At 60.5% G+C, this 111,541-nt stretch carries 108 protein-coding genes, 1 tRNA gene and 1 riboswitch (2 of these 110 cut by a window edge); of the genes, 57 read left to right on the top strand and 52 right to left on the bottom strand.

From position 1 onward, the window contains the following. A protein-coding gene (locus AC3WJW_RS02735; protein ID WP_493725031.1) for a short chain dehydrogenase crosses the window boundary here: on the bottom strand, window positions 1–256 show its start. It extends 344 nt beyond the left edge of the window; the window shows 256 of its 600 coding nt (coding positions 1–256); its start codon is at window positions 254–256; its stop codon lies off the left edge, out of view. Window positions 257–362: 106 nt separating this feature from the next. Here AC3WJW_RS02735 and AC3WJW_RS02730 point away from each other — a divergent pair, with 106 nt between their 5' ends. Continuing rightward, window positions 363–1,271, top strand: coding sequence for a LysR family transcriptional regulator (locus AC3WJW_RS02730; protein WP_493725030.1), 909 nt, complete (start codon window positions 363–365; stop codon window positions 1,269–1,271). Between the two features lie 163 nt (window positions 1,272–1,434). Here the strand turns inward: AC3WJW_RS02730 and AC3WJW_RS02725 are convergent, their stop codons facing one another. The 5 genes from AC3WJW_RS02725 to AC3WJW_RS02705 all read right to left on the bottom strand — a co-directional run bounded on the left by AC3WJW_RS02725 (window position 1,435) and on the right by AC3WJW_RS02705 (window position 6,438). Beyond that, window positions 1,435–2,136, bottom strand: a complete 702-nt coding sequence (locus tag AC3WJW_RS02725) for an ABC transporter ATP-binding protein (RefSeq protein ID WP_015093834.1) — start codon at window positions 2,134–2,136, stop codon at window positions 1,435–1,437. Continuing rightward, entirely contained in the window at window positions 2,137–2,904 is a 768-nt protein-coding gene (gene livG, locus AC3WJW_RS02720) for a high-affinity branched-chain amino acid ABC transporter ATP-binding protein LivG (protein ID WP_007976644.1), read from the bottom strand. Continuing rightward, window positions 2,901–4,157 carry a high-affinity branched-chain amino acid ABC transporter permease LivM gene (locus AC3WJW_RS02715; protein WP_102701016.1) on the bottom strand — a complete coding sequence of 419 codons (1,257 nt, stop codon included), beginning with the start codon at window positions 4,155–4,157 and terminating at the stop codon, window positions 2,901–2,903. The genes livG and AC3WJW_RS02715 overlap by 4 nt, the downstream gene beginning before the upstream one ends. Further along, the gene (gene livH, locus AC3WJW_RS02710; protein WP_007976647.1) at window positions 4,154–5,077 is read right to left on the bottom strand and encodes a high-affinity branched-chain amino acid ABC transporter permease LivH; all 924 of its coding nucleotides are present in this window, start codon (window positions 5,075–5,077) and stop codon (window positions 4,154–4,156) included. Before livH ends, AC3WJW_RS02715 begins: the two co-directional genes overlap by 4 nt. Window positions 5,078–5,310: 233 nt before the next feature. Next, window positions 5,311–6,438: a branched-chain amino acid ABC transporter substrate-binding protein gene (locus tag AC3WJW_RS02705; protein WP_493725029.1), complete on the bottom strand. Its 1,128-nt coding sequence runs from the start codon at window positions 6,436–6,438 to the stop codon at window positions 5,311–5,313. 350 nt (window positions 6,439–6,788) lie between these two features. Here AC3WJW_RS02705 and AC3WJW_RS02700 point away from each other — a divergent pair, with 350 nt between their 5' ends. After that, window positions 6,789–7,094, top strand: a complete 306-nt coding sequence (locus AC3WJW_RS02700; protein WP_102674187.1) for a DUF2288 domain-containing protein — start codon at window positions 6,789–6,791, stop codon at window positions 7,092–7,094. A gap of 284 nt (window positions 7,095–7,378) precedes the next feature. On the opposite strand, the gene AC3WJW_RS02695 is transcribed toward AC3WJW_RS02700, so the two are convergent. Further along, the gene (locus AC3WJW_RS02695; protein ID WP_493725028.1) at window positions 7,379–9,577 is read right to left on the bottom strand and encodes a hypothetical protein; all 2,199 of its coding nucleotides are present in this window, start codon (window positions 9,575–9,577) and stop codon (window positions 7,379–7,381) included. A 196-nt stretch (window positions 9,578–9,773) separates the two neighbouring features. On the opposite strand from AC3WJW_RS02695, the gene AC3WJW_RS02690 reads away from it, so the two are divergent. After that, window positions 9,774–10,670, top strand: a complete 897-nt coding sequence (locus AC3WJW_RS02690) for an NAD(P)-dependent oxidoreductase (RefSeq protein ID WP_493725027.1) — start codon at window positions 9,774–9,776, stop codon at window positions 10,668–10,670. Here AC3WJW_RS02690 and AC3WJW_RS02685 read toward each other — a convergent pair. Together AC3WJW_RS02685 and AC3WJW_RS02680 are read right to left on the bottom strand one after the other, a co-directional pair. Continuing rightward, entirely contained in the window at window positions 10,627–12,843 is a 2,217-nt protein-coding gene (locus tag AC3WJW_RS02685; RefSeq protein WP_493725026.1) for a putative bifunctional diguanylate cyclase/phosphodiesterase, read from the bottom strand. The two genes, AC3WJW_RS02690 and AC3WJW_RS02685, sit on opposite strands and share 44 nt — an antisense overlap. Before the next feature lie 146 nt (window positions 12,844–12,989). After that, a complete protein-coding gene (locus AC3WJW_RS02680) occupies window positions 12,990–13,355 on the bottom strand; it encodes a YkgJ family cysteine cluster protein (RefSeq protein WP_102701020.1) in 366 nt (121 codons plus the stop codon). 267 nt (window positions 13,356–13,622) lie between these two features. Between AC3WJW_RS02680 and AC3WJW_RS02675 the strand changes: the two genes are divergently transcribed. After that, on the top strand, window positions 13,623–14,969 hold the full coding sequence (locus AC3WJW_RS02675; RefSeq protein ID WP_493725025.1) for a spinster family MFS transporter: 1,347 nt from the start codon (window positions 13,623–13,625) through the stop codon (window positions 14,967–14,969). A gap of 149 nt (window positions 14,970–15,118) precedes the next feature. Here the strand turns inward: AC3WJW_RS02675 and rapA are convergent, their stop codons facing one another. Further along, complete coding sequence (gene rapA, locus AC3WJW_RS02670; protein ID WP_493725024.1) at window positions 15,119–17,965, bottom strand: RNA polymerase-associated protein RapA; 2,847 nt, start codon at window positions 17,963–17,965, stop codon at window positions 15,119–15,121. Between the two features lie 218 nt (window positions 17,966–18,183). Here rapA and AC3WJW_RS02665 point away from each other — a divergent pair, with 218 nt between their 5' ends. The 3 genes from AC3WJW_RS02665 to ccoM all read left to right on the top strand — a co-directional run bounded on the left by AC3WJW_RS02665 (window position 18,184) and on the right by ccoM (window position 19,043). Beyond that, entirely contained in the window at window positions 18,184–18,525 is a 342-nt protein-coding gene (locus tag AC3WJW_RS02665) for a hypothetical protein (protein WP_008054180.1), read from the top strand. A 100-nt stretch (window positions 18,526–18,625) separates the two neighbouring features. Continuing rightward, a complete protein-coding gene (locus AC3WJW_RS02660) occupies window positions 18,626–18,787 on the top strand; it encodes a hypothetical protein (RefSeq protein ID WP_086776977.1) in 162 nt (53 codons plus the stop codon). 145 nt (window positions 18,788–18,932) lie between these two features. After that, window positions 18,933–19,043, top strand: coding sequence for a cytochrome c oxidase subunit CcoM (ccoM, locus tag AC3WJW_RS02655; protein WP_007976669.1), 111 nt, complete (start codon window positions 18,933–18,935; stop codon window positions 19,041–19,043). 236 nt (window positions 19,044–19,279) lie between these two features. Here the strand turns inward: ccoM and AC3WJW_RS02650 are convergent, their stop codons facing one another. Next, complete coding sequence (locus tag AC3WJW_RS02650; RefSeq protein WP_493725023.1) at window positions 19,280–20,755, bottom strand: inorganic phosphate transporter; 1,476 nt, start codon at window positions 20,753–20,755, stop codon at window positions 19,280–19,282. A gap of 375 nt (window positions 20,756–21,130) precedes the next feature. Then, on the bottom strand, window positions 21,131–21,331 hold the full coding sequence (locus AC3WJW_RS02645) for a hypothetical protein (protein ID WP_007976673.1): 201 nt from the start codon (window positions 21,329–21,331) through the stop codon (window positions 21,131–21,133). A gap of 656 nt (window positions 21,332–21,987) precedes the next feature. Here AC3WJW_RS02645 and pcaR point away from each other — a divergent pair. The 11 genes from pcaR to pcaC all read left to right on the top strand — a co-directional run bounded on the left by pcaR (window position 21,988) and on the right by pcaC (window position 32,776). Beyond that, entirely contained in the window at window positions 21,988–22,830 is an 843-nt protein-coding gene (gene pcaR, locus AC3WJW_RS02640) for a pca regulon transcriptional regulator PcaR (protein WP_007986334.1), read from the top strand. Between the two features lie 125 nt (window positions 22,831–22,955). Further along, window positions 22,956–24,302: a 4-hydroxybenzoate transporter PcaK gene (pcaK, locus tag AC3WJW_RS02635; RefSeq protein WP_493725022.1), complete on the top strand. Its 1,347-nt coding sequence runs from the start codon at window positions 22,956–22,958 to the stop codon at window positions 24,300–24,302. 272 nt (window positions 24,303–24,574) lie between these two features. Beyond that, a complete protein-coding gene (locus AC3WJW_RS02630; protein ID WP_493725021.1) occupies window positions 24,575–25,432 on the top strand; it encodes a CoA transferase subunit A in 858 nt (285 codons plus the stop codon). Further along, window positions 25,432–26,211 carry a CoA-transferase subunit beta gene (locus tag AC3WJW_RS02625; RefSeq protein ID WP_015093847.1) on the top strand — a complete coding sequence of 260 codons (780 nt, stop codon included), beginning with the start codon at window positions 25,432–25,434 and terminating at the stop codon, window positions 26,209–26,211. Before AC3WJW_RS02630 ends, AC3WJW_RS02625 begins: the two co-directional genes overlap by 1 nt. Then, complete coding sequence (gene pcaF / locus AC3WJW_RS02620; protein ID WP_493725020.1) at window positions 26,208–27,413, top strand: 3-oxoadipyl-CoA thiolase; 1,206 nt, start codon at window positions 26,208–26,210, stop codon at window positions 27,411–27,413. The genes AC3WJW_RS02625 and pcaF overlap by 4 nt, the downstream gene beginning before the upstream one ends. A 37-nt stretch (window positions 27,414–27,450) precedes the next feature. Continuing rightward, entirely contained in the window at window positions 27,451–28,155 is a 705-nt protein-coding gene (pcaH, locus tag AC3WJW_RS02615) for a protocatechuate 3,4-dioxygenase subunit beta (protein WP_007976686.1), read from the top strand. A gap of 1 nt (window position 28,156) precedes the next feature. Continuing rightward, window positions 28,157–28,723: a protocatechuate 3,4-dioxygenase subunit alpha gene (gene pcaG / locus AC3WJW_RS02610; RefSeq protein ID WP_493725019.1), complete on the top strand. Its 567-nt coding sequence runs from the start codon at window positions 28,157–28,159 to the stop codon at window positions 28,721–28,723. 131 nt (window positions 28,724–28,854) lie between these two features. After that, window positions 28,855–30,159: an MFS family transporter gene (locus AC3WJW_RS02605; protein ID WP_493725018.1), complete on the top strand. Its 1,305-nt coding sequence runs from the start codon at window positions 28,855–28,857 to the stop codon at window positions 30,157–30,159. A 45-nt stretch (window positions 30,160–30,204) separates the two neighbouring features. Further along, the gene (locus AC3WJW_RS02600; protein WP_493725017.1) at window positions 30,205–31,569 is read left to right on the top strand and encodes a 3-carboxy-cis,cis-muconate cycloisomerase; all 1,365 of its coding nucleotides are present in this window, start codon (window positions 30,205–30,207) and stop codon (window positions 31,567–31,569) included. A 12-nt stretch (window positions 31,570–31,581) separates the two neighbouring features. After that, window positions 31,582–32,373: a 3-oxoadipate enol-lactonase gene (gene pcaD / locus AC3WJW_RS02595; RefSeq protein ID WP_493725016.1), complete on the top strand. Its 792-nt coding sequence runs from the start codon at window positions 31,582–31,584 to the stop codon at window positions 32,371–32,373. Between the two features lie 10 nt (window positions 32,374–32,383). Next, window positions 32,384–32,776 (top strand): 4-carboxymuconolactone decarboxylase, encoded by a 393-nt coding sequence (gene pcaC, locus AC3WJW_RS02590; RefSeq protein ID WP_104450601.1) that lies wholly within the window; start codon window positions 32,384–32,386, stop codon window positions 32,774–32,776. Window positions 32,777–32,899: 123 nt separating this feature from the next. Here pcaC and AC3WJW_RS02585 read toward each other — a convergent pair whose 3' ends face one another. The 4 genes from AC3WJW_RS02585 to AC3WJW_RS02570 form a co-directional block, all read right to left on the bottom strand. Continuing rightward, entirely contained in the window at window positions 32,900–34,159 is a 1,260-nt protein-coding gene (locus AC3WJW_RS02585) for an OprD family porin (RefSeq protein ID WP_493725015.1), read from the bottom strand. Window positions 34,160–34,586: 427 nt separating this feature from the next. Beyond that, on the bottom strand, window positions 34,587–36,047 hold the full coding sequence (gene emhC / locus AC3WJW_RS02580; protein ID WP_493725014.1) for an efflux RND transporter outer membrane subunit EmhC: 1,461 nt from the start codon (window positions 36,045–36,047) through the stop codon (window positions 34,587–34,589). Further along, window positions 36,047–39,208 carry an efflux RND transporter permease subunit EmhB gene (gene emhB, locus AC3WJW_RS02575; protein WP_102701034.1) on the bottom strand — a complete coding sequence of 1,054 codons (3,162 nt, stop codon included), beginning with the start codon at window positions 39,206–39,208 and terminating at the stop codon, window positions 36,047–36,049. The genes emhC and emhB overlap by 1 nt, the downstream gene beginning before the upstream one ends. Before the next feature lie 3 nt (window positions 39,209–39,211). Continuing rightward, complete coding sequence (locus AC3WJW_RS02570; RefSeq protein WP_493725013.1) at window positions 39,212–40,369, bottom strand: efflux RND transporter periplasmic adaptor subunit; 1,158 nt, start codon at window positions 40,367–40,369, stop codon at window positions 39,212–39,214. A 265-nt stretch (window positions 40,370–40,634) separates the two neighbouring features. Here AC3WJW_RS02570 and emhR point away from each other — a divergent pair, with 265 nt between their 5' ends. Beyond that, window positions 40,635–41,267, top strand: coding sequence for an efflux system transcriptional repressor EmhR (gene emhR / locus AC3WJW_RS02565; RefSeq protein WP_493725012.1), 633 nt, complete (start codon window positions 40,635–40,637; stop codon window positions 41,265–41,267). Window positions 41,268–41,496: 229 nt separating this feature from the next. On the opposite strand, the gene AC3WJW_RS02560 is transcribed toward emhR, so the two are convergent. From AC3WJW_RS02560 to AC3WJW_RS02545, 4 genes are all read right to left on the bottom strand, one after another. After that, complete coding sequence (locus AC3WJW_RS02560) at window positions 41,497–42,207, bottom strand: hypothetical protein (RefSeq protein ID WP_493725011.1); 711 nt, start codon at window positions 42,205–42,207, stop codon at window positions 41,497–41,499. Between the two features lie 202 nt (window positions 42,208–42,409). Beyond that, window positions 42,410–43,459, bottom strand: a complete 1,050-nt coding sequence (locus tag AC3WJW_RS02555) for an alkene reductase (protein WP_102701037.1) — start codon at window positions 43,457–43,459, stop codon at window positions 42,410–42,412. Window positions 43,460–43,489: 30 nt separating this feature from the next. Continuing rightward, a complete protein-coding gene (locus tag AC3WJW_RS02550) occupies window positions 43,490–44,656 on the bottom strand; it encodes an MFS transporter (RefSeq protein ID WP_493725010.1) in 1,167 nt (388 codons plus the stop codon). Window positions 44,657–44,690: 34 nt separating this feature from the next. After that, the gene (locus AC3WJW_RS02545; protein WP_007983055.1) at window positions 44,691–44,993 is read right to left on the bottom strand and encodes an ArsR/SmtB family transcription factor; all 303 of its coding nucleotides are present in this window, start codon (window positions 44,991–44,993) and stop codon (window positions 44,691–44,693) included. 170 nt (window positions 44,994–45,163) lie between these two features. Here AC3WJW_RS02545 and AC3WJW_RS02540 point away from each other — a divergent pair, with 170 nt between their 5' ends. Further along, the gene (locus tag AC3WJW_RS02540; RefSeq protein WP_493725009.1) at window positions 45,164–45,742 is read left to right on the top strand and encodes an acyl carrier protein phosphodiesterase; all 579 of its coding nucleotides are present in this window, start codon (window positions 45,164–45,166) and stop codon (window positions 45,740–45,742) included. 108 nt (window positions 45,743–45,850) lie between these two features. Here the strand turns inward: AC3WJW_RS02540 and AC3WJW_RS02535 are convergent, their stop codons facing one another. Further along, window positions 45,851–46,642 (bottom strand): lysophospholipid acyltransferase family protein, encoded by a 792-nt coding sequence (locus AC3WJW_RS02535; RefSeq protein ID WP_007976719.1) that lies wholly within the window; start codon window positions 46,640–46,642, stop codon window positions 45,851–45,853. Beyond that, window positions 46,642–47,397, bottom strand: a complete 756-nt coding sequence (gene olsB, locus AC3WJW_RS02530; RefSeq protein ID WP_007976720.1) for an L-ornithine N(alpha)-acyltransferase — start codon at window positions 47,395–47,397, stop codon at window positions 46,642–46,644. Before olsB ends, AC3WJW_RS02535 begins: the two co-directional genes overlap by 1 nt. Before the next feature lie 155 nt (window positions 47,398–47,552). Here olsB and AC3WJW_RS02525 point away from each other — a divergent pair, with 155 nt between their 5' ends. The 9 genes from AC3WJW_RS02525 (at window position 47,553) to AC3WJW_RS02485 (ending at window position 56,861) form a co-directional block, all read left to right on the top strand. Further along, window positions 47,553–48,431, top strand: a complete 879-nt coding sequence (locus tag AC3WJW_RS02525) for an acyl-CoA dehydrogenase family protein (RefSeq protein ID WP_493725008.1) — start codon at window positions 47,553–47,555, stop codon at window positions 48,429–48,431. A 155-nt stretch (window positions 48,432–48,586) separates the two neighbouring features. Beyond that, window positions 48,587–49,681 (top strand): serine hydrolase domain-containing protein, encoded by a 1,095-nt coding sequence (locus tag AC3WJW_RS02520; protein WP_493725007.1) that lies wholly within the window; start codon window positions 48,587–48,589, stop codon window positions 49,679–49,681. Beyond that, on the top strand, window positions 49,678–50,001 hold the full coding sequence (locus AC3WJW_RS02515; protein WP_493725006.1) for an amidase: 324 nt from the start codon (window positions 49,678–49,680) through the stop codon (window positions 49,999–50,001). The genes AC3WJW_RS02520 and AC3WJW_RS02515 overlap by 4 nt, the downstream gene beginning before the upstream one ends. Before the next feature lie 153 nt (window positions 50,002–50,154). Next, window positions 50,155–51,330 carry a M20 aminoacylase family protein gene (locus tag AC3WJW_RS02510; protein ID WP_493725005.1) on the top strand — a complete coding sequence of 392 codons (1,176 nt, stop codon included), beginning with the start codon at window positions 50,155–50,157 and terminating at the stop codon, window positions 51,328–51,330. Between the two features lie 82 nt (window positions 51,331–51,412). Then, entirely contained in the window at window positions 51,413–52,723 is a 1,311-nt protein-coding gene (locus AC3WJW_RS02505; RefSeq protein WP_218501590.1) for a citrate-proton symporter, read from the top strand. Beyond that, on the top strand, window positions 52,720–54,168 hold the full coding sequence (locus tag AC3WJW_RS02500; RefSeq protein WP_493725004.1) for an amidase: 1,449 nt from the start codon (window positions 52,720–52,722) through the stop codon (window positions 54,166–54,168). The genes AC3WJW_RS02505 and AC3WJW_RS02500 overlap by 4 nt, the downstream gene beginning before the upstream one ends. A gap of 69 nt (window positions 54,169–54,237) precedes the next feature. Then, window positions 54,238–55,008, top strand: coding sequence for an IclR family transcriptional regulator (locus AC3WJW_RS02495; RefSeq protein ID WP_493725003.1), 771 nt, complete (start codon window positions 54,238–54,240; stop codon window positions 55,006–55,008). A 103-nt stretch (window positions 55,009–55,111) separates the two neighbouring features. Then, the gene (locus tag AC3WJW_RS02490) at window positions 55,112–55,702 is read left to right on the top strand and encodes a YceI family protein (protein ID WP_493725002.1); all 591 of its coding nucleotides are present in this window, start codon (window positions 55,112–55,114) and stop codon (window positions 55,700–55,702) included. A gap of 1 nt (window position 55,703) precedes the next feature. Further along, the gene (locus AC3WJW_RS02485; protein ID WP_116580190.1) at window positions 55,704–56,861 is read left to right on the top strand and encodes a phospholipase D-like domain-containing protein; all 1,158 of its coding nucleotides are present in this window, start codon (window positions 55,704–55,706) and stop codon (window positions 56,859–56,861) included. A 140-nt stretch (window positions 56,862–57,001) separates the two neighbouring features. Here the strand turns inward: AC3WJW_RS02485 and bglX are convergent, their stop codons facing one another. Beyond that, window positions 57,002–59,293 carry a beta-glucosidase BglX gene (bglX, locus tag AC3WJW_RS02480; RefSeq protein WP_493725001.1) on the bottom strand — a complete coding sequence of 764 codons (2,292 nt, stop codon included), beginning with the start codon at window positions 59,291–59,293 and terminating at the stop codon, window positions 57,002–57,004. Window positions 59,294–59,555: 262 nt separating this feature from the next. Between bglX and AC3WJW_RS02475 the strand changes: the two genes are divergently transcribed. The 5 genes from AC3WJW_RS02475 (at window position 59,556) to AC3WJW_RS02455 (ending at window position 62,472) form a co-directional block, all read left to right on the top strand. Continuing rightward, on the top strand, window positions 59,556–60,161 hold the full coding sequence (locus tag AC3WJW_RS02475) for a LemA family protein (protein ID WP_493725000.1): 606 nt from the start codon (window positions 59,556–59,558) through the stop codon (window positions 60,159–60,161). A 134-nt stretch (window positions 60,162–60,295) separates the two neighbouring features. Next, window positions 60,296–61,051 (top strand): TPM domain-containing protein, encoded by a 756-nt coding sequence (locus AC3WJW_RS02470; RefSeq protein WP_493724999.1) that lies wholly within the window; start codon window positions 60,296–60,298, stop codon window positions 61,049–61,051. A 28-nt stretch (window positions 61,052–61,079) separates the two neighbouring features. Continuing rightward, on the top strand, window positions 61,080–61,697 hold the full coding sequence (locus AC3WJW_RS02465; RefSeq protein ID WP_493724998.1) for a TPM domain-containing protein: 618 nt from the start codon (window positions 61,080–61,082) through the stop codon (window positions 61,695–61,697). 129 nt (window positions 61,698–61,826) lie between these two features. After that, window positions 61,827–62,129, top strand: a complete 303-nt coding sequence (locus tag AC3WJW_RS02460; RefSeq protein ID WP_493724997.1) for a helix-turn-helix domain-containing protein — start codon at window positions 61,827–61,829, stop codon at window positions 62,127–62,129. After that, entirely contained in the window at window positions 62,116–62,472 is a 357-nt protein-coding gene (locus tag AC3WJW_RS02455; protein WP_493724996.1) for a putative holin, read from the top strand. Before AC3WJW_RS02460 ends, AC3WJW_RS02455 begins: the two co-directional genes overlap by 14 nt. Window positions 62,473–62,549: 77 nt before the next feature. Here the strand turns inward: AC3WJW_RS02455 and AC3WJW_RS02450 are convergent, their stop codons facing one another. Beyond that, window positions 62,550–62,975, bottom strand: coding sequence for a helix-turn-helix domain-containing protein (locus AC3WJW_RS02450; RefSeq protein ID WP_493724995.1), 426 nt, complete (start codon window positions 62,973–62,975; stop codon window positions 62,550–62,552). A gap of 300 nt (window positions 62,976–63,275) precedes the next feature. Here AC3WJW_RS02450 and AC3WJW_RS02445 point away from each other — a divergent pair, with 300 nt between their 5' ends. From AC3WJW_RS02445 to AC3WJW_RS02435, 3 genes are all read left to right on the top strand, one after another. Beyond that, window positions 63,276–63,554, top strand: a complete 279-nt coding sequence (locus tag AC3WJW_RS02445; protein ID WP_104450581.1) for an Ogr/Delta-like zinc finger protein — start codon at window positions 63,276–63,278, stop codon at window positions 63,552–63,554. Between the two features lie 2 nt (window positions 63,555–63,556). Continuing rightward, the gene (locus AC3WJW_RS02440) at window positions 63,557–63,919 is read left to right on the top strand and encodes a hypothetical protein (protein ID WP_493724994.1); all 363 of its coding nucleotides are present in this window, start codon (window positions 63,557–63,559) and stop codon (window positions 63,917–63,919) included. 131 nt (window positions 63,920–64,050) lie between these two features. Beyond that, a complete protein-coding gene (locus AC3WJW_RS02435; protein ID WP_493724993.1) occupies window positions 64,051–65,265 on the top strand; it encodes a class I SAM-dependent methyltransferase in 1,215 nt (404 codons plus the stop codon). On the opposite strand, the gene AC3WJW_RS02430 is transcribed toward AC3WJW_RS02435, so the two are convergent. After that, a complete protein-coding gene (locus AC3WJW_RS02430; protein WP_493724992.1) occupies window positions 65,256–66,233 on the bottom strand; it encodes a DMT family transporter in 978 nt (325 codons plus the stop codon). The genes AC3WJW_RS02435 and AC3WJW_RS02430 overlap by 10 nt on opposite strands. Before the next feature lie 344 nt (window positions 66,234–66,577). Between AC3WJW_RS02430 and AC3WJW_RS02425 the strand changes: the two genes are divergently transcribed. The 3 genes from AC3WJW_RS02425 (at window position 66,578) to AC3WJW_RS02415 (ending at window position 67,989) form a co-directional block, all read left to right on the top strand. After that, window positions 66,578–67,159, top strand: coding sequence for a DJ-1/PfpI family protein (locus tag AC3WJW_RS02425; protein ID WP_095966235.1), 582 nt, complete (start codon window positions 66,578–66,580; stop codon window positions 67,157–67,159). A 14-nt stretch (window positions 67,160–67,173) separates the two neighbouring features. Beyond that, the gene (locus tag AC3WJW_RS02420) at window positions 67,174–67,479 is read left to right on the top strand and encodes a ribbon-helix-helix domain-containing protein (RefSeq protein ID WP_493725142.1); all 306 of its coding nucleotides are present in this window, start codon (window positions 67,174–67,176) and stop codon (window positions 67,477–67,479) included. A 165-nt stretch (window positions 67,480–67,644) separates the two neighbouring features. After that, the gene (locus tag AC3WJW_RS02415; RefSeq protein ID WP_095966237.1) at window positions 67,645–67,989 is read left to right on the top strand and encodes a YegP family protein; all 345 of its coding nucleotides are present in this window, start codon (window positions 67,645–67,647) and stop codon (window positions 67,987–67,989) included. 138 nt (window positions 67,990–68,127) lie between these two features. On the opposite strand, the gene AC3WJW_RS02410 is transcribed toward AC3WJW_RS02415, so the two are convergent. Beyond that, complete coding sequence (locus AC3WJW_RS02410; RefSeq protein ID WP_493724991.1) at window positions 68,128–69,015, bottom strand: dihydrodipicolinate synthase family protein; 888 nt, start codon at window positions 69,013–69,015, stop codon at window positions 68,128–68,130. A gap of 29 nt (window positions 69,016–69,044) precedes the next feature. Continuing rightward, window positions 69,045–69,827, bottom strand: coding sequence for an aldolase (locus AC3WJW_RS02405; protein WP_007976758.1), 783 nt, complete (start codon window positions 69,825–69,827; stop codon window positions 69,045–69,047). Between the two features lie 159 nt (window positions 69,828–69,986). Between AC3WJW_RS02405 and AC3WJW_RS02400 the strand changes: the two genes are divergently transcribed. Further along, entirely contained in the window at window positions 69,987–70,529 is a 543-nt protein-coding gene (locus AC3WJW_RS02400) for a helix-turn-helix domain-containing protein (protein WP_007976760.1), read from the top strand. 99 nt (window positions 70,530–70,628) lie between these two features. Here AC3WJW_RS02400 and AC3WJW_RS02395 read toward each other — a convergent pair whose 3' ends face one another. Continuing rightward, window positions 70,629–71,648 carry a DUF4917 family protein gene (locus AC3WJW_RS02395; RefSeq protein WP_493724990.1) on the bottom strand — a complete coding sequence of 340 codons (1,020 nt, stop codon included), beginning with the start codon at window positions 71,646–71,648 and terminating at the stop codon, window positions 70,629–70,631. A gap of 131 nt (window positions 71,649–71,779) precedes the next feature. Here AC3WJW_RS02395 and AC3WJW_RS02390 point away from each other — a divergent pair, with 131 nt between their 5' ends. The 4 genes from AC3WJW_RS02390 (at window position 71,780) to AC3WJW_RS02375 (ending at window position 76,557) form a co-directional block, all read left to right on the top strand. After that, the gene (locus tag AC3WJW_RS02390) at window positions 71,780–72,682 is read left to right on the top strand and encodes a LysR family transcriptional regulator (RefSeq protein WP_493724989.1); all 903 of its coding nucleotides are present in this window, start codon (window positions 71,780–71,782) and stop codon (window positions 72,680–72,682) included. Window positions 72,683–72,924: 242 nt separating this feature from the next. After that, the gene (locus AC3WJW_RS02385; protein ID WP_493724988.1) at window positions 72,925–74,118 is read left to right on the top strand and encodes a CaiB/BaiF CoA transferase family protein; all 1,194 of its coding nucleotides are present in this window, start codon (window positions 72,925–72,927) and stop codon (window positions 74,116–74,118) included. Continuing rightward, window positions 74,115–75,041 carry a hydroxymethylglutaryl-CoA lyase gene (locus AC3WJW_RS02380; protein WP_493724987.1) on the top strand — a complete coding sequence of 309 codons (927 nt, stop codon included), beginning with the start codon at window positions 74,115–74,117 and terminating at the stop codon, window positions 75,039–75,041. Before AC3WJW_RS02385 ends, AC3WJW_RS02380 begins: the two co-directional genes overlap by 4 nt. A 184-nt stretch (window positions 75,042–75,225) precedes the next feature. Next, window positions 75,226–76,557, top strand: a complete 1,332-nt coding sequence (locus AC3WJW_RS02375; protein ID WP_493724986.1) for an MFS transporter — start codon at window positions 75,226–75,228, stop codon at window positions 76,555–76,557. A 78-nt stretch (window positions 76,558–76,635) separates the two neighbouring features. Here the strand turns inward: AC3WJW_RS02375 and AC3WJW_RS02370 are convergent, their stop codons facing one another. Next, entirely contained in the window at window positions 76,636–77,124 is a 489-nt protein-coding gene (locus tag AC3WJW_RS02370; RefSeq protein WP_493724985.1) for a DMT family transporter, read from the bottom strand. Between the two features lie 76 nt (window positions 77,125–77,200). Here AC3WJW_RS02370 and AC3WJW_RS02365 point away from each other — a divergent pair, with 76 nt between their 5' ends. The 6 genes from AC3WJW_RS02365 (at window position 77,201) to AC3WJW_RS02340 (ending at window position 81,699) form a co-directional block, all read left to right on the top strand. Continuing rightward, window positions 77,201–78,124, top strand: a complete 924-nt coding sequence (locus AC3WJW_RS02365; RefSeq protein WP_493724984.1) for a LysR family transcriptional regulator — start codon at window positions 77,201–77,203, stop codon at window positions 78,122–78,124. Window positions 78,125–78,299: 175 nt separating this feature from the next. Then, entirely contained in the window at window positions 78,300–78,716 is a 417-nt protein-coding gene (gene fos, locus AC3WJW_RS02360; protein ID WP_493724983.1) for a fosfomycin resistance glutathione transferase, read from the top strand. Window positions 78,717–78,780: 64 nt separating this feature from the next. Further along, complete coding sequence (locus AC3WJW_RS02355; RefSeq protein WP_493724982.1) at window positions 78,781–79,419, top strand: LysE family translocator; 639 nt, start codon at window positions 78,781–78,783, stop codon at window positions 79,417–79,419. Between the two features lie 79 nt (window positions 79,420–79,498). Next, entirely contained in the window at window positions 79,499–80,845 is a 1,347-nt protein-coding gene (locus AC3WJW_RS02350) for a sensor domain-containing protein (protein ID WP_493724981.1), read from the top strand. 118 nt (window positions 80,846–80,963) lie between these two features. Next, window positions 80,964–81,122 (top strand): KGG domain-containing protein, encoded by a 159-nt coding sequence (locus AC3WJW_RS02345; RefSeq protein WP_007976786.1) that lies wholly within the window; start codon window positions 80,964–80,966, stop codon window positions 81,120–81,122. A gap of 73 nt (window positions 81,123–81,195) precedes the next feature. Continuing rightward, window positions 81,196–81,699, top strand: a complete 504-nt coding sequence (locus tag AC3WJW_RS02340; RefSeq protein ID WP_493724980.1) for a DUF4142 domain-containing protein — start codon at window positions 81,196–81,198, stop codon at window positions 81,697–81,699. Window positions 81,700–81,702: 3 nt separating this feature from the next. Here AC3WJW_RS02340 and AC3WJW_RS02335 read toward each other — a convergent pair whose 3' ends face one another. Continuing rightward, window positions 81,703–82,113 (bottom strand): low affinity iron permease family protein, encoded by a 411-nt coding sequence (locus AC3WJW_RS02335; protein WP_007976791.1) that lies wholly within the window; start codon window positions 82,111–82,113, stop codon window positions 81,703–81,705. Window positions 82,114–82,326: 213 nt separating this feature from the next. Between AC3WJW_RS02335 and AC3WJW_RS02330 the strand changes: the two genes are divergently transcribed. Next, a complete protein-coding gene (locus AC3WJW_RS02330; protein WP_454238045.1) occupies window positions 82,327–83,412 on the top strand; it encodes a type I restriction endonuclease in 1,086 nt (361 codons plus the stop codon). Between the two features lie 165 nt (window positions 83,413–83,577). After that, window positions 83,578–84,348, top strand: coding sequence for a trans-aconitate 2-methyltransferase (gene tam, locus AC3WJW_RS02325; RefSeq protein ID WP_493724979.1), 771 nt, complete (start codon window positions 83,578–83,580; stop codon window positions 84,346–84,348). A 292-nt stretch (window positions 84,349–84,640) separates the two neighbouring features. On the opposite strand, the gene AC3WJW_RS02320 is transcribed toward tam, so the two are convergent. The 17 genes from AC3WJW_RS02320 to AC3WJW_RS02240 form a co-directional block, all read right to left on the bottom strand. Then, window positions 84,641–85,369 (bottom strand): class I SAM-dependent methyltransferase, encoded by a 729-nt coding sequence (locus tag AC3WJW_RS02320; protein WP_493724978.1) that lies wholly within the window; start codon window positions 85,367–85,369, stop codon window positions 84,641–84,643. A gap of 176 nt (window positions 85,370–85,545) precedes the next feature. Beyond that, window positions 85,546–85,815, bottom strand: a complete 270-nt coding sequence (locus AC3WJW_RS02315) for a short-chain dehydrogenase (RefSeq protein ID WP_095966257.1) — start codon at window positions 85,813–85,815, stop codon at window positions 85,546–85,548. 449 nt (window positions 85,816–86,264) lie between these two features. After that, on the bottom strand, window positions 86,265–86,672 hold the full coding sequence (locus AC3WJW_RS02310; RefSeq protein WP_493724977.1) for a type II toxin-antitoxin system HicB family antitoxin: 408 nt from the start codon (window positions 86,670–86,672) through the stop codon (window positions 86,265–86,267). Window positions 86,673–86,709: 37 nt separating this feature from the next. Further along, window positions 86,710–86,889: a type II toxin-antitoxin system HicA family toxin gene (locus AC3WJW_RS02305; RefSeq protein ID WP_077184214.1), complete on the bottom strand. Its 180-nt coding sequence runs from the start codon at window positions 86,887–86,889 to the stop codon at window positions 86,710–86,712. A gap of 264 nt (window positions 86,890–87,153) precedes the next feature. Further along, window positions 87,154–88,674 (bottom strand): Fic family protein, encoded by a 1,521-nt coding sequence (locus AC3WJW_RS02300; protein ID WP_493724976.1) that lies wholly within the window; start codon window positions 88,672–88,674, stop codon window positions 87,154–87,156. A 364-nt stretch (window positions 88,675–89,038) separates the two neighbouring features. Continuing rightward, window positions 89,039–89,112 (bottom strand) — tRNA-Gly (locus AC3WJW_RS02295). Between the two features lie 180 nt (window positions 89,113–89,292). After that, the gene (locus AC3WJW_RS02290) at window positions 89,293–90,177 is read right to left on the bottom strand and encodes an alpha/beta fold hydrolase (protein ID WP_007979844.1); all 885 of its coding nucleotides are present in this window, start codon (window positions 90,175–90,177) and stop codon (window positions 89,293–89,295) included. Window positions 90,178–90,489: 312 nt separating this feature from the next. Continuing rightward, window positions 90,490–91,182: a pseudouridine synthase gene (locus AC3WJW_RS02285; protein WP_493724975.1), complete on the bottom strand. Its 693-nt coding sequence runs from the start codon at window positions 91,180–91,182 to the stop codon at window positions 90,490–90,492. Window positions 91,183–91,216: 34 nt separating this feature from the next. Next, entirely contained in the window at window positions 91,217–91,435 is a 219-nt protein-coding gene (locus tag AC3WJW_RS02280; RefSeq protein ID WP_007979840.1) for a cysteine-rich CWC family protein, read from the bottom strand. After that, window positions 91,422–92,915: a sensor domain-containing diguanylate cyclase gene (locus AC3WJW_RS02275; RefSeq protein WP_493724974.1), complete on the bottom strand. Its 1,494-nt coding sequence runs from the start codon at window positions 92,913–92,915 to the stop codon at window positions 91,422–91,424. Before AC3WJW_RS02275 ends, AC3WJW_RS02280 begins: the two co-directional genes overlap by 14 nt. A gap of 211 nt (window positions 92,916–93,126) precedes the next feature. Further along, window positions 93,127–94,905: an allophanate hydrolase gene (gene atzF, locus AC3WJW_RS02270; RefSeq protein ID WP_493724973.1), complete on the bottom strand. Its 1,779-nt coding sequence runs from the start codon at window positions 94,903–94,905 to the stop codon at window positions 93,127–93,129. A 25-nt stretch (window positions 94,906–94,930) separates the two neighbouring features. Continuing rightward, window positions 94,931–98,572, bottom strand: a complete 3,642-nt coding sequence (gene uca, locus AC3WJW_RS02265; protein ID WP_493724972.1) for an urea carboxylase — start codon at window positions 98,570–98,572, stop codon at window positions 94,931–94,933. Between the two features lie 304 nt (window positions 98,573–98,876). Continuing rightward, complete coding sequence (locus AC3WJW_RS02260) at window positions 98,877–99,530, bottom strand: urea amidolyase associated protein UAAP2 (RefSeq protein ID WP_493724971.1); 654 nt, start codon at window positions 99,528–99,530, stop codon at window positions 98,877–98,879. Between the two features lie 11 nt (window positions 99,531–99,541). Next, a complete protein-coding gene (locus AC3WJW_RS02255; protein WP_493724970.1) occupies window positions 99,542–100,267 on the bottom strand; it encodes an urea amidolyase associated protein UAAP1 in 726 nt (241 codons plus the stop codon). A gap of 13 nt (window positions 100,268–100,280) precedes the next feature. Further along, window positions 100,281–101,069, bottom strand: coding sequence for an ABC transporter ATP-binding protein (locus tag AC3WJW_RS02250; protein WP_493724969.1), 789 nt, complete (start codon window positions 101,067–101,069; stop codon window positions 100,281–100,283). Beyond that, the gene (locus tag AC3WJW_RS02245; RefSeq protein WP_493724968.1) at window positions 101,066–101,881 is read right to left on the bottom strand and encodes an ABC transporter permease; all 816 of its coding nucleotides are present in this window, start codon (window positions 101,879–101,881) and stop codon (window positions 101,066–101,068) included. Before AC3WJW_RS02245 ends, AC3WJW_RS02250 begins: the two co-directional genes overlap by 4 nt. Window positions 101,882–101,896: 15 nt before the next feature. Further along, a complete protein-coding gene (locus AC3WJW_RS02240; RefSeq protein ID WP_493724967.1) occupies window positions 101,897–102,964 on the bottom strand; it encodes a putative urea ABC transporter substrate-binding protein in 1,068 nt (355 codons plus the stop codon). A 60-nt stretch (window positions 102,965–103,024) separates the two neighbouring features. Continuing rightward, window positions 103,025–103,125, bottom strand: a riboswitch (guanidine-I (ykkC/yxkD leader). Between the two features lie 283 nt (window positions 103,126–103,408). On the opposite strand from AC3WJW_RS02240, the gene AC3WJW_RS02235 reads away from it, so the two are divergent. Together AC3WJW_RS02235 and AC3WJW_RS02230 are read left to right on the top strand one after the other, a co-directional pair. Next, the gene (locus AC3WJW_RS02235) at window positions 103,409–103,660 is read left to right on the top strand and encodes a hypothetical protein (RefSeq protein WP_102699000.1); all 252 of its coding nucleotides are present in this window, start codon (window positions 103,409–103,411) and stop codon (window positions 103,658–103,660) included. 167 nt (window positions 103,661–103,827) lie between these two features. Next, window positions 103,828–104,295 (top strand): hypothetical protein, encoded by a 468-nt coding sequence (locus tag AC3WJW_RS02230; protein WP_218501680.1) that lies wholly within the window; start codon window positions 103,828–103,830, stop codon window positions 104,293–104,295. 99 nt (window positions 104,296–104,394) lie between these two features. Here the strand turns inward: AC3WJW_RS02230 and dspII are convergent, their stop codons facing one another. Continuing rightward, complete coding sequence (gene dspII, locus AC3WJW_RS02225; RefSeq protein WP_493724966.1) at window positions 104,395–105,507, bottom strand: enoyl-CoA hydratase/isomerase DspII; 1,113 nt, start codon at window positions 105,505–105,507, stop codon at window positions 104,395–104,397. A gap of 132 nt (window positions 105,508–105,639) precedes the next feature. Between dspII and ung the strand changes: the two genes are divergently transcribed. Beyond that, window positions 105,640–106,332: a uracil-DNA glycosylase gene (ung, locus tag AC3WJW_RS02220; protein WP_008050720.1), complete on the top strand. Its 693-nt coding sequence runs from the start codon at window positions 105,640–105,642 to the stop codon at window positions 106,330–106,332. A gap of 100 nt (window positions 106,333–106,432) precedes the next feature. Here the strand turns inward: ung and AC3WJW_RS02215 are convergent, their stop codons facing one another. The 4 genes from AC3WJW_RS02215 to AC3WJW_RS02200 are packed head-to-tail and all read right to left on the bottom strand — an operon-like array spanning window position 106,433 to window position 110,470. Continuing rightward, window positions 106,433–107,467, bottom strand: a complete 1,035-nt coding sequence (locus AC3WJW_RS02215) for an AbrB family transcriptional regulator (protein ID WP_493724965.1) — start codon at window positions 107,465–107,467, stop codon at window positions 106,433–106,435. Further along, on the bottom strand, window positions 107,460–108,974 hold the full coding sequence (locus tag AC3WJW_RS02210; protein WP_493724964.1) for a tripartite tricarboxylate transporter permease: 1,515 nt from the start codon (window positions 108,972–108,974) through the stop codon (window positions 107,460–107,462). The genes AC3WJW_RS02215 and AC3WJW_RS02210 overlap by 8 nt, the downstream gene beginning before the upstream one ends. Before the next feature lies 1 nt (window position 108,975). Continuing rightward, window positions 108,976–109,434, bottom strand: coding sequence for a tripartite tricarboxylate transporter TctB family protein (locus tag AC3WJW_RS02205; RefSeq protein WP_116580234.1), 459 nt, complete (start codon window positions 109,432–109,434; stop codon window positions 108,976–108,978). Between the two features lie 58 nt (window positions 109,435–109,492). After that, window positions 109,493–110,470 (bottom strand): Bug family tripartite tricarboxylate transporter substrate binding protein, encoded by a 978-nt coding sequence (locus tag AC3WJW_RS02200; RefSeq protein WP_007979806.1) that lies wholly within the window; start codon window positions 110,468–110,470, stop codon window positions 109,493–109,495. Window positions 110,471–110,912: 442 nt separating this feature from the next. On the opposite strand from AC3WJW_RS02200, the gene AC3WJW_RS02195 reads away from it, so the two are divergent. Continuing rightward, window positions 110,913–111,541, top strand: partial view of a response regulator gene (locus AC3WJW_RS02195; RefSeq protein ID WP_007979804.1) — the 5' portion only. Its footprint extends 43 nt past the window's final position; only the first 629 of its 672 coding nucleotides appear in the window; the start codon lies at window positions 110,913–110,915; its stop codon lies off the right edge, out of view.

The following is a 111,541-nucleotide window of genomic DNA, read 5'->3' as shown; positions in this document are numbered from 1 at the left end:
TGTCTTTCAGGCCCAGGGCAAAGCTTTCTTCGGTCATCTCGTTGAGCGGTGCGAAGGTCACGTTGCCGGCGGCACACACCAGGGCATCGAATTTGCCGGTCTGCTCGAACAATTTGCGAATCGAGGCGCTATCACTGATATCCACCTGAAAATCGCCGCTGCTGCGGCCAATCCGGATGATTTCGTGGCGTTGCGACAGTTCCTTGTCGACAGCCGAACCGATGGTGCCGTTTGCGCCGATCAAAAGAATTTTCATGGGGGCTGATCCTCGTATGGGTTGAACGAGGTATCAGTTTAGGGTGGTTTTTTCCGTAGATAAGCGCACTAATAGGCAACCTTTGGTTTTCAAATGGAAACAATCCATGAGCGAGATGGATGACCTTGCTGCGTTCGCCGTCTTGATCGAAGCGGGAAGTTTCACCCTGGCGGCGCAGCAGCTCGGTTGCAGCAAAGGCCAGCTGTCCAAGCGCATCAGCCAGCTGGAAGCGCAGTTTTCCGTGGTGCTGTTGCAACGTACCACTCGCCGCTTGAGCCTGACCGCCGCCGGCGCTGCGTTGTTGCCCCAGGCCCAGGCGCTGGTGGTGCAAGTCGAGCGGGCGCGTCAGGCCCTGGCGCGTTTGAAGGACGACATGGCCGGGCCGGTGCGGATGACGGTGCCGGTGTCGCTCGGGGAAACCTTCTTCGATGGCCTGTTGCTGGAGTTCTCGACCCAGTATCCCCAGGTGCAGATCGAGCTGGAGCTCAATAACAGCTACCGCGACCTGTCCCGCGACGGCTTCGACCTGGCGATTCGCTCTGACGTGGCCACTGACCAGCGACTGGTGGCGCGCCCGTTGCTGGCGTGGCAGGAACTGACCTGTGCCAGCCCGGCTTATCTGGAGCAATACGGTGAACCGCAAACACCCCAGGCGCTGGCCGAACATCGTTGCTTGCTCAACAGCCATTACAGCGGCCGCGAAGAATGGCTGTATCACCAGCAGCATGAGTTGTTACGGGTGCGGGTGTCGGGGCCGTTCGCCAGCAACCACTACAACCTGTTGAAGAAAGCCGCATTGGTCGGCGCCGGTATTGCGCGCCTGCCGTCCTACTGTTTGCCAGTGGAGCTGGCGGACGGGCGTTTGCGCTGGCTGCTGCGCGACTATCAGACCCGCAGCATGCCGATGTACCTGGTGCATCCCTATCAGGGTGGTTTGCCCAAGCGTACGCAGGTGCTGGCGGATTATTTGATCGGCTGGTTCAAGCGCAGTGGAGAGGCGCTGGACCGACTTTGAACCCACACACGGACCCTTGTAGGAGCTGCCGCAGGCTGCGATCTTTTGATCTTAAAAGATCAAAGTCAAAAGATCGCAGCCTGCGGCAGCTCCTACAAGGATCGTATTCGCAGGCATAAAAAAAACGGCCCGCAAAGGCCGTTTTTTTGTTTACCGCAAAGGCTTAACCACCGAGGTACGCTTCGCGCACTTTCGGGTCGGTCAGCAGCGCTTCACCAGTGCCTTGCATCACTACCCGGCCGTTCTCCAGAACGTAGGCGCGGTCAGCGATTTTCAGTGCCTGGTTGGCGTTTTGCTCGACCAGGAACACCGTCACACCATCCTTGCGCAGCTGTTCGATGATGTCGAAGATCTGCTGGATGATGATCGGTGCCAGACCCAGCGACGGCTCGTCGAGCAGCAACAACTTGGGCTTGCTCATCAGTGCACGGCCGATGGCGAGCATTTGCTGTTCGCCGCCGGACATGGTGCCGCCACGCTGGTTGAAGCGCTCCTTCAGGCGTGGGAAAAGTCCGAGGACCTTGTCCATCTGTTCCTGATAGTCGCCCTTGGCGGTGAAAAAGCCGCCCATCGACAGGTTTTCTTCCACGGTCAGCCGGGAAAACACCCGACGACCTTCCGGCACCACGGCAATGCTCTTGCGCATGATCTGCGAAGAGTCCTGGCCGACCAGTTCCTCACCCATGTAGCGGATGCTGCCGCTGTGGGCGCGAGGCGAACCGCAAAGCGTCATCAGCAGCGTGGACTTGCCGGCACCGTTGGCGCCGATCAGCGTCACGATCTCGCCCTGGCGGACTTCGACGTTGACGCTGTGCAGGGCCTGGATCTTGCCGTAGAAGGTGGAAACGTTTTCGAACTGCAGCATTTACGCTTCCCCCAGGTAGGCTTTGATCACTTCAGGATTGTCGCGGATCTGTTCCGGCGTGCCGTTGGCCAGGGGCGTACCCTGGTTGATCACGACGATGTGGTCGGAAATGCTCATGACCAGTTTCATGTCGTGTTCGATCAGCAGGACGGTCACGTTGTGCTCTTCACGCAGCACACTGATCAGCGCCTTGAGGTCTTCGGTTTCCTTCGGGTTCAGGCCGGCGGCCGGTTCGTCGAGCATGAGGATCCGCGGACGGGTCATCATGCAGCGGGCGATTTCCAGGCGACGTTGCTGACCGTAGGCCAGGGTGCCGGCCGGACGGTTGGCGAACTCACGCAGATTGACCTTGTCCAGCCAGTATTCGGCGTATTCCATGGCCTCGCGCTCGCTCTTGCGGAACGACGGGGTCTTGAACAGGCCGGACAGGAAGTTGGTGTTCAGGTGACGGTGCTGGGCGATCAAGAGGTTCTCGACCGCGGTCATGTCCTTGAACAACCGTACGTTCTGGAAGGTGCGCACCACGCCTTTGAGGGCGATCTTGTGACCCGGCAGGCCTTCGATCGGCTCGCCGTCCAGCAGGATGCTGCCGCCGCTCGGCTTGTAGAAGCCGGTCAGGCAGTTGAACACGGTGGTCTTGCCGGCACCGTTAGGGCCGATCAATGCCACCACTTGTTTCTCTTTCACGCTCAAGGCCACGCCATTGACCGCCAGCAAGCCGCCGAAGCGCATGCTCAGGTTTTCTACTTTAAGGATCTCGCGGCTCATTTGCGCAGCTCCATGTGAGGACGTTGCATGGGCAGCAGACCCTGAGGGCGCCAGATCATCATCAGTACCATCAAGGCACCGAACATCAACATGCGGTACTCACTGAACTCACGCATCATTTCCGGCAGCAGGATCATCACCACGGCAGCGAGGATCACGCCCAGCTGCGAGCCCATGCCACCGAGCACCACGATGGCGAGGATGATCGCCGACTCGATGAAGGTGAAGGACTCCGGCGTCACCAGGCCCTGGCGAGCGGCGAAGAAGCTGCCGGCGAAACCGGCGAAGCTCGCACCCAGGGTGAAGGCCGACAACTTGATGATGGTCGGGTTCAGGCCCAGCGCACGGCAGGCGATCTCGTCTTCACGCAACGCTTCCCAGGCACGGCCCAACGGCATGCGCAGCAAACGGTTGATGACGAACAGCGCAGCCAGCGCCAGGAACAGGGCAACGAGGTAAAGGAAAATCACCTTGTTGATCGAGTTGTATTCCAGGCCGAAGTACTCGTGGAAGGTTTGCAGGCCTTCCGCGGCTTTTCGTTCGAAGGTCAAGCCGAAGAACGTTGGTTTCTCGATATTGCTGATGCCGTTCGGACCGCCAGTGATGTCGGTCAGGTTGCGCAGGAACAGACGGATGATTTCACCGAAGCCCAGTGTCACGATCGCCAGGTAGTCACCGCGCAAGCGCAACACCGGGAAGCCCAGCAGGAAGCCGAAAGTGGCCGCCATCAGGCCGGCAATCGGCAGGCAGATCCAGAAGCTCAGGCCATAGTAGTGCGACAGCAGCGCGTAGCTGTAGGCGCCGACGGCATAGAAACCGACGTAACCGAGGTCGAGCAGGCCGGCCAGGCCGACCACGATGTTCAGGCCGAGGCCGAGCATCACGTAGATCAGCACCAGCGTGGCGATATCCACCGCACCGCGGGAGCCGAAGAACGGCCAGACCAGGGCACCGGCGATCAGCGCGATGATGACCCAGCGTTGCGTGGTCGGCAGGGTCAGGAAGTTGCTGGCCTTGGCCGGAATCAGCGGCATGCTTGGCGACGAACGCCAGGCCGAGCTGATCTGCTGGTCGAACAGCACACGCAGGAACATCAGCACCGAACACACCGCGATGGTGATCAGGGTGGCGTCGCTGGTGCCATGAACTTCGAGGTTGATGCCGACGATGGTCAGCTTCAGACCGAGTACCGGGTAGGCCACGGCCCACACCAGCAAGGCGCTGAACAGCGCCTGTTTAAGATTCCTAGTCATACCTTCTCAACCTCCGGACGGCCCAGCAGGCCGGTTGGCCGGAACAACAGCACCAGAACCAGCAGGCCGAACGCCACGACGTCCTTGTACTGGTCGCCGAAGATATCGGCACCAAAGGCTTCCGCCACACCCAATACGAGCCCGCCGAGCATGGCGCCCGGAATGCTGCCGATACCGCCCAGTACCGCTGCGGTGAAGGCCTTGAGGCCGACCAGGAAACCGGCGTTCGGGTTGATCACGCCGTATTGCATGCTCAGCAGCACGGCCGCGATGGCCGCCAGCGCGGCACCGATGACGAAGGTCAGGGCGATGATGTTGTTGGTGTTGATACCCAGCAGGTTGGCCATCTTGATGTCTTCGGCGCAGGCGCGGCAGGCGCGGCCCAGGCGAGAGCGGGAGATGAACAGCGTCAGGCCGAGCATGGCGACCAGGGTCACCACGAACACCACGATTTGCATGTAGGAAATCAGCACTTCATGTGCGCCACCTGGCCCAAAGGCAATATTGCCCGGAATCAGGTTGGGGATGGATTTGTCCTTGGAGTCTTGCGCCAGCAGAACGGTGTTCTGCAGGAAGATCGACATGCCGATGGCGGAGATCAGCGGGATCAGACGGTTGCTGCCGCGCAAGGGGCGGTAGGCGATCCGTTCGATGCTGTAGCCATAGGCACTGGTGACAACGATGGTTGCAAGGAAAGCAGCGGTCATCAACAGCGGAACGCTGTCGAGTCCCAGCATGGCCAGCCCGGCGATGGCGATGAACGCCACGTAGGAGCCGATCATGTACACCTCGCCGTGGGCGAAGTTGATCATTCCAATGATGCCGTAAACCATCGTATAGCCGATGGCGATCAGGGCATACGTGCTGCCAATGGTCATGCCATTAACCAGCTGTTGGAAAAAGTGATAGATGTCAGGCATTACAGCGCTCCTAAAAACCTGATACGCATTTCACTGGTGGAGTCATTTTCCCGCCCGAGCCCCGTGGATCTGCATCCACTTCGAATTCGGGGTTTGCCAGCGAACCGCTGATGACGGTTTTGAGATTTTCAGGTGGGGAGACTGGCGGATCACGCCAGCGCGGCCCAAGTACGTTCGTAAAACAAAGCCCACGGCACGCCGTGGGCTTTATTGGCAGTCAGTCAGGCAACGCCTTACTGAGGCTTGGCTTCAGTTTTTGGTTTGCCGAAGTGCCACTCGTAAACCACAAATTTGAAGTCCTTCAGGTCGCCTTTCTCGTCGAAGCTCAGGTCGCCGGTAGGGGTCTTGAAGGTGCCTTTGTGGATGGCTTCAGCCACTTTGGCGGAGTCTTCGGACTTGGCTGCCTTGATGCCTTCGGCGATCACTTCCACAGCCGAGTAGGCCGGGAACACGAACGGACCGCTCGGGTCTTCTTTCTTGGCCTTGAACGCGTCAGCCAGGGCAATGTTGGCCGGATCCTGGTCGAAGGATTTCGGCAGGGTCACCAGCAGGCCTTCGGAAGCGTCCTTGGCGATCTGCGAAATGGAGTCGTTACCCACGCCTTCCGGACCCATGAACTTGGCTTTCAGGCCTTTTTCCTGGGATTGACGCAGGATCAGACCCAGCTCAGGGTGGTAGCCGCCGTAGTAGACGAAGTCGACGTTGGCTTGCTTGAGCTTGGCGATCATCGAGGAGAAGTCTTTGTCGCCGGCGTTGACGCCTTCGAACACTGCAACCTTGACGCCTTTGCCTTCCAGGGTTTTCTTCACGGCGCTGGCGATGCCTTCACCGTACTGCTGTTTGTCGTGCAGGACAGCAACGATTTTCGGTTTGACGAAGTCGGCGATGTAGTTACCGGCGGCAGGGCCCTGGGCGCTGTCCAGACCGATGGTACGGAAGACCATTTTGTAACCACGGGCGGTGATGTCCGGGCTGGTGGCAGCCGGGGTGATCATGATCACGCCTTCGTCTTCGTAGATGTCCGAAGCCGGTTGAGTGGAGCTGGAGCACAGGTGGCCGACCACGAACTTGACGCCGTCGTTGACGACTTTGTTCGCGACCGCTACCGCTTGTTTTGGATCACAGGCGTCATCGTATTCAACGGCTTCGAGTTTCTTGCCGTCTACGCCGCCTTTGGCGTTGATCTGTTCAATGGCCATTTTGGCGCCGCTGAACTGCATGTCGCCGTATTGGGCTACAGGACCGGTTTTAGGGCCGGCGATGCCGATCTTGATGGTGTCAGCTGCGAACGAATGGCTGGCAACCCCGGCCAGAACCATAGCGGCAAACAGTTTGGAAATCTGCTTAGTAGCCTTAGTCATAGTGCTCCACTCTTACTGTTGTAGTTTTTATAGTCCTGGCGCCGAAAGCAGCAGAACCGGGTCAGATATCTACGACATTCCCCGGAAAAGCCCCTCGGCAACTGTACCGGTACAGTGTAGAGCGCCGATTGTCAGCCTGGGAAGGCGGCGCCGAGGGGCAAAACCTGCAAGTGTCGCTTTATTGAAAGAAAAAGACAGAATTGCGGCGGGGCGATGAGGGGCTTATAGCCGGATTCAGTGCATTCCCTGGCTTTCCTGCGCTTTTCATTTCGGTCACTCAATTGCATCCGGGTTTTTCTGCCAGTCCACCGACGTTATCATCTGCGTCGATTTCTTTTCCGGACAGTCCCATGAATCAAGAACCTAGCACCCTCTATGCCAAGCTGCTTGGTGAAACCGCATCTATTACCTGGAAAGAGTTGGAGCCGTTCTTTGCCAAGGGTGCCCTATTGTGGGTCGATCCGGGCCTGGATCTGATCGCCGCCGCCGAGGCCGTGGCCCAGGATGAAGGGGAGAAAGTGGCTGCCTGGCTGGCTGCTGACAAGCTCGCCAAGCTGTCTGAAACGCGGGCGCTGGATCTTTTTGAACGTGATCCGCAGTTGTGGGCGGTGGTTGTTTCGCCGTGGATTCTGATCCAGGAAAGGGCGCAGGTTTAAACGGATGCACCGGCTTGGTGCGCTCCCTTCAGGCAGGAAAGTGTGTAGCCGAGTAGCGTGATGGCATGTTGCCGTAGAGAAAGGCCACAGCCTCACGGTGACGTAAACGTAACGGGAACAGTTGGGAGGGCAACTGAACGGCTGCTCAATTGTTTCTGGATGTTGATTTGCGTTGAATTCAAGGCCGCCTTCGCGAGCAAGCCCGCTCCCACATTTAACCGTGTTCTTCCAGATGGAATGCAGTCGAATGTGGGAGCGGGCTTGCTCGCGAATGGGGGCGACGCTTAGTAAGCCGTCTTACCCGTATGGTTATTCAGCGAAATAACCTTGGTCTTGCCGATGCGGTGACGATAGATCTCGCGCAGGTACTTGATCGCTTTCTTCACGCAATCGCGCGACAGACGGATGTCGTTGATCGAGACGAATTTTTCCTTGTCGTTGATCAGCTCGCGATACTTCTTCTCATACATCGGCTTGATCGCGTACCAGTTGGTATCGAGGATCTTCGCCGGGTTCTCGAATTCATTGAGCAAGTCGTCGATACGGCCTTCGTCGAATTCTTCCTGGACGATGAAGTCCAGGATCGAGTTGTCCAGGGTTTCGTCGAAACGGTAGGCAGATTTCGCAAAGCAACGTTTGATAAAGGCCACGATCAGCGTCAGGAAATCGTCCGACAGGCACGGGCTCTTGGCAATCAGGGTGGTCAGGGACAGGTTGGCCGAGGCACCGATCACCAGCGCGTAGCGCTTGAGCGTGGTGTTGGGGAACAGGCTGTTGAGGTGGGTCTTCAACCGGTTCAGGTCCATGTAGGACAGCTTGTAGTCCTTCGGCAAGGAAACGATCGACACCACCGACGAGCAATTCTTGAAGAAGTGCAGGTCGTGCAGGGCCGCCGCGTCGTAACCCGAGTTCTTGTACTGCTCCAGCGACGCGCGATAGCGCTTGGACTCGATCGGCAACAGGCTGATGCCTTCGATGGCCTGGGTGACCTTGTTGAAGTGCGGCAGGTCGATCGAACGGAAAAACAGGTCGTCGATGTTCAGGCGCTGCGGCTCTTTCTCGAACACCTTGAACTTGTCGCTGCTTGGCGGCGGGGTTTCCGGCACCACGGACTCGGCATAGGCAATCGCCACCGGGCCGGCCAGGCTCATGAACAGGTCGTTGGCGTCCAGGCGAATGGTTTCGCCGATGTCGATGCCGGCCCGACGGAAATAGTTCTGGTCGTAGTCGGTTGTGACCGCCTGAGCCGTCAGAATGTTGAATATCTGCTGTGAGATGTATTGGTTGGCGTGCTTTTCCATGGCATTGACATCAATGTTCTGGATATTGCCGTCATCGTTCTCTTCGGCGTAACGCATGATGTCGTTGGAAATCAGCATCATCGCGTTCCATGGGCGGATGCGGCCCATGACGCTGGCTTCGCTGCTGTCTTCGTTGGCGAAGTTGTAGGAGAAGTCCCACTCTTCCGACAGGTATTTGCACAGCAGGCGGCCGGCGTTGATGTGCAGCGCCTCGGACATTTCACTGCGGTGGTCGGAAATGTTCGGCAGTACACAGATGCCGCTGGTGAAGATCGGTTCGAAGACGAAGGAGTGGCCGCTCTTGCTGTCATGCTCGTCCATCGGCTTGGTGTCGAACGTCTTGTTCATGTACGAGTGCTGCTGGGCCAGGCCGAATTCCGAGGCCATGCCGGAGCCGGTACCGCCACCGGCACTGAAGATCGAGAAATACAGGCGCGACTGGTTGGCCTTGATGCCGCAGCTGTCGATCAGGTAGGAGTGAATCATTTTCCAGTCAGGGCTGGAGAAGCGCTGGGTGTCCTTGTTCAGGATGATCTTGGCCAGGTACTGGCCGAGGATCGGCGCGTTACCGGCGCCACCGGCATGGACTTCCGACAGGTCCATGATTTTCATTTTGCTGTAGTCGCGCAGGAAGCCGCTTTTTTCGCCCTTGCGCGAGAAGCGGATGCGTCCGGCGATGTCTTTGTCCAGGTCGCCGAGCATCACCAGCGGCTCGACCAGAAACACCGGTTTGGTGTTCTTGTTCTGGCCCAGGCGCAGGTTGTTGCGGATCCACTGGGCCGGGCTGTAGCCCTTTTCGGCAAAACGCTTGTCCGGTGACAGGCGATCTTCGTTGTTGAATTCGTTGAGATAGAACTTGCGGGCGTTGTACACCAGCTCTGCCACGTCCAGCGCAATGTTCGAGCCGCAGCGGCCCAGGCCGATCAGGCACACCGAGGGGAATTCCTGGTCGCTGTGCTGTTCGCTGTCGCCTTCCAGATGCGGTGGACGCGGGAACACCATGTCGCGCAGGCCGTCGAGGTTATCGAGGATGCGGTCGGTGTTGGTTTCGGTGAAGTAGAGATATTGCTGGGTCGCCAACGGGCGGGATTGAATCAATGGCTTCGGTGATGACGGGCTGTTGGCCGCGGGGCTCAACGTCAGATCGGTTACCGCAGTGGCCGGGTTGTTTTTAGAAGTCATTGTTCGCCATCTACCTGGGCTGATTGGTTGGCCGACTCACTGTCGTCGAACCGTCACGGAATAGAATCGCGTCTTTTTTCAGCGCGTACCTGGACCATGCCTTGGTCTTTGGCCTGAGCATTGCTCGGGGGGAATCCTTTCCCAAGTCATGATGAATCGGCCAGTATTTGGCGATCTTTAATCAAAAGGAGGCTAAATGATGTCAATGCTACCTTCGCTGGGGTTTGCCGGGATCGGCCTGATGGGGTTGCCGATGTGCCGGCGACTGCTGGCCGCGGGTTTTCCGCTGGCGGTATGGAATCGCAATCCGGACAAGTGCAAACCACTGGTCGAGGCGGGCGCACGCCTGGTCGCCAGCCCGGCCGAGCTGTGTCAGCACGCTGACGTGGTGATGTTGTGCCTGGCGGATACGGCGGTCGTACGTGAGGTGGTGTTTGGTCCGGCAGGCATTGTCGAGGGGGCAAGAAAAGGCCAGTTGCTGGTGGACTTTTCCAGCCTGGAGCCTAACGCCACGCGAGAGATGGCCGCAGACCTCGTCGGTAGAACCGGCATGGGCTGGCTCGATACGCCAGTGTCCGGTGGCGTGGTCGGTGCAGAAGCCGGGAGCCTGGCGATCATGGTCGGCGGTGACGCACAGGATCTGGAACGGGTCCGGCCTGTCCTGTTGAACCTGGGGCAACGTGTGACACACATGGGCGGTGTCGGGGCAGGGCAGGTGACCAAGGCGTGCAATCAGATGATCGTCGCCTGCAATGCATTGGTGATCGCCGAAGTGGTCGCGCTGGCGGAACGTTCCGGGGTTGACGCAAGCCTGATCGCCGAAGCGCTGGCCGGCGGCTTTGCCGATTCGAAACCCTTGCAGTTCCTGGTCCCGCAGATGGCTGAAAACCGTTTCGAACCGGTCAAGTGGCACGTGCGCACCTTGCTCAAGGATCTGGATGCCGCAGTTAAGTTTTCCCGTGAGCAGGGCTCGGCGACACCGATCAGCGGTCTGGCCGCGCAGTTGATGCGTCTGCACGGGAGTCAGGGTTTCCTTGAAAAAGATCCGTCTACATTAGTGCAGATGTACCGTGAGCCAGACTCAGCGCTGTGACTGTGTAGGCGTGCTTGCGCTGGTTGATTTCGTTCAGCACCGGGAGTAACTCGGTCAGCGGCACCGGCCGACTGAGCAAATAGCCCTGAACGAAGTCACAGCCATGGTTTTCCAGGAACTGGTATTGCTCGAAGGTTTCGACCCCTTCGGTGACCACTTGCAGTTGCAGGGTATGGGCCATGACAATAATGGCCTGGACAATTTCCATGTCCTGGGTCGCCTTGGGAATGTCCTGGATGAACGAGCGGTCGATTTTCAGCGTATTGAGCGGCAAGCGCTTGAGGTAGGCCAGGGATGAATAGCCGGTGCCGAAGTCATCGATCGACAGCGATACGCCGAGGGCGCGTATCTGCCGCAGCAACACCAGTGTATTGGCGATATTGCCCATCAAGGCGTTTTCCGTGACTTCCAGCTCCAGCCGATGGGGCTCCACACCGGCGGCCCGCAACGCGTACTCGATCTCATCGGCCAGTTCTTCGCGCGCCAGGTTCAGGGGCGAACAATTCACGGCGATCTTGAGGTCTTCACAGCCTTGGCGCGACAGCTCGCCCAAATCCTCGCAGGCCTTGCGCAGCACCCAGTTGTCCAGCTCGGCGATCAGGCCATTGGCCTCGGCGATGGCGATAAAGCGATCCGGCACGAGGAATCCGTGGACCGGATGTTGCCAGCGGATCAAGGCTTCGAGCTTGCTGACCTGACCGGTCTTGAGGTCATAGATTGGCTGGTAATAGAGCATCAGGCCGGTGTCTTCACGCAGGGCGTGGCGCAATTCTTCTTCCAGTTGCAGCTCAAGCGTGGCGCGGGTTTTCAGGTTGGCGCTGAAAAAATTCAACCCGTTGCGGCCGCTGCCCTTGGACTGATACAGCGCGAGGTCGGCGTTCTTCAACAGTTCCTCACAGGTCTTGCCGTCTTCCGGAAACAGGCTGATACCGATGCTGGTGGTCATCACCATGCGCCTGCCGGCCAGTTCGATGGGCTCCTTCATTTTCAGCATGATGCGTTGGGCCAACTGTCGCGCTTCGTCACGATCATGCAGGTCGATGAGCAGGCAGAACTCGTCGCCGCCGAAGCGTGCGACCACATCCTCGTGACTGCGAACCGAGCTCTTGATGTGCGCGGCAAGCACTTTGAGCAGTTCGTCTCCAGCATCGTGGCCAAGGCTGTCGTTGATCCGCTTGAAATGGTCGATATCCAGGAACAGGACAGCCAGCATCCCGCCTTCGTTGGTTTTCTCGATGAGTTTTTCGGCGAAGATCTGGTTGAACCCGCGACGGTTGATCAGGTTGGTCAGCGCGTCGTAGTGCGCCACCTGCTGCAGCGACATGCGCGCCTGGTCCAGTTGGCTGAGCAGGGAGTTGACCCGCTGCAGGTCGTGGTCCTTGTGTTGCAGTTTCTTGTCCGCCAGTGCCGCGCTGATGCTGCTCCCGATGATCAGCAGGGTCATGACCGTCACGGTCAGCGCCAGTTGCAGATGGCTGTGTTCGCCGGTTTGCACTGGCAGGCTGTCGCTGGGCAACACCAGATTGAAGGCGGCCATGGCCGTGAGGTGCATGCTCAGGATGCCAGCCCCTAGCAACAGGCTGGCGCAGTATTTGAAGAGCTGGTGCAGCATCCCGGCGCCGTTGCGCAGATACCATGCCAGCAACAGGGCTGCCAGCGCGGCACCGATCGCGATCGCGATGGAAAGGGCAAACAGGCCCGGATGGTAATAGACCGAAGCGTTGGAGTGCATGGCCGCCATGCCCACGTAATGCATGGTCGCGATACCCAGGCCGATCCCGATCGATGACTTGAGGCACTGTCGAAAACTCAGCTCGGGAAGGCTGAGGGTATGCATGGCCAGCCACGCGGCGAGCAGCGCGATGGTTAGCGAGAACACCGTGACAGGCAGTTGGTAGTGAAGGTCGACAGGCGCCTGGAATGCCAGCATCGCGACGAAGTGCATGGCCCAGATACTGCCCGCCAGGCAACCGCTGCCCACCCAGCGCCAGCGCGTTTTGGACGCGGTTTTTTCAGCGTGGGCTACCCGTTCGGCCATGTCCAGTGTCGCGAAACAGCCGACACAGGCGACCAGATAAGCCAGCAGCACCAGAAAAGGGTCATGTGTGCAATTGAGTATGACCTGCCCACTCTCTGGTAGCTCGGTAATGAAATGCAGACCAAGCCACTCCATAGCATGCCCCATCGTTATCCCTCGGGCCGGAGCAAGGGCGCCAGCGAATGTCATGGAGTATAGAGGGCATGGATGGAGCGCAAGCGGTAGTGGCACATTGGTGCCAAATATTTTGACATTAACCTAATAGCGATTGGTGCTATTACTCAGGCGATTTGCTTCTGAGGCGTCTCGAACACCGGTTGCAGGGCCGGCAAGCCGAATGCGGCACGGGCCGCGTCGCAGTCGGGATTGGCCTGGCCATCGACCCATGAAGCGTCGAATTCCCGGCAGGTGCTGGAGCGTTTTTCGTAAATCGAGCACTGCACCGTACTGCCCACGTCTCCGACCAGGCTGGTGCAGCGCACGGGTTTGCAGCCGGTGCCGATCATCGCGACCCGGCTGGGGCTGATCTGCTCGACAAGTTCATCGGGTACCGTCCCCCCGGACGAGGCGCACTCACCCCAGAAAAATGACACGCGAAAATGAGAACAGCAGGCACCGCAATTCAGACACGGACTGGCTTCGGACATGGGCGATTATCGTAAGGAGGAGTGGAGGCACAGGGGGGAATCAGGCCGCTATTCTAGGCTTCGGCAACGGCTTGGGAAGGGGGGGCGAGCGGTATTTTTCATCGGTCGGACGAGCTGCGAAATACCCGCCCTGCGAAAGCTCCCACAGGTTGTGCACCATGGGCAGGTATCAGTCTGGCGAATAATGAAAGACAGGTGCGGCCGGCCTGTCTAGATTGCAAAGTCCGGGGGCAGTGACGCCCCAAAAACAATAAAAGAGACGGACCCATGCAGAACTCGACCCAAGCGGCCAATGCCTGGCGCATCCTGTTCCTGTTGTTCCTGGCCAACCTGTTCAATTTTTTCGACCGCACCATCCCGGCCATCATCATCGAACCCATTCGCATGGAATGGCACCTCAGTGATTTCCAGTTGGGGATCATTGGAACGGCATTCACCATCGTCTACGCCATTGCCGGCTTGCCGCTGGGGCGCATGGCCGATACCGGTTCGCGCAGCAAGCTGATGGGCTGGGGACTCGCTGTGTGGAGCGGGTTGACGGCCGTCAACGGCATGGTGGGCAGTTTCTGGAGCTTCCTGATTGTGCGCATGGGCGTGGGCATCGGCGAAGCCAGTTACGCGCCAGCCGCCAACTCGCTGATCGGTGATCTGTTTCCGGCGCACCGCCGGGCACGGGCCATGGGCATCTTCATGCTGGGGTTGCCGTTGGGGCTGTTGCTGGCGTTCTTCACCATCGGCGCGATGGTCAAGGCCTTCGATAGCTGGCGCGCGCCGTTCTTTATCGCGGCGGTGCCCGGGTTGATCCTGGCGATCTTCATGTTTTTCATCAGGGAACCGAAACGCGGCGCCGCCGAGAGCGTTCAGGTTTCGCAGGAAAAGATCGATCGACCGATCCGTCGGGTACTGGCCGTACCAACCTTCCTGTGGCTGGTGATGGCGGGCCTGTGTTTCAACTTCGCCACCTATGCCTGCAATTCGTTTCTGGTGCCGATGCTGCAACGCTACTTCCTCATGCCGTTGCAGGAAGCTGCAGTGGCGACCGGGGTTATTGTCGGTGTGACCGGTTTGGTCGGCCTGACCCTCGGTGGCTGGATCGCGGACAAGATTCACCAGCGGGTCGCCAACGGGCGGCTATTGTTTGCCGCTTTCAGCCTGGTGATTTCGACGGTCTGCACCGCGTGGGCGCTGCATTCCGGGCGAATCGAGATTGGTGTGTTCGTCGCCGTATTCAGTGTCGGCTGGCTGTTCGCCTACAACTTCTACACCTGTGTCTACACGGCGATTCAGGACGTGGTCGAGCCGCGTTTGCGGGCAACGGCCATGGCGCTGTTCTTTGCCGGGCTGTACCTGTTGGGCGGTGGCCTGGGGCCGGTGGTGGTCGGGGCCTTGTCCGATCACTTTGCCCACACGGCGATGCTCGCCGCCGGCGCCGAGCAGATGACCGAAGCGTTCAAGGCGGTTGGCCTGCATGACGCGATGTACCTGATTCCGGTGGCGCTGTTATTTACCGTGGTGTTTCTGTTCCTGGCTTCGCGGTGTTTTGTGCGCGATGCCAAGCGGATGAAGGAAGGGTTGGTGGCGGTTGATCCGCAGATAGAGGCGGTGACGGCATAAGGTGTAAAGATCAAAAGATCGCAGCCTTCGGCAGCTCCTACAGAGGATTAACGTAGGAGCTGCCGAAGGCTGCGATCTTTTGACTTTGATCCAAAATAAAAGGCCCGCATCACTGCGGGCCTTCTTTTTATAGCGGTGGAGGAGGGTTGTTAACCCGCCACCAACACCCGAATCGCTTCCAGTCGCAACGCAGCCTTGTCGAGCATGGCCAGGCCTTGTTCGCGTTGTTTGCGCAGGGCCACCAGTTCGCTGTCGCGCACGGTCGGGTTGACCGCTTGCAAGGCGGTCAGGCGCGCCAGTTCTTCGTCGGTATCGGCGGCCAGGCGACGTTGCGCCTCGGCGACACGTTCAGTGTGGCGCGGCAGGATCTTCGCCTCACCGGCGTTGATCCGTGGCGTCAACTGGTCACGCTGGGCCTGGATGAACTTGTTGGCGCTGGCACGCGGTACGCTTTCGAGCTGGTCGTTCAGGGTTTCGAACGAGACGCGGGCCGACAGGTCGTTGCCGTTGGTGTCGAGCAGGCAGCGCAGCGCGGCCGGCGGCAGGTAGCGGCCCAGCTGCAGCGAGCGCGGGGCAACCACTTCGCTGACGTACAGCAGTTCCAGCAACACGGTGCCCGGCTTCAGCGCCTTGTTCTTGATCAGCGCCACGGCGGTGTTGCCCATGGAACCGGACAGCACCAGATCCATGCCGCCCTGCACCATCGGGTGCTCCCAGGTAATGAATTGCATGTCTTCGCGAGACAGCGCCTGGTTGCGGTCGTAAGTGATGGTTACGCCTTCGTCGTCACCCAGCGGGAAGCTGGCATCGAGCATTTTTTCGCTCGGCTTGAGGATCAGGGCGTTTTCCGAATGGTCTTCGCTGTCGATGCCGAAGGCGTCAAACAGGGTTTCCATGTAGATCGGCAGCGCGAACTGGTCGTCCTGCTCAAGGATATCTTCCACCAGTGCATCGCCTTCGCCCGCGCCACCGGAGTTCAGCTCCAGCAAGCGGTCACGGCCGGTGTGCAGCTCGGCTTCCAGGCGCTCACGCTCGGTGCGGGCTTCGTCGATCAGCGCTTGCCACTCGCTATCGTCGGCTTCTTCGAGCAGCGGCAGCAGGCGCGGGCCGAACTGGTGCTGCAAGGCGTTGCCGGTCGGGCAGGTGTTGAGGAATGCGTTCAGCGCTTCGTGGTACCACTGGAACAGGCGCTCTTGCGGGCTGGTTTCCAGGTACGGTACGTGCAGTTCGATGATGTGCTTCTGGCCGATCCGGTCCAGTCGACCGATACGTTGCTCCAGCAGGTCGGGGTGGGACGGCAGGTCGAACAGCACCAGGTGATGGGAGAACTGGAAGTTGCGGCCTTCACTGCCGATTTCCGAGCAGATCAGCACTTGCGCACCAAACTCTTCGTCGGCGAAGTAGGCAGCGGCGCGGTCACGCTCGAGGATGTTCATGCCTTCGTGGAACACCGTGGCCGGGATACCGGAACGCACGCGCAGGGCGTCTTCCAGGTCCATGGCGGTTTCGGCGTGGGCGCAGATTACCAGCACTTTGGTGCGCTTGAGCATCTTCAACTGGTCGATCAGCCACTCGACGCGCGGGTCGAATTTCCACCAGCGCTCTTCTTCGCTAGCGTCCGGCTGGGCCTGGAAGCTGACTTCCGGGTACAGCTCGGCGTGATCGCCCAGCGGCAGTTCGAGGTATTCGTCCGGGCACGGCAGCGGGTACGGATGCAGCTTGCGTTCCGGGAAGCCTTGTACGGCGGCGCGGGTGTTGCGGAACAGCACGCGGCCGGTGCCGTGACGGTCGAGCAGTTCGCGCACCAGGCGCGCGCTGGCTTCGGTGTCGCCATCGTTGACGGCGGCCAGCAGGGCTTCGCCTTCGTTGCCGAGGAACCCGTGGATGGTCTTGTGGGCCTGCGGCGACAGGCGTCCCTGATCCAGCAACTCCTGAACGGCTTCGGCCACCGGGCGATAGTTTTCGCTCTCGGCGCGGAAGGCTTGCAGGTCGTGGAAACGGTTCGGGTCGAGCAGGCGCAGACGGGCGAAGTGGCTGTCCTGGCCCAGTTGTTCCGGGGTGGCGGTCAACAACAGTACACCGGGAATGGTTTCGGCGAGTTGCTCGACCAGCGAGTATTCAGGGCTGACTTGATCTTCGTGCCACACCAGGTGGTGCGCCTCGTCGACCACCAGCAAGTCCCAGCCTGCCGCGAACAGCGCGTCTTGGGCTTTCTCGTCGTCCACCAGCCACTCAAGCGCGACCAGCGCGAGTTGGGTGTCTTCGAACGGGTTGCTGGCATCGCTTTCGATGAAGCGCTCTTCGTCGAACAGCGCGACCTGCAGGTTGAAACGGCGACGCATCTCGACCAGCCACTGGTGCTGCAGGTTCTCCGGAACCAGGATCAGCACACGGCTGGCGCGGCCCGAGAGCAACTGACGATGGATCACCAGGCCGGCTTCGATGGTTTTGCCCAGGCCCACTTCGTCGGCCAGCAGAACCCGCGGCGCGATACGGTCGGCGACTTCGCGGGCAATGTGCAACTGGTGCGCGATCGGTTGCGCACGCACGCCACCCAGGCCCCAAAGAGAGGACTGCAACTGACGGCTGGTGTGTTCCAGGGTGTGATAACGCAGGGAGAACCAGGCCAGCGGGTCGATCTGGCCGGCGAACAGACGGTCGCTGGCCAGGCGGAACTGGATGAAGTTCGACAGTTGGGTTTCCGGCAGGGTGACCACTTCGTTCTGCCCGTTGAGGCCGTGGTAAACCAGCAGGCCATCAATATCATCGACTTCGCGGACGGTCAGCTTCCAGCCTTCGAAGTGAGTGATGGAGTCACCCGGCGAAAACCGCACGCGGGTCAGAGGCGCATTCCGTAGCGCGTACTGGCGGGTGTCGCCAGTGGCCGGGTAGAGCACGGTCAACAAGCGGCCGTCCTGTGCCAGAACGGTGCCTAAACCCAGCTCGGCTTCGCTGTCACTGATCCAGCGTTGCCCCGGTTGATACTGCTGCGCCATGCTGCCTGACTCCCACCTTGAAAAAGCCGGCTATCTTAACGGAATGAGGGCTTCAGGGCCAAAGGACTCTCAGAAAAACTCACAGTCAAACGTTAGCCCACCTGTGCATGACGCGCCGCTCAGTGCACTAATGAGTGCCAATTGGGTCATAGTTTGCGACCGATGGCTCAAGTCGCCATCCGCGCAGCCGACAGCCTGCTGACAGGAGACCGAAAACCATGCTGCCACCGATGCTTCCCTTGAGTGCCGTGCCGATCACTTCACAGACTGATCCGATCCGCCAGCGCCCGGATATTCCACCGGTGGTGCCGGTGCAGGAAAGCTCCAGTGAAAGCACCATCGACCTGCAAAAGCGCAATCCTGAAGAGGACGGGCTGGTGCTGCGCGAGGAACAGCGCCGCAGGCAGGAGCAGGAACGGCGTCGCCACGAGGCTGATAATGATCCCGAGGCGCACCTGGCGATTCCCGGCGATGAACTCAATGCCGACAACACTGTGCCGGTGGCGCCGCTGATGGAAGATCAGCCGCGGCAGGGGCTGTGGGTCGACATCGAGATTTGAGCGCGCGGCTGGTCAGCGCGGCCGTCAGGCCGCATTATTGCCGCAGGGTTGCCGAACGCTGCGGCGGCTGAAACTCATTTCAAGCGATGCACAGACTGCCATGAGCCAAGACGACAAACTGATTGACCTCAACGCGGAACGCGCCAAGCGTGTTCATGACCTCAATGACAAACGGCTCAATGAAGTTCGCCAGGCGTTCGAACAAGCCATGCCGTTGGGCAAGGTGAAGAAAAAGCCGAAAAACAAACCGAAAAAACGCTGACCCTCCCCCCGCATTCATTGATGCGGGTCAAACTTTCCCCTTCCTCCTGCCCAGTCTTGGGCGACATTGATCCCGGTCAATATTCTCTCCTGCCCGTTTGGTTAACTTAACCCTATCGCAACAGGGCAAGTGCAGGAGACGCGTCATGTTTTTCGACAACGTGGTGATCGCCGGAGTGCTGACTGTCAGCCTCATGTTTGTGTTTTTTGCAGGGTTCGGACTTTTTATCTGGAAGGATTCGCACAAGCGGAAATAACCGTAGTTCTTTCTGGATGTAATGAGCACGCAAGGCATTTTGGGCAACTTCGGTTGCCCTTTTTTTTGCCTGCAGATTTGTACGTCCCTGTAGGAGCTGCCGCAGGCTGCGATCTTTTGATCTTGCTTCTAAAAAACACAATCAAAAGATCGCAGCCTGCGGCAGCTCCTACAGGGGTGGCGGTAATAAAAAAGGCGCGTTCCTTGCGGAGCGCGCCTTTTTCGTTTGGCTGCCTGTCAGCTGCCAAGCGCCTTCGAAGCGAGCCAGAACAACCCGGCCGACAGGGCCACGGTGGCTGGCAGGGTCAATACCCAGGCCAGCAGGATGGTTCTGACGGTGCCGCCTTGCAGGCCGCTTTTATTGGCGACCATGGTGCCCGCCACGCCCGAGGACAGCACGTGGGTGGTGGAAACCGGCAGGCTGAAGATGTTCGCCATGCCGATCAGGCTGGCGGTGGTGATTTGCGCCGACATACCTTGAGAGTAAGTCATGCCTTGCTTGCCGATCTTCTCGCCAATGGTCAGTACCACGCGTTTCCAGCCAACCATGGTACCCAGGCCCAGGGCCAGCGCCACTGCCAGAATCACCCAGAACGGGGCATATTCAGTGGTAGTGGTCAGGTCTTTGCGCAGCTTGTCCAAGTCAGCCTTTTCACGGGCGCCGAGGGTTGGCAACTTGCTGACCTTCTTCGCCGTGTCGTCCAGGCAGAGCAGGTAACGACGTACTTCGATGCGGCTTTCCGACGGCAGCGAGTGGTAGTCGGCTACACCCTTGAGGGTACCGAGCAGGGCGCTGATGGTCGGTTCGGTCTGTTGCGGGTTGCAACGGAATTTCTCCGGCAGATCGCCTTCCACGCTCTTGCCCAGGGCCAGGAACTCGCCCAGGGTTTCCGAGTTGCGCTGGTAGAACTGGCTCAGGTGCAGCGTGGCGTCGCGGGTACGCTCGATCTGATAGGTCGTGCTGTTCAGGTCAAGGACGAACTGCGCCGGCACGATACCGATCAGGACCAGCATGATCAGGCCGATACCCTTCTGGCCATCGTTGGAACCGTGCACGAAACTCACGGCCATGGCCGAGATCACCAGTACCAGGCGATTCCAGAACGGCGGATGCTTCTTGTCGTCGATCTTGCGGCGCTGTTCCGGTGTCTTGTGCATCTTCGACAGCGGACGCCACCATTTAAGGCCGATCAGGATCAGCGCGGCGATCAGGAAACCTGCCATTGGCGAGAACACCAGTGACATGGCGATATCGATCGCCTTTTGCCAGTTCACGCCGTCGGCCAACGGAATATCGTTGATCAGGGCGTTGGCCAGGCCGACACCGAGGATCGAACCGATCAGCGTGTGGGAACTGGAGGCGGGAATACCGAAGTACCAGGTGCCCAGGTTCCAGGTAATGGCGGCGGCGAGCAACGAGAACACCATGGCCAGTCCGTGACCGGTGTTCACATTGATCAGCAATTCTACCGGCAGCAGGTGGACGATGGCATACGCCACGCCGACCCCGCCCAGCAGCACGCCGAGGAAGTTGAACACCCCTGAGAAAAACACCGCCAGGTGAGGCGGCATGGCTTTGGTGTAGATAACGGTGGCCACCGCGTTAGCGGTGTCATGAAAGCCGTTGATGAACTCGAAGGCGAGGACAAAGGCCAGGGCGAGCAAGAGGCTCACAAGCACCCAAGCATCCAGTCCGCTGAATAAATCGATCATGAAGGTTTTCTGACCCGGTCATAAGGGGGCGCGATTATGCCAGAAAAGACTGCTAATCAATGCACTAGCTGCTCATCGGTAACATTCTTCAACGAATTTTTTTGCCGCGGCACCCAAAGCCCAAGGGTTTTGCTGTGTTTTTTAACTTATTGATTTTGCTTGAAAAAATCGCCGCAGCAAGGGATTCGCACCGCTGAAGGATGGGGTCGAATGCCTGTAAGAAATATCTGAGAAATACGTCAGATATCAAAATCTGCCTTCATCCGGGGGGGCAGTGGCCGCTGCCCGCTCGTAGCGGGCGCGCAAGGCGACCTCCCTACATCCCGCTTTTAACAGGTGCAGAGGCAGGTCCTTGTAAGGATCAGGCCGAAGCAGTCATGGCTCTTCGGCTTTGAGTTCCTTTTCCATTTTTTCAAGTTCTTGCTGGAAAACCTGATCCTGAACGGTGGCGCGTTTACGCCAGGGTTTGCGTTCCGGTTCGGGTTGAGCGGCGTAAGTGGTGACTTCTCCGCCGTAAACTTCCTTGTAGCGTTGTTCCTGGCGCTCTAGTTCCGCGCGCAGTTCGTCTTTCGTCACAGTGCTACCTGATTGAGTTGGGATAAATTCTGGTGAAAACGCGCTGCATCAAATCGATTGATCACGTCCGTCGAATGGGCAATGCCCGTCAAGGCATCGTTTTGGCAACAACCGGGATCAATACTTCCATGTCACAGGCGGCCACGGCACCAGAGATAAACAGCTGACGTAGCTTCAGTTTCCTGTTTCAGCAAGCGCGCTGGCAAGGCACTGCAATGCAGATCTGGCGCTTGCAATGGGCAACGGAGATGGAACATCGCATTGCCGGGTAGCAGGTCCGGCAAGTAAAAAAACCGGAGTGCTACTGAATTGTATTATAGCGGCCTATTTGAAGAACACTATCTCCAAAGAGTTAAAAAACGGGTCTCGCAGGGGCGGTTTTGTTGTGCGGAACTTTGCTGCGATGCCTTTCTGACGCCATTAAGTCGAACAAGTTACGGTATTTAGAATGCCTCATTAAGTGCTGGATCGATCGGCTGTAAACGAGTTCGTGATTCAGAGACAATCCGGGCATCAGCGGACCGGTTGATTGATGTGGCGGATTGCGATTATCGGTCGAGCGTTCGATAATCGCCCGGAGTTGACGGGCCGGGCTTGAGCGTCAGGCGGTAGCCCTTTGTAATAGTCGCTGATCCGAGTGGGTAAAAGGACCTTGTATGAACGATCAAATGCGCAATTCCTTCGCTTCAGTGGCTCCGCCCATCGTTGCCTCGCCGGCCAAACGGATCCAGGCACTGACCGGCGACCCGGATTTCATGACGTCCCTGGCCCGTGGCCTGGCTGTGGTGCAGGCGTTCCAGGAGCGCAAACGGCACCTGACCATCGCCCAGATCAGCCACCGCACGGAAATTCCCCGCGCCGCCGTGCGCCGCTGCCTGCACACCCTGATCAAACTCGGCTACGCCACCACCGACGGCCGCACCTACTCGTTGCTGCCCAAAGTGCTGACCCTCGGCCATGCCTATGTGTCATCAACGCCGCTGGCGGTTTCCGCCCAGCCTTATCTGGACCGCATGAGCGAACAGCTGCACGAGGCCTGCAATATGGCCACGCTGGAAGGTGATGACATTCTGTACATTGCCCGCTCCGCGACCACCCAGCGCCTGATTTCGGTGGACCTGTCGGTGGGTGGGCGCCTGCCGGCCTATTGCACGTCGATGGGACGGATTCTGCTGGCCGCTCTGGATGACACGTCGCTGGGCGAATACCTGGACCACGCCGAACTGCAGGCCAAGACGAGTCGCACGATTCACACCCCCGAGGCATTGCTCGAATGCCTGCAAGAGGTGCGACAGCAAGGCTGGTGCATCGTCGACCAGGAGCTTGAGCAGGGGCTGCGCTCGATTGCCGTCCCGGTGTACGACGCCTCCGGCCAGGTGGTCGCGGCCCTCAATGTCAGCACCCACGCCGGGCGAGTCAGTCGTAACGAGCTGGAACAACGCTTCCTGCCTGGCCTGCTGAGTGCCAGCCGCGACCTCAGTACCCAACTGTTCACCTAAGCTGTTCGATAAACGCACAGAGTTGCGTTTGGCGAATTGACGCTGTTTCTTGTGGATCATTACTGTCGCGTCTGCGTCAGCCCCGGCTGGCCCCCTTTTCGACTGTGATCCATGGAATAAAAATAATGAACCAGCCCCAGTCTGCTGTAGGAAACTGCCTTGACGTGCAGTCCTTCATCAATGCTCAACCCATTTCGCGCTACCAGTGGCGGGTAGTCATCCTGTGTTTCCTGATTGTCTTTCTCGACGGCCTCGATACCGCGGCCATGGGGTTCATTGCGCCGGCTCTTTCGCAGGATTGGGGAATCGATCGCGCCAGCCTCGGTCCGGTGATGAGCGCGGCTCTGATCGGCATGGTCTTTGGTGCACTGGGCTCCGGGCCATTGGCTGACCGCTTTGGGCGAAAAGTCGTACTGGTCGGGGCAGTGTTGTTGTTCGGTGCCTTCAGCCTGGCTTCGGCCTACAGCACCAATGTCGAGCAATTGCTGGTGTTGCGCTTTTTAACCGGGTTGGGCCTGGGCGCCGGCATGCCGAACGCCACGACCCTGCTGTCGGAGTACACCCCGGAGCGCAAGAAGTCCCTGCTGGTGACCAGCATGTTCTGCGGTTTCAACCTCGGCATGGCCGGCGGCGGCTTTATCTCGGCCAAGCTCATTCCGGCCTTTGGCTGGCACAGCCTGCTGCTGATCGGCGGAGTCCTGCCGCTGATCCTCGCCGTCGTTTTGCTGTTCTGGCTGCCGGAGTCGGCGCGTTACCTGGTAGTGCGTAACCGCGGTACGGACAAAGTGCGCAAGGCACTGGCGCCGATTGACCCGACGGTGGTGGCCCAGGCGTCCAGTTTCAGCGTGCCGGAACAGAAGACCGTGAGGGCGCGCAATGTGTTTGCGGTGATCTTCTCCGGTACCTACAGCGTCGGCACCTTGCTGCTATGGCTGACCTACTTCATGGGCCTGGTGATCGTCTACCTGCTGACCAGCTGGCTGCCGACGCTGATGCGTGACAGTGGCGCGAGCATGGAACAGGCCGCCTTCATCGGCGCGCTGTTCCAGTTCGGTGGTGTGCTGAGTGCGGTGGGCGTGGGCTGGGCGATGGACCGGTTCAATCCGCACAAGGTCATCGGCACTTTCTACCTGCTGGCCGGGGTGTTTGCCTACGCGGTGGGGCAGAGCCTGGGCAACATCACAATACTGGCGACGCTGGTGCTGGTGGCGGGGATGTGTGTCAACGGTGCGCAATCGGCGATGCCGTCACTGGCGGCACGGTTCTACCCGACTCAGGGGCGGGCCACTGGCGTGTCGTGGATGCTCGGGATCGGCCGCTTCGGCGCCATCCTCGGGGCGTGGATGGGCGCGACACTGCTGGGGCTGGGCTGGAACTTCGAGCAAGTGCTGACGGCGCTGGTGATTCCGGCGGCGCTGGCGACTGCGGCCGTGGTGATCAAGGGGTTGGTCAGTCATGCGGATGCGACCTGATCCGGCGTTGAAATAGGGGGGTAGCCAGAAAAGATCGCAGCCTGCGGCAGCTCCTACAGGGGAATTCATGCACCTGTAGGAGCTGCCGAAGGCTGCGATCTTTATGGGGCTGAACAAAAGGATAGCCAGACAACAATTCGTTCGATTATCGAACAGTTAGTCGATTATCGGATTGTTTGGCGTTTTGCACAGGCTTAACCTTCAGTCATTCCGGCGCTGCGCATCGGCGCCTTCTTCCACTGTCGGTTAACAACAAACGGGAGCCTGCCCCAATGGCTGAAATTCTTTCGCTGCACGACGCGGTGAAGCAATTCGTGAACGACGGCGATACGGTCGCGCTCGAAGGCTTTACCCACCTGATCCCGACGGCTGCGGGTCACGAAATCATTCGCCAGGGCAAGAAAGACCTGACCCTGGTGCGGATGACCCCTGACCTGATCTACGACCAGTTGATCGGTGCCGGTTGTGCCCGCAAGCTGATTTTCTCCTGGGGCGGCAACCCGGGTGTCGGCTCCCTGCATCGCCTGCGTGACGCCGTCGAGAAACAGTGGCCGCACCCGCTGGAAATCGAAGAGCACAGCCACGCCGACCTGGCCAATGCCTACGTCGCCGGCGCTTCCGGCCTGCCGTTCGCGGTGCTGCGAGCCTATGCCGGTTCCGACTTGCCGAAGGTCAACCCGCTGATCAAGTCCGTTACTTGCCCGTTCACCGGCGAAGTGCTGGCCGCCGTGCCTTCGGTGCGCCCGGACATCACCGTGATCCATGCGCAGAAAGCCGACCGCAAAGGCAACGTGCTGCTCTGGGGCATTCTCGGTGTGCAGAAAGAAGCCGCATTGGCCGCCAAGCGTTGCATCGTCACCGTTGAAGAGATCGTCGATGACCTCAATGCACCGATGAACGCTTGCGTGCTGCCGACCTGGGCCTTGAGCGCGGTCTGCCACGTCCCTGGCGGTGCACATCCGTCCTATGCCCACGGTTACAACGAGCGCGACAACCGCTTCTACCAGGCCTGGGACCCGATTGCCCGCGACCGTGAAACCTTCACCGCGTGGATCAACGAATACATCCACGGCAGCGCTGACTTCAGCGAGTTCCAGGCCAAACTGGCCGCCGCTTCGGAGGCGAAGTAATGACTTACACCACCAATGAAATGATGACCGTCGCCGCCGCTCGCCGCCTGAAGAACGGTTCTGTGTGCTTCGTTGGCATTGGCCTGCCGTCGAAAGCGGCCAACCTGGCGCGCCTGACGTCTTCGCCTGATGTGGTGTTGATCTACGAATCGGGTCCGATCGGTGCCAAGCCAAGCGTATTGCCACTGTCGATCGGTGACGGTGAATTGGCGGAAACCGCCGACACCGTGGTCCCGACCGGTGAGATTTTCCGCTACTGGCTGCAGGGCGGGCGCATCGACGTCGGTTTCCTCGGCGCGGCGCAGGTCGACCGTTTCGGCAACATCAACACCACCGTGGTCGGCGATTACCACGCGCCGAAAGTGCGTCTGCCAGGCGCCGGTGGCGCGCCGGAGATTGCCGGTTCCGCCAAGAGCGTGTTGATTATCCTCAAGCAGTCGGCGCGCTCCTTTGTCGACAAACTCGACTTCATTACCTCGGTCGGCCACGGCGAGGGCGGCGATTCGCGCAAGCGTCTCGGCCTGCCAGGCGCCGGTCCGGTCGGCATCATTACTGACCTGTGCATCATGGAGCCGGAAGCCGGCACCCATGAGTTCGTGGTCACTGCACTGCACCCGGGCGTGACCCGCGAGCAAGTGGTCGCCGCCACCGGTTGGGCAATCCGTTTTGCCGACAACGTTGAGCAAACTGCCGAGCCGACCGACGTCGAGCTGACCGCGCTGCGCGATCTCGAAGCCCGTACCGCAGCGGCCCACGGCCAAGCCCCCGGAGAAGCGTGATGCGTGACGTTTATATCTGCGACGCGATTCGTACCCCCATCGGCCGTTTCGGCGGTGGTCTGTCGACGGTGCGTGCCGACGACCTGGCCGCCGTGCCGATCAAGGCCTTGATGGAGCGCAACCCGTCGGTGGACTGGAGCGCCGTGGACGAGGTGTTCCTTGGCTGCGCCAACCAGGCCGGCGAAGACAACCGTAACGTCGCGCGCATGGCGCTGCTGTTGGCGGGGCTGCCGGAAACCATTCCCGGCGTGACCCTCAACCGCCTCTGCGCTTCGGGCATGGATGCCATCGGCACCGCGTTCCGCGCCATCGCCAGCGGCGAGATGGAGCTGGCGATTGCCGGCGGCGTCGAGTCGATGTCCCGCGCACCGTTCGTGATGGGCAAGGCCGACGCGGCGTTCTCGCGCAACATGAAGCTCGAAGACACCACCATCGGCTGGCGCTTCATCAACCCGTTGATGAAAGCCCAATACGGTGTGGATGCGATGCCGCAGACCGGTGATAACGTGGCCGACGATTACAAAGTCTCCCGCGAAGATCAGGACGCCTTTGCCCTACGCAGCCAGCAGCGCACCGCCGTCGCGCAAGCTGCCGGGTTCTTCGCCGAAGAAATCGTCGAAGTGCGCATTGCCCACAAGAAAGGTGAAACCGTGGTCAGCCAGGACGAGCACCCTCGCGCCGACACCACCCTGGAAGCCCTGGCCAGACTGAAACCGGTCAACGGTCCGGACAAAACCGTCACCGCCGGCAATGCCTCGGGTGTGAACGACGGTGCCGCCGCGTTGATCCTGGCCTCGGCCGAAGCCGTGAAGAAACACGGTCTGACCGCCCGCGCCAAAGTGCTGGGCATGGCCAGCGCCGGTGTTGCACCGCGGGTGATGGGCATCGGCCCGGTACCGGCGGTGCGCAAACTGACCGAGCGCCTCGGCGTGGCCGTCAGCGATTTCGATGTGATCGAACTCAACGAAGCCTTCGCCAGTCAGGGCCTGGCGGTGCTGCGTGAACTGGGGATCGCCGACGATGCCGCCCAGGTCAACCCGAACGGTGGCGCGATTGCCCTGGGCCATCCGTTGGGCATGAGCGGTGCGCGTCTGGTGCTGACGGCGTTGCATCAGCTGGAAAAAACTGGTGGCAAGAAAGGTCTGGCGACCATGTGCGTCGGTGTCGGCCAGGGCCTGGCTTTGGCAATCGAACGGGTCTGACACACCCTGTCGGCTAACAAGAACTGAGGAAAGAGTAATGACTGACAAGCCTGGTTACCGTCGTCCGCAGGAGGGTACTCAGCCGGAGTACCTGCACCCGACCTATCAATCCACCAACCTGCGCTCGCCGTCCAAGCCGTTGGTGTTTCTGCCCCATTCGTTGTCGGAAATCACCGGGCCAACCGTCGGCGCCGAGCGCGTCAACGAGAAGGACAATGACCTCACCGCTCAGCACGAAGGTCAGCCACAGGGTGAGCGCATCATCATCCACGGCCGCGTGCTGGACGAAAACGGTCTGCCGGTGCCGGGGATTCTGGTGGAAATCTGGCAGGCCAACGCCGCCGGTCGCTACGCCCATGCCCGTGACCTGCACGATGCGCCGCTGGACCCGAACTTCACCGGCACCGGCCGTACCGTGACCGACGCCGATGGCTGGTACCAGTTCCAGACCATCAAGCCCGGTGCGTATCCGTGGGGCAACCACCACAACGCCTGGCGCCCGGCGCACATCCATTTCTCGCTGTTCGGGCCGAGCATCCTGACGCGCCTGGTGACGCAAATGTATTTCCCGGGCGACCCGTTGCTGGCGTACGACCCGATCTACAACTGCGTGCCCGATACCCGCGCCAAAGAGCGCTTGATCGCCTCGTTCGACCTGGAAAAAACCATCCCGTCCTATGCCCTCGGTTATCGCTGGGACATCGTTTTGCGCGGCCGCGACGCCACGCCGATGGAGAAATAAGATGACGCTGACTGCGACCACGTCCCACACCGTCGGGCCGTACTACCACATCGGCCTGACCTGGCTGAACCGCGAAGACCTGACCGTCGAACAAACCCTGGGCGAGCGCGTGGCGATCACCGGGCAAGTGCTCGACGGCAATGGCGACATCGTCAACGATGCGATGCTGGAAGTCTGGCAGGCCAACGCCGCCGGCAAGTATGACCATCCCGAGGACGACCAGGAAAAACCCCTGGACCCGAATTTCGAAGGCTTTGGCCGGGTGCCGGTGGATGCCGACGGACGCTTCCGGTTCACCACCATCAAGCCGGGAACGGTCGAGGGGCTCAAAGGCACGACTCAGGCACCGCACCTGGTGGTACTGGTGTTTGCCCGGGGACTGGTGAAGCACCTGCTGACACGGATCTACTTTGAGGGTGATGCGGCCAACGTGAACGATCCGTTGCTGGAATGCGTGCCGGCCGAGCGTCGCGGTACCTTGCTGGCCAGGAAGGATGCGTCGGGTGTTTATCAGTGGAATGTGATTCTGCAGGGCACTGATGCGGAGACGGTGTTCTTCGATTATTAAGATCCAGATCAAAAGATCGCAGCCTGCATGCCATGCCTTTGTAGGAGGTGCCGCAGGCTGCGATCTTTGTGTGGAACGGGACTGTTACAAAGTATGTCTAGACTCTCACAGTCCCCATTGAGTGAAAAACAATGACAACGACCACCGCTACACAACCGCTATACACCGGTGAGGAGCGCAGCAAGCGGATCTTCGCCATCGTCGGTGCCTCGTCCGGCAATCTGGTCGAATGGTTCGACTTCTACGTCTACGCCTTCTGCGCGATCTATTTCGCCCCGGCGTTTTTCCCGTCCGACAACCCCACCGTGCAGTTGGTCAACACCGCAGGCGTGTTCGCCGCCGGCTTCCTGATGCGGCCGATTGGCGGCTGGATTTTCGGTCGGTTGGCGGACAAGCACGGGCGCAAGAATTCGATGTTGATCTCGATTCTGATGATGTGCTTCGGCTCCTTGCTTATCGCCTGCCTGCCGACCTACAACAGCATCGGGGTCTGGGCGCCTATCCTGTTGCTGTTCGCCCGTTTGCTGCAAGGCTTGTCGGTGGGCGGTGAGTACGGCACCACCGCGACCTACATGAGCGAAGTGGCGCTCAAGGGCCAGCGCGGCTTCTTCGCTTCATTCCAGTACGTGACCCTGATCGGCGGCCAGTTGCTCGCGGTGTCGCTGGTGGTGATCCTGCAACAGTTCCTCACCGAAGATGACCTGCGTGCTTACGGCTGGCGGATTCCCTTCGTGGTGGGTGCCATGGCGGCCCTGGTTTCGCTGTATCTGCGTCGTTCGCTGAAAGAGACCACCAGCAAGGAAATGCGCGAAAACAAGGACGCCGGCAGCATCAGCGCACTGTTTCGCGACCATAAAGCCGCGTTCATCACCGTACTCGGTTACACCGCCGGTGGTTCGCTGATTTTCTACACCTTCACCACGTACATGCAGAAGTACCTGGTGAACACCGCCGGCATGCCGGCCAAGACCGCCAGCTACATCATGACCGGCGCGCTGTTCCTCTACATGTGCATGCAACCGGTTTTCGGCATGCTTGCCGACAAGATCGGCCGGCGTAACTCGATGCTCTGGTTCGGCGCCCTCGGCACGCTGTTCACTGTGCCGATCCTGTTGAGCCTGAAAAGTGTCAGCAGTCCGTTCCTTGCCTTCGTGCTGATTACCCTGGCGCTGGCAATCGTCAGTTTCTACACCTCGATCAGCGGCCTGGTGAAAGCCGAGATGTTCCCGCCGCAAGTGCGTGCATTGGGTGTCGGCCTGGCGTATGCGGTGGCGAATGCGATCTTCGGCGGTTCGGCGGAGTACGTAGCCTTGAGCCTCAAGGCCGTGGGCATGGAAAACTCCTTCTACTGGTACGTGACGGTGATGATGGCGATAGCCTTCCTGTTCAGCCTGCGTCTGCCGAAACAGGCGAAGTATCTGCATCACGATCTTTGATCTTCACGCGCGGGCCGCAAAAGCCCGCGCCTTCAGGAACTGATTATGAACCAGCGACCGGGCAATCAATTGTTCGATGCCTATTTCACTGCCCGCGATATGCGTGAAGTGTTCTGCGATCAGGGGCGGGTCCAGGCCATGCTCGATTTCGAAGCGGCACTGGCCCGGGCCGAAGCGCGGGTCGGGTTGATTCCGACGAGTGCTGTCGCGCCGATTCAGGCGGCTTGCAGCGCCGGGCTTTACGACTTTGCGGTGTTGGGTGAGGCGATTGCCACGGCGGGTAATTCAGCCATTCCGCTGGTCAAGGCGTTGGGCAAGCAGATCGCTGCGCAGAATGCCGAGGCCGAGCGTTACGTGCATCTGGGCGCGACCAGCCAGGATGTGATGGACAGCGGCCTGGTACTGCAATTGCGTCGAGCGCTGGCGCTGATCGAAAACGATCTGGCGCAATTGGGGCAAACTCTTGCGACGCAGGCCGAACGATATGTGGCTACGCCATTGGCCGGGCGCACCTGGTTGCAACATGCAACACCGGTCACCCTCGGCATGAAAATCGCCGGTTGGCTGGGCGCGGTGACGCGCAGTCGACAGCGTCTGGCCGAACTCAAACCGCGTTTGCTGGTGCTGCAATTCGGCGGTGCGTCCGGCACCCTCGCGGCACTTGGCGAGCAGGCCATGCCGATTGCCCAGGCGCTGGCCGAAGAGCTGCAACTGACCTTGCCCGAGCAACCGTGGCACACCCAGCGCGATCGTGTGGTGGAGTTCGGTGCAGTGCTCGGGTTGATCGCCGGCAGTCTCGGCAAACTTGGTCGCGACGTCAGCCTGCTGATGCAAACCGAAGCCGCCGAAGTGTTCGAACCTTCGGCGCCGGGCAAGGGCGGTTCTTCGACCATGCCGCACAAACGCAATCCGGTGGGTGCGGCGGTGCTGATCGGTGCGGCGACGCGTGTACCCGGTTTGCTCTCGACACTGTTCAGCGCCATGCCCCAGGAACACGAGCGGAGTCTCGGCCTGTGGCATGCCGAGTGGGAAACCCTGCCGGAGATTTGCTGCCTGGTGTCGGGCAGCCTGCAGCAAGCGTTGCTGATCGCCCAGGGACTGGAAGTGGATGCCGGGCGCATGGCGCACAACCTCGATCTCACCCAGGGCCTGGTGCTCGCCGAAGCGGTGAGCATCGTCCTCGCCCAACGGGTCGGCCGTGATACCGTGCACCATCTGCTCGAACACTGCTGCAAACGTGCGGTGGCCGAACAACGTCACCTGCGTGCGGTGCTCGGCGACGAACCGCAAGTGACCGCCGAACTGTCGGCGGCTGAACTCGATCATCTGCTGGACCCTGCCCATTACCTCGGCCAGGCCCAAACCTGGGTCGAGCGGGCGGTGGCCGAACATTCTGCATTGACTGCCTGAAGGAGAATTGCTGTGGCTTTTGTACAACTCGCCGAGGGCGAACTGCATTATCAACTGGATGGACCGGTCGATGCGCCGGTGCTGGTGCTGTCCAACTCTTTGGGCACCGACCTGCACATGTGGGACGCGCAAATCCCGGCGTTCTCCAAGCATTTTCGCGTGTTGCGTTTTGATACTCGCGGCCATGGCCAGTCATTGGTGACACCGGGGCCTTACAGCATCGAGCAACTGGGCCACGACGTGCTCGCCTTGCTGGATGCCTTGCACATCGAGCGCGCACATTTCTGTGGTTTGTCCATGGGCGGGCTGATTGGCCAGTGGCTGGGGATCAATGCCGGCGAGCGCCTGAACAAGCTGATCGTGTGCAATACCGCGGCGAAAATCGGCGATCCGTCAGTGTGGAACCCGCGTATCGAAATGGTCCTGCGTGATGGTCAGGCGGCCATGGTTGCCTTGCGCGATGCCTCGATTGCCCGCTGGTTCACCCCGGACTTCTCCGCCGCCAACCCGGCGGCGGCCAAGCAGATTACCGACATGCTCGCGGCCACTTCGCCCGAAGGCTATGCGGCCAATTGCGCGGCGGTGCGTGATGCCGATTTCCGCGATCGGTTGTCCTCGATCAAGGCACCGTTGCTGGTGATTGCCGGGACCGAAGACGCGGTGACGCCACCATCCGGTGGGCATTTCATTCAGGAGCATGTGCGCGGGGCCGAGTACGCCGAGTTCTACGCCGCGCACTTGTCCAATGTCCAGGCAGGCGATGCGTTCAGCGAGCGCGTGCTGGCGTTTCTGTCGGCTGATTGAGGGGATTTTCGTGGACGAAAAACAACGTTATGACGAGGGCCTGAAGGTCCGTCGCGCGGTCCTTGGAGACGCGCATGTCGACCGCAGCCTGACGACCCTGACCGAGTTCAACTCGGAGTTTCAGGAGATGATCACCCGCCACGCCTGGGGCGACATCTGGACCCGCCCGGGCCTGCCGCGCCATACCCGCAGCCTGATCACCATCGCCATGCTGATCGGCATGAACCGCGAGGGCGAACTCAAACTGCACCTGCGCGCCGCCGCCAATAACGGCGTGAGCCGTGGCGAGATCAAGGAAGTGATCATGCAGAGCGCCATCTACTGCGGCATTCCGGCGGCCAATGCGACCTTCCACCTGGCCGAATCGGTGTGGGATGAGTTGGGGGTCGAGTCGCGGGAGTAAGCGGTAAAACGGTGAACAACCTGTGGGAGCGAGCTTGCTCGCGATGGCGTCGGCACATTCACTATTGATGTCGCCTGATACACCGCCATCGCGAGCAAGCTCGCTCCCACATTTGTTTTGTGTTTACAGCAAGCTGATCGGATAGCTGATGATCAACCGGTTCTCATCGAACTCGTTATTGCTGTAATCCCGGCGCATGGTCGAGTTGCGCCATTTCAGATTCAAGTCTTTCAGTACGCCGCTTTGCACGGTGTAGGCCAGTTCCGACTCACGTCCCCATTCCTTGCCGTCGGTGATGCTGCCGGTGTGCACATTGTCGCCGCTGATGTAGCGGTTCATCAGGGTCAGGCCCGGTACGCCAAGGGCGACGAAGTTGTAGTCGTGGCGCACCTGCCAGGATTTCTCCCGGGCATTGTCGTAGCTGGAGTTGTAGCTGTCGTTGGCCAGGGTGCCGCCGCTGGTGCCGTTGACCCGCATCCAGGCGCTGTCGCCGGTGAGTTTCTGCAGGCCGACGTAGAAGGTGTTGCCGCCGTATTTGGCCGAGAACATACCGTAAAGGGTTTTGTTGTCCAGCTCACCGGCCCGGGCGCTGCCGTCATCCTTGCCGTAGAAAAAACCCAGGTTGGCGCCCAGGGTCCAGTTGCCAAGCGGTTGGCTGTGGATCAGGTTGACGAACTGCTGGCTGTAGATGTCCTTGAGCTCGGCGTTCCACAGGCCAATCTGGGTGCGCTTGTCATTGAACACGTACTCACCGCCCTCGAAGTTGAAACGATCGGAGGTGAACGCGGCTTTGCCGGTCATCGACATGTCGCTCATGCTGCTGTCGTCGCGCGGGCTGTTCTGGCGGAACTGGCCGCCGTAGAGCGTCAAACCATCGATTTCCTTCGACGTGATCTGGCCGCCACGGAAGGTTTGCGGCAGCGAACGACCGTCGTCGGAGCGCAGGATCGGCAGTACCGGCATCCATTCCCCAACCTTGACTTCGGTCTGCGACAGCTTCGCCTTGAACGCCACGTTGGTGCGGCCGAAGTTGTCTGCAGGGCGGCCGTCATGGTCCAGCGGCAGCAGTTGCGTACCGCCGGTGCCTTTGCCTCCGTCGAGCTTCACCGAATACAAACCCAGCACATCCATGCCGAAGCCGACAGTGCCCTGGGTGAACCTGGACTTGGCGTCGAGGATGAAACTCTGCGTCCACTCCTCAGCCTTGCCCTGGGCCTTGGTCGGGTTGGTGAAGTTGCGATTGATGTAGAAGTTACGCAGGTTCAGGTTGACCTTGGCGCCCTCGACAAAGCCCGACTCCTCGGCGCTGGCGGGCAGGGCCGCGCAGGCCAGGGCAATGGCGATCAGGCTGGGAACGAAGTACGGCGCGGGAGAAGGCGTCATGGGCTCGGGTCTCTCTAATTCTTGGGAATGAAACGGGGTAATGCCGCAACCCGGGGGTTGCAGACGAACAGTCGAAATCATGAAAAGCGAAGCGGATCAGCCGGGGAGGGCAGGGCGCGGGGGCATGGTGTCGAACCTGTTGTTATTGGTTTTGTGGTTCGGATGGTGCGTGGAATGTACTGGATGGTTCAATTGCTGAAAGCGGGTTTTGGGCGATTATCGAACATAACCTTGGCCCAGGTTTATGTGGGTTATGGACCTGCCCATTCGCGAGCAAGCCCGCTCCCGCAGTCGACTGCCCGGTTCATGTGGGAGCGGGCTTGCTCCGGGCGGCGTTCCGACGAAGAGGCCATGCCTGACTACACACCTTTTCCCGCAGCCAACAAAAAGCCCACCAATCGGTGGGCTTCGTGTTCTCACAGCGCTATCAGAAATACTTCATCTTCGGCGCTTCTTCCTTCAACGGCTCGTTCTTCGCCGTCTGTTCGTTCCAGCCACCGCCCAGTGCCTTGTACAGGTTGACCTGACTGATCAACTGCGCCAGGCGATCGGTAATCAGATTCTGTTCGGAGTTGAACAGCTGACGCTGGGCATCGAGGAATGTCAGGTTGCTGTCGACACCGATGCGATAACGACGCTCGGCCAGGCGGTAGTAGTCCTGGTTGGCACTGACCAGATTACGCTGTGCCTGTACCTGATCGGTGTAGGTCCCGCGTGCGGCCAAACCGTCGGCGACTTCCTGGAAGGCCGTTTGAATGGACTTCTCGTAGTTCGCCACGCCAATGTCTTTCTGGATCTTCGAGTAATCCAGGCTGGCGCTCAGGGCGCCGGCGTTGAAAATCGGTAGGTTGATCTGCGGCTGGAACAGCCAGGTACCCGAACCGCCCTTGAACAGGCCGGACAGGTCCGGGCTCAGGGTCCCGGCGTTGGCGGTCAGGCTGATGCTCGGGAAGAACGCCGCCCGTGCCGCGCCGATGTTGGCGTTGGCCGCCTTGAGGTTGTACTCGGCCTGGAGGATGTCCGGACGACGTTGCAGCAGGTCCGACGGCAGGCCGGCCGGTACTTCGGCCAACAGATCGTCGTTCAGCGGTTTGGCCGCTGGCAGGTTAGCCGGGACGCCGGTACCCAACAGCAGTACAAGGCTGTTTTCATCCTGGGCGACCTGGCGGGTGTAACGGGCCAGTTGCGCACGGGCATTTTCCACCGAGGTCCGCGATTGCGCCAGGTCCAGGGCCGAGGCGACCCCCACTTCGTTGCTGCGCGCGGTGAGCTTGTAGCTCTCCTCGAACGCGGCGAGGGTGTCCTGGGTAACTTTCAGCAGTTCCTTGTCGGCCTGCCAGGTCAGGTAGGCGTTGGCGACGCTGGCCACCAGGCTGAGTTGCGTGCTGCGCCGGCCTTCTTCGGTGGCGAAGTACTTCTGCAACGCTTCCTCGTTCAGGCTGCGAACCCGACCGAACAGGTCGAGTTCGTAGGCGTTGACGCCTACCGTTGCCGAGTAGGAACTGGTGATGCCGGCTTCGCCGGTCTGCGACGCGTTAGCCGGAAGGCGCTGGCGGTTGCCGGTGCCGTTGGCCGAAACGGCCGGGAACAGGTCGGCGCGGGAGATGCGGTACTGAGCCGCAAAGGCGTCGATGTTCAGGGCCGCGACACGCAGGTCACGGTTGTTTTCCAGGGCGACCTTGATCAGCTGTTGCAGCGCCGGGTCGTGGAAAAACTGCTTCCAGCCCTGCTCGGCAGCGGCTTGCGCCGGTGCCTGGGCCGGCGAATACGCCGGGCCCTGCGGGTATTGCCCTGCCACCGGTGCTTCGGGCTGCTGATAATCAGGTATCAGCGAGCAGCCACCGAGCACGAAGGCGGCGACTGCCAGGGAGAGTAGCGACTTGCTCATTAGCCAGCCTCTTTAGGAGTTTCAGTAGCGTCATCCGGATTGGCAATCTTACGCTGGCCAATGGACGACACGGTGACGAAGAACAGCGGGACCCAGAAGATCGCCAGCACAGTGGCCGTGATCATACCGCCGATCACGCCGGTACCGATTGCATGCTGGCTACCCGAACCTGCGCCCGTGGATATCGCCAGTGGTACCACACCCAGAACGAAGGCGAGGGAGGTCATGATGATCGGTCGCAGACGCATGCGGCAGGCTTCGATTGCCGCGTCGCGCAGGCTACGCCCCTGTTCGTGCAGCTCCTTGGCAAATTCGACAATCAGAATGGCGTTTTTCGCCGCCAGGCCGATAGTCGTCAACAGGCCTACCTGGAAGTACACGTCGTTGGACAACCCGCGCAGGCTGGTGGCCATCAGCGCACCGATGATCCCCAGCGGTACCACCAACATCACCGCGATCGGAATCGACCAGCTTTCATACAACGCCGCCAGGCACAGGAACACCATCAGCAGCGACAGGGCGTACAGCGCCGGCGCTTGCGAACCGGACAGACGTTCCTCGTACGACAGGCCGGTCCAGGAAATACCGACACCGGCCGGCAATTTCTTGGCAATGGCTTCGACTTCGAGCATCGCTTCACCGGTGGAGTAACCCGGTGCCGGGGCGCCGAGGATTTCCATCGCTTCCACGCCGTTGTAGCGGGCCAGTTTCGGCGAACCGTAGATCCACTCGCCCTTGGCGAATGCCGAGAACGGCACCATGGTGCCCTGGGCGTTGCGCACGTACCACTTCTGCAAGTCTTCAGGGCCCATTCGGGAGCCTGGCTGGCCTTGCACGTAAACCTTCTTCACCCGACCGCGGTCGATGAAGTCGTTGACGTAGCTACTGCCCAGGGCAATCGACAGGGTGTTGTTGATGTCGGCGATGGTAATACCCAGGGCACTGGCCTTCTCGTCATCGATTTCCAGTTGGTATTGCGGTTCGTCGTTCAGGCCGTTCGGACGCACCTGAGACAGGATCTTGCTTTGTGCGGCCATGCCAAGGAACTGGTTGCGCGCTTCCATCAGTTTTTCGTGGCCGATACCGGCGCGGTCCTGCAGGAACACGTCGAAACCGGTGGCGTTACCCAACTCCAGTACCGCCGGTGGTGCAAAGGCGAACACCATGGCATCGCGGAAGGTGAAGAAGTGCTGCTGGGCACGGGCCGCCACCTTGAACACGTTGTTGTCGGCGTTACGTTCGTCCCACGGACGCAGCATGATGAACGCCATACCCGAACTCTGGCCACGGCCGGCGAAGTTGAAACCGGTCACGGTAAACACCGAGTTCACCGCATCGCCTTCGCCGCCATCCTTGCCCGGGCGCAGCAGGAATTCACGCATTTCATCCACGACCACCTGGGTACGCTGGGCTGTGGAGCCGGCCGGGGTTTGCACCTGGGCGAACAGTACACCCTGGTCTTCTTCCGGCAGGAACGCCGTTGGAATGCGGGTGAACAGCCAGATCATGCCCACTACGATCAGCAGGTACGCCAGCAGGTACGGGATCTTGCGCTGCAGGATATTGCCCACACCGCGTTCGTAGCCACGAACGCCGCGGTCGAAATTGCGGTTGAACCAGCCAAAGAAACCACGCTTGGGTACGCCGTGCTCGCCTTTCGGAATCGGCTTGAGCATGGTGGCGCAGAGCGCCGGGGTGAAGATCAGCGCGACCAGTACGGACAGGGCCATGGCCGAGACGATGGTGATCGAGAACTGCTTGTAGATCACACCGGTGGAACCGCTGAAGAACGCCATTGGCAGCAGAACCGCCGACAACACCAGGGCGATACCGACCAGTGCGCCCTGGATCTGGCCCATGGACTTCTTGGTGGCTTCCTTCGGTGACAGGCCTTCTTCGCTCATCACCCGTTCGACGTTTTCCACCACGACGATGGCGTCGTCCACCAGCAAGCCGATGGCCAGCACCATACCGAACATGGTCAGGGTGTTGATGCTGAAACCGGCAGCCGCAAGGATCCCGAATGTACCGAGCAATACCACCGGCACGGTCATCGTGGTGATCACGGTGGCGCGGAAGTTTTGCAGGAACAGGAACATCACCAGGAACACCAGTGCGATCGCTTCGACCAGGGTGTGAACCACACCTTTGATCGACTCGGTCACCACCGGCGTGGTGTCGTACGGGAACACCACTTCCATCCCTTGCGGGAAGAACGGCTTGAGGCTGTCGATGGTCGTGCGCAGGGCCTTGGCGGTATCGAGCGCGTTGGCACCGGTGGCCAGTTTCACCGCCAGGCCGGAAGCCGGGGCGCCGTTGAACTGGGCGTTGATGCTGTAGTTCTCGCCACCCAGGCCGACTTCGGCAACATCCTTGAGGCGAACCTGAGAGCCGTCCTTGTTGACCTTGAGCAGGATCTTGTCGAATTGCTCCGCGGTCTGCAGGCGGGTCTTGCCGATGATCGTCGCGTTCAACTGGGTGCCGGGCAGGGCAGGCAGGCCGCCGAGCTGACCGGACGACACCTGGACGTTTTGCGCCGCGATGGCGGTCTTGACGTCGATCGGGGTCAGGTTGTAGTTGTTCAACTTGGCCGGGTCGAGCCAGATACGCATGGCGTACTGCGAACCGAACACCTGGAAGTCACCGACACCGGCGGTCCGCGAGATCGGGTCTTGCATGTTCGACACAATGTAGTTGGACAAGTCGTCCTTGGTCATGCTGCCGTCACGCGACACCACGCCGATCACCAGCAGGAAGTTCTTCACCGCTTTGGTGACGCGGATACCTTGCTGTTGCACTTCCTGCGGCAGCAGCGGGGTGGCCAGGTTCAGTTTGTTCTGCACCTGAACCTGCGCGGTGTCGGAGTTGGTGCCTTGCTCGAAGGTCGCGGTAATGGTCATGGTGCCGTCGGAGTTACTTTCCGACGAGACATAACGCAGGTTGTCGATACCGTTGAGCTGTTGCTCGATCACCTGAACGACGGTGTCCTGTACCGTTTGTGCCGAAGCACCCGGGTAGGTCACGGAAATGGCGATCGCCGGAGGCGCAATGCTCGGGTACTGGTTGATCGGCAACCGCAGGATCGATAGTGCCCCGACCAACATGATCACCAGGGCAATCACCCAGGCGAAAATCGGACGGTCGATAAAAAATCTCGACATGGTTTACTCCCCTTTTCCGCCAGAGGCTTTATCAGCTGTCTGAGCGGGGGCCGGGCTCTTTACGGCTACGTTGGTCGCTTCACTGGCCTTGACTTCGATGCCGGGTTTGACGAATTGCAGACCTTCGGTGATCAGGCGATCGCCGGCCTTCAGGCCGTCTTCGATCAGCCACTGGTTGCCGACGGTGCGGTTGGCCTTGAGTTGACGCAGTTCGACCTTGTTGTCCGGGCCGACAACCAGAGCGGTCGGGGTGCCCTTGAGGTCGCGGGTCACGCCTTGCTGCGGGGCCAGGATCGCCGCGCTGTTCACACCGGCCAGCAACTTGGCGTGCACGAACATGCCAGGCAGAAGGGTGTGGTCAGGGTTCGGGAAAATGGCGCGCAGGGTGACGGAACCGGTGGTCTGGTCAACCGAGATTTCGGAGAATTCCAGCTTGCCGTCCAGCTTGTAATCGCTGCCGTCTTCCAGGGTCAGCTTGACCGAGGCCGCGTTGTCGCCGGCTTTTTGTAGGCGACCGCTTTCCAGTTCGCGGCGCAGTTGCAGCAGCTCGACCGAGGACTGCGTCACGTCGACGTAGATCGGGTCGATTTGCTGAATCACCGCCATCGCATCGACCTGGGCATTGCTGACCAGCGCGCCTTCGGTCACCGAGGAGCGGCCGATGCGGCCGGTCAGCGGGGCATAGACCTTGGTGTAGCGCACGTTGATCTGAGCAGTTTGCAGTGCGGCTTCCGATTGCAGGCGGTTGGCCACGGCGGTGTCGTATTCCTGACGGCTTACAGCCTGCTCGTCGACCAGTTGCTTGTAGCGGTCGGAAATCGACTTGGTCGAGCGCAGGTTGGCTTCGGCGCTTTTCAATGTCGCTTCATAGACCGATGGATCGATCTGATAGAGCTGCTGGCCGGCCTTGACGTCGCTGCCTTCCTTGAACAGGCGCTTGAGAATGATGCCGTTGACCTGAGGACGGACTTCGGCAATGCGGAACGCACTGGTACGGCCGGGCAGATCGGATGTCAGGGTGAACGCTTGCGGTTGCAGAGTCACGACGCCGACCTGAGGCGGTGGGGCGGCCGGTGCTGCCTCTTCCTTTTTGCATCCGCTGAGCAGCGATGCCAGGGCGACGGCGGCGACCAGAGCGGTAACAGCTGGCTTGAATTGCATGAAAATCCTCGGGTCAGGCGCGCAACGTGCGCACTAGAAAGGTGGAAGGTTGAAATATGTTTGCCGAGTGGATAAGTAGCATGCTAAGTAATATACTTACGTACATGGCTGTTTGTAAATACCCAGGCTGCGTATCAGCGTCGTTACAAAAGCCGTTGAAAGGTTGGAATTGTAGGCCGGGGACGAACCCCCAGAACGTTCGCCCCACTTTTATTCAGCTGATATTCAGACATCGCTGAAGCACCTTGATTGAGGTTGTACTGCCATGGTCCGTCGTACCAAAGAGGAAGCTCAGGAAACCCGCGCGCAAATTCTCGTGGCGGCCGAAAAGGCCTTTTACGAGCGAGGCGTGGCGCGTACGACCCTGGCGGATATCGCCACCCTGGCCGGCGTCACTCGTGGGGCCATTTACTGGCATTTCAGCAACAAGGCGGATCTGGTGCAGGCCATGCTCGACACCTTGCATGAGCCGCTGGAAGAAATGGCCAAGGCCAGCGAGAGTGAAGACGAACTCGATCCCCTGGGCTGCATGCGCAAGCTGCTGATTCATTTGTTTCATCAAATTGCGCTGGACCCGAAAACCCGACGCATCAATGAGATTCTTTTTCATAAGTGCGAATTCACCGATGAAATGTGCGACCTGCGCCAACAGCGTGTGTCAGCCAGCCTCGAATGCAATGTGCGGATCGGCCTGGCGCTGAGTAATGCGGTGAATCGTGGCCAGTTGCCGGAAAACCTCGACACCGCCCGCGCTGCGATCAGTTTGCATGCTTATATTGATGGCATCCTGTACCAGTGGTTGCTGGCCCCCGACAGCTTTCAATTGCACAGCGAGGCTGAGCGATGGGTCGATACAGGTTTGGAGATGCTGCGATTGAGTCCCAGCCTGCGCAAATGAAACAAACTTCATGCTCGGCTGTGGATCCGGTGTATGCCGCACCAAGCCTGTGGATGAACAAGGGGGCATTTATATACGGTCACTTTCCGTGTTGACAGTCGGATAGCCGCCTATTTTGTAGGAAAATTGTTGCCCGCAGGTGAAAAGGCGCGAAGCTCCCCTGAAAAGATGCTGTAGCTGAATTTGAAAAGCGCCCGTTGCAGGCGCTTTCTTGAACCATGCGGTCATTTCATCCAAGGGTAATGGCAACAGCATAGCTGTAGGGACTTTGCGCAAGCGTTCGTGAGATGTGCGAGCTGCATTTCAGCGGTTTGTTGCCGATAGAACGGACTGTATGTTTTCTATAAGGAATGGTCGGTTGCGAGAAGGAAAAGGCATCATATTTTTTCTGGAGCTTGATCAGTGTTGAAAACTCGAACGCGTGCGAGGCGCTTCCCAAGGAAAAGTTGTAATTGATGCTGGTTGGACGCTTGTTTTTTCTCGAGGAATAAACTGCTGGTATCTCATGGCTCAGTGTGAAGCACATGTGTTCCAGAGGTTGAATGTCGAAGTCCGATGTTTCGTATCCACTGTAATCCCAGTCTGCATAACGCAACGAAAACGCTTCGTTCGAGCTATTGAATATAGTGATCAGAACACTCGTGTATGACTTGATGCGCGAGATGGAGCTCCATTCGTTTTGCTCATCCTCTTTGGCTTGCTGGATGTAGTTCAAATAACTTTCGTCAATCCTGGACTGCTCTGCAAGCTTTATGATTTCCTCTGCGGATAACCCGGCTAGCGTAGCTTGCAGGGTGGCGGCAAGGATCGGGTTCATTTGCATCAGGATTGACAGCAGTGTCGAATTCAGAGAAACCAGATCGACCTCCTGAATGATGTCGTAGGCCTCAAAGTCTTCGTAGCCCGCAGTGTTTGTTTCAGTATTTGTGTTCTCTTCCATGAGACGACTCCTTGGGTGTGTTTGATTAACATTAACGCTCGGTCGAGAAAGGTTAACTTTAAAGACCGACCGATTGTGTTTGGTTTTATTGCGTATTATGTGGTGATGTAGTTGTGGGGACGGAATAGTCAAATTGTCGAGTTGTTTGAAATAAAAAAGCCCCGGCTCTTTCGAGTCGGGGCTTTTGCGTTTCCAGTTACGGTTACAGCGTCGGGTAGTCGATGTAGCCGACCGGGCCCTTGGCATAGAACAGCTCCGGGCGCGCTTCGTTGAGCGGTGCGTCGGCCTTCAAGCGTGCCGGCAGGTCCGGGTTGGCGATGAAGGGGACGCCGAAGGCGACCGCATCGGCCTTGCCGCTGGTGAGCAACGCGTTGGCGCTGTCCTTGGTGAAACGCTCGTTGGCAATGTAGGGGCCGCCGAAGGCTTCCTTGAGTTGTGGGCCGAGGCTGTCGGCGCCTTCTTTCTCGCGCGAGCAGATGAAGGCGATGCCACGCTTGCCCAGTTCGCGGGCGACGTAGGTGAAGGTTTCGGCCAGGTTGTCGTCGCCCATATCATGCAGGTCGGCGCGTGGCGACAGGTGCACACCTACACGGCCGGCGCCCCAGACTTCGATGGCGGCGTCAGTCACTTCCAACAGCAGGCGGGCACGGTTTTCCAGGGAACCGCCATAGTTGTCGGTGCGCTGGTTGGTGCTGCTTTGCAGGAACTGGTCGAGCAGGTAGCCGTTGGCGGCGTGGATTTCCACACCGTCAAAGCCGGCGGCCTTGGCGTTCTCGGCGCCGACGCGGTAAGCGTCGACGATGTCGGCGATTTCAGCGGTTTCCAGGGCGCGCGGAACAGGGAAGTCGGCCAGCGGACGCACCAGGCTGACGTGGCCCTTGGGCTGGATGGCACTCGGGGCGACCGGGGCTTCATCGTTCAGGTACAAACCGTGGGAAATGCGACCCACGTGCCACAACTGCAGGAAGATCTTGCCGCCCGCGCCATGGATGGCCTTGGTCACGTTGGACCAGCCACGTACCTGATCGTTGGACCAGATGCCCGGGGTATCGGGGTAGCCGACGCCCATCGGTGTCACCGAAGTCGCCTCGCTGAGGATCAGCCCGGCGGACGCACGCTGCACGTAGTACTCGGCCATCAGCGCGTTGGGTACACGGCCTTCGTCGGCGCGGCAGCGGGTCAGCGGTGCCATGATGATGCGGTTGGCCAACTCGAGGTCGCCCAGTTTGATTGGATCGAAAATAGTCGTCATGAAGTACAACCCTCGTGAGGTTTCAGGTGATTAGTTGGTAGCTGGTGCCAGATCGGGATTGCCGCTCTGACGGAAAGTAATCAGGGTGACCAGCAGGGCGAGTACCGCCAGTACGGCTGCGGCGAGTGGCACGCTGGTCAGGCCGAAGCCATGGGCGATCACACTGCCGCCGACCCAGGCACCGAGGGCGTTGCCGATGTTGAAAGCGCCGATGTTCAGGGTCGACACCAGGTTCGGTGCGGCTTTGCCGAACGTCACCACGTTCACTTGCAGCGCCGGTACGGCGGCGAAGCACGCGGTGGCCCAGAGGAACAGGGTGATTTCGGTCGGGATCAGCGCGACGCTGGTCCAGGTCAGCACGGTGGACACCACGGCCATGGTCACGAACACACCGATCAGGGTTGCGGCCATGCCTTTATCGGCCAGCTTGCCGCCGATGATGTTGCCTACCGTCAGGCCCAGGCCGATGAGCATCAGGGTCCAGGTCACGCCACGGGGCGAGACGCCAGTGACTTCGCCCAGCAGCGGCGCAACGTAGGTGAACAGGGTGAACACCGAGGCGGCGAACAGCGCGGTCATGCTCAGGGACAGCCAGATGCCAGCGCCCTTGAGTGCGGCCAGTTCGGCGCGCATGTCGAGTTTTTCTTCATCGCGCTTGGCCGGCAGGAAGCGGATCAGACCGATCAGCGCAATCACACCGATCACGGTCACGGCCCAGAAGGTCGAACGCCAGCCGGCTTCCTGACCGAGGGCGGTGCCCAGCGGTACGCCAAGGACGTTGGCCAGGGTCAGGCCGGTGAACATCAGGGCCACGGCCGAGGCACGTTTGTTCGCCGGCACCAGGCCGGCAGCTACCACCGAACCGATGCCGAAGAAGGCACCGTGGCACAGGGCGGTGACCACACGGGCAAACATCAGCACGTTGTAGTCGCCAGCCACTGCACAGAGCAGGTTGCCGATAATGAAGATGCCCATCAACGCCACCAGGGCGGCCTTGCGCGGCAGTTTGGCGGTGGCCAGCGCCATGAACGGCGCGCCGATGGCCACGCCCAGGGCGTAACCGGTCACCAGCCAGCCGGCACCGGGAATCGACACGCCGAGGTCGGCCGCCACGTTGGGCAGCAGGCCCATGATGACGAACTCGGTGGTGCCGATGGCGAAGGCACTCAAGGCCAGGATGAGTAGCGAGAGGGGCATGTCTAATTCCTTTTCGGCTGACTGACGTTAAGGGTCAGAGCTCTTTACTGAAGGTTTTGAGGAACTCCTGAATGGTTTCCTCATTGCGTTTGAAAAAATGCCACTGGCCGACTTTTCGGCTGCTGATCAGGCCGGCGCGTTGCAGGGTCGCCAGGTGTGCCGACACCGTGGACTGCGACAGGCCGCAACGTTGATCGATCTGCCCGGCGCAAACGCCGTGCTCGTTGCTGTGGGACTGGTCGGGAAATTCGACGGTCGGGTCCTTGAGCCAGTGCAGGATTTCTCGCCGTACTGGGTGTGCCAGGGCTTTTATTATTTCGTCGAGATTGATGGTCATGATGTGGGCTCGTGATGTTTAAAACGCTATATCGCGATGAGGCGAACTTTAAATCGGTATTTCGCGATATACAAATATGATTTGGCTCTGACCAGCTCACATTTCGGTATATCGAGTTATAACGATACGTTGAGTGTAACAAGGCAAGGGGGCAGTGCTAAGCTGCGCCCATGAACTATCTCGCACATCTTCACCTCGGTGGCCAGCGTCCCGGCCAATTGCTCGGCAGCCTGTATGGCGATTTCGTCAAGGGACGCCTGCAAGGGCAGTTCGCTCCGGACATCGAAGGGGCTATCCAGTTGCACCGCAGCATCGACGTGTTCACCGATCGTCATCCTCTTGTGGATGTCGCGTTGTCGCGTTTCTCCCTGACCCGTCGTCGCTATGCGGGGATCGTGCTCGACGTGTTTTTCGACCATTGCCTGGCGCGGGACTGGAAGCTGTATGCCGACCGGCCGCTGGAGCTGTTCACCTCGGACGTGTACCGCGTGCTGTCCAGTGAGCGGCAACTGCCGGAGCGGCTGGCGAAGATTGCGCCGCACATGGTGGCCAATGACTGGTTGGGCTCGTATCAGGAATTCGAAGTGCTGGAGCAGGTGTTGCGCGGGATCTCGCGGCGCCTGACCCGGCCGGAGGAACTGGCGGCGGCGATGCAGGAATTGCGGCAGTTGTATGAACCGTTGAGCGAGGACTTTCGGTTGTTCTATCCGCAGTTACAGGATTTTGCCCGGAACTATCCAACAACATAAAACCAGTGTGGGAACGAGCTTGCTCGCGATTGCGGTGGGTCAGTCAACATCATCGTTGAATGATTATCCGCTATCGCGAGCAAGCTCGCTCCCACAAGGGGTATGTGTTTACGCCGCAATGGCAGGGCGCATCGGTGCTCGCTGAGGTTCAACGACAGTCCCGAACAACGCCTTCTGCACCGCCTGCTGGGCCTCGAACGCCAGTGCCGCGCGCTCCCGACCTTCACAAGCGATTGGCTTGAGCAGATGAATCTCCACGCCGCCACGGTCATTGGCGAACAGACGCATCAGGTGCGACAGCAGATCATCGTCGCCAATGAACGGCGCCAGCGCGCAAGGCTCGCCGTCACGTACATAACGGATAGCCACCGGCTGCAGCGCCACTTCGGAGTCGATGGCGGCGGACAGCAGGCGACCATGGAAGGTGCGCAGCGAACGGCCATCGGTGGTGGTGCCTTCCGGGAACATCAGCAGTGGGTAGGCCTGTTCCAGATGGCGGGTCATCTGCTTGCGGATCAATTGGCTGTCACCCGAGCCACGGCGGATAAACAGGCTGCCGGCCTTGGCCGCCAACCAGCCGGCCACCGGCCAGGTGCGCACTTCGGCCTTGGACAGGAACGACAGCGGCGTGAGCATGCCCAGCAGCGGAATGTCGGTCCAGGACACATGGTTGCTGACCCAGAGCATGGGTGTCTTCGGCAGCTCGCCGTGGACGGTCACGTCAAAGGGCAGGGCGTTGCCCAGGCGGGCCATGAAAAAACGCGACCAGCGCTGACGACGCGCCATCGAATGGGCCAGACCCAGGCGTTCGAACACGCCGAACACACTGGCCATGCCCAGGCCCAGCGTCACCACCATCAGCACTCGCGCGATTCGCGCGTACACCCGCAACCGGCTCATTACACAGCCGCCTTGAAGTGTTTGGCGTAGCGCGGGCAGAGTTCGTCGCGCTTGAGCAGGATGAACACATCGGCGACCTGGAAGTCTTCGTCCCAGCACGGCTCGCCGCAGATCTTCGCGCCCAGGCGCATGTAGGCCTTGAGCAATGGTGGCATCTCGGCAATCACGTTGGACGGGATGTCCAGGCTTGGCAGCGGGTTTTTCGGCTCGGCGCGCAGGTGTTCGGTGCACAGGTAGCGTTCGCGCAGACGCTGCATGATCGCGTGGGCCTGCACGCCGCCATCCTGCATCGGAATGCTCGCGCAACCCATCAGGTAGCTGTAGCCGCCCTGGTTCAGGACTTCGGCCAGTTCGCCCCAGAGCACGGCGATGGTGCCGCCGTTGCGGTAGGCCGGGTCGACGCAGGTACGACCGATTTCCAGGATCGGGCCTTGCAGGTGCACCAGGCCGTGGAGGCTGAATTCTTCTTCGCTGTAGAACTTGCCCAGGCTGCTGGCAGCCGTGTGGTCGAGTAAGCGGGTGGTCGCCACCAGGCGCCCGGTGTTCAAGTCACGCACGCCGATGTGGGCGCAGTGGACGTCGTAGTCATCCATGTCCAGACCCAGTTCAGCGCCCTTGAGCTTGGCGTTGAATTCGCCGCTGAACACGTTGAAACGCAAGGCCTGGGCTTCCTGCAGCGCCTCGGCCCCCACCAGGCGTTCGGCTTGCAGGCGGCGTTCGTTGGCGGTGTCGCTGATGCGGGCGATCTGAGTCATGGCGAATCTCCGTGCAGGCTGCTCACCCGTCTTTGGGCTACAGCGAATCGACTTTCTTTGTCTAGCCGTGTTGTGCAAAGTCAGGCTATGTAGCCCCGGTGTCATCGCCATTAAGCTTTGGTGATGCTTATATGACAGCCCACGAGGAGCCTCTTATGCCCTGGCAAACCCTGTTGAACCGCCGTGATCGCTTGCCCGCCAACCCGGACCTGGCCGAAGGTTTCGCGACCTTGTTGCAGCAGTTGGGCACGGGCACGCCGTTTGAATTGGCCGTGCTGGGCGGGCGGCTGATGGCAACGCCGGGGCTGGCGTTTCTGGTGGGGTATCAAGCGGCATTGCGCATGCTCTGGCCGAGCGCGCCACTGAGCCTCGGCGCGCTGTGCGCCACCGAACAGCGCAGCCTGCGCCCGGCCGACATGCAGACCCGCCTGAGCGGTTTGCGACTGAGCGGACGCAAGGATTTCGTCACCGCCGGCAATGCCGCCGACTGGCTGCTGGTGGCGGCACGCAGCGAGGAGCCCGGCGCCGACCCGCGCTTGAGCCTGGCGGTGATCTATCGCGATGAGCCGGGCGTGCGGGTGGAAAAACTGGCGCCGATCCCGTTGATGCCGGACATCAGCCACGGCCGGTTGTTTCTGGATAATGCCTTGTGCGAATTGCTCGCCGGGGACGGCTGGGATGCGTATGTCAAACCGTTCCGCACACTGGAAGACATCTATGTACTGAGTGCCATGACGGCGTGGCTGTATGGGGTCGGTCAGGACTGTGCCTGGCCGCAATCCTTGCAATTGCGTCTGCTGGGGCTGTTGGCAGGGTGCGCGGAAACCAGCCGCCAGCCACCGACCAGTCTGGCCGGGCATGTGGTGCTTGGCGGGTTGTTCGCGCAGTTTGACGTGCTCAAGACCGAGGTGAATGAGGCGCTGGCCGGTGGACCGCCGGAGTGGGCGGCGATGTGGCAGCGCGATCAGGCGGTGATGGATCTGGCCGCGGGGGCGAGGGGCAAGCGGTTGGCCAAGGCACTGACAGACCTTTGACGATCCCTGTAGGAGCTGCCGAAGGCTGCGATCTTTTGACTTTGTTTTTAAAAGCAAGATCAAAAGATCGCAGCCTTCGGCAGCTCCTACAAGGGTCGCGTGAGTGTCATTTAATTGGGCTAGGCTGACCCGGTTATTCCCTGTGAGCCCCCGCCATGCCCAAAGGCTTGTCCCTGATTGTCCTGCTGTTGCTCAGCTTCACGGCCCGGGCCGAGTACTGGCCCGCCGAGCAATGGCCGACTGCCCCGACGCCGACCGGCCCGGCGCTTCAAGCGTTGGAGGCCTACGCCTTCCCGCCCCGCGATGACAGCACTCACCAGGGCATTCGCACCGATGCCTTGCTGGTGATCCGCGACGGCCAGTTGCTCTACGAACGCTATGCCGGCCCGACGACGGCCGAGACGCCGCACCTGACCTGGTCGATCAGTAAGAGCCTGATGGCCGCCGTCCTCGGCGTGGCCTATGGCGAAGGCTTGTTCAAGCTCGGTGACCCGGTGGCGAAGTTTTATCAGCCCCTGCAAAAACATCCCGACATGACCATGGCTGACTTGCTGCACTGGGCCTCAGGCCTGGACTGGCAAGAAGACTACGAATACGCCCCACTGAAATCTTCGGTGGTGGCCATGCTCTACACCCGCGGGCACCACGACATGGCCGCGTTCACTGCGGCGCATGCTGCGTACGCTGCGCCGGGCCAGGCCTTTCGCTACTCCAGCGGTGACAGCAACCTGTTGTCCGCCGCGCTGAAAACCATCGTCGGCCCCGACCGCTATCCCGACTATCCATGGACTGCAGTGTTCGAACCGCTGGGCATTCGCCACGCCGTTTGGGAAACCGATGCCACCGGCACGTTCGTCGCGTCGTCCTATGCCTACCTGACGGCACGGGATCTGGCCCGGGTCGGTCTGTTGATGGCCCGCGAGGGGCGCTGGGGAGACAGGCAGCTGCTGCCCAAGGACTGGGTGGCGTTCAACCGCGAGCCGTTCGCTCACTATCATGCCCACGAAGACGATGCCGTCCCCGGCGGCCAGTGGTGGCTCAATCGAGCGGTTGAGGGCGCGGCACAACCCTGGCCCGATGCCCCCGTCGATACCTTCGCTGCACTGGGGCATTGGGGGCAGGCGATGTATGTGGTTCCCAGCGAACAGCTGGTGATCGTCCGCTACGGCGATGACCGCGACGGCAGTTACCGGCACAACGAATTGCTCAGGCTCGCGCTCAAGGCCTTTGCCGGGAAGGTGCAGCCATGACCGGGTTCATCCGTCGTCGACCGGTCAGTTCGCTATTGCTGATTGTGCTGATCGCCTTGCTCGGCTGGATCTGGCGCGAGCGTGAGGCGCTGTGGGCGTTCCCCGACATCATCAGCGCCTACACCGCCAAGGAATACTGTTCGTGCCGCTACGTGATGAACAATGACACCGAGTACTGCCGCGGTTATGTGAAACAGTGGCTGCCCGCCAGCGGCTTTACCGATGACCCGGCCGGCAAGCGTGTCACGGTCAGCGGCATGGGCCGCAGCAACGGCGCGGTATGGGTCAGCGAGCGCCAGGGCTGCCGCTTGCAGCCCTGATATCCCTTCAGGTTCCACTCTGTGGAACCACATTCGATTGTCCTGGCGCGCGACTCGCGGTTATCTGGCAGTGAGCGCGACCTGCCTTTGACGTGTCGCGAAATCACTGCGAACAACAAGAACGGGACTACACCCGGCCCGAGGACAATTGTCATGACCCGATATCAGCACATCCTTGCCTGGCTCAACGACGTGGCCAGCGATCTGCACGCCACCCGCCAGGACATCCACGCCCACCCGGAACTCGGCTTCGAGGAAAACCGCACCTCGGCGCTGGTGGCCAAATCCCTGGCGGATTGGGGCTACGAGGTGCACACCGGCATCGGCAAGACCGGTGTAGTCGGCGTGCTGCGTAATGGCAGTAGCCCGCGAAGACTCGGTTTGCGGGCGGACATGGATGCGCTGCCGATCATCGAGAACACCGGTGCAATCTACAGCAGCCAGCATCAGGGTTGCATGCACGCCTGTGGGCATGACGGCCACACCACGATGCTGCTGGGCGCGGCGCGCTACCTGGCGGCAACACGCCAGTTCGACGGCACCCTGACGTTGATTTTCCAGCCTGCCGAAGAGGGCCAGGGCGGTGCCGAAGCGATGCTTGCCGATGGCCTGCTCGAACGTTTCCCCTGCGATGCGCTGTTCGGCATGCACAACATGCCGGGGCTACCCGCCGGCCATTTGGGTTTTCGTGAGGGGCCGATGATGGCCTCGCAGGATTTGCTTAACGTGACCATCGAAGGTGTCGGCGGCCACGGTTCGATGCCGCATCTGGCGGTCGATCCGCTGGTGGCGGCGGCCAGCGTGGTCATGGCCCTGCAGACCGTGGTCGCGCGCAACATCGATGCGCAACAGGCGGCGGTGGTCACGGTGGGCGCGTTGCAGGCGGGGGAGGCGGCCAACGTCATTCCACAACAGGCGATCCTGCGCCTGAGCTTGCGGGCACTGAATGCCCAAGTGCGCGAGCAGACCCTCGAACGCGTGCGCGCAATCATCGAATCCCAGGCCCGGAGTTTCGGTTGCAGTTCGCGCATCGAACATCGTCCGGCCTACCCGGTGCTGGTCAACCATGCAGCCGAAACCGAATTTGCCAGGCAAGTCGGCGTTGATCTGGTCGGTGCCGATGCGGTCGATGGCAATACCCCCAAACTCATGGGCAGCGAAGACTTCGCCTGGATGCTGCAACGTTGCCCCGGCGCCTACCTGTTCATCGGCAATGGCGTGTCGCGGCCGATGGTCCACAACCCCGCGTATGACTTCAACGACGACATCCTGCTGACCGGTGCCGCGTACTGGGGCGCACTGACCGAGAGCTGGCTCAAGCCGGCCTGATTTCCTCACTTTCTACTGCCGCCGGACCGGGTGCGCGCTGCCGTGCCCGCCGTTACCCAACAGGTTTTTGGAGAGTTCCCCCATGCAGACTTCGAGCACCGGCGTTTCGCGCACCCGGCAGGTGGTCGCCGCGGTTATCGGCAACGCGCTGGAATGGTATGACTTCATCGTTTACGGCTTTCTGGCCAGCATCATCGCCCGGCAGTTTTTCCCCTCTGACGACGAATACGCCTCCTTGCTGATGGCCCTGGCGACATTCGGCGTCGGCTTCTTCATGCGTCCGGTGGGCGGCATCCTGCTGGGGATGTATTCGGACCGCAAAGGGCGCAAGGCGGCGATGCAGATGATCATTCGCCTGATGACTGTATCCATCGCACTGATTGCGTTTGCACCGAACTACGCCGCTATCGGCATGGGTGCGCCACTGTTGATCGTGGTCGCGCGGATGCTGCAAGGCTTCGCCACGGGCGGCGAATACGCCAGCGCCACGGCGTTCCTGGTGGAAAGCGCACCGGCGCACCGCAAGGGCTTGTACGGCTCGTGGCAATTGGTCGGGCAATGCCTGGCGGTGTTCTCCGGGGCGGCGATGGTCGCATTGTTCACCCACCTGCTGTCCCCTGAGGCACTGGAGAGCTGGGGCTGGCGGATTCCTTTTGTGCTGGGTTTGCTGATCGGCCCGGTCGGGCTGTGGATTCGCAAGCACATGGAGGAACCGGAGGAGTTTCTCGAAGCACGCAAACAGGCCAAAGGCGCGAGCCCAAGCCTGATGCAAGTGCTCCGCGAACACAGGCGCAGCATTCTGGTGTCCATGGGCCTGGCCTGTGGCGCGACCGTGTCGTTCTACGTGGTGCTGGTGAACATGCCAACCTTTGCCCACAAGAATCTCGGCCTGCCGCTGGATCAGGTGTTGCTGGTGCAAATGCTCGCGGTGGCGCTGATGACCGTGATCATTCCGTTGTCTGGCGCACTGTCGGACCGACTCGGCCGGCGCCCGGTGTTGATGGCCTTCACCCTGGCGTTTTTCCTGATGGTTTACCCCTTGTACGTGTGGGTGGCGGCGGCGCCGTCGGTGGAGCGTTTGCTGGTGATGCAACTGTTGCTGTGCAGTGCGATCGGCGGTTTCTTTGGCCCGGCTCCGACCGCGCTGGCCGAGCAGTTCCCCATCGAAGTGCGTTCCACCGGTGTGTCGGTGGCTTACAACGTCGCGGTCATGGTCTTCGGCGGGTTCGCGCCGCTGATCGTCACTTGGCTGAGCAAGGTCCTGGCGACTCCGGTGGCGCCATCGTTCTACGTGTTGTTCGCCTGCTTGCTGACGTTGCTCGGCACCTACTGCATGCAAGAAGCACCGCGGGCAAAAAGATCCGTTGAACTCAATTTAGGGGTGAAACCTTGAGCAGCAATCCGATTGTTGAAATGGACGCCGATGCGCTGTCCCGGGCCATTCATGGGCGGCAGGTGTCCTGTCGCGAGGTGATGCAGGCGTATCTGGCGCAGATCGAACGCTTCAATCCACAGGTCAATGCGCTGGTGTCCCTGCGCCCGGCCGAGGCATTACTGGCAGAGGCCGACGAGTGTGATCGCCAACTCGACCGGGGGCAGTCCCGAGGCTGGATGCACGGCATGCCGCAGGCGGTCAAAGACCTGGCGGCCACCGCCGGTTTGCGCACCACGATGGGCTCACCGCTGTTCGCCGAGCAGGTTGCGCAACACGACGCCATCAGCGTGGCGCGGGTGCGTGACTGCGGGGCGATCATCATCGGCAAGAGCAACGTCCCGGAATTCGGCCTCGGCTCGCAAACCTACAACAGCGTGTTCGGCACCACCACCAACGCCTACGATCCGACCTTGATTGCCGGTGGCAGCAGCGGCGGGGCGGCGGTGGCGCTGGCGTTGCGCATGCTGCCAGTGGCCGACGGCAGCGACATGATGGGTTCGCTGCGCAATCCGGCGGCGTTCAACAACGTCTATGGATTGCGTCCGTCCCAGGGGCGTGTGCCGTTCGGGCCCGGACCTGAGATGTTCGTCCAGCAACTGGCCACCGAAGGACCGATGGGCCGTACGGTCACCGATGTTGCCCGTTTGCTCGGCACCCAGGCCGGGTACGATCCGCGCGTGCCGTTGTCGCTGACTGAAGATCCGGGGATATTTCACCAGTCGTTGCAGCAGGATTTCAGGGATGTGCGGCTCGGCTGGCTGGGGGACTACAACGGCTACCTGCCGATGGAGCCCGGCGTCATGAGCCTGTGTGAATCGGCGTTGCAGGACTTCGCCACACTGGGTTGCAAGGTCGAGGCCTGCCAGCCGGATTTCTCCATGGAACGCCTGTGGCAAACCTGGCTGGTGCATCGCCACTGGCTGGTGCAAGGCAGCCTCGGCGGGTTGTATGCCGATGCGCAAAAACGCGAACACCTCAAACCCGAAGCCCGATGGGAAGTCGAGGGCGGGTTGCGTCTGACGGCGGCGGATGTCTATCAGGCCTCGGTCAGTCGCAGCGAGTGGTATCGAGCGCTGAACGAATTGTTCGATCGTTACGACTTTCTGTTGTTGCCCACCGCCCAAGTGTTTCCTTTTGATGCACAAACCCCTTGGCCGCGCTTTGTTGGCGGGCACGCCATGGACACCTACCACCGCTGGATGGAAGTGGTGATCGGGCCGACCCTGGCCGGGTTGCCGAGCATGAGTGTGCCGGTGGGATTCAACCCCGCCGGACTGCCGATGGGCCTGCAAATCATGGGTCGGGCCCAGGCTGACCTTGCGGTTTTACAATTGGCTTATGCCCATGAGCAGTTGACTCAGTGGGTCAAGCGCTGCCCGCCCGGTTGCCTGCAAAATGCATGAGCCCAGCGGACAGGCCCGCATCTTGCTGCGCAAAGTGATCATCCATCTGCGCTTAGGGAAATCGAACCTATGGAGAGCAAGGCAGAAACCGGTAGCGTGCGTTCCGTCGAGCGCGCCCTGGCGATTGTCGAGTTGCTGGGTGAGCATCAGGCTTTGGGGCTGGAGGAGTTGCACTACCTGACGAGCCTGCCCAAGGCCACGGTGTCGCGCATGTTGCTGACCTTGCAGGAGCAGGGCTGGATCTATCGCGGCCTGAGCGACCGGCGTTATCGCTTGTGCGCCAAGCGCCTGTTTGGTGACAGCCAGCTGCGCTTCAAGCGGCGCCTGGTGGAAAACGCCGCGCCGCTGTTGCTGGAGTTGAGTGAGCGCACCGGGTTGGTGGCAGACCTGTCGTGCTTTGACGGCGAGCGGATCGAAGTCATGGAAAGCGCGATCCCCACGGTGCTGCGCAAGCGATACCCGAACAACTGCCAGATCGTCGGCCAGCACGCCAGCCTGTTCCATTCGGCCATGGGGCGGGCCTGCCTTGGCGAGCTGGACAGCCATGAAGTGGAGCGACTGGCCAGCCGTGAGCGAATGACGGACGAGTCCCTGTTCAACGCCACTGAGCAGGCATTGCATCAAGGCTTCGGCCAGCGCACCGAGGGTTACTGGGAGTATCCGGTACGCCTGCCGTTCCTGATTCGCGCGGTGGCCCTGCCGATCCGCACCGATGGCCGCCTGGTCGGCAGCATGGCGCTGCACTGGCCGATGGATCAGGCGCCGGTGGAGCGAGTACTCAACCTGCACCTCAACAGCCTGGCCACGACCATTGGCAATGTGCAGCAGGCGATGGCCTGATTTGGAACTTGTGGTGGTTTAGAGACTCAAGGCAACACATTTCTTGCAACCTGTGGCAGGCCGGTTAAGGTTCAGCACAGGTTTCTCTGCCTTACGAGTCTCTATGTTCAAGCGCTCCGCCCTCCGATCCCTCGTTTTTCTGCTGCTGACGGGTGCTGCATTGTCGGCCCGCGCCGACTGGTACCTCGATGGCGAATCTTCACGCCTGTCGTTTGTCAGCACCAAAAACACCAATGTTTCCGAAGTGCAGCGCTTTCTGGTGCTGCACGGCAAAGTCGATCCCCAAGGGCTGGCGCAGGTGGAAGTCGAACTGGAGTCGATCAACAGCGGCGTCCCGTTGCGCGATGAACGCATGCGCAAAGAGCTGTTCCAGGTCGACCGGTTCCCCGACGCCTTGATCACCACGAAAATCGATCTGCGCCCGATCAACGACCTCGCTCCCGGTGCGCAGCTGGAATTGCGTCTGCCGCTGATGGTCGACCTGCACGGCAAGCAACACGAGTACCAGGCCGAACTGCTGGCCACCCGTCTCGATGACCGGCGCTTCCAGGTGGTGACCCTCGAACCGCTGGTGATCAACGCCGAAGATTTCGATCTGGCACCGGGTCTGGAAACGTTGCGCAAAATGGCCGGCCTCTCGGCCATCAGTCTTTCGGTGCCGGTGGGTGCGGTGCTGATTTTCACGGCGCGTTGACATGGCCGGAGCGATTTTTCCCTGGCGCGAAGGCAACCACTTCGAACTGCTGATCGATGGCCCGCAGTTTTTCCCGCGCATGCTGGTGGCGATTGCCCGGGCTGAAGAACAGGTGGAGCTGGAGCTGTATCTGGTGGAGGCAGGCGCCTGCGCCGAAGCCATGGTCCAGGCATTGGTGCAGGCCGCCGAGCGCGGTGTGCGGGTGCGCTGCCTGTTCGATGATTACGGCAGCCTCGCCTTCACCCTGGCCTTGCGCCAGCGACTGATGGCCGCCGGGGTGGAGCTGCGTTTCTACAATCGCCTGAGCTGGCGGCGCTGGGTCGGCAACTTCTACCGCGATCACCGTAAATTGTTGCTGGTGGACCAGAGCCTGGCCGTGGTCGGCGGCACAGGGGTCACCGATGAGTTCTGGACGCCGGGCGAAGACGTCAGCGAATGGCACGAAGTGATGGTGGAAATCACCGGCCCGCTGGTGCTCGATTGGCAGCTGCTGTTCGATCGTCAGTGGATCGCCAACCGCCATCGTCGCGCCTGGCGACCGGCCTCGCATTTCGGCTTGCCGCGGTTACCTCGTGTACCGTCCAGTGGCGAGGGCATGGGCCGGGTGGCCTATGCCGACGCCCGTCAACACCGGGACATTCTGCAATCGCTGGTGCGCGCCCTGAACAGTGGTCAACGACGGATCTGGCTGGCCACGCCGTACTTTCTGCCGACCTGGAAAGTCCGCCGTTCCCTGCGCCGGGCGGCTGCCCGCGGCGTGGATGTGCGCTTGCTGCTCACCGGCCCGCGTACCGATCACCCCTCCGTGCGCTACGCCGGGCATCGCTACTACCCGCGACTGCTCAAGGCCGGGGTGAAGATCTACGAATACCAGCCGTGTTTCCTGCACCTGAAAATGGTCCTGATCGACGACTGGGTGAGCATCGGTTCGTGCAACTTCGATCACTGGAACCTGCGCTTCAACCTGGAGGCCAACCTGGAAGCACTGGACCCCGGATTGACCCGAGCGGTAGCGGCGAGTTTCGAACGGGATTTCGGGTTGAGCGAGCAAGTCAGCCTGGAGGAATGGAAGCGCCGACCACTGTGGAAACGGGTCAAGCAGCGGGTGTGGGGATGGGTGGATCGGGTGGTGGTGAATCTGCTGGATCGAAGGGGCTGATCTCGGGTTTCTGAACACCGCAAACCACTGTGGGAGCGAGCCTGCTCGCGAATTCGGTCTGCCAGTCGACATCATCGTTGACTGACACACCGTCTTCGCGAGCAGGCTCGCTCCCACAGGGTTAATGCGGTGCAACGAGGTTAGAGCAACTCAAAACTCTGCTGCGTCACGTCCTCGGAATCCAGGCCGATCTGCACGTTGAACTTGCCCGGTTCCGCCGCGTATTTGAGCTGGGTGTTGTAGAACTTCAGGTCGTCCTCGGTGATGGTGAAGTGCACGACCTTCTGCTCGCCGGCCTTGATCATCACTTTCTGGAAGTTCTTCAGTTCCTTGATCGGGCGGATCATCGAGCCTGCCACGTCCTGGATGTACAACTGCACCACGGTTTCGCCGTCGCGCTTGCCGGTGTTTTTCACCGTGACACTGGCGTCGAGCTTGCCGGTCTTGTTCAGCGTGGTCGACGACAGCGCCATGTCGCTCAGGCTGAACTCGGTGTAGCTCAGGCCATAGCCGAACGGGTACAGCGGGCCTGTGGTGTCATCGAAGTACTGCGAGGTGTAGTTGCCCGGTTTGCCCGGGGTGAATGGCCGGCCAATGGTCAGGTGGTTGTAGTAGGTCGGAATCTGGCCGACCGAACGCGGGATACTGATCGGCAGTTTGCCCGACGGGTTGTAGTCGCCGAACAGCACGTCGGCGATGGCGTTGCCGCCTTCGGTGCCGGTGAACCAGGTTTCCAGGATCGCGTCAGCCTGTTCTTTCTCTTCGAGGATCGTCAGTGGACGGCCGTTCATCAACACCAGCACCAGCGGTTTGCCGGTGGCTTTCAGGGCACGGATCAGCTCGCGCTGGTTTTCCGGGATGTTCAGGTCGGTGCGGCTCGACGATTCGTGGGACATGCCACGGGATTCGCCCACGGCGGCAACGACGACATCCGCATCCTTGGCCGCTTTCACCGCTTCGTCGATCAGCACATTCGCCGGGCGCGGATCATCCACCACTTCCGGGGCGTCGAAGTTGAGGAAGTTCAGGTAACCGAGGATCTTCGGGTCGCTGGTGATGTTGGCGCCACGGGCGTAGATCAGCGTCGATTTATCGCCCAGGGCGTTGGTCATGCCGTCGAACAGGGTAACGGACTGCGCAGGCCTGCCCGCGGCGGCCCAACTGCCCATCATGTCGATGGGCGCCTTGGCCAGCGGACCGACCAGCGCGATTTTCGCGGTCTTCTTCAGCGGCAGGGTCTCGTTCTGGTTCTTCAATAGCACCTGGCTGCGGCGTGCCACATCACGGGCTTCAGCGCGGTGCAGGCGGCTGTCGGCGTAGGTGTCGACCGGATCGTCCTCGGCCTTGCCGATACGCAAGTACGGGTCCTTGAACAGGCCCATGTCGTACTTGGCGTCCAGTACCGCACGCACGGCGTTGTCGATGTCGCTCTGCTGGATCTCGCCGGACTTCAGCAGCCCTGGCAGCTCTTTGCCGTACAGGGTGTCGTTCATGCTCATGTGGATGCCGGCCTTGATCGCCAGCTTCGCCGCTTCGCGACCGTCGGCGGCAACGCCGTGCTTGATCAGCTCGAAAATCGCCCCGTGGTCGCTGACGGCCAGGCCCTTGAAGCCCCACTCCTTGCGCAGCAGGTCGTTCATCAGCCAGGTGTTGGCGGTGGCCGGTACGCCGTTGACTGAGTTCAGCGCGACCATGACCCCGCCAGCGCCGGCATCGATGGCGGCGCGGTACGGTGGCAGGTAGTCCTGGTACATCTTGACCGGGCTCATGTCGACTATGTTGTAGTCGCGGCCACCCTCGACCGCGCCGTACAGGGCGAAGTGCTTGACGCTGGCCATGATGCTGTCGGCCGCGTTCGCGCCAGTACCCTGGAACGCCTTGACCATCACGCCGGCAATGCGCGACACCAGGTAGGTGTCTTCGCCGAAGCCTTCGGAGGTACGGCCCCAGCGCGGGTCGCGGGAGATGTCGACCATCGGCGCGAAGGTGATGTCGAGGCTGTCAGCCGCGGCTTCCTTGGCGGCGATGCGCCCGGACAGGCCGATGGCATCCATGTCCCAACTCGAGGCCAGAGCCAGCGGGATCGGGAAAATGGTGCGGTGGCCGTGGATCACGTCGTAGGCGAAGAACATCGGGATCTTCAGGCGGCTGCGCATGGCGGCGTCCTGCATCGGCCGGTTTTCCGGACGGGTGATCGAGTTGAACGTACCGCCGATGTTGCCCGCCGCGATTTCCTTGCGGATCATTTCGCGAGGCATTTCCGGGCCGATGCTGATCAGGCGCAACTGGCCGATTTTTTCATCGAGGGTCATTTGCTTCATCAGGTTGCTGACGAAGGCTTCCTTGTTCTCCAGGGGTGCGGGCGTCGTGGCGGCCAATACGTTATGACTGGCCAGGCTGACGAACAGGCCCAGCAAACACAGCTTCTTCATGAATAGTTTTCTCAAGGGCCCAAACGGCGATATTCACGCCGGCCAGCCAAAATTTAGGGAGCGTCTATTGTTGTTCGGGTGCCGGCTCAAAAAACCAGAGCCAGAAAACGACAGCCAGGTGGCGGATGCGTTTTCACGCAGGGCCTCTTTTTAGCCCATCGGCCCGTTGCAATCCAGAGGCGCGGGCGATTATGCCCCAAGAGCCGGCCCAGAAGGTTTCACGGTCGGTTTTTTCATGAATGTACAAGGGAGCGACATCCTGATGAGTGCAAGTCCAACCTACCGCTCGCGTATGCAGGTCGTCACGCTGCTGATGCTGGCCACGTTGCTGACCGCCTGCGGCATCAACAACATCCCGACCCTCGACGAACAGGCCAAGGCCGCCTGGGGCCAGGTGCAGAACCAGTATCAGCGGCGCGCCGACCTGATTCCCAACCTGGTGGAAACGGTCAAGGGCTACGCAAAACATGAAGAAGAGACCCTGACCGCGGTCATTGAGGCCCGAGCCAAGGCCACGTCGATCCAGGTGGATGCCTCGACCCTCGACAACCCGGAAAAACTCAAGCAGTACCAACAGGCCCAGGATCAGCTCAGCGGCGCCTTGAGCCGTTTGATGGTGGTCTCCGAGCGTTATCCGGACCTCAAGGCCAACCAGAACTTCCTCGCCCTGCAATCGCAGCTCGAAGGCACCGAGAACCGCATCAGCGTGGCCCGGCGCGATTTCATCCTCGCGGTGCAGAAATACAACACCGAGATCCGCACCTTCCCCGGTCGCCTGTGGCACACGGTGATGTACAGCGACCTGCCGGTGCGTGAGACCTTCGAAGCCACGCCGGGTTCGGAAAAGGCCCCGGAAGTCAAATTCTGAAGCAACCTGTAGGAGCTGCCGAAGGCTGCGATCTGTTGACGTTGATTTTTTTGCGAGCGCTAAAGGTCAGGATCAACAGATCGCAGCCTTCGGCAGCTCCTACAGGGCCAGGTTCGGGATGGAAGAGGTAGCCAATGCGCGTGTTGAAAGCGGGCCTGATGCTGTTGTTGTGGGTGGTGGCGATCACGGCCCGGGCCGAACTGAATTTTCCGGCGCTGACCGGGCGCGTGGTCGACAACGCGCAGATGATCGAACCTGCAGTGCGCGAGCAGCTCAACCAACAGCTTCAGGCCCATGAACAGGCCACCGGCGAGCAGCTTGTGGTCGTGACGTTGCCGGACTTGCAGGGCACCGACATCGCCGACTTCGGTTACCAGCTGGGTCGCCACTGGGGGATCGGGCAGAAGGACAAGAACAACGGCGCCCTGCTGATCATCGCCCGGAACGAGCGCCGGTTGCGTATCGAAGTCGGGTATGGCCTGGAGGATCGCCTGACCGACGCCCAGAGTTCAGTGATCATCAACCAGGTCATCACCCCGGCATTCAAGACCGGCAACTTCAGTAAAGGCATCAGTGACGGCGTGGCGGCGATGCTGGTGGTGCTGGGCGGCAACCCCTTGGACGAACCCTCCACGGCGTATGAATCCAGAGGCGATCCGGGGGACGATTTCGTCTCGCGGCATCCCGGGTTGCTGGTGTTTTTGGTGATGCTGTTCATCCTGACTGTTTTTGTGTGTCAGATGCTCGGTATCCTTCCCGCCGGCCGGGGTGGCTCCGGAGGATCCGGGGGCGGCTTTGGCGGTGGTGGATTTGGCGGCGGCGGTGGAGGTGGAGGCTTCAGCGGCGGCGGAGGCAGTTTCGGCGGGGGCGGTTCGTCCGGCGGCTGGTGATAATAAAAATGAGCAGGCAATTCACGACATGGCATTACTGACTGAACACGAACAACGCAAAGTCGCCGAGGCAATCGCCCGGGTCGAGCGCGACACCGATGCAGAACTGGTGACCGTGCTCGCGGCCCGCGCCGACGACTATGCGTACATCCCGTTGCTGTGGGCCAGCGTGCTGGCGCTGCTGGGGCCGGGCATCGTGCATTACCTCACCGGCTGGCTGACCCTGCACAGCCTGCTGCTGGTGCAATGGGCCATCTTCATCGTCCTGTGCCTGGTGTTCCGTCTGCCGAAAGTCACTACCCATCTGGTCCCGCGCTCGGTGCGCCACTGGCGCGCCTCGAACCTGGCGCGCCGACAGTTCCTGGAGCAGAACCTGCACCACACCGAAGGCAGCACCGGTGTACTGATTTTCGTCTCCGAAGCCGAGCGTTATGTGGAGATTCTGGTGGATGAAGGCATTTCCAGTCGTCTGGACAACAAGAACTGGGATGCCATCGTCGCCACCTTCACCCAGCAGGTGAAGCAGGGGCAGACGTTGCAAGGGTTTGTCAGCTGCGTCGAAGCCTGCGGCGAGTTGCTCAAGGTGCACGTGCCCGTGACCCATGTGCGCAATGAACTGCCGAACCGCCTGGTGGTGCTCGGCTAAGTTCTCCGTGGCATTGTGTAGCGCTCGCCGCTACAACTCCCGTCAATTGTCCGGGTTCGGCCCTGTCGTCAGTATTTCTCTCCAACAGTGATCGCCCAGCGACGGGCGTTCCCGCGAAGAGGGATTCTTATGGCAACCCGACAATCGATTGACTCTTTGGCAAAGGCAGCCAATGGCGCTGAGGGAAGCAAGCCCAAGGCGAAACTGACGGCCAAAGAAACGCAAATCCTGATGTGGTGTTTCAAGGGCAAAACTTCCTGGGAAATTGCCAGGATCGAGAATTGCACGGAATCTACCGTCAATTTTCACTTCGCCAATATTCGCCGAAAGTTCGACGTCAGCTCTCGCACCTGCGCATTGCTCAGGGCAATCGAGTCGGGAGCGATCGAGGTGGATTCGGTCGTTGCGCGAGGTGCGCATGAGCCTGACTGATTCGACCTACAACGGTATCGGTGCGCTCATGTTGGGAATGGGCATTGCGACGTTGCCGGTTGTCGATGGCGAAGTGCTGTTCGGTGCAATGCTCGGCGCGTGGCTGGTCACGACCACTCGCACCAGCTTCAAGGCCTGGCAGCGCATCGGTTCCTGGTTGCTGTCTGCAGGTGTCGGCTACCTCTTTACGCCTGTCGCACATCCGCTGGCGCCTTTTCTGACCGGTGGGGTAACAGCCTTTCTTTGCGCGATGATCGTTATTCCCATCAGCATCAAGCTCATGCAATGGGTCGATGGTGTCGGTATCGGCGAAATTATTCGGCACCTGAGAGGACGAAGATGATGGTTCGTGAATGGGGTTGCCTTGATATCCGGGACGGGCGTTTCTTGAAGCCATGCAACTTCGGATGACACCGTTCATCAGGTTTCATTCGAAGGTTTGAGCGTTGCCAGGATAGCGGCCATTTCGGAAAGCCTGAGTTCCATATCACGCAGTCGTTGCTTTTCCTCGAGTGCGTTTTGTATGGCGCCGCGGTCTTTTTCATCGAGCAACCGCCAGAGCGCGAGGATGGTGTTTTCCCGTGTTGTGCTTTCCTGAGCGGTCTCCGAAGAATCAGCAACTGCTTTTCTCAGAATCGGCCCTTCGCCCAGCAACAGCCAGTCAAGGGATATTCCCCGGGTTTGCGCGATTTCTACGCATAATGAGTAAGGTGTGCTGTCGCGGCCTCGCCAGCTACTAAGGGTTTGCGGGCTGATCTGTAGCGCGGAAGATAAAGAAGCATCGGTTTTTGTGCCGGTAACTTGCTTTAGACGAGCCAGAACAGCTTGTGATTTTTTGCTACGCAATTTGAGCCGCTTCCTTTTGACATATGCTTTTTGAGTGCCTAATTTATGCGTAATGAGTACTTTTTTTCTTGTAAGTAATCAATCATCAAAGATGAGTCAGAAGAATACGATGTCGAAACTTCCTAATGGTATCAGGGTGATTTCCTACGAGCATGGCTCGACCCCATTACACGTCTGCCCGATGCAGTTCCTTATGCCTGGCAGACACTGTTCGCAAGCCCGGAGTGCCGCGATGAACGCGTCAAGCAGTATTGCGTTTGATCAGGTTGATTGCCACCCAATGACCCTCGGGATTCAAGCATGAGTACTTATAAAATGGTGTGTCCGCACTGCTTGAGCCGGATGCGCATCCGCACCAGCGAAGGCCGTCATATTTTCCTGCGGGTGGCGTATCTGCAATGTACGTCGGAAGCTTGCGGTTGGTCCGTACGTGCCGAATTTGAAATGACCCATGAGCTTTCGCCCAGTGGCATGCCCAATCCGGCCGTACGCCTGCCTTGCGCCGGACCCGATTTGCGCCGTGCCTCCCGGCCTGTTGCCGTCAGTCCTGACACGACAGAAGTGTCGCAGGAGACGTGAGCATGAAGGTCATTGATGAAAATGCAGGTCTGAATGAGGAGCTATTGGCTATTGCCCAGGCGTTTCTGGGACGTCATGAAAGTGAAGGGGGGATCGATGATCAAGTCCTGTTTTGTCGCGCGGTGAAGCATCTGCAGAGTATGGATGTACCGATGTTCCTGGCCGAAAGGCTGGTGAGCCGTGCCTATGGCGTACTCAAGTCGTGCAACGACCGTCGGCGCCTGGACATCGATGCAAGTTCCGAAACGGTCGCCGTGGTGACTGACCCTGCCAATGGCCTGACCTGGGCGGTGCCAGTGGGGCTGATCGTCAAACACATCATCAATTCACCAAACAATCGCAAGCTTCGCCTGGTGGAACCCTGAGGCTTCAACGGTTTATCGAGGTCCTGGACTGCGTGACTGGGACCTGCCACAAAATAACCCCGTGCCCAAAGTCCTCGTCCCCCTTAAAATACCGGCATTCTCCGCTTTGCATCGCCTGAGGCCGTTTTTCCATGTCCGTCACCGCCACTCCCGCCAGCCTCGCGCCGGATCATCACGCCCAGTTCATCGAGCTGCTGCAAGCCAGCCTCGAGCACAATGCGTTCATCAAACTGGTGCTGGCCAAGTACGCGGGCGATGAAACGGATCTGCAGCGGATCATCGTCAAGTCGGTGACGGTCAAGGCGCAGCCTTGCCTGTCTTTCGTCTATCGCTACAAGACCCGCGATATCACCAAGAACCTGCCGCTGGCCGAAGGCGTGGCGAGCATTGCCGGGTTGCTGCCGGCGTCGTTCAAAAATGCGCATTTGTTGTCGTTGACCGACGAAGCCCAGCTCGAATACAGCAAAAAGGGCAAGTCATCGCTGTTCAAGAGCAAACCTCAACAATTGCGCGAAGTACCATCGGCCGAGCACAACCGTGAAAAAAACCGTTTTCTTGACCTGAGCCGGCCGTTTCTCGCCGACCTGGGGGTGACCAACAAGCAGCATGAACTGATCCCGGCGATGTCGCGCAAGTGGAAGCAGATCAACAAGTTCATCGAAGTGTTCAGCCATGCACTGACCTCGTCACCCCTGGCGCTGGACAAACCGGTGCGTGTGGCGGACTTCGGATCGGGCAAGGGCTACCTGACCTTCGCCATCCACGATTACCTGCGCAACACCTTGAAGGCCGAAGGCGAGGTGACCGGCGTCGAGCTGCGTGAAGACATGGTCACCCTGTGCAACACCGCGGCCGCCAGGCTTGAGCACCCCGGCCTGGTGTTCAAGTGTGGTGACGTGCGCAGCGTGGCGCCGAGCGAGCTGGACGTGATGATCGCCCTGCATGCCTGCGATATCGCCACCGACTATGCGATCCACACCGGTATCCGTTCCGGCGCGTCGATCATCATGTGCTCGCCTTGCTGCCACAAACAGATCCGCCTGCAAATCCAGAGCCCGGCGCTGCTCAAGCCGATGCTGCAATACGGTTTGCATCTGGGCCAGCAGGCGGAGATGGTCACCGACAGTTTGCGCGCGTTGTTCCTTGAGGCCTGCGGCTACGAGACCAAGGTGTTCGAGTTCATCTCGCTGGACCACACCAACAAGAACAAGATGATCCTGGCGGTCAAGCGCGCCGAGCCGGTGGAACCGGCCCAGCTATTGGCGAAGATTCAGGAGCTGAAGGATTTCTACCACATCAGTGAGCATTGCCTGGAAACGTTGCTGCGCGCTGATGGTTACCTTTGATCCTGTGGGAGCGAGCTTGCTCGCGATGGCGGATTTACAGTCGACAAATGTGTTGAATGTGATGTCCCCATCGCGAGCAAGCTCGCTCCCACATTATTGGGTCTGACCGCGGTCTTGCGCCCCAGCATCACCGTCACAATGACCCCACCGGCAAACAGCCAGGTGATCGGCTCCACCTGTTCGCCGAAGAACAGTGCGGAGAAGGCGATGGTGAAGAAGATCTGCAACAACTGAATCTGGCTGACCCGGGCAATGCCGCCCATGGCCAGCCCGGCGTACCAGGCGAAGAAGCCGATGAACTGTGAAAACAGCGAGACATAACCGAAGGCCCACCAGGTTTTGGCGGAAACCTCACCCTGGTGTTGCAGCGCCAGATACACCACCGGGCCGATCAACAGCGGCGTCGACAGCACCAGCGCCCAGCAGATCACCTGCCAGCCGCCCATCTCCCTGGCCAGTCGACCTCCCTCGGCGTAGCCCAATCCGCCCACGGCAATGGCGCCAAGCATCAGCAGGTCACCGGCCTGAATGCTGCCGGCACCGCTGATCAGCGCATAACCGAGCACCAGCGCACTGCCCAATGCGGCGCAGGCCCAGAACGCTTTCGAAGGCCGTTCATGGGACAGCCACGCGGCGTACAGCGCCACGCACAGTGGCTGCAAACCATTGACCAGCGCGCCGTGGGACGCCGGCAAGGTTTGCATGGCCCAGGCCGACAACACCGGGAAACCGAGGATCACCCCGGCCATCACCAGCGTCAGGCCTTTGACCTGTTTCCAGGTCGGCCATTTTTCCCGGCGCCAGAGCAACAGCAACGCTGCCGGCACCGCCGCAAACAGTGCCCGGCCCAGGCCGTTGAGCAGCGGGTGGAGTTCCTGCACGACGATCCGCGTGAAGGGCAGGGTGAGGCTGAAGATCACAACGCCGAGCAGGCCCAGGGCCATGCCGGTGTTTTCGCGCGAGGACATGATGGCAACCAGAATCGTGGGTGATGGGAGGTGCCTTCATCTAGCCATAAATGCCGGGTTTCGCGCTGTTACAGCTAGGTGCAGAGTTATCCGTACAGTTGCGAGTAATGCGAGCACCGCGTAGGAGCTGCCGAAGGCTGCGATCTTTTGATCTTGCTTTTAAATTCGCGGCTAAACGGATCACTGAAGATCAAGATCAAGATCAAGATCAAGATCAAAAGATCGCAGCCTTCGGCAGCTCCTACGGGGTCGTGTGTGTTCGTAGTAGCCGGTTGTTACCCGGCCCACCGGATAAGGACTACCTTGAATACTCCTGCACGCCCACTTCCAGAGGAGTTCTCCCCATGGCTGCGAAAAAAATTCTGATGCTGGTTGGTGATTACGTCGAAGACTATGAGGTGATGGTGCCGTTCCAGGCGCTGCTGATGGTCGGCCACACGGTGCACGCCGTTTGCCCGGACAAAACCGCCGGCCAGACCGTGCGCACGGCGATCCATGACTTTGAAGGCGACCAGACCTACAGCGAAAAGCCCGGTCACCTGTTTGCCCTCAACTTCGACTTCGCCAAGGTCAACGCCGCCGATTATGACGCCGTGCTGATTCCGGGCGGCCGTGCGCCGGAGTACCTGCGACTGAACGAAAAGGTCCTGGAACTGGTGCGCGCATTCGACAAGGCCGGCAAGCCGATCGCCGCCGTGTGCCATGGCGCGCAGTTGCTGGCGGCAGCGGGTATTCTCGAAGGCCGCGAATGCAGCGCTTATCCGGCCTGCGCTCCGGAAGTGCGCCTGGCGGGCGGTACGTATATCGACATCCCGGTGACGGACGGCCATGTTCAGGGCAATCTGGCCACGGCGCCGGCCTGGCCTGCGCACCCGAACTGGCTGGCCGGTTTCCTGGGGTTGCTGGGTACCAAAATCACGCTGTAACGAGGGGCATGTCCATGTGCGAGCTGTACGTCAAAGCCGACCCGATTCTTTACGAATCGCGCTCCCGCTCGCTGCGCATCTGCGGGGTGGTCACCACCCTGCGGCTGGAGAATCAGTTCTGGGACATCCTCAGCGAAATCGCCGAGGTCGACGGCATGACCACCAATCAGTTGATCGCCAAGCTGTATGAAGAGGTGATGGACTATCGCGGCGAGGTGGTCAATTTCGCTTCGTTCCTGCGGGTGAGTTGTACGCGGTATCTGAGCCAGCGGCGGACGCAGTCTCCGGAGTTGTCGGTGGTGCGGGCCGCGGCGAAGTAAGGAAGTTCGTGTCGACTTCATCGCGAGCAGGCTCGCTCCCACAGAAAGGCACGCACCTCCTGTGGGAGCGAGCCTGCTCGCGAAGGGGCCGGTACAGGCGACAGAAATCCCGGCTTGGTCTTTACTGTGAAGCGCGCAACCTCTCAATCGCCAAGGAGAAAGAGCATGTCCGGATGGTATGAAGTGAGCAAAAGCAGCAATGGCCAGTTCAGGTTTGTCCTCAAGGCGGCCAACGCCGAGACCATTCTGACCAGCGAGCTGTACACCACCCACGCCGCCGCCGACAAAGGCATCGCCTCGGTCCAGGCCAACAGCCCGTTGGATGAGCGCTACGAGAAGAAAACCACCAAGGATGGCCATCCGTATTTCAACCTCAAGGCTGGTAACCACGAGATCATCGGCAGCAGCGAGACCTATTCCTCCGATGCCGCCATGGAGAAAGGCATCGCCAGCGTGAAGGCCAACGGCCCGAGCAAGGTGGTCAAGGACAAGACCCTGCCGGTGCTTTGATCACTACTTTCAAATCCAGTACATATCCCTGTGGGAGCGAGCTTGCTCGCGATGGCGGTCTGACAGTCAATATCTGTGTTGAATGTAATGGCCTCATCGCGAGCAAGCTCGCTCCCACAGGGGGTGTTTAACCTGAATTCAGCGTAAGGCTTCGAGTAGGCCTTGAAGTTGACTAACCCCCGCCTCACCCAACGGGAACACCGGCAACCGCGGATCCCCCACCTCCAGACCTGTCGCCCGCAGGCCCGCCTTGATCGTCGCCGGCAAGCCTCCCTTGAGGATGAAATCCAGCAGCGGCAACTGGCGGTAGAACAGCTCCCGGGCCTTGGCCAAATCATTGGCCAGCACCGCTTCATACAAATCCAGGTTGAGCCGCGGGATCAGGTTCGGCGCAGCGGTGCACCAGCCTTTCGCGCCGGCGGCAAAGGCCTCCAGGGCCAACGGATTGCAGCCGTTGTAGAACGGCACCTGGCCGTCACCCTGACGTTGCAGTTGATGCATGCGCTGGATGTCGCCGGTGCTCTCCTTGACCATGGTCACGTTTTCCACGGCCTTGACGATGTGCAGGATCAGGTCCACCGACATGTCGGTGCCGCTGGTGGCCGGGTTGTTGTAGAGCATGATCGGCACGCCGATGCTGTCGCCGATGGCGCGGTAATGGGCGAGGATTTCCGCTTCACTGAGTTTCCAGTAGGACGCAGGCAGCACCATCACCACATCGGCGCCATGGGCTTCGGCGAAGCGCGCGCGACGTACCGCTTTGGCGGTGGTCAGGTCGGACACGCTGACGACGGTCGGCACGCGTTTGGCCACGTGCTTGATACTGAATTCGCTGACCTGATCCCACTCCGTGTCGCTCAGGTAGGCACCTTCACCGGTGCTGCCCAGTGGTGCGATGGCGTGCACGCCGCTCTCGATCAGGTGGTCGATGGAGCGCCCGAGGGCGTCCAGGTCAACGCCTTCGCCATGGGCGGTGAAAGGGGTGATGGTGTAGCCGATGATGCCGTGAATGCTTGCGGTGGACATGGTGTCTCTCCGTTCAAAAAGGTCTGGGGTCAGTTCAGGCAATCGGCGTGTTGGCGCAGGCTCTGCCGGGCGTAGTAGTTGAAAGCGGCGGCGTGACGTTTCGGCCGGGCAATCCAGTCATGGGCTTCGCGGCCCAGCGCGGGGATGATCGGCTTGATGGTCCCGGCGCTCATCGCCAACAGTTGCAGCTTCGCGGCACGTTCGATCAGCTGCGCGATGACACAGGCTTCCTCGATGGTATTGCCGGTGGACAATTGGCCGTGGTGCGAAAGCAGGATCGCCCGTTTGTCGCCCAGTGCCCCGGCAATCAACTCACCTTCCTCGTTGCCCACCGGCACACCTGGCCAGCCTTCGAGAAACGCACAGTCGTCATAGAGCGGGCAGAGGTCCATGTGGGAAATCTGCAACGGTACTTCCAGCATTGACAAGGCTGCAACGTGGGTAGGATGGGTGTGGATGATGCAGTTCACATCCGGGCGGGCGCGGTAGACCCAACTGTGAAAACGATTGGCCGGGTTGGGCATGCCGTGGCCTTCAAGCACCTCCAGGTCTTCGTTGACCAGCAGCAGGTTGCCCGCGGTGATTTCGTCGAAACCCAGGCCCAGTTGTTGAGTGTAGTAAGTGCCGGGCTGCGGACCACGGGCGGTGATTTGCCCGGCAAGGCCGGAATCGTGACCGTGCTCGAACAGGATGCGGCAGGTCAGGGCCAGCTTTTGCCGGGCGGTCCACGTATTATCCGCCAGGGTATTTTGCATTTGGCTCAGCGCGTGCTTGACCAGTTGCTCTTTGGGCAGTGCTAATGTCTTGGCCATATCGGTGTCCTTTGGGTGATTCAATGGACGTCGGGTTTGTCGCTCACCGGTTCCTCGCAAAGTCGTCGGTGAACGCAAATGACACTAAAGAGCCTATATGACACTTTGTGTCATTGGCAAGGACAAATCGTTGCCTCCTTGATGGATTAATCGCTCCACATGTCTATCCGTTTGAAATTACTAAGAAAAAAACTTGGCGTGACGTTGGAAGCGCTGGCCGAACAATCCGGCATGACCAAGAGTTACCTGTCGAAAGTCGAGCGCGGGTTGAACACGCCGTCGATTGCGGCAGCGTTGAAACTGGCCAAGGCGCTGAACGTGAAGGTCGAGGAGTTGTTCTCTGAAGACAACGCCGGCCTCGACAGCTACAGCCTGGTGCGCAGCCACGAGCGGCAACCTTTGGGGGCCAGCGGCAACAATCCGGGTTACGCGGTGCTGGCCCATCAGGTCAGTGAACGCAGTCTGCTGCCGTTCATCATTTACCCGCCAGCGGAGTTCACCGACAAAACCTTCAAGGAGCACCTGGGCGAGGAGTTTCTGTTCGTCCACGAGGGGCGGGTGGAAGTGGACTTCATGAACGAGCGCGTGCTGCTCGATCGTGGCGATGCGTTGCACTTCAATGCGCAAAAACCGCACCGGATTCGTTCGGTGGGTGAGGTACAGGCGCAGTTGCTGGTGGTGGTGCATAGCACCGAGGAATGAGTTGACTGCAAAAGCTTCGCGAGCAGGCTCGCTCCCACAGGGGTCATGTACTCTAATGTGGGAGCGAGCCTGCTCGCGAATGCGTCAGATCAGTCGCCGCTAAACCTCGACCGGAACCGTCAGTTTCGGGCCACCCAACGCATGGCTCTTGGAATCAAAAAACCGCAACTCAACCCCCGTCCCCTCAAACACCTTCGCGTAATGCCGCTTCTGGTGCTGGATGAAGGCCTTGCTGCGCGGGTAAATCGAAATCGCCAGCACTTGCGGTTTCGCCAGGCGCAAGGCATGGATGATGTGGCTGTCCTGCTGCCCCAGCGCATGGCCGAAGATGCACAGCGCCTGACCGTGATCGAGCAATTGCTCGTAGCAGAACGACAGATAGTCCGAACTGCGGATGGTCTTGAGCTTGTCCGCACTCGGCCCTTCGTTGACGAACAACGGCACGTCGTCGAGGGTCTTGATCGTGTTGTTGATCGCGAAATTGCCCAGCAACGTGCCCTCGGTCGACATCAGCTTGCGCGCCGTGCCGTCCTGGTTGCGCACCAGGTGCAGACCGCCGTGCAGGTACAGTAAACGGGTTTTGTCGGTGGCCGTGTCGCTCAGGTCGAAAGCGGGTTCGGCACCCTGGAACAGATCGGTGATCGCCTCAGGCTGGTATTGCACCGCCCAGTAGTTGATCAGGTCGTAATTGGTGGTGAACACCGTGCGGTAGCTGGCCAGTTCCTGATTGATCGTCGCCAGCGTCGAAGGCACTACCAGCCGCCACGGGATATGCACCGCATGCACGGTGTTGATCAGCGCTTCCTTGATCGCGTAATAGCGATTACGCGGGGCGGCGGAGCTGACTGCCAGCGCCTTGTTGACCCGGCTGGTGGTTTTCAACGCGCTCAGTACCTGCTCGAAACTGCGGGTCTGCATGGCATCGAACACGCTCAGCTCGGACGGGCTCAGGGGTTTTTCTTCAACGGTGCGGGCATTTTCGAACAGCGACTCGTAGCCGAAATCGTCCCATACCGCGCGACTGGCACCGTTGCCCACCAGCAAACCACTGAACGAAGCGGTGCTGCGCAAGGCGTTCCAGTCTTCAAGTTGGGCGTCGACATCCTGGAAATCGGTCATTGCGGTCTTCGTCTCACGGCAAAAGGTCTTTGGGCGGCGACTTTATCACGACCGGCTGCCGGACCACGGCACGACGCGGGCGAAGAACGTTATGCTGCGACTTCGCCCGAGCCGACTTCGCCGAGTACCCGATGCTGCAAAAAAGCCTGATTCGCCGTCTCGACCTGATCACCCTGCAACTGTTCGTCGCCGTCCATGAAGAGGGCACGCTGACCCGTGCTGCGTCGCGTGAGGCGATTGCCGTCTCGGCGGCAAGCAAACGCTTGATGGAGCTGGAGGAGGCGCTGGGCATCAGCCTGTTCGTGCGCCAGGCCAAGGGCATGTCCCTGACGCCGGCCGGCGAAACCCTGCTGCACCATGCCCGGCAGATGCTGTTCAACGTCGAGAAAATGGGCCTCGAACTGGGCGAGCACAGTCACGGTGTGCGTGGCTATGTGCGGATGCTCGCCAACCTGTCGGCGATCATTCAGTTTCTGCCCGAGGACCTGCGGGATTTTTCCGAGCGTCACCCACAGGTCAAGACCGACCTCGAAGAACGCCCCAGCGCCGGGGTGATTCAGGGCGTGCTCGACGGGGTGGCCGACCTCGGCATCTGTTCCATCGACAGTGACATCAAGGGCCTGCACAGCGTGCTGTATCGCCAGGACAAACTGGTGGTGCTGATGCCGCCGCACCATCCCTTGGCGAACCGCTCGAGCGTGGCGTTCGCCGATACGCTGGGCAGCGATTACGTTGGGCTGCATGCCGCCAGTTCGATCAACATGCGTACCCATGCAGCGGCCCGTGAAGCCGGCAAGGTGTTGCGGGTGCGCATACATGTGCCGGGATTCGATGCCATGTGCCGCATGGTCCAGGCCAACATGGGGATCGGCATCCTTCCGCAGCGGGCCTATGAATTGTTTGGCCGGGCCCTGGGTTTGCACGCGGTGCCATTGACGGACGAATGGTCCGATCGGGCGCTGATTCTGGTGGTGCGCGATGAGGCGTTGCTGTCGCCGGTGAGCCGGATGTTGTTTGAGCATTTGCGGGGTTGAGCCTGAAAGTTCTTCGCTGACTGTGCCGGCCTCATCGCGAGCAAGCTCGCTCCCACAGGGGATGTGTGAGTGCCGAAGATCCAGTGTGGGAGCGAGCTTGCTCGCGATGGCGGACTACAGCTCACGATAATTTCCCCGGGCGTTCGCATTTCGCGAACGCCCGTTGCCAACTGAAGGTTGGATTCATCAGGCATCAGTCCTCTAGCCTTGGCTCATATTCCAAGAACAAGAGGTACCCCGCGATGACTGCCCCCCTGAGTGCAATCAAAGTGATCGAGATCGGCACACTGATCGCTGCGCCGTTTGCCGCGCGCATGCTGGCCGAATTCGGCGCCGAGGTGATCAAGATCGAAGCCATGGGCCAGGGCGATCCCCTGCGCAAATGGCGCAAGCTGCATGAAGGCACCTCGCTGTGGTGGTACCTGCAATCGCGCAACAAGAAGTCCCTGGCGCTGAACCTCAAATCCCCCGAAGGCATCGAACTGGTCAAGCAATTGGCAACCAGCGCCGATGTGCTGATCGAAAACCTGCGCCCCGGCGCCCTGGAGAAGCTCGGCCTTGGCTGGGACGTGTTGCACGCCCTCAACCCCAACCTGACCCTGGTGCGGATTTCCGGTTACGGCCAGACCGGCCCGTACCGCGACCGTCCGGGTTTCGGTGCCATAGGCGAGGCCATGGGCGGAATTCGCTACACCACCGGCACCCCCGGTTCGCCGCCGGCGCGGGTCGGCGTGAGCCTCGGCGATTCCCTGGCTTCGCTGCATGCGGTGATCGGTGCGCTGATGTCATTGCTGCGAGTCAAGACCGGGCAGGGCGGCGGGCAGATCGTCGATGTGTCCCTGGCCGAAAGCGTGTTCAACGTCATGGAAAGCCTGGTGCCGGAATACGACATGCTCGGTCATGTGCGTGAACGCAGCGGCGGCGCCTTGCCGGGGATCGCGCCATCCAACACCTATTTGACCGCCGATGGCGCCTACGTGGTGATTGCCGGCAACAGCGATCCGATCTACAAGCGCCTGATGCACACCATCGGCCGCCCGGATCTGGCCGAGGCGCCGGAATTCGCCCACAACGACGGGCGTGCCGCCAAAAGCAACCAGCTCGACGCCGCCATCACCCACTGGACCAGCAGCCTGCCCATCGACGAGGTGCTGGCCGCGCTGGAAGCCGCCGAAGTCCCGGCCGGACGCATCTACTCGGTGGCCGACATCGTCGCCGATCCGCACTATCAGGCGCGGGACATGCTGCTCAATGCCGAGCTGCCCGGTGGCGCCACGGTGAAAATGCCGGGCATCGTGCCGAAACTCTCCGAGACACCCGGCGGCGTGAACTGGTCCGGCCCCGGGCTGGGCCAGCACACCGACGGCATCCTCGCGCAATTGGGCCTTACCGCGATGGACATCGAACGCCTGAAAGTCGAAGGAGTGGTGCAATGATCAGCGATTATTCCGACAGCCTGATCGTGCAGGAAGTGTCCCCGCGCGACGGTTTGCAAATCGAGCCGACCTGGGTTGAAACCCACGACAAGATTGCCCTGATCGATCAATTGTCGCAGGCCGGATTCAGCCGCATCGAAGCCGGTTCGTTCGTGTCGCCCAAGGCCATTCCTGCGCTGCGCGATGGCGAGCTGGTGTTCAAGGGCATTATCCGGCAGCCGGGGGTGATCTATGTCGCCTTGATCCCCAACCTCAAGGGGGCGCAACGGGCGTTGGCGTGCAGTGCCGATGAGCTGAACCTGGTGATGTCCGCCAGCCAGACCCACAACCTGGCAAACATGCGCATGCGTTGTGAAGATTCATTGGCAGCGTTCGGCGAGATCGTGCGGTTCGTTGGCGAAAGCCCGGTGCGTCTCAATGGCAGCATCGCCACCACCTTCGGCTGCCCGTTCGAGGGCAAGATCGATGAGGACCGCGTCGTGCAAATCGTCGAGGCCTATCAGGAGCTCGGCATCCGGGGCATCACCCTGGCCGACACCACGGGCATGGCCAATCCGCGCCAGGTCGACCGACTGGTGCGCCGGGTGCTGCAGCGGGTGTCCCCGGCGGATTTGACCCTGCATTTCCACAACACCCGTGGCCTCGGCCTGTGCAACGTGCTGGCCGCCTACGAGGCCGGTGCCCGACGTTTCGACGCCGCATTGGGCGGCCTCGGCGGCTGCCCGTTTGCACCGGGAGCGTCGGGCAACATCTGTACAGAAGACCTGGTGAACCTGTGCGATGAAGTCGGCATTCACACCGGCATCGATTTGCCGCTGCTGCTGAAACTGTCCCGAGGCCTGCCGGCGCTGCTCGGCCACGAAGTACCGGGGCAACTGGCCAAGGCCGGGCGCAATTGTGACCTGCACCCGATCCCCACCTGACACTACACGCCCCTGTGGGAGCGAGCTTGCTCGCGATGACTGAGTCACAGTCAACATCAATGTTGGCTGACCCGACGCAATCGCGAGCAAGCTCGCTCCCACAGTAAAAGCACTTTCGCTGAGCTACTCAACCAGACAACAAAAACAATCGGACACCCACGGGAAGTCCGCCTGGAGAACCGCAATGAGCCTGAATGCACTGGAGGCGAGCGCGAGCCCGTCCGTTAGCCACGACACCGAAAAAGCCCTGGTCAGCAAAGTCGCCTGGCGCCTGATGCCGCTGATCATGGTCTGCTACCTGTTCGCCTTTTTCGACCGCATCAACATCAGCTTCGCCAAGTTTCAGCTGCAGACCGACCTGAGCCTGAGCGACACCGCATACGGCCTCGGCGCCGGGTTGTTCGTGGTCGGATACGTGATTTTCGAAGTGCCGAGCAACATGATGCTGTACAAGGTCGGCGCCCGGCGCTGGATCGCCCGGATCATGATGTCCTGGGGCCTGGCCACGGCGGCCATGGTATTCGTCAATAGCGAATGGCAGTTCTACGTGCTGCGCTTCGTGATCGGCGCGATGGAGGCGGGTTTTGCCCCAGGCGTGCTGTATTACCTGACCCTGTGGTTCCCGCAGCACTATCGCGGACGCATCACCTCGATGCTGTTCCTGTCGTCGGCGTTCGCTGGTCTTGTTGGCGCGCCGTTCTCGGGCCTGGTGCTGCAACACCTCGACGGTGTGCTGCAAATGCGCGGCTGGCACTGGCTGTTCCTGCTCGGCGGCGTGCCGTGCATCGGCCTCGGATTGCTGGTGCTGACCCTGCTCAAGGACCGCATCGAAGACGCCCATTGGCTGACGCCTTCGGAGAAGACCTTGCTGGCCAGCCGCATCGCCCAGCATGAACCGCACAAGAGCGGTGGCTCGCTGCTCGCCGCGCTGCGGATTCCGGGTTTCCTGACATTGGGGCTGATCTACTTTCTGATCCAGGTGGCGTCCTACGGCCTGAATTTCTGGGCACCGCAACTGATCCGCAGTGCCGGCACCGAAAGTCCGGTGATGATCGGCCTGCTGACTGCCATCCCGTACATCTGCGGCGCCATCAGCATGGTGGTGATCGGACGCCTGTCCGATGCTTCCGGTGAGCGACGCAAGTTTGTCGCCGGGCTGGTGGCCGTCGGTGCGGTCGGGTTCTTCTGTGCGGGGATCTTCGCCAGCCACACGACCTTCCTGATTGTCGCGCTGGGCCTGCTCGGTGCCGGGATCATCGCCTCTATCCCGAGCTTCTGGACCCTGCCGCCGAAACTGCTGGCCGGTGCCGGCGCGGGCGCGGCGGGCGGGATTGCGGTGATCAACACCCTGGGCCAGTTCGGCGGCATCGTCAGCCCGGTGATGGTCGGCCGGATCAAGGACCTGACCGGCAGCACCACGCCGGCGCTGTATGTCATTGGTGTCTGTGCACTGATCGCGGTGGCGCTGTTGCTGTGGGGGTTGCCGCAGAAGTTGCGCACACTCGACAAGTTTTAAAAGATCGCAGCCTTCGGCAGCACCTGCCCGGACCACGCATCCCCGTAGGAGCTGCCGGAGGCTGCGATCTTTTGATCTTCAAGAAGCCGCTGTCATCGCTTTTTCCGCCGCATCACTGAATTGAATCAACACCACCCCGCCCATCAACAGCACCACCCCAAGCACCTTGGGCAAGGTGACCTGCCGCTCCACGAGGCCAAACCAGCCGAAGTGATCCAGCAACAACGACGCCACCACTTGCCCCGCCAGCGCCAATGCCATGAACCCCGCGGCACCGAGCCTGGGCAGCAGCACCAATGCCAGGGAAATGAAACACACCCCAAAAGCGCCACCCGCCCACATCCACAGCGGCGCCTTGCCGATAAAGGCCAGTGATGGCAACGGCAAGCGCATCGCAACGATGATCGGCAACAGCACGATAACGCTCACCAGCAACGAGGCGAGCGTCGCCCACAACGGATGGCCCAACCCGCGCCCGAGGTTGACGTTGATCGCGCTCTGAAACGGCACCACCGCCCCGGCAATCATCGCCAGCACCACCAGACCGGCCCAATGCAACGTACTCATGATCGTTCTCCACAGGTTTTGCTGGACTCTAGGGTATTCGTCGCGCAGATTTAAATTCCGTTTTGTTATCCAGAACATGCAGCAGATGAATGATCTTCGACGTATCGACCTCAACCTGCTGGTGATCCTCGACGCCTTGCTCACGGAGCAACACGTGACCCGGACGGCCGAGCGTTTGCACTTGAGCCAGCCTGCGGTCAGTCATGCGCTGGCGCGATTGCGCGACCTGCTCGGCGATCCGCTGCTGGTGCGCGCCGGAGCCGGCCTTGTTCCGACCCCGCGAGCGCTGGAACTGGTGGCACCGCTGGCCGAAGCCCTGGCGCAGGTGCAAGCGCTGCTGGCGCCGAACGCGTTTGATCCGGCTACAGCCAGGCGCACCTTCCGCCTGGCGATGTCCGACTATGGCGCCGCCAATGTCCTGCCGGGCCTGATTCGGACCTTGCGCCGCGATGCGCCGGGCATCGACCTGCAAATCAGCCATGGCAGCCGCGAAAGCATGCTCGACGGCGTGCTCAACGGTGATATTGACGTCGCCATGGGTGTGTTCCCGGAAATGCCCAACGAATTGCGCAGCACGCCGCTGTTCGAAGAGCACTACGCCTGCCTGGTGGATCGCAGAAGCTTGCCCGCCGACGGTGTGCTCGACCTGCCCACCTACCTGGCTAGACCCCATGTGCTGCTGGAAATGCGCGGCAGCGGCACCCCGGAAATCGAGCGTGCGTTGACGGCAATGCGTGAACGTCGTCGTGTGGCTGTCAGCCTGCCGCACTGGAGCGTGGCCCCGGAATGCATCAGCGGTACTGATCTTATTCTGACGGTGGCCTCGCGTGGTCTACGCGATATTGATGAACAGTCACTGATTGTCGTCCCGCCGCCCTTTCACATCCCGTCGTTTACCTTTGTACTGGTCTGGCACAAGCGGCGGGGCGGGGATCAGGCGTTGAACTGGCTGAATGAGCAGATTGGTACAGGGGGCGATGAGTTTTATCTTCGGCGGTGATGCTCGCTGAAATCACGAAAGGACGGGAGGTAGCCTCGTTCGTTTGTCGTAACAAAATGGTATGCGGTAGTGTTGAGTCCTTTCATTTGCGGTGGGCAGATTCAGACGTTTTTCGTTGCCAGCCCCCTAGGTGAAACCTGCGTCGCACCTGAAAACCTCAAAGGTCTTTAACCCCATGCTCACAGGCCTCAACCACCTGACCTTCGCCGTCACCGACCTGAACCGCAGCGTGGCGTTCTACCGGAACCTCCTGCAACTGCACCTCGACGCCACCTGGGATACCGGCGCCTACCTGTCGCTGCCGGGGTTGTGGTTGTGCCTCTCCCTCGACCCGCTACGCCATCCCGAGCCCGCCGCCGACTACACCCATTACGCTTTCAGCCTCGATGCAGCGGATTTTCCGCGTTTCGTCGAGCGCCTGCGATCCAACGGGGTGCGGGAGTGGCGCGACAATCGCAGCGAGGGCGCATCGTTCTACTTCCTCGACCCGGATGGCCACAAGCTGGAAGCCCACGTGGGTGATCTGGCATCGCGCCTGATGGCTTGCCGGCAGCGACCGTATGCGGGGATGAAGTTCTTCGACGATCTGTAAGTCGATGTTGCGGGACCTGATATAGACTGGCCACCATTCACCCAGCAGTACACAAGGACTTCCCATGACCCCATCGCTACTAATGGCCCTGCTTGCCTCGGGATTCATCTATGGCATCACCCCGGGACCGGGCGTGCTGGCGGTGTTCGGCATTGGCGCGGCCCATGGGCGACGGGCCGGGGCAGGGTTTCTGTGCGGGCATTTGCTCGGCGATGTGGTGTGGTGCAGCACCGCGTTGATCGCGATTGTCGGTGCGCGGGAGATCGGCAGTACCGCGTTCGACGTGCTGGGAGTGCTCAGCGGCCTGTACCTGTTCTGGCTCGGTTGGCGTGCGGTGCGCGCCCGGCGCAGCAATGGCGATACGCCACAGGGGCCGGCGCGGCAGCCGTTCTGGCATGGCATTCTGTTCGGGCTGACCAATCCCAAGGCTTATCCGGTGGCGGTGGCGACATTCACGGCGCTGCTGTCGAGCCGCGCAGAACTGCTCCACTGGTCAATGCTGCCGGCACTGATCGGCCTGAGCTTTGTCGGTGGATTGCTTGCCTACGCTATCCTCATCGGCATCGTTGGGGCACAGCGGGTGCGCACCTTGTATCAACGTCATGAACTGGCGATCACCCGGTTGTGCGGGGTAATGTTCATCGGCTTTGCCATCAACGCGCTGGTCCATGCGTTGCCGGGGCTGATGCCGAACAAGGCTTGAAGGTGATGACAAGGAAGCAAGGCCGACCGGGCAGGGATGATTGATGAGCGCTGCATTATCGGGACACCCACGCTGAACCATGGAAAACCGAAACTCCGCGCCATTGGCGAGCTATATCGATCTGTTGCTGGACGCCGTTTGTGCGGTGGACAAGCAGGGCCGCTTCGTCTTTGTCAGTGCGGCGTGCGAACGCATTTTCGGCTACAGCGCCGATGAAATGATCGGTCAATTGATGATCGACATGGTGCACCCCGCAGATCGCTTGCGCACACTCGAAGCCGCCCGGGAAATCATGGGCGGCGAGCCCAAGCTCAACTTCGAAAACCGCTACCTGCGCAAGGATGGCCAGGTGGTGCACATCCTCTGGTCGGCACGTTGGTCCGAGGTCGACCAGTTGCGCATTGCCGTGGCGCGCGACATCACCGAACGCAAGCAGGCCGAATCCCGTCAGGCCGCGTTGTATGCGATATCCGAAGCGGCCCACGCGGCGGAGGATCTGCTGGCGTTGTTCAGGCGCATCCACATGATCATCGGCGAGTGGCTGCCGGCGCTGAATTTTTCCGTGGCGCTGTACGACGAGCACTGTGCGCAGTTGAATTTCCCTTATCATGTCGATGACCAGGAGCCACAACCCGAACTGCCCGGAACCATGACCGGGCGGGTGTGCACCGAAGTGATCCACACGGGGCAGCCGATCCTGTTGACCCCGGAACTGTGCACGCCGCCTGTCGGCTTCGAAGCGCTGATGGCCGGGCAGAACGCACCGTGCTGGCTGGGTGTGCCGCTGAACTCGCAGAACGGCACCATCGGCGCGTTGATCGTCAAAAGCGTTCCGGGTGGCGAGCGCTACACCGAGCAACACAAGGAGTTGCTGCAGTACGTCTGCGCCCAGGTCGCGACGGCCATCGAGCGCAAGCAGTTGCACGCCCGCCTGCAACACATGGCCCAGTACGACCAACTGACCCAGTTACCCAACCGTGAGCTGTTGCGCGACCGCCTCAAGGCGTCACTGCAATTGGCCCGTATGGACGGCGGGCGCATGGCCCTGCTGTACGTCGACCTCGACCGTTTCAAGCAAGTCAATGACACCCATGGCCATGCGGTCGGCGACATGCTGCTGCAATCGGTGGCCAACCGGCTCAAGGGCTGCGTGCGGGAAACCGACACCGTGGCCCGCATTGGCGGCGATGAATTCGTGGTGTTGCTGCACAGCATTCATGCCGCAGGCGATACCGACATCGTGGTCGGAAAAATCCGTCAGGTCCTGGCTCGGCCCCTGCGTCTGGATGGGCACAACCTGAGCATCCATCCCAGCATCGGCGTCGCCCGATACCCCGATCACGGCACCGAAGAGAAGCAGTTATTCCGGCATGCCGACGAGGCGATGTACTGCGCCAAACGTGAGCATCACCTGCGAATGGTCTGATAGTCCGTACACCGTTCGTCGTGCTGTCCATGCATTTTTCTAAACCTTTTGGCACGCGCAAATTCAGATTCTATGCGGGCGCCAGCTCGCCGCGACTACCACCAAGAGGAAGAGAATCATGCCTAATTCAAGAAACTCGAACTCGGGAAACTTCGCCAACGATCGAACGAAGGCTTCTGAAGCCGGTCGCAAGGGTGGGAAAACCACCACCACGACTGTCGATAAAGAACCTGCGAAACCCGATATGGGCCGCAAACCCGGACAGAAATCCAAGTAATGGATGCAGGTGGTTTTGATTGAGAAGCGGGGGCGCAAGCTCCCGTTTGAATTTGAAAAAGGAGGGCGCGACCATGAAACGGATGGCCACCCGATTATGTAATGCCAGTTTTGCCACGTTACTGGGCCTGTTTGCCAGCAACGTCTTCGCCCAGTCCCCTGCCGAATTCATCGACGATGCGTCGGCCCAAGGCATGGCCGATATCGAGGCCAGTCGCCTGGCACACCAGAAGTCCGAGTCCAAAGAGGTCAAGGACTACACGATCGTCGTCATCAACGACCGCACCACGGCAAACCAGCACCTGGCGAAAATCGCCAGACAACTGGATTTGCCGGTAGCGCCGCGCGAAGAAATTGTCGAAAAGGCCAAAGCCCTGATGCCACAAGTCATGGATGGGGCGACCTTCGATGAGGCCTATACGGCCAGTCAGGTGAAGACCACACAGCAAGCCATCGAACGGTTGCAGCAGGAAGCGCAGACCACCGACGTGCCGCAAATCAAGGCGTTCGCCGAAGAAACCCTGCCCAAACTACAAAATCATCTGCAAATGGCCAAGGCCCTGCAAGCCAGAAGCTGATCATCAGCAATTCTTCAGGTTTTGCTGACCTTTTTCCTGGACGACGGTGCCGTCCAGGTCAATGGTCAGGCCTTCGCCAAGGCTGCGGTAGTGCTTTCTCAGCTTCTCCAGCTCCTTGAGGTCCAGCGCTTCAAGCCCGAGCATCGCGTTCTGCGCCTCTTTCGTCACCCGAAGCAACTCATCGACCTTCAAATGCAAAATGTCCGTGTCACGGTTCTGTGTGTTCTGGATCAGGAACACCATCAGGAACGTGATGATGGTGGTCGAGGTATTGATGATCAGCTGCCACGTATCGTTGAAATGAAAAATCGGCCCGCTCAGCCCCCACAGAAAAATCAGAGTGATCGCCCCCAGGAACGTCTTGGGGCTACCGGCCCAGAGTGCGAGTTTCTGCGCGATTTTTGCGAACTTCATGACCGTGTTCCTTATAGGGAGGACGCCTGAATTTGTGACAGCGGCGGTGGGATGAAAATTCGGCTGGAGTTGCAACCCATTGAAGCAGGGGAGTGGGCAAGATCTGATTTCTCGGTGGGGAATCTTCCTTTGTGTCGGTTTGTGTCTAGTATCAATGGCAGTCAATTTGCCAGCATGTGTTCATACGGATCGAAACCGAAAAAGAGGCTACTCATGGAATTCTTCGAAAAGTTAGCAAGTCTCGCTGCCAAAGTTCGTTTGCAGAGCTCTGCCATTCAAACGGAGGAAGCGACCAAGAATGCTTTTGTCATGCCCTTTATCAGCACGGTACTGGGCTACGACGTCTTCGATCCGACGGAAGTGACACCTGAATTCGTTTGCGATATTGGAACGAAAAAAGGCGAGAAAATTGACTACGCAATCATGAAGGCTGGCGAGGTTCAGATCCTCATTGAGTGCAAAAAAATTGGTGAGCCGCTGCACATCAATCACGCCTCCCAGCTGTTCCGCTACTTCCATGTCACCAGCGCTCGAATCTCCATTCTCACCAATGGTCAGGTCTATAAATTTTTCACTGACCTGGACGCCCCCAACAAAATGGACGAGAAGCCGTTTCTCGAGCTCGACCTGCTGGATATCGACGAGTACTCCGTCCCAGAACTGGTGAAACTCACCAAATCTGCATTCGATGTGGAGTCAATCATCAGCGCAGCAGGTGAGTTGAAGTACGTCAGCCAAATCAAAAAGGTGATTGCATCCCAGGTCAGCAAGCCTGACGACGATTTTGTGAAAGTGTTTGCTTCGCGGGTTTATGACGGGGTGATTACTCAAAAGGTCCGCGAGCAGTTCCATGAGCTGACGAGAAAGGCTGTGGTGCAGTTTCTCAATGACCAAATCAATGACAGGCTAAAGTCGGCTATGAGTGGTGCCATCCAGCCTGCTCTGGCCTCTTTACCAGTCGCTACTGGTGACACTGAACAGACGGATGTTCGAGATGAATCAGAGGACAAGGTTCTGACGACATTGGAAGAACTGGAGGGCTATCACATCGTCCGGGCCGTGGTTCGGTCGGTTGTTGATGCCAAGCGGATTGTTCAGCGCGACACACAAAGTTACTTTGGCATCCTGCTCGACGACAACAACCGTAAACCAATCTGCCGACTGCACTTCAACCGATCGCAGAAATACATCGGCATATTTGACGAGGAGAAGAATGAAACCCGGCATGCAATCAATTCCGTCGATGACATTTACGAGTACTCGGATCATTTGAAGAAAACTGTCGGGTATTACGATTAAGGCCCGTATCAAGTAAAAAAAACCGGCTAATCACGCCGGTTTTTTTTTGAAACGCTTAGCGAAGATTCCCACCAAAAGTGGAATGGAGCAGAGCTTGTCAGTCGAGGTATCGTAGCGATCCGGTTGCTGGCCTCGGCCAGGACAACGCACCGACAGGAGAACGCAATGAGTTGGTCCGCCAAACAGTACGTCGCTTTTGAAGATGAACGCACCCGTCCCGCCCGTGACCTGCTGGCGGCCGTCCCCGCCGGGGATGTGCGTTCGGCCATCGATATCGGTTGCGGCCCCGGTAACTCCACCGAGTTGCTGGTCGAGCGTTTTGCCAGCGCCACGGTCCGAGGCCTGGACAGTTCGACCGACATGATCGAGGCCGCACGCAAGCGCTTGCCGCAGGTGCAGTTCGACATCGCTGACATCGACACCTGGAACGACGCAGGCCCCTTCGATGTGATTTTCGCCAACGCTGTATTGCAGTGGGTTCCGGATCACGCAAGCTTGTTGCCGTCGCTGGTGAGCAAGCTGGCGCCCGGAGGCAGCCTGGCCGTCCAGATGCCTGACAACATCAATGAGCACTCGCATCGTTTAATGCGTGAAGTCGCCGCTGATGGTCCATGGGTCGGCAAGCTGGCAGGCGCTGCCGGGCAGCGGACCGAGATAACCGATGCCAGTGGTTATTACTCGATCCTCAAGGCCTGTTGCTCGCGCGTCGATGTGTGGCGCACCACCTACCATCATCCGCTCGCAGGCGGCGCGTCTGGCGTGGTGGAGTGGTTCAAGGGCACTGGCTTGCGGCCGTTTCTCGAGCCGCTGGACGAGGCGGAGCGGGCGCAGTATCTGAAGCAGTATCAGGCGGCAATCGAGCAGGCGTATCCAGCCTTGGCCGACGGTTCGGTGCTGTTGCCGTTCCCGCGACTGTTTATCGTCGCGACCCGCTGATGCGAAAAGGGACAGTTGATGAGCGTCACCTGTCTCTTTTACCGCTTGGAGCAATTACGGCAGTTTGTTTTTTTTTTCGAGCGTCTGGCGCTCAGGTATTCAAACGCAAACGAGGCAAAGCCGAACAACCCGATCAATGAAATGATCATGATTCCCAACTCTGAATTGTGCATGTCGATCTCGGGGCGATGGGTGAGCCGGGAGAATAAGGGATCTATTTCCGGGCTCAACGCCGCGCTACGGTTTCTTTATTCCCGTGCTCGGTTCTATACGCAAAAGATACGCGCGTGGCTCAGCGCTGGACGCCGACCAACATCATCATCGGCCGCTCGCGCTCTTCGGCCAGCGCCGGTTGCGCCGTCACCTCGGCATCGCTCGGCCCCCATTCGTTGACATGGCGGATGCTGAAACCCGCTGCAACCAGCAGGTTGAGCAAGGTACCAATGGTGCGATGCTGCTTGATCACACCGTCGGCCAGCCAGTGGGTCACGCGCTCGCCTTCACGCTGATAACCGTCCACCGGCCAACCCTTGCGGCCCTCGGTATCGATGATCCAGCCAGGGTTGCGCGGTGCCATGAAGATCGGGTGCTCGATGGAAAACACGAACGGCGAACCGGGCTTGAGCGCCGCGTGGACATGGGCGAACAACCCCGGCAAGTCCTTGATGTAGTGCAGCGCCAGGGAGCTGTAGGCCAGATCGAAACCGCCGGCCGGCAGATCGAGGGCTTCCAGGTCGGTGCGCTCATAACGGATGTTTGATGCGGCGGTGGTTTTGCGCGCCTGCTCCAGCATCTTTTGCAAAACATCCAGACCGAGCACGCTGTCGGCGCCTTGCTCACTGGCCCAGCGACAAAACCAGCCGTAACCGCAGCCGAGATCCACCACCTTCAGGCCCTGCATGGGCGGCAGCATGGCCTTCAGCGCCGGCCATTCCGGCGCGGCATCGAGACCGCCGATGGAGCGGGCCATCAGGCTGTAGCCGTGGAAAAACTGAGGGTCGTCGTAGATGTTTTGGGTCATGTTCGGGTTGCTCTGTTGAGGTGTTCACATGATAAGTGAAGGGCCCCTGTGGCGAGGGAGCTTGCTCCCGTTGGGTCGCGAAGCGACCCCGAACAGGGACTGCTGCGCAGTCCAACGGGACGGTGCGGCGATCCGACAAGCTCCCTCGCCACAACAGCATGCCGCCGGGTGCAATCTTAGGACGGCTCTGCATCCATACGTCGAGCGATCACATCCAGTACATCGCAACCATCGCGCAACGGCACGCAGCAGAGCAATGCGAAGTCGCTCAGCACCACGGTGTCAGAGGTCAGGTCGCCGCGCATTGCGAGGTTTTCGAGGAGTTGCGTCACCGCTCGGATGCGGTAACTGGCGGTGCTGAGCAGGGAGTGCAGGGGTTGGGTGGTGTTGACGAACAGCGAGGGCAAGTCGTCGGCGTTGCTGGTTAAAGCCATATATTCATTCATGAGTGCTTACCAATTGTAGGTGAAGGACCTACCACTCAATCGTCGCCAAACAATAGGGTGGTAGCTGTACGCGGGTTGGCGAACCGGACAATGGTGAAACCGGCAGACCCGAAGGTCTCCCACGCACAGCTACCGAAAAAGCAGCCAAGCGTGATCAAAAGTGCTCCGAGAAATTCTCGGAGCCTTCTGCACCGTTGTGACCGAGTCGCCAAACCCGATACGCCATTTGGGCGCGGTCGGACTATAGGTCTCATGACAAAGGCACAGCAATGCGCAAGTGTACGGACAATTCCCAGTGTCGTGTAGGACATTGCTTTTTCTGGCGTTGATCGCCTGCATGCCTTTTAAAATCGGGCTTTCACTCTGACTTTTTGGAGTACTTGGCCCAATCCCGGTCACAAAAAAACCGGCCACTTGGGACCGGTTTATTCATGTCAAAAGCAAGGTTTTCAGCTCTGTTGCAACACCTTGAGTGCTGCCGATGCCAGAAAACCCGAACGGCTTTTCTCTTCCGGGTGATGCAGTACGTACTCATCAATCCGGTTGAGCAGGTAGCCCGGCAACGTGATGTTCAGCTTCTGGGCCTTGCCCAGATATTTGGTGACGTCGATGTCCACCAGCGCCCATGCACACCCGGCGTATTTTGGATTGGCTGCGTGCAGGGTAACTTTGTTGGCAGGGGGAATGGGCGAACCCTCTTCAGCCAGAATTTCGAAGTGGCCTTCAATGGCTTCCCGTGCCATGGCCATCGCGTCATCCAGGTCTTCCCCAGCGGAAAAACACCCCGGAATGTCGGGGACTTCCACGCCCCAAGCGTGTTGTTCGTCGCCCATTGAAATAGCGATTGGGTACAGCATGTTCATTGTCCTCCACGGACCTGGCGCGTCGGGCTCCTTAGAGCAGCGCCTGTTGCAAAATACTGATGGCCGTTTTCTTGAGCAGGTCTTTCTTCGGGTGAGGGACCGTCACCAGCCCGGGCTTGGTCGGATGCTTGAAGTGATGATGGCTGCCTCTGATTCGCACCAGATACCAGCCGTCCGCAACGAGTTGGCTTATCAAAAATCGGCTATTCACATCACCTCCCTGTGGTGTGCTTGTGGTTACTATACCTACTGAAATTTTGTAATCAACACTATAACCACCAAGCCATCCTCGGCTTGGCGAACAAAGCGACAGGAGTCGAGTCTAGAAGGGCTCTGCGGCATAGGCCTTGGGCAAGCCTGCAATGACCTGTTTTGTGTATTTCGAGGTTTTGCCGTGAATGCACCGTACAAATGTCGGGCACAAAAAAACGGTCACATCGGACCGGTCACTTTGTGTATTCATATCTCCCGTCACTCAACTCTCAAACGCTGAGCGCACCGCGTCCACAACATGTTGTGCCATTCGGTCATCTTCAAGCTGCGGGTAACCTTTCTTCAGCTTTCCGGACACCACCCAGCCATTCTCCTTGATCGATCGGATGATGCGGTTGGCATCCTGATCCGGCATCTCGAGCACTTCTTTGAGTTGTTCCTGCGCTCGCTGGAAGATAACCAAGACTCGGGCTTCATCCGCCATCTCCGTACGAATTGTGTGCTCGACGACGCGAGCGGTGTACAGGACGTGTTCGGTCAGGTCGGGGTAGCGCCAGGCAAAGCCTGCGTCTTTGTATTCATCGAAGATGAAGTTGCTGGGAGTGCCGTCTTCGTAGGTCACGAGTTCGCCAAACCCATAGGCCGCCGCGTAACGGCGCATAAATGGACGTGAAAACACCTCGAGCGTACGGTCGTAGCCTGCCCTGAAATCGATCGAACTGGTGATAGTGGCTGACACGGGCAGGATCACGCCGTCGGGCACTGCTTTGTCCCTGATCAAGGTGTCGTTGATCAGGAAGCGGTGAATCCGGCCGTTGCCGTCACGCATGGGATGGATGTACACGAAGCCGAATGCAAGCACTGCGGCGCGTGCCACGGACTCGGCACCCCGCGTTGCGATCTCGAACTCGTTGAGGCCTTCCAGTAGAGGGGCAAGTTCTTCAAAGTGCGGGGCAATGTAATGCACGATGTCCTCGCGCATTGTGGCCTGACCTACAAATACCGGGGAGCGCCGCAAGCCGAGCCCAATGGCATCTCGACCCAGAATGCCGGCTTGCAGGGAACGCAGGCTGTCATTGCTTAATGGGGCTTCGATATGGCCGCAGTGCTGGGCAATGACATGCGCAAAACGCTGGATGCGATCAGCCTGGTCGGCCTCTTTTTCGATGAGAAAGCTGGCTCGTGACTCCTTGAACGTCAACCAACTGGCCGTACGCATCAAGATATCGGCACCAAAGGTTCGATCCAACTCCTTCAACGCCGCGCCGAGATCGAATTGCAGAGCCTCTTTGACTGCCGTCGTACGACGAACCAAAGGGCAAAAACCGGGTGTACCGGGCAGGTTGTTTTTGACTCGCCAACGTCGAACTCGTGGTGGTTCACTACGGGTGAGGTAGTCCTGCGCAGAAAGTGCATCGACATAGCCACCGTTGGTTACGTCTGGCACATCCAGACTTTGCCCTGTCAGCCATTCGTAGAGAAATCCCGTGCGGCGAGCATATTGGCCAAAAGGCTCTCGCCGGCACCAGGCTTCGACAGGTTCGGGGCCGGTCTTTGCAAACAAGCGAGCAAAGAATTCGAGATGGATTTCTTCGTACTTGAGGCCGAATTCGAAATGCCCTGAGAAATCGTCGGCAGGCCGGTAGCTGGGGGGGTACTGATTCTGCGTATGCCCGCTGCTTTCGCGACTGACACGTGTCTTGCCAATCGTCGACTCGACGCGCAGTGGTTGTGCCAGAACGATGTCGTACTGGTTTGCGAGTGCCTTTAAACCGACCTGCATCAAGAAATCCTTTACTGGGGCGATAAAAACGCTAACTAATACCTGATTCTACGCGAAAACGTTAATTTCACGGGGAGTGAAAAGGCTAGCGGTCACCGAAATTCGCTAACAAATCACCATCATGCGAAAAAAACGCTAACGGGACTTTTATAGTAGCCGCTTCTGCACAGGAGCGCTTTGCGTATGGGGGGCGCCAGGTAAGCCTTCTAAACGAAAAAAGTGGCGCAAGGTTCGGATGAGAAGGAGCCCCTATACCAGTGAGTCCCCCCAAATCCCGCCCACAAAAAAACCGGCCACTTGGACCGGTTTTTTCTGTCTCTGCATCCCCCGTCAAAACCACCCTGACGTGAGACTAATATTCGATTGGAGCGGGTGAAGGGAATCGAACCCTCGTTATCAGCTTGGGAAGCTGGAGTAATGCCATTATACGACACCCGCTCAGAGCGCTGACTTTGTACCAGATACGGCCGGCGATTTGAAGTTTTTCTTTACGTGGGGCGGGTTTATCGCGATGTACCGACAAGGCGTGGGGCGCATGGCGGTCGATCGCGGGCAAGCCTCGTGCCTGCAGAATACGTTTGATTCAGCAGGGCGGGGCTTGCTCGCGATGACTCTGTTTCAGAGTGCCAATGCATGGTGGTCCTGGACGTAGTGGTAACGCGGTCGGCTATCGTGCTGGGCCGGTTTCAGGAACCCCATCAGTGCGTTGCGGCTGTCTCGGCAGGCGGCTTTGTGCTCCATGTCGAGAAAGTGGCCAGTGGCCTGAAGGGTCGTGAAGGTGGCGTGTTGCACGTGGTTAGCGAACAACCGTGCGCCATCGGCGGCGGTGTATTCGTCCCATTCGCCGTTCATGAACAGCACCGGCACGTTGATTTTTTCCGCCGCTTTGAAAAAGCATTGGCGATCGCTGTGCAGCAGGTCGCTGATGTGGAAGTGCATCTGTCCGTATTCATGATCGGCCAGGCTGCTGACGTGCCGATAGTTGAAGCGCTTGAACAGGGTCGGCAGGTGTTTGCCGATGGTGCTGTTCACCAGGTTGCCGACCCGGTCGCCATCTCGGCTGCCGAGGTAATCGACGCCGCGCTCGAGGTAGTCGAGCATGTGCGCGTTGATCTCCGGGGAGAACGAGCTGATCACGGCTTTTTCGATGCGTCGTGGCCGTTGGGCCAAGGCGACCAGGGTCGCGGCGCCACCCCAGGAAAACGACAGCACGTGTTCGGCGGCGAAGTGGTCGATCAGCTCCAGGAGGATCTGCCCTTCGACTTCCTTGGTCAGCAATTTCTCGTGCAGGTTGTGGGCTTTTGACCGGCCCGCGTAGGGCTGGTCGTAGCAGACGACGTTGAACTGCGGATGGAGGTTTTTCACGGTTTGTGCAAACGACGCAGTCGTGGCCATCGAGCCGTTGACCAGGATAATGGTCTTCTCTGCGGCGTCTGCGCGATAGAACTCCGTGTAAACCCGATACTGACCCTGTATATCCAACACAGCGATTTCTGGCCTCATGTCATAAGACTCCTGGCAAGCGGGTATGCGCGCAATAGAGATTGCACGAGCTTTGTGACAGGTAGGCATACGCCTGGAATTTGAGAGGCCCATGTCGATCCATTGCAGTCCGGTCGACGGGTATTGTTATTGGCGGGCAGTCTGCCGGGTGAGGCCGGAACCCTTGGGTTCCTACCGGCAAAAAGTTTCTTAGAAGTATGGGGTGACTCGTCGGTCACATTTCGGCCGACGTCCTGATTCAAGCAGGGGTCACGTCATCGCGCAAGTGCCTTTGGTAAATTGTTCGACAACTTCTGCTGAGCGGTCGCCTGCTTAGATCAATCCGATCTCTTCATCGCTCAGTGGGCGGTATTCGCCCGGTTTCAACGCGTCGTCGAGCTCTAGCGGCCCCATGCGTTCGCGGTGCAGGCGCATCACCTTGTTGTTGAAGTGGCCGAACATGCGCTTGACCTGGTGATAGCGGCCTTCGACGATGCTCAGGCGCGCGCATTTCGGCCCGAGCAGCTCCAGCCCGGCGGGTTGCGTGGTGAGGTCTTCGAAGGCGAAGTACAGCCCTTCGTTGAACTTGATCGCGTATTCGGGGCCGATGTCCTGTTCGGTTTCGACGTAATAGACCTTGGGCAGTTTGGTCTGCGGTTGGGTCAGGCGCCGTGACCAGCTGCCGTCGTTGGTGATCAGCATCAGGCCGGTGGTGTTGAAGTCCAGGCGCCCGGCGATGTGCAGCTCGTCCTTGTCCGGCTCATGGATCAAATCGAGCACGGTCGGGTGCTGCGGATCCCGGGTGGCGCTGACGCATCCGGCGGGTTTGTGCAGCATGAAATGGCGCAGGGGTTTGCCGACTTGCAGCACGTCGCTGTCGACTTCGACGCGGCTGAACTCGCGGACTTCACTGTGTGGGTCGCTGACGACTTTTCCGTCGATCCTGACGCGTTTTTCCACCAGCAACAGGCGCACCTGCTTACGGTTGAAGCACGGCAGGTTGCTGAGGAATCGGTCGACACGCATGACTTAGGGATCAGTGAAGAAAGGGCCGCGCATCTTACTTGATCGATTCGGACGCTGCTTGCAACTGCGCCTCGACCTCGGCGCAGCGCGGGCACAGGCACGAGGCGTTGCGCAGTTGCGCCGGCAGCGCCTGGAGCACGGCCGGGTCGATGCTGACGCCGTAGCACCAGCAGGCGCGGTCGGCGGTTCGCGGGTCGGCCAGGGTGCAGTCGTTGGGTGCGCCGCAGGCGGGGCAGAGGTCAGGCTGGTTCATGGATGGAGTGAGCCATTTCCACGCAGGTTCGGTTACGGCCACTTTGTTTGGCCCGGTACATCGCATGATCCGCCCGTGACAGCAGGCTGTGCAAGGTGTCATCGGGCTGCAGGGTGGTCAGGCCGATGCTGACGCTCACCTGCAAGGCCTGACCGTTGTAGGCATAGCGCTGTTGTTCCACGTGCTGACGAATTTTCTCGGCAATCATCAGGCCGGTCTTGCCGTCGGTGTCCTTGAGCAGCACGATGAACTCTTCACCGCCCCAGCGGCAGACGATGTCGGAGTGCCGCAGGCAACTGTCCAGGTCCCGGGCGAAACCGATCAGCACCTGGTCGCCGGCCAGGTGGCCGTAGGTGTCGTTCAAGGCCTTGAAGTGGTCGAGGTCCAGCAGCAAGGCGGTCAGCGGTTTGGGCTCGCGCCGGGCTTCTTGCATGGCCTGCACGGCCAGCAGGTCGAAGCCGCGACGGTTGGGCAGTTCGGTCAGGCTGTCGAGGATGGCCTGGGCCTGGATCTTGTCCTGAAAGCGCTTGATGACCCGGTTGAGCAGGACCAGCACGGTCAGCGTGACCAGCAGGCAGATCAGCAGGTTGAGGTACAGCGACTGGCGGATTTCACCCAGGGCGCTGTCCTCGCGTTTGTCGACGAACAGGTACCAGTTCAGTTCCGGGATGAACCGCACATTGAGGAAATGTCCCTGGCCCTGCACGGAATATTCGTAGCTGCCGCTGTGGGGTTTGGGCAGCCGATTGACCAGGTCCTTCATGCTGTCCAGTTCACCGAGTTTCTGCCCGATGCGCGCCCCCTGCGGACCGCCTTCGGCGCCTGTCAGCACCAGGCGTCCGAAGTTGTCGACGAAATACACGCTGCGCTGATAACGCTGCTGGTACTTGTCGATCAGCTTGATCACGGCGTCGACGGTCAGGCCAACGCCGGCTGCGCCGATGAAACGGTCGTTGTAGTCGTGGACCTTGTAGTTGATGAAAAAGGTCAGGTTGTCCTTGTTGGCGAGGTCCGGGTCGACGTTGATCTCGTACGGATCCTTCATGTCCCGCACGCGGAAATACCAGGCGTCGCGGGGCTCGGTGGCCTTGACCTGCTTGAGCACCCCCTTGGCGTGGTAGTAAGTCAGGCTGGTGTTGGAGACGAAGAACGCGGTGTAGGCGCCGTAGTGGGTCATGACCTCGTTGAGGTAACGGGTCATCTGGTCGGAATCCTTTTCACCGTTGACCACCCAGTCGCGCATGAAGGTGTCGCGGGCCATCATCGAGGAGATCAGGATCGGCCTGACCAGGTCTTTCTGGATTTCCGAGTAGACCGTGTCCGAGGTCAGCGGCAGCTCGGTGTTGACGATGTTGTCGCGGATCGAGGCCCGGGAGGCGTAGTAACTGAGAAAGGAGGTGGCGAGGAAGCCTGCGCCCAGCAATGCGACCAGCGTGAGCACCAACGAGCGTTGAGAATACAGCGGCGAGCGAAGCGGCATGGCAGTTCCATTGGCAGTCATCCGATGGCAAGCATTCTAAGGGTACTGCCGGGAAATAACTGCTCCATGTACGCCGCGAATGGTCGTAAATCTTGCACGGACCTTGTGGGAGCGAGCTTGCTCGCGATGGCGGCGTGTCTGCCACATCAAGGCTGAATGTCACACCGCTATCGCGAGCAAGCTCGCTCCCACAGGGTTATGAGTCTGGTGTTTAGCCCCGTGTTTTCAGGTACATCCGCCAGCCGCCGAAATGACTGATGTTCACCGCGCCCTCCAGCCCATACGCCTCGCAGATAAATCCGCTCTCCCAGCGGCCGTCCGCCAGTTGCACCTTGCCCAATCCCAGCGGTGCCGGAATCCCGGTCAGGAACGAGCCCAGTTCTCGGCTGGGCAACTCCCAGACTTCCACGGCAATCGCCACGCCGCCATCCTTCACGCGAACCATGCCTGGACGCAACGGCGGGCCGCCGGCCAGGGCATGGAGTTGATAGTCCGGCGAGCTGAAGGTCGTTTCCAGTAACCGGGCGCCACGCTGCCTGAGCTGCCAGTTCAACGCCAGCCCGTCCAGGTGCGCACCGCAGACCACCAGCCGCGCCCGATCATGGCGTGCAACCGGCGCCGGTGCGGGAGCGGTCAGGCCTTGCTGGCGCTGCAAGGCATCGGCCACGCTCAACAGATACTGATCGGTGAAGGCCCGGCCAAACACGGTCACGCCCCATGGCAGGCCGTTGTCCATGAAGGCGCTGGGCACGGCGACGGCGGCGTAGTCGAGCAGGTTCATGAAGTTGGTGTAGTAGCCGAGGTCGGAATTGCGCAGCACCGGTTCGGCCTTGAGTTCCGCCAGCGACACCGGACGGCCGATGGTGGGCGTGACGACACAATCGAGGCCTTCCAGCGCCGTGTCGCACAGGGCTTTGAGCGCTTGCAGCCGGTATTGGGCGCGGAAGGTCTGCACGCCGTCGACGGCGGGTGCCTTGGCCAAGACAGCGCGAATCACCGGCAACACGGCCTCGGGGTTTTGTGCCATCAACTCCCCGGCCACGCTGTAGCGCTCGGCCACCCACGGGCCTTCATAGAGCAAACGAGCGGCCTCCAGAAACGGCGACAGATCAAGCTCCACCGCTTCGCCGCCCAAGGCCTTGAGACGGTCGATGGCATCACCGAACAACAACGGGCCTTCAGGGCAGCCAAAGAATTGCAGGTCCTGCGCGCGTGGCACGCCGAACCGGAACGGCCGTGGCGTGCCGAACGCCGAGCCGTCATTCCACAGCGGGTTGCTGCGGCTGTATTCGTCCCGTGGGTCGAGGCGTGCGGTGAGCGCCAGCAGCCGGCTGGCCTCCCGCGCGGTGGCGGTGAACGTAGTGACGCAATCGAGCGTACGACAGGCCGGTACCACGCCGGCCGTCGAGATCAGACCCTTGGTGGCTTTCATGCCGACCAGGTTGTTCAACGCCGCCGGCACGCGCCCGGAGCCGGCGGTGTCGGTCCCCAGGGAAAAACTCGCGACCCCGAGCGCCACTGCCAGCGCCGAACCGGCGCTGGAGCCGCCCGACGGATATTCCGGCAACACGCTGTTGGGGCACACGCCATAGGGTGAGCGGCTGCCATTGAGCCCGGTGGCGAACTGGTCGAGATTGGTCTTGCCCAACGGAATCGCACCCAGGGCCAGCAGTTGCTCGACGATGGTCGCCGAACGCTCCGGCACGTAGGCAAATGCCGGGCACGCCGCCGTGGTCGGAATGCCCGCCAGGTCGATGTTGTCCTTGATCGCGAATGGCACGCCGTACAGCGGCAGGCTATCGGGGTCGCGACCGTCGAGGGCGGCGAGGTACGGCTCCAGTTCATCGGCGCTGAGCAGGTGGATGAACAGGTGATAGTCCGGATTCAGCGCGGCGGCTTTATCCCGCAGGTTCGCCAGCAATTGCCGGGGGGTAAGGCTGCCGTCACGGTAGGCGCTGCGCAGGGCGTCGAGTTGCAGATTGATATTCATGGTGTCAGTCCTTTTCAAAATGGGTTCAGTCAAGTTCCAGCACCACGACGCGCTGTCCGGCGCGCACCGCCGAACCCGGTTGCACGCGCACCTCGCGCACCACGCCGGCCATGGGGGCGAGCAGGGGGATTTCCATCTTCATCGACTCCAGGATCACCAGCACATCGCCGGCCTCGACGCGGTTGCCGGCTTCGACCTGGACCTGCCAGAGGTTGCCGGCGATGTGGCTGTCGATGCTCTGTTGGCCGTTTTCCAGCGGTGCATCTTCGGTGGCCTCCGGGGCCGGTTCTTCACTGTCGAAATGCGCCTGGCCACTGGCGATCCAGCGTTCGCGCTCGGCATTGAATGCGCCTTTTTGCTGCTCGCGAAACGCGCCGATGGTCTGGGCTTCCTGCGTCAGAAACGCCTGGTAATCCGCCAGGTTCAACTGACTGTGTTCGATGTTCAGGTGAAAGCGCCCAAGGGGGAAATCCTGGCGAATGCGCAGCAGTTCATCGGCGCTGACCGGGTAGAAACGGATCTGATCGAAGAAGCGCAGCAGCCACGGCTTGCCATCGAACGCGGCGACTTCGCGGTAGCGGTTCCACATCTGTAGCGTGCGTCCGACAAACTGATAACCGCCGGGACCTTCCATACCGTAGACGCACATGTACGCGCCACCGATGCCCACCGAGTTCTCCGCGGTCCAGGTGCGCGCCGGGTTGTACTTGGTGGTCACCAGGCGATGGCGCGGATCGAGCGGGGTGGCGACCGGCGCACCGAGGTAAACGTCGCCCAGGCCCATCACCAGGTAACTGGCGTCGAACACCGTGCGTTGCACTTCATCGAGGTTCGGCAGGTCGTTGATGCGGCGGATGAACTCCAGGTTGCTCGGGCACCATGGCGCATCCTTGCGCACCGTGGTCATGTATTTCTCGATGGCCAACTGGCACGCCGGGTCGTCCCAGGACAGTGGCAGATGGACGATGCGCGAGGGCACCTGCAGGTCCTTGGCGGCGCACACGGCGTCCCATTCGCCGGCGACGATGCCGAGCAGGTCGGCCAGTGGCAGTTGTTCGGGTTGGTAGTGGACTTGCAGTGAGCGGATGCCTGGCGTCAGGTCGATCACGCCGTGCAGGTGTTGGCTTTCCAGGGCTTGCATGAGGGCATGGGCGCGAAAGCGCAGGACCAGGTCGAGTTCCGGTGCGCCGATTTCCAGCAGCAAATGCGTGTCGCCCGACAGCCGTGCTACCAGCCGCGTATCTCCCTGACCAATGTCCAGCACCACAGGCGACACCATCCCCTGTGGGAGCGAGCCTGCTCGCGAAGATGTGTCAGTCGACATCTGGGTGGCTGACACACCATCGCGAGCAGGCTCGCTCCCACAGGGGGGATTCCATTTCAGGGCCAGGGTGCGGGCGGTCTTGAGGTCGATGGGGGAGAACTGCACCTTGTCCCCCGCCTTCAGTTGACCAAGCTGCCAAAGATCCGCCTCGATCACCGTCACCGGGCACACGAACCCTCCAAGGCTTGGGCCATCCGGGCCGAGGATGACCGGCATGTCCCCGGTGAAATCCACCGCACCAATCGCATACGGATTGTCGTGAATGTTCGACGGATGCAAACCCGCCTCCCCACCATCGGAACGCACCCATTCAGGCTTCGGCCCGATCAGGCGCACACCGGTGCGGCTGGAGTTGAAATGCACTTCCCACTGGGTAGCGAAGAAGGTGCCGATGTAGTTTTCGGTGAAGTATTCCGGTGCACCGTGGGGGCCGTAGATCACGCGGATCTGCCGAACCGCCGGCAACTCGGTGATCTGATCCTCAGCCAGTTGCTGACCGGCGCTGCGGTCATTCAGCGCTGGCAGGTGCAACACGTCGCCGGCTCGCAAGGCGCGGCCACCGTGCCCGCCAAATTGCCCCAGGGTGAAAGTGCTTTTGCTGCCCAGGTAATCCGGTACCTGCAGGCCGCCACGCAGACACAGATAGCTGCGCGCGCCCGCGCCGGGAATGGTGCCGAGGCTCAAGCTGGCGCCTGCCGGAACCAACAGCGCAGTGTTCATCGGCACGCTTTGACCCTCGAGCAGCAATGGAATCACTGCGCCGGTCACCGCCACCACCGCCTCGCAATTGAAGCGCAGCAACGGCCCGCTCATGGTGATTTCCAGCGCCGCCGCGCCTTCGTCGTTGCCCAGCAAACGGTTACCCAGGCGCAGCGCCCGACTGTCCATCGGCCCTGACGGCGGCACGCCGACCGCCCAGTAACCGAGGCGCCCCGGATAATCCTGAACACTGGTTTGCGTACCGGCGCTGAGTACCTCGAACGTGTTGGCCTGATAGACCAGGCCTTCCAGGCAACGGGTCCACGGCTGGCCGCTGGCGAAAGGCGCATCCAGCAGTATCTGCCGCAGGTAATCGCGGTTGGTTTCCACGCCATAGAGCAGGCTGGCACCCAGCGCTTGATGCAGATCCTCAGCGGCCGCTTCGCGCGTCGACGCCCAACTGATGACTTTGGCGATCATTGGGTCGAAGTAGGGCGGGATCTCGCAGCCCGCTTCGACCCAGGTATCAATGCGCAGTCGTTTGCCATCGGCGTCAGGGAAATGCACCGCTGTGAGCAAACCGGGGCTTGGCTGGAAATCGCGCCCCGGATCCTCGGCATACAACCGCGCCTGAATCGCATGACCCTGCGGTTTCAAGCCCTGTACCAGATCGCTCAGCGGCGGCAGCTCACCGGCCGCCAATTGCACCATCCAGCGCACCAGGTCGACACCCCACACCTGTTCGGTGACGCCGTGTTCCACCTGCAAACGGGTGTTCACTTCCAGAAAATAGAAGCGCTGGGCTTCGCTGTCGAAGACGAACTCCACGGTGCCGGCGCTGCGGTAGTTCACCGCTTTGGCCAGTTTGATCGCCGCCGCGCACAGTTCATCGGCCATGCCCTCGGGCAGGTTCGGTGCCGGGGTTTCCTCAAGGACTTTCTGGTTGCGCCGCTGCACCGAACAGTCGCGTACGCCAAGGGCGATCACTTCGCCGCGACCGTCGCCGAACACCTGCACTTCCAGGTGACGGGCGCGCTGGATGTACTTCTCGATGAACACCCCGGCGTCGCTGAAATTGTTCTGGCCCAGGCGTTTGACCGCTTCGAAGGATTCGCTCAACTCGGCCGCGCTGCGGCACACGCGCATGCCGATGCCGCCACCGCCGGCGGTGCTCTTGAGCATCACCGGGTAGCCGACCTGTTCACCGGCGATCAATGCTGTGTCGAGGCTCTCGAGCAACTCGGTGCCTTCAAGCATGGGCACACCCTGTTGCCTGGCCAGGGCACGGGCGGTGTGCTTGAGACCGAACACCCGCAGTTGTTCCGGTGTCGGGCCGATGAAGGCGATGTCGGCGGCTTCGCAGGCTTCGGCGAATGTGGCGTTTTCCGAGAGGAAGCCGTAACCGGGATGGATCGCGGTGGCACCGCTGGCTTTGGCGATGGCGAGGATTTTATCGACCGCCAGGTAGGTGCCGGCGGCCGCGCCTTCACCGAGGCTGTGCGCCTCGTCGGCCTGCAGGATGTGCAGGCTGGCCGCGTCGGCTTCGGAATAAACGGCGACACCCTGCACCTGCAGTTCACGCAAGGTCCGCAGGATACGGCAGGCAATGGCGCCACGGTTGGCAATCAGGACTTTTTCGAACATGGCATAACCCCCGGAGGCGATTGCGCATCAGCCTCGACTGGGATGCGGGCCGTCCCGCAGTTTTTTGAAAGGCATCGGGGTCGTCCCCGGTGGCAGAATCACAAATTTCAAAACCACCGCCGCCCCCTGTGGGAGCGAGCTTGCTCGCGATGGCGGAGTGTCAGTCGACTTCAAAGGAACCTGTGTCGACGCAATCGCGAGCAAGCTCGCTCCCACAGGGTTAATCAGTGTTCTTGCTGTTTGAGGCACTGACCTGAGCGGGCCTGGCACAGGGTGAACAGCCAGCGGCGCAAGCGCGCGAGTTTCAGTTCCATACCAGTAGCTCCGCCGGTGTCGGGTTGTAGGCGTTGCACGGGTTGTTCAGTTGCGGGCAGTTGGAGATCAGCACGATCACGTCCATCTCGGCGCGCAGGTCGACGTACTTGCCTGGCGCGGAAATCCCGTCTTCGAACGTCAAGCCGCCGTCGGCGGTGACCGGCACATTCATGAAGAAATTGATGTTCGGCCCGATGTCGGCCTTGCCCAGACGTCCGTCGTGGACACAGGCGCGCAGGTAGTTGTCGCGGCAGCTGTGCATGTAGCGTTTCTCCAGGGCGTAGCGCACGGTATTGCTCTCTTGCGCACAGGCGCCGCCGAGGGTGTCGTGACGTCCGCACGTGTCGGCGACGATGGTCAGCATCGGTTTGCCGAGGTTGGAATACAGCACGCTGCCGGTGCTCAGGTATACGCTGTTCTGCCGGCGCAACGTGCGCTGCACGTCGTAGCGTTCCTTGGGATTGGCGACGCTGTAGAACAAGGTGTCGACGGCCTGATTGCCTTCCAGATCGAGGATGCGCAGGGTCTGGCCGGCCTTGACCTCCATCAGCCAGGGTTCGCCGGCGGGGATGGTGGCGCGGTAGATCGCGGTGTCTGGTTGCCTGCTTGTGTGAACGGCAGCGGTAGCGATTGCGAGTGACATGGCAACGATCCTCAGGCAAACAAACGGTCGGTGTTGATGAAACCGCGCTCGTTTTCCGGGCGCGAGATGCGGCAGTGTTCGGCGACGCTGGCGTCGGCGTTCATCCAGCTGAGCTTCAGTGGTTTCGGCGCGTATTCCGGCGACGGGTCCATCGGATGCTGCAGGGCGGTGAGCACCACCAGGGTGTCCATCGGTGCGTACAACTCGATGTAGTCGCCAGCCTTGGAATTGCCCTCGACGAAATGGAAGCGCCCGGCGTCATCGACGTTCACGCGGCTGAACAGATTGAGGGTCATCAGCAGGTCGGACAGGCCCAGCCCCCACTTGCCCAGTTCCACCAGCAGGTTGTCGGTGCCGTTGCGGAAGAAGCCGTTGCGCAGTTCCTGGTAGCGGCCCGCACCGTACTTTTCTGCCACTTCTTCGGCGCAGAGCACGCCGCCCAGGCTGTCGCTCCAGCCGCAGGTGTCGGCGGTGATGGCGGCGAGCACGCGGCCCATGTCCGAGTACAGGCAATGGCCGGCGGTGAGCTTGGCGGTGTGTTGGCATTTGAGGCTGTCGGGCAGGTTCAGGCGCTCGGTTTTTTCGTTGGCGTTGAGCAGTGTCAGGCTGACGTTGGCACCACCACGCAGGTCGGTCAGGCGCAGCAATTGGCCGCGCTTGAGCACGAAGGAACGATGGCCGCCGCCGGGGAGCATTTCTTCGGCGAAGGGCGGGAACAGTTGGGTCGAATCAGTCATTGTGAAAAATCCTCTAAGCGATACGAAGCGTGCCCGCCACCGGCAGCGGCAGGGCGTCGACGGCTTTGCACTGGGCGCGGCGGTCGCTGTTCAAAGGGATGTCGTAGGTGATGCGCGCGCCATAGCGACCGGGCGCATGCGGGTCGAGGCGGACCTTGTCGAACACCAGCAGGCGGGTGCCGAGGCTGAAGCCTTCGGACAGGTCATGGGTGACCATGAACACCGTCAGCCGGGTCTCGCGCCACAGCTCCAGGAGCAAGGCGTGCATGTCTTTGCGGATGCCCGGATCGAGGGCGCCGAAGGGTTCGTCGAGCAGCAACACCCGCGGTTTCATGATCAGCGCTTGGGCGATGGCCAGCCGTTGTTGCATGCCGCCGGAGAGCTGCGCCGGGTACTTGTCCAGTGAATGGCCGAGGCCGACCTTGTGCAGCAGCACCGAGGCCTGTTCGCGCGCCTCTTTTTTCGCACTGCCGAACAGGCGCCCGAACAAGGGCGAACGCGGCAGTTCGAGGCCGAGGGCGACGTTGTCCAGCACGCTCAGGTGCGGGAACACCGAGTAGCGCTGGAACACCACGCCACGGCTGGCATCCGGTTCACCGGCCAAGGGCTGGCCGTCGAGCAGGATCTCGCCGCGACTGGCGCGTTCCTGGCCGAGCAGCAGGCGCAGAAAGGTCGATTTACCACAACCGGACGCACCCACCAGTGTGCAGAACTCACCCTCGTTGACGTTCAGGTTGAGGCCTTCAAGCACCACTTGATCGGCGTATTGTTGCCAGACGTTTTTAACAGTGATGAAGCTCATTTGGCGGCCCCCTCATACCAGGGGAACGCACGCCGGGTCAGGCGTTTAAGGCCCCAATCCATCAGCCAGGCGAGCAGGGTGATCCACACCACGTAGGGCAAGATCACGTCCATCGCCAGGTAGCGACGCACCAGGAAGATCCGGTAGCCGAGGCCGTCGGTAGAGGCGATGGCCTCGGCGGCGATCAGGAACAGCCATGCCGAGCCGAGCATCAAGCGCAGCGAGATCAACAGCCGTGGCAACAGTTGCGGCAGCACAACCCGCAGCATCAGGGTCCAGGTGGACGCGCCGAGGGTCTGGGCCTTGATCAGCAGTTCCACGGGAATCTCCCGGGCACGCTGTTCCAGGTCCCGGGCCAGCGCCGGGGTGATGCCGATGACGATCAGCATCACTTTCGACAATTCCCCCAGGCCGAAGACGATGAACAGGATCGGCAGGATCGCCAGCGGCGGCACCATCGACAGCACCGTCAACAGGGGTGACAACGGCGCACCGAACAGCGGCAGGGTGCCGGCGGCGATGCCCAGGCACAGCCCGGCCAGGGCGCTGATGCCCAGGCCGATGGCCAGGCGTTGCAGGCTGGAGGCCGTGTCCTGCCAGAGCAGGTATTCGCCGGTGCGGGTGTCGGCCACGAAGGCCAGGCGTTTCACCGCATCGCTCATCTGCACGGCGCTGGGCAGCAGCTTGTCGTTGGGGTTGTCCGTCAGCCGCTCGGCCGAGCCCATGAAGTAGGCGAACAGCACCAGGGCGAACGGCAGGATCACCAACAACAGGCGACTCGGGCGGTCCGGGTGACGGTTGATCAGGCGCATGGCCAAGTCCTCTGTTTACAGCTTGGCGTCGGCGGCCATCTGCACGTAGCTCGGGTCGAAGCGCAGCTTGAGGTTGCCTTTGTCGCCGCTGGTCACGCCGTTGGCGAAGGCCATGCCGACCGCGCTGGTGTCCTTGGCGCCTTCACCGAGCAAGCCGTGCTGGAAGGAGAACTCGGCGACCTTTCGCATGGTTTCCGGCAGTTGCTTGCTGGTGGAAAAGGCGAGGGCTTCCTTGGGCGTGGCGAACAACTTGGTGGTGTCCAGTTGCGCCTGGAAACCCGCCAGGTCAGTGCCCGAGGCCTTGGCCATGTGTTCCAGCGCGGCTTTGCTGGCGGCGTTTTTCGCGTTCATCAACTCAACCACTTCAAACCAGGCACCGGTCAGTGCCTTGCCCAGGGCCGGGTTGTCTTTGAGGGTGGTGCTGTTGACCACCATCATGTCCATGATTTCGCCAGGGATCTGGCTCGAATTGAACACTTCAGTCACCGCGGGCTTGGCCTTGATGTCCGATAGCATCGGGTTCCAGGTGGTGACGGCGTTGACCTGTTCGGTGTTGAAGGCGGCCGAGATGTCGGCGTCGGAGGTGTTGACCACTTTCAGGTCTTTCTCGGTGAGGTCCACTGAGTCCAACGCGCGGGCCAGCAGGTAATGGGAGACCGAGAGCTCCACCAGGTTGACGTCCATGCCCTTGAGGTCGGCGACTTTCTTGCCTTCGCCCTTGAGCACGATGCCGTCGTTGCCGTTGGAGAAATCGCTGACGATCAGCGCGGTGCTGTCGACGCCGCCAGCGGCGGGAATGGTCAGTGCATCCATGTTGGTCATGGTGCAGCCGTCGAACTGGCCGGCGGTGTATTGATTGATGGATTCGACATAGTCATTGAGCTGCACCACATCGATCTGGATGCCGTACTTCTTCGCCCATTTGTCGACGATGCCCTGGCTGCCGGCGTACTCCCACGGCATCCAGCCGGCGTAAATGGTCCAGCACACGCTGAAGTGGTCTTTCTGGGCTGCCTGGGACGAGAAGCTCACGAGGGCTGCGAACGCAGCAGCGAGCAGGGCGGGTAAACGAAGCTGGGACATGGTGGTTCTCCAGTTGATCAAGGACGGACAGGACGGCAGCGGCACCGCTAACGGTGGCTTGTCTCCCGGGCTTTTGTCCCGCCGTGTAACCTCAACTGGAGGTCGCCGACTCTCGGACCAGTCACTCGCGTTTGCGAGCCGGAACCCTAGTCAGCCATTTGCAGATTGTGGTGCCGCGAACCTGTAGTGACTCCTGCACGGGGTTGTTAAAGCGAGAGGCGTGCCAAGTTGGCCCGAGCGCTCTAGCGTGGGGGACAGGGAGGTCGACGGTGCTGATCGGAGGGGTGCACTGCCTTGTGATGGTGCGCGGGTGCACCGCATTGGAACCTGTCTGCCGCTGATCAGAAGGTGGATACAACGTCGCACTTGGCAGGGGATTGCCAGTCAAAACAGGTGTCAGCCGGTGTGTGCCGACTGCTGTCACAGGTCTTTACGGAGGCCGCCATGTTACGTCGATTGTTGTTGGGTGCAGTGCTTGGTCTCGGACTGTCTGGCTGCTACTACTACGACGGTCCTGTCGACGTCTACGGGGGATCTTATTACTACCCCGGCTACTACTCGCCTTATTACTACGGTTACTACGGTCCGCGTTATTACGGTGGTTATCGCGCCTTTTACTACGGTGGGCATGGTTACTATCGTGGCCACGGTGGTGGACATCATGGTGGTGGACATCACGGCGGTGGACACCGTTGATCAGGGCGTGAATGGATGAAAAACCTTTCATCGGGCAGATGTTTCTACTTATTTCAAGGACGCACCAGATCCCGAATTCGGTGTCTGATCTTTCGACAGTCACCGAACATTTGACTGTCGCCTGCCAGCGTCGCTGGTGTGGCTCATCCGCGGTCCAGGAGGCCGCCATGCTCTGTCAAAACAAGCTGCGCCGAATTCTACTGCTTGCAGTGTTGGGATTGTCCCTTGGTGGGTGCGTGCCTTACTACGATGAAGGAGGCAGTTACTACAGTTCCGAGGTCTATACCTCGCCATCGCCAACCTATTACGCCGGGGGGAGTTCCTACTACTCCAATGGTGGCGGTTACTACACACCGCCACCCCGGTACTACGTGCCTCCAGCGCGGTATTACCAGCCGACACCGCGCTATTACTCACAACCGCGGGTGTATCAGCCGTCGCGCCACTACTCGCCGCCGCGGATGTATCAATCGTCTCGCCATTACCAGTCGGCCCCTCGTTATTATCAGCCGTCACGGGGCGACTACCGCACGCATCAGAACCATGGCTGGGACGGCCGTAACCGCGGGAACTGGAACAACGACTATCGCGGTAACGGTCGCGGCTATCGCAACGGGCGGGGCGGCCACCGCTAATCTGTCAGTCAAATGTCAAACCTGTGGGAGCGAGCCTGCTCGCGATGGCGGTGTGTCAGGCACTCCGTCTTCGCGAGCAGGCTCGCTCCCACAGTTTGTTCAGTATTCGGACAAATCCGCCAACGGATGCCGACCTTCCCAGGCCTTGTGAAAATGCGCCTCCACCACCGCGTCCGGCACGTTGTTGATGTCCGGCCAGTGCCAGTGCGGCTTCTGGTCCTTGTCGATCAACCGCGCACGCACGCCTTCGCTGAATTCCGGATGACGACAGCAGTTGAGGCTCAGGGTGTATTCCATCTGGAAGACTTCGGCCAGCGACAGGTGCCGGGCCCGGATGATCTGCTCCCATACCAGATGGGCGGTCAGCGGCGCACCTTCACTCAGGGCCCTGGCCGCGCGGCTGAGCAACAGATCGCTGTGATCGCGCAGGGCGCTGATGGCCTTCCAGGCGCAACGCACATCGCTGACATCCAGTAGCTCGTCGATCTGCCGGCGGCGCGGCAACCACTGGGCTTCGGGCATCTGCGCCAAGGCTTCCTGCTGCAAGGCCTTGAGCAGGCTGTTGAGCTGCATGGGTGTCTGTTCCTGCCAGTTCAATTGCAGCAGGCCTTCGATCAACTCCGGCTGCTGTTCATCGAGCATAAAACGATCCGCCAGGTCCAGATCGATGGCATCGCGGCCGTTCATGTGCGCGCCGGTCAGGCCCAGGAACAACCCGAGCTTGCCGGGCAGGCGCGACAGGAACCAGCTGGCGCCAACATCGGGGTACAGGCCGATGCTGATCTCCGGCATGGCCAAGCGGCTGCTCGGTGTGACGATACGGGTGCTCGCTCCTTGCAGCAGTCCCATGCCGCCACCGAGCACATAGCCGTGCCCCCAGCAGATCAACGGCTTGGGGTAGGTGTGCAGTTTGAAGTCCAGGCGATACTCCGCCGCAAAAAACTGCGCAGCCAGTGGCGGTACTTCACCCGGATGGACGCGACAGGCTTCCACCAGGCTGCGCACTTCACCGCCGGCGCAAAAGGCCTTGGCGCCATTGCCGCGCAACAGGACGCAGACGATCTGCGGGTCCTTGGCCCAGGCTTCCATACGGTCGCGCAGGGCGTTGATCATCGGCAGGGACAGGGCGTTCAGGGATTTTTCGGCATCCAGGCTGGCGATACCGATGCGCGCGCCGTCGGTGCCGGTAAGTTCTTCGAAGTGCAGATTCATCGTGACCTCGATCGGGAATTTGAGGGTTAAGTATGATCGCTGTGTGGGAAAGTGCCGGATCTGCATCAGATCAATTGACAAGCGTGGTGAGCTTTCCTAGGGTTCGCCCCATTCTTTTTGCCGGATGTAACCATGACTGCTGACGACCGTATCAAACTCGAACCGGGCTGGAAGGAGGCACTGCGTGCCGAATTCGACCAGCCCTACATGGCAGAGTTGCGAAACTTCCTGCAACAGGAGCGGGCGGCCGGCAAGGAGATCTATCCGCCGGGGCCGATGATTTTCAATGCGCTCAATTCCACGCCGCTGGACAAGGTCAAGGTGGTGATCCTCGGTCAGGATCCCTATCACGGTCCGGGCCAGGCCCACGGCTTGTGCTTCTCGGTGCAACCCGGCGTGCCGGCGCCACCGTCACTGGTGAACATCTATAAAGAGCTCAAGCGCGACCTGAACATCGACATCCCCAACCATGGCTACCTGCAGAGCTGGGCCGATCAGGGCGTGCTGATGCTCAACACCACCATGACCGTCGAGCGCGCCAACGCCAATGCCCACAAGGACAAGGGCTGGCAGTTTTTCACCGATAGGGTCATAGAAGTGGTCAGCCAGCAACAGCCGCACCTGGTGTTCATGCTGTGGGGCGCCCATGCGCAGAGCAAGCAGAAGCTGATCGATGCGACCAAGCACCTGGTGCTGACCTCGGTGCACCCGTCACCGCTGTCCGCCTATCGCGGCTTCCTCGGTTGCGGGCACTTCAGCCGGACCAACAAATTTCTGGAGCAGAATGGCGAGACGCCGATCGAGTGGCGGTTGCCGCCGGTTTGATGTGTTGACGGGGCTGGCCCCTTCGCGAGCAGGCTCGCTCCCACAGGGATCACGCGAACCCTGTGGGAGCGAGCCTGCTCGCGATGAAGTCGACTCGGTCTTACTCCGGATTGCGGTTCCAATACTTGAACAACGGCTCCGCCAGAAACAGCACAAACAACAACCTCATCACCTGCATCGCCGTCACCAGCGGCACCGACAACTGCAGGGTCTCCGCCGTCAGGCTCATCTCGGCGATACCGCCCGGCATCATGCCCAATGTCAGTGAGCGCAGATCCAGGTGAGTCAGCGCACTCAAGCCCAAGGCCGCTGCAGTCGCAATCAGCATGGTCAGCACCGTGCCGATCAAGGTGCGGCCCATGAACGATGGCGCACGCCGGAAAAACTGCCGGTTGAAGTGACAACCCAGGCCGCTGCCGATCAACCACTGGCCGATCTGGCTGCCGCCGTTGGGCAAGCCGATGTGCAGGTCCCAGCCGATGCTGACCGCCGCACTGACCAGCAACGGCCCGAACAGCCAGGGGTTGGGTTGACGCAGGCGTTCCCAGATCCATGCAGCCAAGGCGCCAGCAGGAAACAGCACCGCCAGCCAGCGCCAATCGATGCTGCCCGCGTGGGCAATCGGCGTACCGTCACCCAGTAAATACTTGAAGGCCGCCGGTACGCACAGCACCACCACCAACACCCGCAAGCTTTGCCCCGCCGCCACACGGCTGAGCACCGCACCATTGCGCGCGCCGAGGTTGACCATCTCCCCGGAACCGCCGGGCATGCTGGAAAAGAACGCGGTGGCGCGATCCTCACCGGTGCGGCGCATCAGCCACACGCCGACCACGGCGGACAGGCTGGTGACCAACGCACCGAAAAAGATCAGACCGAAATGACTCAGCACCTGCTCCATCACCAGCGGGGTGAAGTGCAGGCCGATACCGATGCCGACGATCCACTGGCCGCACTTGCGGCCGCCAGGGATTTCGGCCAATTGCCAGGGGGTCAGGCAGCGCACGAGGATGATCGCCAGCAACGAGCCGACCATCCACGGCAAAGGCCAGCCGACCTGGCTGGCGAGGTAACCGCCCAGCAGGCCGACCAGCGGGGTTCCCCACCAGGCTTTGAACGGTGTTCGATCAGACATCGGGGATGACGCGTTGCGCGGCCGAACGTTTGCGCCAGATGCGGATGAGTGGCATCAGCAGCATGATCGCCGTCAGGATCCAGCAACCGAAGGTGATCGGGCTCGACCAGAGGATTTCCAGCGCACCGTTGGAAATCGACAGGGCGCGGCGCAGGTTTTGTTCCATCAATCCTCCGAGGATGAAGCCCAGCAATACCGGCGACAGCGGGAAGTCCAGCTTGCGCAGGATATAACCGAAGATACCGATGCCGATCATCAGGAACAGATCGAACGTTGTCGCGTGCACCGCGTAGACACCGATCCCGGTGATGATCGCGATCACCGGCACCAGTGCCCAGTTCGGCACGGCGAGGATGCGGGTAAAGATGCGGATCATCGGGATATTGAGGATCACCAGCATCACGTTGGCGATGAACAACGAAGCGATCAGGCCCCAGACAATGTCCGGTTGCTGCTGGAACAGCAGCGGGCCCGGGGTGATGTTGTACAGCGACAATGCACCGATCATCACCGCCGTGGTGCCGGAACCTGGAACGCCGAGGGTCAGCATCGGCACCAGCGCACCGCAAGCTGCGCCACCGATGGCGGTTTCCGGCGCTGCGAGGCCGCGCATGTCACCCTGGCCGAAAGTACCCTTGGCGCCCGCCATGCGTTTTTCGGTCATGTAGGCCACGGCACTGGCCAGGGTCGCACCGGCACCCGGCAATACGCCCATGATGAAACCCAGTACACCGCAACGGATGTTCACCACGAACACCGACGCCGCTTCCTTGAAGTTGAACATCATCCGGCCGGTGGCTTTGACCGCTTCCTGGCCGTGGTGGGTTTTTTCCAGCAGCAGGAGGATTTCGCTGATGGAGAACAAGCCCAGCACCAGCACGACGAACTGGATGCCGTCGGTCAGGTGAATGTTGTCCCCGGTGAAGCGATACACACCGCTGTTGGCGTCGATGCCGACGGTCGACAGGAACAGACCGATCAGCGCCGCGATGAACGTCTTCAACGGACGGTCACCGGCCATGCCGCCGAGGCAGACAATCGCAAACACCATCAGTACAAAATATTCCGCGGGGCCGAAGGCAATCGCCCATTTCGCCAGCAGCGGGGCGAACAGCACCATGCCGCAGGTGGCGATAAAGGCACCGATGAACGAGCTCCATGCCGACAGTGACAGTGCTACACCGGCCAGGCCTTTGCGGGCCATCGGGTAACCGTCGAGGGTGGTCATCACGGTGGACGCTTCGCCCGGGATGTTCAGCAGGATCGAGCTGATCCGGCCGCCGTATTCGCAACCCAGATACACCGCCGCCAGCAGGATCAGTGCCGATTCCGGTGGCAGGCCGAGGGCGAATGCGATCGGGATCAACAGTGCCACGCCGTTGATCGGCCCCAGGCCCGGCAACAGTCCGACCACTGTACCGATCAGGGTGCCGCACAGTGCAGTCACCAGGTTGTACGGGCTCAGCGCGACGCCGAAACCCTGACCCAAATAGCCAAGAGTATCCATATCAGTTCTCCAGAACGTCGAGCACGCCCAAGGGCAGCGGTACGTCCATCAACTTGTCGAACAGCAGGTAGAGGCCGACGGCCATCAAGCTGATGATCACAATGCTTGGCACCCAGCGACCGCCATACAGTCGCGCCATGGGCACGCCGATCAGGATGCTGGCGACGATGAAACCCAGGGGTTCGAAGGTGCCGGCGAACACCAGCAACAGCACCACGCAGATGCCGATCTTGGTCAGGGTTTCGCGATCCAGCGGCGGCTCGTCAGCACTGTGCTTGATCGGAGCCGGACGGAACACCATGTACAACAGCGCTGAGCCCATCAGGCCGAGCATCAGCAATGGAAAAGCCCGAGGCCCCACCGGTTCGTAGGAAAAAGCCGCTTGGTACGGCCACGCCATCAATGCCAGGCCGACACAGGCCAGCAACAGCACCGAAGCAAAAATGCGTTGTAAGAGCATGAGGAACTCCTGTGCCGCGACTCCGCCAAACGGAGTTGCAGCCGCTAGACAGGGACGATCACTGGATCAGGCCGAACTCTTTGGCCAGCACTTTGTAGTCCGCGACCTGCTTCTTCACATAGGTGTCCAGCTCCGGGCCGGTCATGGCGAACGGGAACAGTTCACGCTGGTCGCGCAACTTGGCGAACTCCGGTGAAGCCAGCAGTTTGTCGAACGAATCCTTCCACCAGGCGTAGTCCTCGTCGCTGACTTTCGGCCCCAGGTAGAAACCGCGAACCACCGGCCAGACGATGTCGTAGCCTTGTTCGCGGGCGGTCGGGATGTCCTTCATTTCCGGCTCGTCCAGACGCTTGTCGGAGAACACCGCCAGCAGGCGCATGTCACCGCTCTGGATGTGCGGCATGGAGTCGGAAATGTCGGTGCTGCCAACCTGGATATGACCGCCGAGCAGGGCCGTGGCGATCTCGCCGCCCCCTTCGAGGGCGACGTAACGCAGGTCGCGCGGGTTGATCCCGGCGGCCTTGGCGATCAGCGCGGTCTGCATCCAGTCCTGGCTGCCGACGGTGCCGCCGGAACCGATCACCACTTTGCTCGGATCTTTCTTCAGGGCCTGGACCAGATCGTCGAGGGTCTTGTAGGGCGAATCGCTCTTCACCGCGATGGCGCCGTAGCTGGTGCCGACGGCGGCCAGCCAGCGCACATTGCTTTCATCGAAACGACCGAACTTGCCTTGGGCCAGGTTCAGCAGCGAACCACTGGACCAGGCCACCAACGTACCGGCATCGGCCGGACGCTGGGCGACCACCGCGTTGTACGCCACCGCGCCGACACCGCCGGGCATGTAGGTCACCCGCATCGGTTTGGTCAGCAGCTTTTCGTTGACCAGCGCGCTTTGCGCCAGTTTGCAGGTCAGGTCGAAACCACCACCGGGCGAGGCCGGGGCGATGCATTCCGGGCGTTTAGGCTCGGCCATGAGTTGGCCGGCGAACAGCACACAGCTGGCGGCGAGGGCGAAACGGCGCATTGAACGATTCATTTTTGTCTCCAGTGGAGTTTTTGTTTTTCGGGATGATTCAGGTGCGACGATTCCGCACGGTGCTGGTGTGTTCGAATCCACACGGACTGAACGACGGGCAGCCGGCTTCGGCGCTGGCAAGCGTAAACATCGGGGAGCAAGAGAAAGGGCGGGGCGGGCAAGCCTGAAGCTGTGTGGACAGCATGGTGCAGTACCTCGTTTATTGTTCTTATTGGCGAAAACGCTTCGAGGCGTTTTTCGGTAGTTACATGTCAAAGCACGTTTTCAAACTACGATTCGATGGTCGGCAGTCGAAACCATCCGTGGGGCGACTCTAACCACCCAACCTTTCGCTAACCTTTCAGCGGGCTTTCACGGTTTTTCGGGCTTCACAGCGGTGATTGCGGCTGTAAACTCCGCGCCAAAGAATGGCGTCGGCCATCCCTGAACGAGGTATAGATCCATGCGTGTCCTGCTCGTCGAAGACCATTTGCAGCTCGCCGAAAGTGTCGCCCAGGCGCTCAAGAGCACCGGGCTGACCGTGGACGTCCTGCACGATGGCGTGGCAGCCGACCTGGCGCTGGGTAGCGAGGAATACGCCATGGCGATCCTCGATGTCGGCTTGCCACGCATGGATGGTTTCGAAGTGCTGGCGCGCCTGCGGGCACGGGGCAAGAACCTGCCGGTGTTGATGTTGACCGCCCGCAGCGACGTCAAGGATCGGGTCCATGGCCTGAACCTCGGTGCCGACGATTACCTGGCCAAGCCGTTCGAGCTGACCGAACTCGAAGCCCGGGTCAAGGCGTTGCTGCGCCGCAGTGTGCTGGGCGGTGAACGCATCCAGCGTTGTGGTGTGCTGGCCTATGACCTGGAAACCCGGCGTTTCACCCTCGGGGAAGAGTTGCTGACCCTGACCTCCCGCGAGCAAGCGGTACTCGAAGCCCTGATCGCGCGCCCGGGTCGGGTGATGAGCAAGGAGCAACTGGCGTCGCAAGTGTTCGGTCTGGATGAAGAGGCCAGTCCCGATGCGATCGAAATCTACGTGCACCGCCTGCGTAAGAAACTGGATGGCCAGCCGGTCGCCATCGTGAC

Source organism: Pseudomonas sp. GW821-FHT07G06, from assembly GCF_058986625.1.
This window is presented reverse-complemented; position numbering and strand designations above follow the sequence as displayed.

What these genes read in the sequence shown, in the direction of transcription:
- AC3WJW_RS02730 (WP_493725030.1), top strand. Translation starts at nt 363, where the DNA reads ATGAGCGAGATGGATGACCTTGCTGCGTTCGCCGTCTTGATCGAAGCG.
- AC3WJW_RS02725 (WP_015093834.1), bottom strand. Translation starts at nt 2,136, where the DNA reads ATGCTGCAGTTCGAAAACGTTTCCACCTTCTACGGCAAGATCCAGGCC.
- livG (WP_007976644.1), bottom strand. Translation starts at nt 2,904, where the DNA reads ATGAGCCGCGAGATCCTTAAAGTAGAAAACCTGAGCATGCGCTTCGGC.
- AC3WJW_RS02715 (WP_102701016.1), bottom strand. Translation starts at nt 4,157, where the DNA reads ATGACTAGGAATCTTAAACAGGCGCTGTTCAGCGCCTTGCTGGTGTGG.
- livH (WP_007976647.1), bottom strand. Translation starts at nt 5,077, where the DNA reads ATGCCTGACATCTATCACTTTTTCCAACAGCTGGTTAATGGCATGACC.
- AC3WJW_RS02705 (WP_493725029.1), bottom strand. Translation starts at nt 6,438, where the DNA reads ATGACTAAGGCTACTAAGCAGATTTCCAAACTGTTTGCCGCTATGGTT.
- AC3WJW_RS02700 (WP_102674187.1), top strand. Translation starts at nt 6,789, where the DNA reads ATGAATCAAGAACCTAGCACCCTCTATGCCAAGCTGCTTGGTGAAACC.
- AC3WJW_RS02695 (WP_493725028.1), bottom strand. Translation starts at nt 9,577, where the DNA reads ATGACTTCTAAAAACAACCCGGCCACTGCGGTAACCGATCTGACGTTG.
- AC3WJW_RS02690 (WP_493725027.1), top strand. Translation starts at nt 9,774, where the DNA reads ATGATGTCAATGCTACCTTCGCTGGGGTTTGCCGGGATCGGCCTGATG.
- AC3WJW_RS02685 (WP_493725026.1), bottom strand. Translation starts at nt 12,843, where the DNA reads ATGGAGTGGCTTGGTCTGCATTTCATTACCGAGCTACCAGAGAGTGGG.
- AC3WJW_RS02680 (WP_102701020.1), bottom strand. Translation starts at nt 13,355, where the DNA reads ATGTCCGAAGCCAGTCCGTGTCTGAATTGCGGTGCCTGCTGTTCTCAT.
- AC3WJW_RS02675 (WP_493725025.1), top strand. Translation starts at nt 13,623, where the DNA reads ATGCAGAACTCGACCCAAGCGGCCAATGCCTGGCGCATCCTGTTCCTG.
- rapA (WP_493725024.1), bottom strand. Translation starts at nt 17,965, where the DNA reads ATGGCGCAGCAGTATCAACCGGGGCAACGCTGGATCAGTGACAGCGAA.
- AC3WJW_RS02665 (WP_008054180.1), top strand. Translation starts at nt 18,184, where the DNA reads ATGCTGCCACCGATGCTTCCCTTGAGTGCCGTGCCGATCACTTCACAG.
- AC3WJW_RS02660 (WP_086776977.1), top strand. Translation starts at nt 18,626, where the DNA reads ATGAGCCAAGACGACAAACTGATTGACCTCAACGCGGAACGCGCCAAG.
- ccoM (WP_007976669.1), top strand. Translation starts at nt 18,933, where the DNA reads ATGTTTTTCGACAACGTGGTGATCGCCGGAGTGCTGACTGTCAGCCTC.
- AC3WJW_RS02650 (WP_493725023.1), bottom strand. Translation starts at nt 20,755, where the DNA reads ATGATCGATTTATTCAGCGGACTGGATGCTTGGGTGCTTGTGAGCCTC.
- pcaR (WP_007986334.1), top strand. Translation starts at nt 21,988, where the DNA reads ATGAACGATCAAATGCGCAATTCCTTCGCTTCAGTGGCTCCGCCCATC.
- pcaK (WP_493725022.1), top strand. Translation starts at nt 22,956, where the DNA reads ATGAACCAGCCCCAGTCTGCTGTAGGAAACTGCCTTGACGTGCAGTCC.
- AC3WJW_RS02630 (WP_493725021.1), top strand. Translation starts at nt 24,575, where the DNA reads ATGGCTGAAATTCTTTCGCTGCACGACGCGGTGAAGCAATTCGTGAAC.
- AC3WJW_RS02625 (WP_015093847.1), top strand. Translation starts at nt 25,432, where the DNA reads ATGACTTACACCACCAATGAAATGATGACCGTCGCCGCCGCTCGCCGC.
- pcaH (WP_007976686.1), top strand. Translation starts at nt 27,451, where the DNA reads ATGACTGACAAGCCTGGTTACCGTCGTCCGCAGGAGGGTACTCAGCCG.
- pcaG (WP_493725019.1), top strand. Translation starts at nt 28,157, where the DNA reads ATGACGCTGACTGCGACCACGTCCCACACCGTCGGGCCGTACTACCAC.
- AC3WJW_RS02605 (WP_493725018.1), top strand. Translation starts at nt 28,855, where the DNA reads ATGACAACGACCACCGCTACACAACCGCTATACACCGGTGAGGAGCGC.
- AC3WJW_RS02600 (WP_493725017.1), top strand. Translation starts at nt 30,205, where the DNA reads ATGAACCAGCGACCGGGCAATCAATTGTTCGATGCCTATTTCACTGCC.
- AC3WJW_RS02585 (WP_493725015.1), bottom strand. Translation starts at nt 34,159, where the DNA reads ATGACGCCTTCTCCCGCGCCGTACTTCGTTCCCAGCCTGATCGCCATT.
- emhC (WP_493725014.1), bottom strand. Translation starts at nt 36,047, where the DNA reads ATGAGCAAGTCGCTACTCTCCCTGGCAGTCGCCGCCTTCGTGCTCGGT.
- emhB (WP_102701034.1), bottom strand. Translation starts at nt 39,208, where the DNA reads ATGTCGAGATTTTTTATCGACCGTCCGATTTTCGCCTGGGTGATTGCC.
- AC3WJW_RS02570 (WP_493725013.1), bottom strand. Translation starts at nt 40,369, where the DNA reads ATGCAATTCAAGCCAGCTGTTACCGCTCTGGTCGCCGCCGTCGCCCTG.
- emhR (WP_493725012.1), top strand. Translation starts at nt 40,635, where the DNA reads ATGGTCCGTCGTACCAAAGAGGAAGCTCAGGAAACCCGCGCGCAAATT.
- AC3WJW_RS02560 (WP_493725011.1), bottom strand. Translation starts at nt 42,207, where the DNA reads ATGGAAGAGAACACAAATACTGAAACAAACACTGCGGGCTACGAAGAC.
- AC3WJW_RS02555 (WP_102701037.1), bottom strand. Translation starts at nt 43,459, where the DNA reads ATGACGACTATTTTCGATCCAATCAAACTGGGCGACCTCGAGTTGGCC.
- AC3WJW_RS02550 (WP_493725010.1), bottom strand. Translation starts at nt 44,656, where the DNA reads ATGCCCCTCTCGCTACTCATCCTGGCCTTGAGTGCCTTCGCCATCGGC.
- AC3WJW_RS02545 (WP_007983055.1), bottom strand. Translation starts at nt 44,993, where the DNA reads ATGACCATCAATCTCGACGAAATAATAAAAGCCCTGGCACACCCAGTA.
- AC3WJW_RS02540 (WP_493725009.1), top strand. Translation starts at nt 45,164, where the DNA reads ATGAACTATCTCGCACATCTTCACCTCGGTGGCCAGCGTCCCGGCCAA.
- AC3WJW_RS02535 (WP_007976719.1), bottom strand. Translation starts at nt 46,642, where the DNA reads ATGAGCCGGTTGCGGGTGTACGCGCGAATCGCGCGAGTGCTGATGGTG.
- olsB (WP_007976720.1), bottom strand. Translation starts at nt 47,397, where the DNA reads ATGACTCAGATCGCCCGCATCAGCGACACCGCCAACGAACGCCGCCTG.
- AC3WJW_RS02525 (WP_493725008.1), top strand. Translation starts at nt 47,553, where the DNA reads ATGCCCTGGCAAACCCTGTTGAACCGCCGTGATCGCTTGCCCGCCAAC.
- AC3WJW_RS02520 (WP_493725007.1), top strand. Translation starts at nt 48,587, where the DNA reads ATGCCCAAAGGCTTGTCCCTGATTGTCCTGCTGTTGCTCAGCTTCACG.
- AC3WJW_RS02515 (WP_493725006.1), top strand. Translation starts at nt 49,678, where the DNA reads ATGACCGGGTTCATCCGTCGTCGACCGGTCAGTTCGCTATTGCTGATT.
- AC3WJW_RS02510 (WP_493725005.1), top strand. Translation starts at nt 50,155, where the DNA reads ATGACCCGATATCAGCACATCCTTGCCTGGCTCAACGACGTGGCCAGC.
- AC3WJW_RS02505 (WP_218501590.1), top strand. Translation starts at nt 51,413, where the DNA reads ATGCAGACTTCGAGCACCGGCGTTTCGCGCACCCGGCAGGTGGTCGCC.
- AC3WJW_RS02495 (WP_493725003.1), top strand. Translation starts at nt 54,238, where the DNA reads ATGGAGAGCAAGGCAGAAACCGGTAGCGTGCGTTCCGTCGAGCGCGCC.
- AC3WJW_RS02490 (WP_493725002.1), top strand. Translation starts at nt 55,112, where the DNA reads ATGTTCAAGCGCTCCGCCCTCCGATCCCTCGTTTTTCTGCTGCTGACG.
- AC3WJW_RS02485 (WP_116580190.1), top strand. Translation starts at nt 55,704, where the DNA reads ATGGCCGGAGCGATTTTTCCCTGGCGCGAAGGCAACCACTTCGAACTG.
- bglX (WP_493725001.1), bottom strand. Translation starts at nt 59,293, where the DNA reads ATGAAGAAGCTGTGTTTGCTGGGCCTGTTCGTCAGCCTGGCCAGTCAT.
- AC3WJW_RS02475 (WP_493725000.1), top strand. Translation starts at nt 59,556, where the DNA reads ATGAGTGCAAGTCCAACCTACCGCTCGCGTATGCAGGTCGTCACGCTG.
- AC3WJW_RS02470 (WP_493724999.1), top strand. Translation starts at nt 60,296, where the DNA reads ATGCGCGTGTTGAAAGCGGGCCTGATGCTGTTGTTGTGGGTGGTGGCG.
- AC3WJW_RS02465 (WP_493724998.1), top strand. Translation starts at nt 61,080, where the DNA reads ATGGCATTACTGACTGAACACGAACAACGCAAAGTCGCCGAGGCAATC.
- AC3WJW_RS02460 (WP_493724997.1), top strand. Translation starts at nt 61,827, where the DNA reads ATGGCAACCCGACAATCGATTGACTCTTTGGCAAAGGCAGCCAATGGC.
- AC3WJW_RS02455 (WP_493724996.1), top strand. Translation starts at nt 62,116, where the DNA reads ATGAGCCTGACTGATTCGACCTACAACGGTATCGGTGCGCTCATGTTG.
- AC3WJW_RS02445 (WP_104450581.1), top strand. Translation starts at nt 63,276, where the DNA reads ATGAGTACTTATAAAATGGTGTGTCCGCACTGCTTGAGCCGGATGCGC.
- AC3WJW_RS02440 (WP_493724994.1), top strand. Translation starts at nt 63,557, where the DNA reads ATGAAGGTCATTGATGAAAATGCAGGTCTGAATGAGGAGCTATTGGCT.
- AC3WJW_RS02435 (WP_493724993.1), top strand. Translation starts at nt 64,051, where the DNA reads ATGTCCGTCACCGCCACTCCCGCCAGCCTCGCGCCGGATCATCACGCC.
- AC3WJW_RS02430 (WP_493724992.1), bottom strand. Translation starts at nt 66,233, where the DNA reads ATGTCCTCGCGCGAAAACACCGGCATGGCCCTGGGCCTGCTCGGCGTT.
- AC3WJW_RS02425 (WP_095966235.1), top strand. Translation starts at nt 66,578, where the DNA reads ATGGCTGCGAAAAAAATTCTGATGCTGGTTGGTGATTACGTCGAAGAC.
- AC3WJW_RS02420 (WP_493725142.1), top strand. Translation starts at nt 67,174, where the DNA reads ATGTGCGAGCTGTACGTCAAAGCCGACCCGATTCTTTACGAATCGCGC.
- AC3WJW_RS02415 (WP_095966237.1), top strand. Translation starts at nt 67,645, where the DNA reads ATGTCCGGATGGTATGAAGTGAGCAAAAGCAGCAATGGCCAGTTCAGG.
- AC3WJW_RS02410 (WP_493724991.1), bottom strand. Translation starts at nt 69,015, where the DNA reads ATGTCCACCGCAAGCATTCACGGCATCATCGGCTACACCATCACCCCT.
- AC3WJW_RS02405 (WP_007976758.1), bottom strand. Translation starts at nt 69,827, where the DNA reads ATGGCCAAGACATTAGCACTGCCCAAAGAGCAACTGGTCAAGCACGCG.
- AC3WJW_RS02400 (WP_007976760.1), top strand. Translation starts at nt 69,987, where the DNA reads ATGTCTATCCGTTTGAAATTACTAAGAAAAAAACTTGGCGTGACGTTG.
- AC3WJW_RS02395 (WP_493724990.1), bottom strand. Translation starts at nt 71,648, where the DNA reads ATGACCGATTTCCAGGATGTCGACGCCCAACTTGAAGACTGGAACGCC.
- AC3WJW_RS02390 (WP_493724989.1), top strand. Translation starts at nt 71,780, where the DNA reads ATGCTGCAAAAAAGCCTGATTCGCCGTCTCGACCTGATCACCCTGCAA.
- AC3WJW_RS02385 (WP_493724988.1), top strand. Translation starts at nt 72,925, where the DNA reads ATGACTGCCCCCCTGAGTGCAATCAAAGTGATCGAGATCGGCACACTG.
- AC3WJW_RS02380 (WP_493724987.1), top strand. Translation starts at nt 74,115, where the DNA reads ATGATCAGCGATTATTCCGACAGCCTGATCGTGCAGGAAGTGTCCCCG.
- AC3WJW_RS02375 (WP_493724986.1), top strand. Translation starts at nt 75,226, where the DNA reads ATGAGCCTGAATGCACTGGAGGCGAGCGCGAGCCCGTCCGTTAGCCAC.
- AC3WJW_RS02370 (WP_493724985.1), bottom strand. Translation starts at nt 77,124, where the DNA reads ATGAGTACGTTGCATTGGGCCGGTCTGGTGGTGCTGGCGATGATTGCC.
- AC3WJW_RS02365 (WP_493724984.1), top strand. Translation starts at nt 77,201, where the DNA reads ATGCAGCAGATGAATGATCTTCGACGTATCGACCTCAACCTGCTGGTG.
- fos (WP_493724983.1), top strand. Translation starts at nt 78,300, where the DNA reads ATGCTCACAGGCCTCAACCACCTGACCTTCGCCGTCACCGACCTGAAC.
- AC3WJW_RS02355 (WP_493724982.1), top strand. Translation starts at nt 78,781, where the DNA reads ATGACCCCATCGCTACTAATGGCCCTGCTTGCCTCGGGATTCATCTAT.
- AC3WJW_RS02350 (WP_493724981.1), top strand. Translation starts at nt 79,499, where the DNA reads ATGGAAAACCGAAACTCCGCGCCATTGGCGAGCTATATCGATCTGTTG.
- AC3WJW_RS02345 (WP_007976786.1), top strand. Translation starts at nt 80,964, where the DNA reads ATGCCTAATTCAAGAAACTCGAACTCGGGAAACTTCGCCAACGATCGA.
- AC3WJW_RS02340 (WP_493724980.1), top strand. Translation starts at nt 81,196, where the DNA reads ATGAAACGGATGGCCACCCGATTATGTAATGCCAGTTTTGCCACGTTA.
- AC3WJW_RS02335 (WP_007976791.1), bottom strand. Translation starts at nt 82,113, where the DNA reads ATGAAGTTCGCAAAAATCGCGCAGAAACTCGCACTCTGGGCCGGTAGC.
- AC3WJW_RS02330 (WP_454238045.1), top strand. Translation starts at nt 82,327, where the DNA reads ATGGAATTCTTCGAAAAGTTAGCAAGTCTCGCTGCCAAAGTTCGTTTG.
- tam (WP_493724979.1), top strand. Translation starts at nt 83,578, where the DNA reads ATGAGTTGGTCCGCCAAACAGTACGTCGCTTTTGAAGATGAACGCACC.
- AC3WJW_RS02320 (WP_493724978.1), bottom strand. Translation starts at nt 85,369, where the DNA reads ATGACCCAAAACATCTACGACGACCCTCAGTTTTTCCACGGCTACAGC.
- AC3WJW_RS02315 (WP_095966257.1), bottom strand. Translation starts at nt 85,815, where the DNA reads ATGAATGAATATATGGCTTTAACCAGCAACGCCGACGACTTGCCCTCG.
- AC3WJW_RS02310 (WP_493724977.1), bottom strand. Translation starts at nt 86,672, where the DNA reads ATGCTGTACCCAATCGCTATTTCAATGGGCGACGAACAACACGCTTGG.
- AC3WJW_RS02300 (WP_493724976.1), bottom strand. Translation starts at nt 88,674, where the DNA reads ATGCAGGTCGGTTTAAAGGCACTCGCAAACCAGTACGACATCGTTCTG.
- AC3WJW_RS02290 (WP_007979844.1), bottom strand. Translation starts at nt 90,177, where the DNA reads ATGAGGCCAGAAATCGCTGTGTTGGATATACAGGGTCAGTATCGGGTT.
- AC3WJW_RS02285 (WP_493724975.1), bottom strand. Translation starts at nt 91,182, where the DNA reads ATGCGTGTCGACCGATTCCTCAGCAACCTGCCGTGCTTCAACCGTAAG.
- AC3WJW_RS02280 (WP_007979840.1), bottom strand. Translation starts at nt 91,435, where the DNA reads ATGAACCAGCCTGACCTCTGCCCCGCCTGCGGCGCACCCAACGACTGC.
- AC3WJW_RS02275 (WP_493724974.1), bottom strand. Translation starts at nt 92,915, where the DNA reads ATGCCGCTTCGCTCGCCGCTGTATTCTCAACGCTCGTTGGTGCTCACG.
- atzF (WP_493724973.1), bottom strand. Translation starts at nt 94,905, where the DNA reads ATGAATATCAATCTGCAACTCGACGCCCTGCGCAGCGCCTACCGTGAC.
- uca (WP_493724972.1), bottom strand. Translation starts at nt 98,572, where the DNA reads ATGTTCGAAAAAGTCCTGATTGCCAACCGTGGCGCCATTGCCTGCCGT.
- AC3WJW_RS02260 (WP_493724971.1), bottom strand. Translation starts at nt 99,530, where the DNA reads ATGTCACTCGCAATCGCTACCGCTGCCGTTCACACAAGCAGGCAACCA.
- AC3WJW_RS02255 (WP_493724970.1), bottom strand. Translation starts at nt 100,267, where the DNA reads ATGACTGATTCGACCCAACTGTTCCCGCCCTTCGCCGAAGAAATGCTC.
- AC3WJW_RS02250 (WP_493724969.1), bottom strand. Translation starts at nt 101,069, where the DNA reads ATGAGCTTCATCACTGTTAAAAACGTCTGGCAACAATACGCCGATCAA.
- AC3WJW_RS02245 (WP_493724968.1), bottom strand. Translation starts at nt 101,881, where the DNA reads ATGCGCCTGATCAACCGTCACCCGGACCGCCCGAGTCGCCTGTTGTTG.
- AC3WJW_RS02240 (WP_493724967.1), bottom strand. Translation starts at nt 102,964, where the DNA reads ATGTCCCAGCTTCGTTTACCCGCCCTGCTCGCTGCTGCGTTCGCAGCC.
- AC3WJW_RS02235 (WP_102699000.1), top strand. Translation starts at nt 103,409, where the DNA reads ATGTTACGTCGATTGTTGTTGGGTGCAGTGCTTGGTCTCGGACTGTCT.
- AC3WJW_RS02230 (WP_218501680.1), top strand. Translation starts at nt 103,828, where the DNA reads ATGCTCTGTCAAAACAAGCTGCGCCGAATTCTACTGCTTGCAGTGTTG.
- dspII (WP_493724966.1), bottom strand. Translation starts at nt 105,507, where the DNA reads ATGAATCTGCACTTCGAAGAACTTACCGGCACCGACGGCGCGCGCATC.
- ung (WP_008050720.1), top strand. Translation starts at nt 105,640, where the DNA reads ATGACTGCTGACGACCGTATCAAACTCGAACCGGGCTGGAAGGAGGCA.
- AC3WJW_RS02215 (WP_493724965.1), bottom strand. Translation starts at nt 107,467, where the DNA reads ATGTCTGATCGAACACCGTTCAAAGCCTGGTGGGGAACCCCGCTGGTC.
- AC3WJW_RS02210 (WP_493724964.1), bottom strand. Translation starts at nt 108,974, where the DNA reads ATGGATACTCTTGGCTATTTGGGTCAGGGTTTCGGCGTCGCGCTGAGC.
- AC3WJW_RS02205 (WP_116580234.1), bottom strand. Translation starts at nt 109,434, where the DNA reads ATGCTCTTACAACGCATTTTTGCTTCGGTGCTGTTGCTGGCCTGTGTC.
- AC3WJW_RS02200 (WP_007979806.1), bottom strand. Translation starts at nt 110,470, where the DNA reads ATGAATCGTTCAATGCGCCGTTTCGCCCTCGCCGCCAGCTGTGTGCTG.